The organism is Pseudomonas sp. 382 (genome assembly GCF_002759075.1).
Taxonomy (GTDB): domain Bacteria; phylum Pseudomonadota; class Gammaproteobacteria; order Pseudomonadales; family Pseudomonadaceae; genus Aquipseudomonas; species Aquipseudomonas vlassakiae.
The window spans coordinates 110,958-218,340 of record NZ_PEMX01000008.1 but is presented as its reverse complement, the minus strand read 5'-3'; the positions used below and the strand labels follow the sequence as shown (position 1 = coordinate 218,340).

Genomic DNA, 107,383 nt, shown 5'->3' with positions numbered 1-107,383 from the left:
CCAAAGTAACCAAAGCCGCCCGCTCCCATCATCCGGCCCCTGCGCTACGCTCCGGGGTCCCCTCACTCCGGCCTTGCTCCCGGGAGGACCGCGCTGCAGGCCCCATCCTGGGGCCCAGCGCTTGACGGGCATCCATGCCCGTCACCTCCCTCCGCAAGACCTGCGTTCGGCCTCCTGAAGTCGCAATTTGCGTCGCCTGAACTATCGCGCGCTTAGAAGCCAAAGCAAAAGCAGAGCAAGAGCAACAGCAACAGCAACAGCAACAGCAACAGCAACAGCAACAGCAGCGTTACTGCCTCAATGGCCCGCCGAAGCCGGCCCCGCCTTCGCCGTAAACGGTGGCTTGGCCAACCACACCAGCAGGATCAACCCGGCAAACACCCAGGTCATCAAAGTGAAGTAATCCACCGTCGACATCATGTACGCCTGCGCATTGACGATCTGCTCCAACTGCGCATAGTGCTGCGCACTCGCCCCGCCCATCTGCTCCAGTGTATGCCGCGTCGCCGGATCGAACTGGCTGATATGCTCACTCAGGTACGCATGATGCTGATCCGCCCGACGAATCCAGATCCACGTCGTCAACGAAGCCGCAAAGCTCCCCCCCAACGTGCGCAGGAAGGTCGCCAGCCCCGAGCCATCGGCAATCTGATGCGGCGGCAGGTCCGACAGCAGAATGCTCAATGTCGGCATGAAGAACAGCGCCACACCAATCCCCATGAACAACTGCACCAGGGCGATGTGCTGGAAGTCCACCTCGCTGGTGAACCCGGCACGCATGAAGCAACTGGTGCCGATCGCCAGGAACGCCAGTCCCGCCAGCACCCGCAGGTCGAAGCGGTGCGCGTACTTGCCCACGAACGGCGACATGATCACCGGCAGCAAACCGATCGGCGCCACCGCCAGCCCCGCCCAGGTGGCGGTATAGCCCATCTGCGTCTGCAACCACTGCGGCAGGATCAGGTTGATGCCGAAGAACCCCGCATAACCACCAACCAGCACGATGGTGCCGACCCGGAAATTGCGATGCACGAACAGCCGCAGGTTGACCACCGGGTGGCGGTCGGTGAGTTCCCAGATGATGAAGATCGCCAGGAACACCACCGAAATCAGCGTGCCGACGATGATGAACGACGACTCGAACCAGTCCAGGTCATTGCCCTTGTCCAGCACCACCTGCAACGCACCGACGCCGACGATCAGCGTCAGCAGGCCGATGTAGTCCATCGGCTGGTGGCTGGTGACCACCGGCCGCGTGCGCATCTGCTGGCGCACCACGGCAGCGGCGAACAAGCCGATCGGCACGTTGATGAAGAAGATCCACGGCCAGCTGTAACTGTCGGTGATCCAGCCACCCAGTATCGGCCCGGCAATCGGCGCCACCACCGTGACCATCGCCAGTAGCGCCAACGCCATGCCCCGTTTCGCCGGCGGGTAAACGGCAATCAGCAAGGTCTGGGTCATCGGGTACAACGGCCCGGCCACCACACCCTGCAAGACACGAAAGCCCACTAGTTCCGGCATCGACTGCGCGATGCCACAGAGGAACGACGCCAACACGAACAGCAGCGTGGCCCAGATGAACAGCTTCACCTCGCCAAAGCGCCGGCTCAGCCAGCCAGTCAGCGGCAAGGCAATGGCGTTGCTCACCGCAAACGAAGTGATCACCCAGGTGCCCTGCTCGTAGCTCACCCCCAGGTTGCCGGAAATGGTCGGCAGCGCCACGTTGGCGATGGTGGTGTCGAGCACCTGCATGAAGGTCGCCAGCGACAGGCCGATGGTGGTCAGCAGCAGGCTCGGCGGGGTGAACTGCGCCGGGGCGTTGTTGCTCATCGCTGGGCCGTCTTGCCGGTGGCGCTGTTCTCATGGATCAGCCGGGCGATCAGGTCATCGGCCTCGACCAGCTGGCGGTCGTACACCTGGGTGGTGTAGCTGGCCTGCTGTGGTGGCTGCTGGGCCAGGGTCGGGCCGCTCTGGTCGTGCAGGTCGACCTCGACCACGGTGGACAGGCCGATGCGCAGCGGGTGGTCCTTGAGCTGGTCGGGGCTGAGGTGAATACGTACCGGCACCCGCTGCACAATCTTGATCCAGTTGCCGGTGGCGTTCTGCGCCGGCAGCAGGGCGAAGGCGCTGCCGGTACCCGCGCCGAGGCTGTCGACCGTGCCGCTGTACTTGACTTCGCTGCCGTACAGGTCGGCGCTGACTTCCACCGGCTGGCCGATGCGCATGTCGCGCAGCTGGGTTTCCTTGAAGTTGGCGTCGATCCACACCTCGTTCAGCGGGATCACCGCCATGGTCGCGGTGCCGGGCTGCAGGCGCTGGCCAAGCTGCACGGTACGCTTGGCGACATAGCCGGTCACCGGCGCCACCAACGTGGTGCGCGCGTGGTCGAGGTAGGCCTGGCGCAGATCAGCCGCGGCCGCCATCACCTCAGGGTGCGAGGACACCACGGTGTCATCGACCAGCGCGGTGCTGGTGTTGAGCTGCTGGCGTGCGCTGTTGACGGCGGCCTGGGCCACGGTCAGATCGTCCCGGGCATGGGAAATCTCTTCCGCGGCAATCGCGCCGCTGTCGGCCAGCACCTTGCGTCGGTTGTAGTTCTGCTGCGCCTTCTGCAGCTCGGCCTGGCGAGTTTCCAGCTGAGCCTTGAGCGAGTCGACGTTGCTGTACAGCCCGCGCACCTGGCGCACGCTGCGCGCCAGCTTGGCTTCGGCGGACTGCAGGGCCACTTCGCTGTCGGACGGGTCGAACTGCAACAGCACCTGGCCGGCATGCACCAGGTCGCCGTCATCGGCGCCGATGCTGGTGACAGTGCCGGTCACCAGCGGCGTGATCTCCACCACGTTGCCGTTGACGTAGGCGTCATCAGTGCTTTCGTGCCAGCGCCCGATCAGGCTGTACCAAGCCCAGGTGCCGGCGCCGGCGAGCAGTACCAGCAACAGCAGGCCAAGCAGCCAGGCCTTGCGCTTGCCCGACGCTGGCGCGTCGGCGGAGGGAGTTGTGGTGTCTGTGGGAGTGGCCATGACAATACCTTGGAAAATGTGTAACAGGGATCAACGATCGCCGAAGCGGCGGATCGTCAGAGGGTCGCCGGCACCTAGCAGCACCTTGGCCAGCAGACCTTCGAGAGACTTCAGTTCGTCCGGCTGCAACACGCCGACCAGTTCGTTCATCGCCGCCGCGCCGATCTCCGGCAGGCGGTCGGCCAGGCGCTGGCCATCGGCGGTCAGCCCCAGGCGCACCTGGCGCCGGTCATCAGGACAGCGGTTGCGCAAGATCAGGCCCTTCTGCTCGAGGCGGTCGAGCATGCGGGTCATCGAACCGCTGTCCAGGCCCAGGTAGCGGCACAGTTCGGCCGGGGTATCCACCTCGTACTGGGTGACAATGATCAGCACCTTGAACTGTGCGGCGGTGACGCCTTCCGATTCGAGGTGCCAGTCGAGAATGCGGTCCTTGAGGATCGCCGCCCGGCCCAGCAGCATGCCGATGGCGCAGGTCTGGAAGTTTTCCGGGGTGAAATGATGCATCGGGGTCTGCTCGGGGAATTGTTTAAAAATATTACTGCCTAGGCAGTTAATGTCAAAGCTTTGATTAGGCTGCTATGCAAATATTCATGAAACAGCCGTTGTCGACGACGATGCAGCGGGCACGCAAGCCGTTTGCCGCGAAGCGTTCTCAAACGCCGGAAATCCCTTGCTCAACCGACGAAAAACACACATAACTGATAGTCATTCGCCATTACCTCGGTTCTCGGGAACCCCTGTGCAGGGGTAGAATGCGCAAAACCCGGAGCCATGATGAACCAAGACCGCCTCAATCCCAGCCCAGACGATCCGATCACCGATGCCGCTGCGCACTGGTGCATGCGCCTGCACGCCGACGATTGCACCCTGGTCGAACGTGAGGCCTTCTCCCGCTGGCTGGCGGCCGACCCGCGTCATGCCGAGGAATACCAGGCGATGCTGGAAATCTGGCAAACCGCCGACCTGTTGCCGCGCACCGCCACGGTCATCGATTTCAACCTGCCCGCGCAGCACCTGCCACGATCACGCAACTGGCGGCCACTGGCCTCGGCAGCAGCGCTGGCCCTGCTGGTATTGCCGCTGGCCGGCTGGGTGGGTTGGGAGCAAGGCTGGTTGCCCAACCACTACCAGCACTTCGAAGCGGGCAACCAGATGAAGACCGTGCAGTTGAGCGACGGCAGCATGGTCGAGCTCAATCTCCACACGGAACTTACCTACCTCAACTACAAGGACCAGCGTCAGGTCACCCTCAAGCGTGGCGAAGCTTTCTTCAAGGTGCAGCACGACAGCAGCCACCCGTTCATCGTCCGCGCCGGTGGCGGCCAGGCCCGCGTCACCGGTACCCAGTTCAACGTCTGGAAGTACCAGGACCAGGTCAAGGTCACGCTGGTGCAGGGTTCGGTGCTGGTCAGCAGCGCGGGCAGTGCTGGCGGCTACCGCCTTGGCCCTGGCATGCAGGCCAGCTACCACACGGGTGATTTCGAACCGCAACTGGCAGAGAACAGCGACTACGACAACAGCCTGGCCTGGCGCAACGGCAAGCTGGTGCTCGACAATCTGAGCCTGGAGCAGGCCCTGCCGGTGATCAACCGCTACCTTGACGCCCCGCTGCTGCTGGCCGACCCCGGTACCGGGCGCATCCGCATCAGCGGCATCTACAACACCGGCGAGGTCGAGCGGCTGGTGGACAACCTGCCCAAGGTGTTGCCGGTCTACCTGACCCGCAGCAAGGACGGCAGCACCGTCCTCAACAGCATTTCCCCACCACCCGACAAGGGCTGACGCCTTACAGCGTCATCGCCGCCAGCCAGCCGAACGCCAGCAGCGGCAGGTTGTAGTGAAGGAAGGTGGGGACCACCGTGTCCCAGATGTGATGGTGCTGGCCATCCACATTCAGCCCGGAGGTCGGGCCAAGGGTCGAATCCGACGCTGGCGAGCCGGCATCGCCCAGGGCACCTGCGGTGCCGACGATGCATACCGTGGCCAATGGATCGAAGCCCAGCTGCACGCACAGCGGCACAAAGATCGCAGCCAGGATCGGCACCGTCGAGAACGACGAGCCGATGCCCATGGTCACCAGCAACCCCACCAGCAACATCAGCAAGGCGCCAATGCCCTTACTGTGGTCGACCCACTGCGCTGCGGCCTCGACCAGGCTTTTGACCTCGCCGGTGGCCTTCATCACATCGGCAAACCCGGACGCGGCGATCATGATGAAACCGATCATGGCCATCATCTTCATGCCCTCGGTAAACAGGTCGTCGGTGTCCTTCCAGCGCACGATCCCCGACAGCGAAAAGATCAGGAAGCCCACCATGGCGCCGATGATCATCGAGTCCAGCCACAGTTGCACGACGAATGCCGCAGCGATCGCCAGCCCCGCCACCAGCAGGGTGAGCGGGTTGTACTGCACGCTGACCTGCTCGACCTGCTCGATGCGCGCCAGGTCGTAGTCGCGCTTCTTGCGGTAGCTGATGAACACCGCCAGCAGCAAGCCGGCCAACATGCCAGCGGCCGGGATGGCCATGGCATGGGTGACGTTGACCCCGCTGACATCGACCCCGGCCCTGGCGACGTTGGCCAGCAGGATCTCGTTGAGGAAGATGTTGCCGAAGCCCACCGGCAGGAACATGTACGGCGTGATCAGGCCAAAGGTGATGACACAGGCGATCAGCCGACGGTCGATGCGCAGGCGCGTCAGCACATACAGCAGTGGCGGCACCAGCAGCGGGATGAAAGCGATGTGGATGGGCAGGATGTTCTGCGACGACACCGCCACCACCAGCATCAGGCCGATCAGCAGCCATTTGACCTTGCCGCCATTGGCATGGCCCTGGCGGTCGATCATGTTCAGGGCGCGGTCGGCCAGGGCATGTGCCAGGCCAGACTTGGCAATAGCCACGGCGAAGGCGCCGAGCAACGCGTAGGACAGCGCCACCGTGGCGCCGCCGCCGAGGCCACCGTTGAAGGCCTTGAGCGTGCCTTCGATGCCTAGCCCACCGACCAGGCCACCGGCCAGGGCGCCGATGATCAGGGCGATGACCACATGCACGCGGGACAGGCTGAGTATGAGCATGATGCCGACGGCGGCGATCACTGCATTCATGGTTTGGGGTTCCTCATAGCGGCAGACAAAAAGCGCGCACTCTGAATGACTGGGAGTTGGATGTCAAAAACGCCATAGGGCGGCTTATTTCGCTGCCATTTTAAATTGAATGTTTGAATAAAGAAAAAAGCGCCACGGCCGATACAGGGGGAGGCTCACAGGCGCCGAAAACCTCAAGCCAAACACCTCTGAGCCTCACCGCCAAACCCTTACTGCCAGAAAAAGGGACTCCCCATGCCTTTGCGACAACTTTCCATTCAGTGGAAGATCACCCTGCTCGCCGGTCTCTGCCTCGCCAGCATCGTCACCCTGCTCGTCGGCCTTTCGCTGTACCGCATGGACCACAGCTCGGACCTGGTCAAGGCCAGCAGCATGCAGATGCTCACCGAGGCCGCGCAGTCGCGTATCGAGTCGCAAGGCGAGGTTCAGGCTCTGAACATTCGCCGCCAGTTCATGGACGCCTACCAGTACGGTGCGGGGTTCTCTCGCCAGGTATTGTTCTTGCGTGAACAGGCGGAAAAACGCTTCCTCGATGCGTTCGACCTGCGCGAAGACATGACCCGCCAAGTGCGCGCCGCGCTGCAGGCCAACCCCGACCTGCTCGGCCTGTCGCTGGTGTTCGAGCCCAACGCACTGGACAACAAGGACAGCCTGTTCGCCGGCAAAGCCGAGCTGGGCAGCAACGAAACCGGGCGCTTCGCCCTGTACTGGTCGCAGCCACGCGCCGGCCAGCTGACCGCCATGGCCCTGCCCGAGCACGACATGGCCAACACCGAGATCGGCCCCAGCGGCCAACCGGCCAACACCTGGTGGACCTGCCCGCGCAGCACCGGCAAGGTCTGCGTGGTAGAGCCGTACTTCTATGACATCGACGGTCAGCGCGTGCTGATGACCAGTATCGTCTTCCCGCTGGCGGTCAACGGCAAGATCATCGCCACCCTGTCCATCGACATCAACCTCAACAGCTTGCAGGCCTTGAGCCAGGACGCCAGCCGCAGCCTCTACGAGGGCCGCACCACGGTCGGTATCCTCAGCCCGGTCGGCCTGCTGGCCGGCTACAGCGCCGACGCCAGCAAGCTGGCCCAGCGCTTCGACCAGGTCGACCCGCGCCAGGGCGCCGAGCTGGTGCGAAAGCTGGCCACCGGCAAGCTGAACATCGTCCACGACCAGGCACGCCTGAAAGTGCTGGCCGCCTTCGAGCCGGTCCCCGGTGCTCAGCCCTGGGGCGTGCTGCTGGATGTGCCAGAAAGTGCCCTGACTGGCCCCGCCGAAGCACTCAAGCAAGAACTGGACATCCTGAACACCAGCGGTACCTTGCTCGAACTGGGCCTGGGCCTGGCCGCCGCGATCGCCGGCCTGCTGCTGGTCTGGCTGATGGCCCGGGGCGTGACCAAGCCGATCCTCGGCGTGGCCGCGATGCTCAAGGACATCGCCAGCGGTGAAGGCGACCTGACCCGCCGCCTGACCTACGACAAGCGCGACGAACTCGGCGAACTGGCCGGCTGGTTCAACCGTTTCCTCGACAAGCTGCAACCGACCATCGCCGAGGTGAAGCGCTCGGTGCAGGCCGCCCGTGGCACCGCCGACCAGTCGTCGGCCATCGCCAGCGAAACCAGCGCCGGCATGGAACAGCAGTACCGCCAGGTCGACCAGGTGGCCACTGCGTCCCATGAAATGAGCGCCACCGCCCAGGACGTCGCTCGCAGCGCCGCCCAGGCCGCGCAGGCTGCCCGCGAGGCCGACCAGGCCACCCGCGAGGGGCTGGCGGTGATCGACCGTACCACCACCAGCATCGATGCCCTGGCCGCCAACATGAGCGAAGCCATGGCCGAAGTCGAAGGCCTGGCGCAGAACAGCGAGAAAATCGGTTCGGTGCTGGAGGTGATCCGCTCGATCGCCGAGCAGACCAACCTGCTGGCGCTCAACGCCGCCATCGAAGCAGCCCGCGCCGGTGAAGCTGGCCGCGGCTTTGCCGTGGTCGCCGATGAAGTGCGCAACCTGGCCCAGCGCACCCAGGAGTCGGTGGAAGAAACCCGCCAGGTGATCGAGGCCCTGCAGACCGGCACCCGTGATGTGGTGGGCACCATGGACCAGAGCCACCGCCAGGCTCAAGGTGGCGTCGAGCAGGTTGGCCAGGCGGTCAGCGCACTGCAGCGCATCGGCCAGGCCGTCAGCGTGATCACCGACATGAACCTGCAGATCGCCTCGGCGGCCGAAGAACAAAGCGCAGTGGCCGAAGAGATCAACAGCAACGTGGCGACCATCCGCGATGTCACCGAATCGCTGTCGGGCCAGGCCAACGAGTCGGCGCGGGTCAGCCAGTCGCTGAACAGCCTGGCCAACCAGCAGCAGGCGCTGATGGACCAGTTCCGCGTCTAAAGGGCTAGCAGGCCGCTGCGCGGGGGGCGCAGCGGTGTCAGCTCCCGTCATGCCACCGCTCGTCATCAACCGCTGCGCTACGTGGCCGTGCGCCAGGCGTTACCGGAATGTCGGTGCGAGGCGCTTGCAGCCCCATCACGCAAACCTCCCTCCTGGGTGCCCGCCCCCCTCGTCTACACTTGCCCCAAACCCAAGGCGCGGCAAACCAAGAGGCCCTCATGAAGACAATCCCTGCGCTGTTGGCCGGCCTGCTACTCACCATCGGCCTGGCCAGCACCGACAGCGCCGCATCGGCAGAGCAAGCCAAACCCATCCACTTCGGCGCCATCGGCTGGGAAAGCGGCGCCCTGACCACGGAAATCCTGCGTCACATCGTCGAGCACGGCTACGGCTACCCCACCGACACCCTCCCCGGCAGCTCGGTGAGCATGGAGGTGGCACTGGCGCGCAACGACCTGCAGGTGATCGCCGAGGAATGGGCCGGGCGCAGCCCCGCCTGGGTCAAGGCCGAACAGGCCGGCCAGGTGTTCGCCCTGGGCGACACGGTGAAAAATGCCGAGGAAGGCTGGTGGGTACCGGCCTATGTGATCAAGGGTGACCCGGCCCGCAACCTCAAGCCTCTGGCCCCGGACCTGCGCAGCGTCGACGACCTCAAGCGCTACCCGCAGGTGTTCCGCGACCCCGAGCTGCCAGACAAAGGCCGTTTCCTCAACAGCCCCAGTGGCTGGACGTCCGAGACCGTCAACAGTCAGAAGCTCAAGGCCTATGGCCTGGATGGCCTTTACAACAACTTCCGCAGTGGCTCCGGCGCAGCGCTGGACGCCGAAATCAGCTCGGCCATCCGCCGCGGCCAGCCGGTACTGTTCTATTACTGGAGCCCCACCGCGCTGATTGGGCGCTACGACCTGGTGCGCCTGCAGGAACCGCCGTTCGATGCGAGCGCCTGGGCGACCCTGACCGATGCGAAAAACCCGAACCCGAAAGGCAGCCAGTCGTTGCCGGCGAAGCTGTCGATCGGTGTGTCCAAGGCCTTTCGCGATGGCTACCCGGACTTGGTAACGGTCTTCGAGAAGGTCGACCTGCCCATCGACGTCCTCAACAAGGCCCTGGCCGAGATGAACGAAAAGCGCCAGCCAGCAGCCGATGCCGCCAAGGCGTTCCTGCGTGCCAACCCGCAGGTGTGGAAGGCCTGGCTGCCCGCTGAGGTGGCCACCAAGGTCGAGGCGAGCCTGTGAGTGCTGGCTTTCCCGAAGCCCTGCAACTGTCTTTCGCCGACACCATCAACCGCTGGGTCGACTGGCTGGTGCTGCACTATGGCGACCACCTGCGCAGTGTCTCCGACCAATTGCTGCAGCTGCTGGTCGGCCTGGAGAACCTGCTGCGCCTGATGCCCTGGTGGCTGCTGCTGTTGCTGGTCGGCCTGCTCGCCTGGCATGCCAGCCGCAGCCTGCTGCGCAGCGCAGTGCTGGTCGCACTGTTGGCGTTCATCGGCATGCTCGGGCTGTGGGACAAACTGCTGCAGACCTTGGCATTGGTGCTGGTCAGTACCGGCCTGTGCGTACTGGTTGGCGTGCCCCTGGGCATTTTGCTGGCCACCCGTCCATTGGCCCGGCGCCTGCTGTTGCCGGTGCTGGACGTGATGCAGACGCTACCGGCCTTCGTCTATTTGATCCCGGTGCTGATGCTGTTTGGCCTGGGCAAGGTACCTGCGGTGTTCGCCACCTTGATCTATGCCTTGCCACCGCTGGTGCGGCTGACCGAGCTGGGCCTGAGCCAGATCGACCCTTCACTGCTGCAGGCCGCCCACGGCCTCGGTGCCGGCCGCTGGCAGCGGCTGCGGCGCATTGCCCTGCCGCTGGCGTTGCCGAGCATCATGGCCGGGCTCAACCAGTCGGTGATGATGGCCTTGTCGATGGTGGTGGTGGCCTCGATGATCGGTGCCCGGGGGCTTGGCGAGGATGTGTTGGCAGGCATCCAGACGCTCAATGTCGGCCAAGGCGTCGAAGCCGGGTTGGCCATCGTCGCGCTGGCGATGGTCATCGACCGGATCAGCCAGGCCTATGGGCGCAACGGCAAGTAATCGGCCACCCGCCATCCGCGATGGCTGCTGCGCCGCTAAATTGCATAAGAATATGAATTCTTATTCTTTTTTAACCACGCTCAATTTCGCTATAACGGTCCCAACTGTACAGCCGCCAACACCCGGCCAACTGTCTGCAGCGCAACACCCGATCAACACACAACGCCCACAAAGCAACAGCGGTAGCGTCTAAAGTTTCGCAACCTGTTGATCCATAAAGCATTGACAACTCGGCACGACGATTGCTCAAGCAAAGTCCCCCGCTCAACCAGAACCGGAGACCTGCCCATGAGCACCCCACTGAACGTCGTCGCCCTGTCTGGCGGTACCACCCGCCCCTCTCGCACCTTGGCCCTGACCGAGGCGATCCTCGCCGAACTCAGCCAACACCTGCACATCAAGCCACACCTGATCGAACTGGGTGACATCGCCCGGCCGCTGGGTGCCGCCCTGTGGCGCAGCGAACTGCCCGACACCGTGGAGCAACAGCTGCGTCTGGTGGAAAAGGCCGACCTGCTGGTGGTTGCCGCGCCGGTCTACCGCGGCAGCTTCCCCGGCCACTTCAAGCACCTGTTCGACCTGATCGGCCAGGACGCCCTGGTCGACACGCCCGTGCTGCTTGCTGCGACCGGGGGCAGCGAACGCCACGCGCTGGTCCTCGACCACCAACTGCGCCCGCTGTTCAGCTTCCTGCAGGCCCTGACCCTGCCGATCGGCGTGTATGCCAGCCAGGCCGAGCTTGCCGACTACAAGGTTTCCAGCGAAGCCCTTGGGGCGCGCATACGCCTGGCCGCCGAGCGCGCCGTGCCGCTGTTCGGGGCCCATCACGCGTTGCGTGAAAGCGCCTGAGGAGCCGTCATGAATGCACCTTTGAATGCGGCCCGTCCGGCACTGGCGGTGGCGCGCGACCTGGCCTTGCAGTTCGCCCAGACCGCAGTGGAGCGCGACGAACGCGGTGGCACGCCGAAGGCCGAACGCGATGCCCTGCGCAGCAGCGGGTTACTGTCGCTGGTCATTCCCCAGTCCTTCGGCGGCCAGGGCGCGAGCTGGCATGACACCTTCGAGGTGGTGCGCGAGTTCGCCCGGGTCGACAGCTCGCTTGCCCATGTGTTCGGCTTTCACCACTTGATGCTGGCCACCGTGCGCCTGTTCTCGCGCCCGGAGCAGTGGCAACCCTGGTTCGAGCAGACCGCACGCAAGCACTGGTTCTGGGGCAACGCCCTCAACCCGCTGGACACCCGCACCGTGGTCAGGCACCTCGACGGCTGGTGCGAGTTCTCCGGCAAGAAGAGCTTCTGCTCCGGCGCCAGCGACTCGGAAATGCTGATCGCCTCGGCGGTGGACGAACGCGCCGGGGGCAAGCTGCTCATCGCAGCGATCCCCAGCGGGCGCACCGGCATCACCCTGCACAACGACTGGAGCAACATCGGCCAGCGCCAGACCGACAGCGGCAGCGCCACCTTCGAACGGGTACGCGTCGAACACGCCGAGCTGCTGCTCGACCCCGGGCCGTTGAGCACGCCGTTCGCCGCCCTGCGTCCGCTGATCGCCCAGCTGCATTTTGCCAACCTGTTCCTCGGCATCGCCGAAGGCGCCTTCGACGAGGCGCGCCAGTACAGCCTCAAGGAAAGCCGGCCGTGGTTCCGCTCCACTGCAGCCCGCAGCGCCGAAGACCCGTACGTGCTGCACCACTACGGCGAGTTCTGGGTGGGCCTTGAGAGCGTGCGCCTGCTGATCGCCCGCGCCGCCCGCCAGCTCGATAGCGCCTGGGCCAAGGAGCAGGCGCTGAGCGCCGAGGAACGCGGCGACCTGGCACTGGCAATCGGCACTGCCAAGGTCGCGGCCACGCGCCACGGCCTGGACATCTGCAACCGCCTGTTCGAGGTGACCGGCGCACGCGCCACCCACGCCTCGCTGCGTTTCGACCGCCACTGGCGCAATCTGAGGACGCAAACCCTGCACGACCCGGTGGACTACCGCATCCACGAGCTCGGCGAGTGGGCCCTGTGCAGCAAGCGCCCCGCTCCATCCTTCTATTCCTAAGGATCGCTCATGCAACTGCTGACCCTCCCCCCGTCACCGACACTGGCTACCTCGATCAGGGCGACCGCACAGGTCTTCGAAGACCCCAGGTCGCAGGCGCTGCTCGCCCACCTGCAACAGGTCGCCCCCAGCGAGGCCAGCGTCCTGATCATTGGCGAAACCGGCACGGGCAAGGAGCTGGTCGCACGGCATATCCACAACCTCAGCGGCCGGCGCAACGGTCCGTTCATCGCGGTGAACTGCGGCGCATTCTCCGAGTCGCTGGTCGAAGCCGAGCTGTTCGGCCATGAAAAAGGTGCCTTTACCGGTGCCCTGGCAGCCAAGGCCGGCTGGTTCGAAGAGGCCAACGGCGGCACGCTGTTCCTCGACGAGATCGGTGACCTGCCGTTGCCGATCCAGGTCAAGCTGCTGCGCGTGCTGCAAGAGCGTGAAGTGGTGCGCCTGGGCTCGCGCAAGAGTATCCCGATCAATGTGCGGGTGCTGGCGGCGACCAACGTGCAACTGGAGAAGGCGATCAACGCCGGGCATTTCCGCGAAGACCTGTACTACCGGCTGAACGTGGTGACCCTGCAGTTGCACCCGCTGCGCGACCGGCCGGGGGACATCCTGCCACTGGCCCGGCACTTCATCAGAAGCTACAGCGAGCGGCTGGGCTACGGGCCGGTGGAGCTGAGCCCCAAAGCCCAGGCCAAGCTGGTCGAGTACAGCTGGCCAGGCAATATCCGCGAGCTGGAGAACGTCATCCACCACAGCCTGCTGACCTGCGGCGACGGCGTGGTGCAGGCGCAGGACTTGCGGCTGTCCAACCTGCGCCTGGAACGCCAGGAAGGAGAACCGGTCAACCCTGGCGTGGACGATCTGCTGCTGCAGGCGTTCAGCCGGTTGTATGAGGAACAGCCTGGCGATTTGTACGAGAAGGTCGAGAATGCCCTGCTGCGTTCGGCCTACCACTTCTGCCATTACAACCAGGTGCATACCGCGCAATTGCTCGGGTTGTCGCGCAATGTCACGCGCACGCGGTTGATTGCCATTGGCGAACTGGTGGTGAACAAACGTCGGGCACAGCAGCCACAGGTGCTGGATAACCGGGTGGTGCGGTTATCCATCTGAGTATTCCTGTACTGGCCTCTTCGCGGGCACGCCCGCTCCCACAGGATCACCACAGCGCCGAGACTTGTGCAATTGCTATGGGAGCGGGCGTGCCCGCGAAGAGGCCGGAGCAGACACCACAACCATCAGCCCGCCAATCGCCGGAACACTAACCCGGACGCCCCGCACACCCCGGCGCAAAGCAGCATCACCTTGGCAATGTCGGCCACCGACGTTTCACTGCGCCCGTCCAGCCCGGCCAACAGCCCCAGCATCACCCCGGCCAGGCTCACTGACATCGCCATGGTCAACTGCACCGACATGGCCGACAACGAACTGGCCGCCGCCGAGCGCTCACCTGGTACATCCTGATAGCTGGCAGCCCCCAAGGTCGAGAATTGCAGTGAGCGCACCAGTCCCGCCGCGAACAACACCACCGCCATCAACCACACCGCGGTGTCGCGATCGAAGCTGGCACACAGGGCAATTCCCGCAGCGCTGAGCACGGCGTTGCAACTGAGTACCTGTCGATAGCCGTAGCGCCGCACCAACGGCACAGCCAGCAGCTTCATCAACAGCGCCCCCACCCCACCGCTGACCACCAGCCATCCGGCGGCAAGCGGGCTCATGCCCAGGCAGTTCTGCAACAACAGCACGATCAGGAATGGCTGCGCCGCCGAGCCGAGGCGAAACAGCCCGCCACCGGCCTGGGCAACGCCAAAACTGCGCAGGCGCAACAGCGACAGATCGACCAGAGGATTGGGGTGCCGCCGGGCGTGCAGCAGATAACCCAAGGCACAGGCGACGCCACCCCCAACCAGCACCAGTGCCCAGGCCCATGGCAATTGCCCCAGCCCTAGCGACTCCAGGCCGAACACCAGCATGGCCAAGGCGCCACCACTGAGCAGCAGGCCGCGCCCGTCCAGCGCTGGCACCGGCCGTGCCGGGTAGTCCGGCACGTGGCGCAGGACCAGCCAGCAGCCGACCAGGCAGATCGGCAGGTTGACCAGGAAGATCCAGTGCCACGACAGCACCGTCACCAGCAACCCGCCGAGCAGTGGCCCGATCAAGGGCCCCACCAAGGCCGGCAAGGCCAGCCAGGACATGGCCTGCAGCAACTGTTCGCGGCTAGACCAGCGCAGGATGATCACCTGCCCCACCGGCGTCATCAACGCCCCCGCCGCCCCCTGCAGCATGCGCCCCAGGCACAGCTGCCAGAGCGTCTCGGCCAGGGCGCAGGCCAGCGAGGCGGCGGTGAACAAGCCCATCGCCAGCAACATCACCTGGCGTGGGCGAAAGCGTTCGGCAGCCCAGCCGCTGACCGGCACGCACAGGGCCAGGGCGAGCATGTACAGCGAAACCACCAGGTTCATGCGTAGCCCGGGTTCACCGAAGTCGGCGGCCATCTGCGGCAAGGCTGTCATCACCGCCGTGCTGTCGAGCAGCTCCATGAACAGCGCTGCGCCGATGATCACCGGCACCTTGGGGCTTTGCAGATGGCCGGCCAGCAAGGCCGGCTGGGCGGTCAAAACAGCCCCGACACAGGTGGTCGGGTACCTTTGAGCTGCCAGGCACCGACCACCGCCGCCTTCCACTGGCGCGGGTTGTGGTTGGCCACGGTGCGTGCGTTGCGCCAGTGGCGGTCAAGGTTGTGCTGGCGGCCGGTGGTCGAGGCCCCCCCGACATCGAACAGGGTTTCCGCCGCCTTGAGCGCCAGCTCGGCGACCAGGTACTGGGTTTGCGCCACCTCGATGGCGGCCTGCTCCACGGCCGCTTCGTCCAGCTGCGCGGCCCAGGCCCTGTCGATCGTCCCTGCGGCCTTGAGTACCAGCGCCTCGGCGCCATAGGCGCGGGCGGCAATGTCGCCGACCGACAATTCTACGTAGGGGTCATCCACCGAACGGTTGGCCGTGCTGTGCTTGATTGGCCGGGCATGCTCGCGGGCGAAGCGTGTGGCGTCATCCAGCGCGTTGCGGGCGATGCCGGCCAGCACGGTGCCGAGAAACAACTGCAGAAATGGCGTGACGACGGTGCGCTTGCCCTCCTCGACGGTGCGCGTGCGAATCTCGCTGGCCTCGACCCGCACATTGCGCAAATGCGTGGTACCGCTGGCGGTCAGGCGCTGGCCCATGGCATCGAAATCATCGACCAGCTCCAGGCCCTCGCGGTCACGCGGCAGGATGAACGACACCGGTTGTTCGTCCTCATCCAGCGCCACCGCACTGACATAGTCGGCGAACAATGCGCCGGTGCTGTAGAACTTGCTGCCGTTGGCGCGCCAGTGATCGCCCTCGCGGACCAGGCGTGCAGCAATGGAGCCATTGGCGCCGCCCAGTTCCCAGCCGGCATTGCCGATCACGGCGCCTTGCAGGTATCGGGCAAACCAGCGCTCGCGCTCCTGCTCGGCACCCTCGCCCCGGGCGGCCAGCAGGCCTTCGACGAAGGCAAAGCCCGGCCGCAGGGCCTGGGCGACGTTGGAGTCGACCGAGGCGATGTGTAGCAGCAGTTCGATGACATCGCTGACACTGCCACCGGGGCCGCCGTATCGGGTCGGGATACGCACGGTGTAGAGCCCGGCGGCTGCGAGCTGGGCGATGGCTTCGTGGGGCAACTGGCGTTCGCGCTCGCGTTGTGCGGCGCCCGTGCCAATGGTGGGCAACAAGGCAATGATGCGGGCTTTGAGCTGCGCCACATCGGTCGTCGGCGCCAGGGTTGGAAAACGTTGGAAAGTGCTCACGGTTCAGTCCTTCTCTAACAACATTCATGTCCCTGTGGCAGCGGGCTTGCCCGCGAAGCATTCGACGCGGTGCATGGCACCGGCTTCGCCGGTGTTCGCGGGCAAGCCCGCTCCCACAGGGGTCAAGTGTTCTGGCAGGAACTCGCAGATCAGATCGCGATTTTCCAGAGGCGGGTTTCGTCGAACAGGTCAAAGGCCTCGTGTTCGAGGTCCAGCGGCGGCACCACCAGATCGGCGCCGCTGCCAGGCAGGCGCGGTACTGCGCCGAGCAACCGTTGGGTGTATGCGTGGGCCGGGCGCTCGAACAACACTTCGACCGGCGCCTGCTCCACCACCTGGCCATGGCGCATCACCAGCACGTCGTCGCTGACATGGCGGATCACCCCCAGGTCATGGGAGATGAACAGGTAGGCCAGGCCCAGTTCATCCTGCAGGTCGGCCAGCAGGTCGAGCACCTGTGCCTGCACCGACACATCCAGCGCCGACACCGGTTCGTCGCAGATGATCACTTTCGGCTCACTGGCGATTGCCCGGGCGATCGCCACCCGTTGGCGCTGGCCGCCGGACAGCTGCAAAGGCCGGCGCTGGGCAAGCTCTGCCGGCAGGCGCACCTGGTCGAGCAGCACGGCAATGCGCGCCGGGCGGGCCGCCGCTTCGATACCGGCCACCTGCAAGGCATCGTCGAGAATCTGCGCCACGTTCCAGCGCGGATCGAAAGAACCCAGCGGGTCCTGGTAGATCACGCTGATGTCGCGGCGCAATGGCCGGCGCACGGCTTCGCTCACGGCATTGGCCGGGCGGTTCCACGGCTGGCCGCGATACAGCACCTCGCCCTGGTCGGGTTGCAACAGACCAAGGGCGATGCGTGCCACGGTGGTCTTGCCCGAACCGGATTCGCCAACAATGCCCAAGGTGCGCCCGGCGCGCAGGGTTAAGTCGACGCCCTGCACCACTTGGCGCAACAGGCCGTCCGGGCCGAGGTAGTGCTTGCCCAGGCCACGGCCTTCGAGCAGCACGTCGCGGTGCGCACGTGGCCGTGGCTCGCGGCGCACACCCGCGCGCTCCGGCGACAGCCGGCTACCACGCGGATGCTCGGCCGGCACCGCCGCCAGCAAGGCCTGGGTGTACGGATGCCGAGGCTGACGCAACACCTGCTGCATCGGCCCCTGCTCCACCACCTCGCCATGGCGCAGCACCACCACCTCGTCGGCCAGTTGCGCGACCACCGCCAGGTCATGGCTGATGATCAACAGCGAGGCGCCGCGCGCCTTGATCTGCTGGAATACCTCGAGAATCTGCGCCTGCACCGTGGCGTCCAACGCGGTGGTCGGCTCATCGGCGATCACCAGCGCAGGGTCCAGGGCCAGGGCACTGGCAATCAGCGCACGCTGGCGCAGGCCACCGGACAACTGCCCGGGGCGCTGACGGGCGCGCAACTCGACGTCGGGCACCCCGACCTGCTCAAGCAGCTCATGCACCCGTGCTGTACGCGACTGGCGGTCGCCGTACCCATGGGTCTGCAGCACTTCGAGAATTTCCTTGCCCACCGGCCGCAGGGGGTCGAGTGACACCAACGCATCCTGCAGCACGAAGCCGATGTCCTTGCCGCGTACCGCACGCCACTGACGTTCGCTCAGGCCGAGCAGATCATGCCCGCCAAAGCTCAACTGACGAGCGCTCACCTGAGCCTTGGTGCCGGCCAGGCCAACCAGGCTGCGGGCACTGACGCTCTTGCCTGAACCCGACTCGCCCACCAGCGCCACGCAGCGGCCCGGCGCCAAGGTAAAGGACAGGCCGCGCACCACACTGCGGCCCTCGAAAGCCACGTTCAGGCCTTCGACGATCAAGCTCTTGTCGCTCATGGCAGGCGGCCCTCCAGACGTTGTTGGATATAGCGGCCAGTCACCGTCGTGGCCAAGGTGGTGAGGACGATGAACAGGCCGGGGAAGAAGGTCAGCCACCAGGCGTTGGCGATGAAGTCGCGGCCCATGGACAACATGGTGCCCCACTCCGGCGCTGGCGGCCGGGCGCCCAAGCCCAGGAAGCTCAGCGCCGAGGCCCAGACGATGGCCTGGCCGACGCCCATAGTCAGCGTCACCACCAGTGGCCGCATCGCGTTGGGCAACAGCTGGCGCAGCACAATGCGTGAGGTCGGATGGCCCAACGCCCGCGCCGCCTCGATGTAACCGGCATTGCGCACCGCCAGCACCTGGCCACGGACCATGCGCGCATAGCCCGGCGCACCGCCCAGACCGGTGGCGACGATCAGCGGGCCGACGCCGCTGCCGAACACCGCCACGAACAGCAGCGCAAGCACCAGGCTAGGGAAGGCGAACAGCACTTCCAGCATCCAGCCCACCGCACGGTCCACCCGGGCGCCGCCAAGCCCCCCGAGCAGACCGAGGGCAATGGCGATGGCCATGGAGATGGCCGTGGCCGCCACGCCGATCAGCAGGCTCTGCCGCGCACCGTGGATAACCCGCGCAAAGATGTCGCGGCCCGATTGGTCGGTGCCCAGCCAGTGCGCCCAGCTTGGCGGGTGGAAAGCGTCACGCGGGACGATGGCGAGCGGGTCGACGCCGGTGAACAATCCCGGCACCAACGCAGCCAACACCAGGGCGAAGAGGAACAGGATCGCCAGGCTGGCACCCAGAGGTGGCAGCTGCAGCTGGCGTTGCCGACGCAACGGCGCAAGCGCTTGGTCAAGGGTCAGGTCTGTCATGCTGCGGCCTCCTGTTGCCGTGGGTCGATCCACTGGTACAGCAGGTCGACCAGAATGTTCGCCAGTACATAGCCCGCCGCCACCACCAGGCTGACGCCGATCACCAGGGGCATGTCCTGGGCCTGCACCGCCTGGTACAGCTGACGGCCGATGCCCTTGCGCGAGAAGATCACCTCGCACACTACCGCGCCGCTGATCAGCGCACCGATGGCCCAGCCCGACAGCGAAACGCCCGGCAGCAAGGCATGGCGCAAGGCGTGGCGGAAACGCACGGCCAGGTCGCTAAGGCCCCGTGTGCGGGCAGTGAGCACGAAAGGTTGTTCGAGGGTCAGCTCAAGGGATTCGCGGGTAACCTGGGCAATGAACCCGGCCAACGGAATCGCCAGCGAGAACGCCGGCAGCACCAGGCTGGCGAAGCTGTCGCTGCCTGCGGGCGGGAACCAGCGCAAGCCGAAGGCGAACACCGCCAGCAGCACCACGCCGAGCCAGAAATGCGGCAAGGCGGCGCTGAGGGTTTCGGCCAGCGAGGCGATGCCGCCCACCAGCCTGCCCCGCCCGGCAGTGACCACCGTCAGCAGCAGGACCAGCAGCCAGGCCAGCGCCAACGCGGCGATGGTCAGTTCCAGTGTCGCTCCACCCTGCTCGGCCAGCACGCGGGTCACCGGCAGGTGCTGCGAGTACGACACGCCGAGGTCACCTTGCAGCAGGCGCCCGAGGTAAAAGAGGTACTGCACGGCCAGTGGCTGGTCGAGACCGAACTCCACGCGGGCGGCTTCGATCGCCTCTGGCGTCGGGTTGGCGCTGGGGCCACCGAGAATCGCCAGCACCGGGTCGCCCGGCATCAGGCGCAGGGCGAAGAAGGTCAGCGTCGCTACCGCCCACAACACCAGCACACCACCGCCCAGGCGGATGGCGGCGCGCCGGCCCAGGGCGGCCAGGCGCTCGCGGCGCGGGTCGGTCACCGCCAGAGTCGTCGTAGTCATTTGTTCACCCATGCGTCATAGAGGTAGGTCACCGCCAGTGAAGGCTCCAGGCGCACGCCGTGGGCGGTCTTGTAGATGCCCAGGCGTGTGCTTTGCGGGTAGGTGGTGAGTTGCAGGTACTGCGCGGCCGCCTGCTGCTGCGCCTTGAAGTAACGCTGGCGGCGCTGGCCGGCGTCTTGGGTGGCCAGGGCGCTGTCGAGCAGCGCGTCGTAGCCTGGGTCGGCGTAACCCGAGGAGTTCTGGTGATAGCCACCGACTCCGGCCGGCTGCACGAACGCAGTGGTGAAGATGATGCGCAGCACGTCCGGGGTGTTGGTATTCCAGTAGCCCGTGCGGATGTCGTAGTCCCAGGCGGCCTGGCGGGCGGTGACCTGGGCGTCGCTCATCTGATCGAGCACCAACTCCAGGCCGGCTTGACGGGTGGTAGCCTGCACCTGTTCCCACAAGGTCAGTTCCGAAGGTGGCGTACGGGCGCCGATCAGCACCACGGCGCGCAGGCGCTGGCCGTTCTTCGTGCGGTAACCCTCGCTGTCGCGAGCTGTCCAGCCGGCTTCGTCGAGCAGTTTGGCGGCGCGGGCCGGGTCGTAGTCCTGGCTGTGTTCGAAGTCGCCGCTGTAGAACGGCGTGGCGATGCTTAGCGGGCCACCGGCGCGGGGGAACTCGCCGAAGTACACGCTCTTGAGCGCGCCTTCGACATCGGCGCTGCGCACGAAGGCTTCGCGCACGCGGATGTCGTCGAAGGGGGCGCGGCGCAGATTGAACGTGCCGTTGGTGGGGTTGCCCGGGCGCTGGGCGATGATCAGGTCCACATCGGGGTTGCGCCGCGCGGCTTCGTGGGACTCCGGCGGCAGCGCTTCGATCACGTCGACCTCACCGGCCTGCAAGGAGGCGAAGCGCACCGACGGTTCCTGGATGAACTTCCAGACGATGCGTTCGAGGTAGGCCGGGCCTTGGTGCTGCGCGGTCGGCGGTGCCCAGTTGTAGTCCGGGTTGCGCACCAGCTCCACCTGGTTCTGCCGGTCCCAGCGCGCCACCTTGAACGGCCCGCTGCCCACCGGGCTTTCGCAGTTCTGGTCGCGGCTGCGCAGCAGCGCGGTGGGCGACTGGATGCCGAGAAAGCCCTGCGCCAGCACTTCGAGGAAGGCCGCGTACGGCGTCGCCAAGGTGACCTCGGCGGTGTAAGGGTCGATCACCTTGGTGCCGCGGTACTGGCGGATATAGCCACCGGCGGTGCTGGACTGGGTCTTGGGGTTGGCCATGTGGTCGAGGTTGGCCTTGACCGCTTCGGCATTGAAGGGGGTGCCGTCGGTGAAATGCACGTCGCGGCGCAGGTGGAAGGTGTAGCGCAGGCCGTCCGGGGAGACGTCCCAGCTTGTCGCCAGCCAAGGGCCGATCTGGCCTTGGCTGTCCATCGACACCAGCGAGTCGAGGTACTGCTGGGCGACGAACACCTGGGGCATGTCGCCAGCTACATGCGGGTCGAGGCAGGTGGGTTCGCGGTCGGTGGCGTAGACCAGGGTGCCGCCTGGTTGCGGGGTGGCGCTTTGCGCGGTGTGCTGCTCGGTTTTTTCGCAGCCGAGCAAGGCCAGTGCGGTGCAGAGCGGGATAAAGGGGAGGATGGATGTGTTCAAGGGCGCTCCTGCGGGAACTGGGCTTTGGGAGGCCTGTTGCAGGAGTTGTGCCGGATTCAAGCGTTTGATTTTGTTAGGGTTTGGTGGAAGTTGGGTGCTGGAGTAGGGGCAAAGTGTTTGAGGGGTGTTGGTGTGGCGACAGTAATGGGTTGGGGCGGATAGGCGCCTGTCTTGAGATTTTTGGCGCCTATCAGACCGAGCGCCGCGCGGGCGGCGCTCGGTCTGATAGGCGCTGCACATCTATCGGCGAACACATGGTGGCCGTGATGCGTTATCAGGCCGGGCTGTTCAATGCCTCATGCCGAGTTCGGCATCATCCATCAGCGCCTTGGCCATCGCGCTCAGGTAATGGGAGGCCCAGATCATCATCGGTTTCTCGTCCATCAACCCGAGGATGGTCAGTTCCCGCACATAACCCATCAGTTCGGAGGCCTGCTCGCGTGCATCCCGGCAAGGAATGCCAGGCTCGATGCGGAACAGTGGGTGGGTCTGGTTTTCACCTTGGAAGAAGGTGGTCTTGCCGACGGTGCATTGGGTGTCGTCTGTGGTCATTGTTGAATCTCCCTGAAAATCTCTATTGCCTGGTCGGGCCCTTTCGCGGGTTTACCCGCGAAGAGGCCAGACCAGCCAGCACATCAACTAAGCCTCAATGCAAAGTCCGAGGCCCAGTGGGCATCTGCAACTGGATCAACGCCGATTCGAGCAAAGCCCGCAGCGCCTCCAGCTCATGCATCGAGGCCATCATCAGGATCGACGCCGGTGACTTGGGCTGCAGCAGCAACGCCTGATGCACCACGGTCGTCGCGCACAACGCGTAGTCGGTTACCTGGATCAGGGTGTCTTCAAGGGAATGAATATCGTGGGGTGGATCGGGGACTATCTTCAGCATCTTTTGGTATCCATTGTTTGGGCCGCCACTGACCTGCTGTCAAACAGGTAGGTGGCAGCTGTGCACAGGTTGACAGACCGGCGGATACCAGAACCGGCGCACGCGAACGTGCCCCGTGCACAGCCGCCATAAAGGCTAAGCCATACCCAGTATCTCGTCGCGGCCTGTCAAAGCCGATCGCTGAAGATGCAGCGACCTGCCGAGACTAAAACCCAGCACAAGCGGCCGCAACGAAAAATAGGCGGGAAGAGTATCTTTGGGAAATGGACTACAAGAAAGGGGTTAAATCTGATTTTTTACAGCCTGCATTGGCGCTTTCGCGGGCTAGCCCACGAAAGAACTGGCACAGGTTTACACCGCAATCCGCTCAAACCAGCGAGGCCGCGCTGCCGGCAAATGCGGCACTGCATCGAGCAAAGCCCGGGTGTAAGCATGACGTGGCTGCCCAAGCACCTGCGCCACCGCCCCTTGCTCCACCACCCTCCCCCCTTGCATCACCAGCACCTGGTCACTGACCTGCTCCACCACCCCAAGGTCATGGGAGATGAACAGACAAGCCAGGCCCAACTCCGCCTTGAGCTCCGCCAGCAACGCCAGAATCCGCGCCTGCACCGACACATCCAGCGCCGACACCGGCTCATCCAGCACCAAGACCTTGGGTTTCATCGCCAGCGCCCGGGCAATCGCGACGCGTTGCCGCTGCCCGCCCGACAACTCCAGCGGACGACGGTCGAGCAGCCCCGCAGGCAACTGCACCCGCGCCAGCAACGCGGCCGCCTCGGTACGCCGCAACCCACGCGGCACGCCCGCCTGGGCCAGCGCTTCGGCCAGCACCCGCAACACGGTGTAGCGTGGGTCGAACGAGGCCAGCGGGTCCTGGAACACTACCTGGATGCCCTGTCGTGCCTGGCGTTGCTGTGCGGCGGACAAAGCCAGCCAGTCCTGCCCGGCCAAGTGCACGCTGCCCTGCTCCGGCCGCTCCAGCCCCAGCAGGATCCGCCCCAGTGTGCTCTTGCCAGAGCCGGATTCACCGACCACGCCGAGCGTCTGACCGGCACGCACTTGCAGCGACACATCGTTCAGCACCTGACGCATCTGGCCATCCGGCCCGACGAAAGCCTTGTGCAGGCCACGCGCCTCCAGCACTACCGGTTGCTCGTCCACGGGGGCCTCCACCAGCGAAAGCGCCGGGACCGACGGACGCTGAAAATGCACTGCTCGGGCTGCGCTCAGCAGGCGTTGGGTGTAAGGGTCCTGCGGGTCCTGCAGGATTTGTTCGACCGTGCCCTGCTCGACCACCACGCCATGGCGCATCACTGCTACCCGGTCGGCCAGGCGTGCAACCACGGCCAGGTCATGGCTGACCATCAGCAGGCTGTTGTCGCGGGCGCGCAGGTGTTCCAGCAGGTCGAGGATCTGCGCCTGCACTGTTGCATCCAGCGCGGTGGTGGGCTCGTCGGCGATCAGCAGGCGCGGCTGGCAGGCGATGGCCGAGGCGATCAGTGCCCGTTGTCGCAGGCCACCGGACAGCTGCCATGGATATTGCCGAGCGCGGACTTCGGGCTCGGGCACGCCGACCTGGCGCAGCAGTTCGAGCACACGCAAGCGACGCTGTTCAGCGGTCAGGCCAGTGTGCAACAGCAGCGGCTCTTCGATCTCGGCGCCGACCCTGCGCAGCGGGTCGAGCGAACCCAGCGCATCCTGCATGACGAAGCCGATGCGCCCACCGCACAAACGCTGCCAGTCCGTTTCGCCAAGCCGGCGCAGGTCCTGCCCGGCAAACGCCAGGCGCTTTGCCTGCACCTGGGCACCGGCCCCGGTCAGGCCGACCAGGGTACGGGCCGTCACACTTTTGCCCGAGCCGGATTCGCCTACCAGTGCCAGGCACTGGTAGGCGTGCAGTTGCAGGTCGACGCCGTGCACCACCGGCACGCCGTTGAAGCTCACGCGCAGGTCGCGGATGTCCACCAAGGGTGCCGGGTGCTGTTCGAAGATGCTCATGGGTTTCTGCCCTCGCTACGGCGCAACCAGTCGCGGCCGATGACGGTGATGGAAATGACAGTCAGGGTGATCGCCAGCGCCGGCCAGGCCATCAGCCAGGGTGCGTTGGCCATGAAGTTGCGCGCCACGGCCATCATCGCGCCCCACTCGGGCGCAGGCGGTGGGGCGCCGAAGCCCAGGAAGCTCAGCGCGGCGGCGGCGGTGATGGCGCCGCCCAGGCCGATGCAGGCCAGGATCAGTACCGGTTGCACGGCGTTGGGCAGCACATGGGCCAGCACCACCGCCGAGCGACTGCGGCCCAGCGTGACGGCGGCTTCGACGAAGCCGGCGTGGCGGATGGTCAGGGTCTGGGCACGGACCAAACGGGCGTAGCGCGGCACCGAAGCGATGCCGACGGCGAGGATCAGGTTGCTGGTGCCCTGGCCGAACAGGGTGATGATGACCAGCGCCAGCAGCAGGTCGGGGAACGCCAGCAGGACATCGACGGCGCGCATCAGCAGGTTGTCCAGCCAGGCGGGAGCCAGGCCTGCGAGCAGGCCGAGCGAAGTGCCAAGGCCTAGACCGACCAGGGTGGCGGCCAGGCCGATGTAGAGCGATGGGCGGGCGCCGTGGATCAGGCGGCTGAGCACGTCGCGGCCGTTTTCGTCGGTGCCGAGCCAGAAGGTGCTGTTGGGTGGGAGGTAGGCCAGGCGGGCGTCGGCGGCCAGGGGGTCGGTTGGGGAGAGCCAGCTGGGGAAGGCTACAGCCAGCAGGAGCAGGGCAAGGATGACCCAGGCCAGGGTAATGCCTGGGCGAACCTGCCAGTTGTGGGGCACGGTGGTGGGTGTCAATGCGATCGTGTTCATGTCTGTCCTTCTTGTGTCGCCTGTGCCGGCCTCTTCGAGGCTAAAGCCGCTCCCACAGGGATATCCACTGGTTCCAGCAGGGTGGTGATCCTGTGGGAGCGGCTTTAGCCGCGAACAAGGGCGCAGCCCTTGCCATGTGGGCTACGGTGCCGGGTTGGGAGTGCGGCGGTGCACGGCCTGGATTGCGGCCAGCAATTCGTCGCTCAGGTGCACATCCAGCGCACTCAGGTTTTCCTCCAACTGCAACAGGGTGGTCTGCCCGGTAATCGCACTGGCCACGAATGGCTGGCGAATCACGAAGGCCAGGGCCAGTTGCGCTGGCGTCAGCCCATGCGCCTGGGCAATCTGCACATAGCTAGCGATGGCGCTGTTGGCTTCCTCGCTGCCATAGCGATTGAACGTGCGATACACCGACGACAACCGCGAACCCTCAGGCCTGGCGCCGTTCAGGTACTTGCCGGTCAACGCCCCGAACGCCAGCGGCGAATAGGCCAGCAGGCTGATCCCTTCGCGATGGCTGAACTCCGACAGGCCGTTTTCATACAAGCGGTTGAGCAGGCTGTACGGGTTCTGGATGCTGGCGATACGCGCCAGGCCCTTGTGCTCGCTGTGCCGCAGAAACTGCGCAACACCCCACGGCGTTTCGTTGGACACGCCGATATGGCGGATCTTGCCGGCCTTGACCTGTTCATCGAGCACTGCAAGGGTTTCTTCGATGGCAATGGTGTCCGGGTGGTCATCGGCATAGGGATATTCGCGGACGCCGAAGAAGTTGCTGGTGCGATCGGGCCAATGCAGCTGGTACAGGTCCAGGTAGTCGGTGTTCAGCCGGCGCAGGCTCCCTTCCAGAGCGGCGACGATGTTCTTGCGGTCGTGGTGCGACAGGCCATCGCGGATGTGTGCCTGGCCACCGGGGTCGCGGGCCGGGCCGGCGATCTTGCTGGCCAGGATGAGCCTGTCGCGGTTGCCACGGGCTTTGATCCAGTTGCCGAGGTAGCGCTCGGTGGTGGTCCAGGTTTCGGCGCGGGTGGGCGTGGGGTACATCTCGGCGGTGTCGATGAAGTTGATGCCGGCGGCGATGGCGGCGTCCAGTTGCTGGTGGGCGTCCTGTTCGGTGTTCTGGTGGCCCCAGGTCATGGTGCCCAGGCTGAGCAGGCTGACCTGGAGGTCGGTGTGGCCGAGGGAGCGGTAGCGCATTGGTTTTTCCTGATGAATGTGTGTTGGGTTCAAGATCCTGGGGCTGCTTTGCAGCCCTTTCGCGACGCAAGGCCGCTCCTACAAGGGATCGCGGTTTCCTGTAGGAGCGGCCTTGTGTCGCGAAAGGGGCGCAGAGCGCCCCCTAGGCTGCGAACTGGTTATGCGCCTTGGGTAAGCCGAGGTGCTCGCGCAAGGTGGTGCCGGTGTACTCGGTCCGGAACAAGCCGCGCTTCTGCAGCAGCGGCACCACTTCCTCGACGAACACCCGCGCGCCCGACGGGAACATGTCGGGCATGATGTTGAAGCCATCCCCTGCCCCGGCCAGGAACCACTCGGCCAAGGTATCGGCGACCTGCTCCGGGGTACCTACAGCCAACCGATGCCCCACCAGGATCCGCCGCGACAGCTGGCGAATGGTCAGGTTCTCGCTGCGCGCCAGGTTCAGCTGGGCTTGCAGAAACCCGTGGGAACCACGCTCGAAATCCGCCACCGCGCCAATCCGATCCCAAGGCAACGGCGCATCCGGGTCCAGCTCGCTGGCATCGATGCCGATGCGCCCCGCCACCTGCTGCAGCAGGCCGTGTTCGCCGTGCCAGGCGTTGAGCTGGTCGAAGCGGGCATGGGCCTCGGCCTCGGTACTGCCGATCACCGTCGACAGGCCGGGCATGATCTTCAGGTGCTGCGGGTCACGCCCCCAGGCCTTGGCGCGGGCTTTCATCTCCTGGTAGAACGCCACGCCGTCGGCCAGGGTAGTCTGGGTGGTGAAGATCGCGTCGGCATAACGTGAACCCAGCGCCTTGCCGCCTTCGGAGGAACCGGCCTGCACCAGCACCGGCCGGCCCTGGGGCGAGCGCGGCAGGTTCAGCGGGCCCTTGACCTGAAAGTGCTTGCCCTGGAAGTCCAGGGTGTGGACCTTGCGCGGGTCGGCGAAGCGGCCGCCGGCGCGGTCGCCGATGATCGCGTCGTCTTCCCAGCTGTCCCACAGCTTCAGGGTCACCTCGACGAACTCTTCGGCTCGCCCGTAGCGGTCGACATGCAGCGGCGCGCCAGCCAGGCCGAAGTTCTGCGCTGCGGCATCACCGGCATTGGTGACTACGTTCCAGGCCGCGCGGCCGCCGCTGATATGGTCCAGCGAGGCGATGCGCCGGGCCAGGTTGAACGGTTCGTTGTAGGTGCTGGAGCAGGTGGCGATCACGCCGATGCGCTCGGTGGCGGCGGCCACGGCGGTGAGCAGCACAGTCGGCTCCAGGCGGCCGCCGGGTTGCGCGGACACGTCCGGCGGCAGTGCCGGGCCGTCGGCGAGGAAGATCGCGTCCAGGCAGCCGTGCTCGGAAATGCGTGCGATGTCGCGGTAGTAGTTGACGTCGATATAGGCGTCGAGTGCCGCCTCGCCCTGGCGCCAGGCGCCGGAATGCGAGCCGAAGCCGAGGATGTTCATGCCCAGGCTCATCTGTTTGCTGCTCATGCGGTTCTCCTGATCAGACTGCGCTGGCTTCGTCGCCGCTGCCCTGCCCTTCACTGGCGGCGGCGTGGCGGGCGCGCCAGGCCTGGGCCGGGCTGATGCCGTTGAGGTAGTAGTCGCCCAGCGCCTGCTCGCGGTAGATCGCCGGGTTGTGCGAGGCCAGGGTCCGAGCGTTGCGCCAGTGGCGGTCGAGGCGCCGGGTAATGCTGGTGGCCGAGGCGCCGCCGACCTCGAACAGCAAGGTGCTGGCCTGCAGCACTTGCGGCAGGACAATCTGCTGGGCCTGGAACGCGTGGATCTCAGCGTCGGTGTAGAGCTGCTCGGGCACCTCGCCTCGCTGCCCCGCTTCGAACACCGCCTGCAGGCTCTGGCCCACCGCAGCCACCTGGGCCTCGGCGGCGAAAGCGAGGCTCGACAACCGGCCGATCACCGCCTGCACCAGCGGGTCGGCGGCCGGTTGCGACTGCCCCGGCACACCAAAGGCGCGGGTGCGGCCCTGGACGAAGGCCACGGCATCGGCCAGCACCGCACGGCTGATGCCGGCCAGCGTGGCCAGGTGCACCGCCTGGTAGAACGCCGTGAGGTACGACTCAGCGCGCAACTCCCCTTTGCTGAAGCGGCGCAGCAGATGCTCAGGCTGCACCTTCACTTGCGTGAAACGCGTGGTACCGCTGCCCGTCAGGCGCTGGCCGAAACCATCCCAGTCATCGACCCGCTCCACCCCCGGCGCACGGGTCGGTACCGCCAGGCTGACGAAGTCGTCACCGTGGTTGGCCACCGCCGCGACCCAGTCGGCGTACAGAGTGCCGGTGCAGTAGTACTTCTCACCGTCCAGGTAGTAACCGCCCTCGTCCTCGCTGAGCTGCACGGTATTGCCGGTGCTGTCGGTGCGCTCGGCCATGGCCGCGCCCCACAGCTCACCGGCCACCACACGGGCGAACCAGTAGTCCTGGGAAGCGGCGTCGTTGGACGACAGTCGCCCTTCGACAAAGCCGAAGTGGGCGCGGAAGATCTGCGGCAGGTTGGAATCGGCCTGGCCCAGGCGCACCAACTGGCGCAGCAACTGCGGCAAGCTCGCGCCAAGGCCGCCGTGGCTGCGGGGCACGCGCAGGGCGCCAAGGCCGGCTTCGCGCAGCCAGGCCACCGGTTCATGGGCCAGGGTGCGTTGCTGCTCGCGGGCCACTGCGCCTTCGGCAATGCGCGCGTAGATCGGCGCAAAACGCTCATCCAGATCGGCATCGGTAATCGAGGTTTGACTCATGGCAGTTCCTTTTTCGTGAATTCAGGGGCGTGCGGTGCGCGGGTCGATGGCCTGGGTCGCCAGGTCCACCAGCAGGTTGACCAGCACGTAGAGCGCCGCTGCCAGCAGGGTCACGCCGAGCACCAGCGGCACGTCCTTGGTGGCGGTGGCGTCGAGCATCAGCCGGCCAATGCCCTGGCGGCCGAACAACAGTTCCAGCACCACCGCCCCACCGAGCAGGCTGGCGAACACGTAGCCGGCCAGGGTCACCAGCGGCACCAGGGCGTGGCGCAAGGCATGGCGCAGGCGCACGGCGGTATCACCCATGCCGCGGGCGCGGGCCTGGGTGATGAAGGGTTGTTCCAGTACCTGCTCCAGCGATTGGCGCAGCACCTGGGCCAGCACCGCCGCAATCGGCAATGCCAGGGCAAGGCTCGGCAGCACCAGTGAGCGCCAGCCGCTTGAACCGGACGGCGGCAGCACATGGAAGTAGAAAGCGAACGCCAGCAGCAGCACCGTACCGATCACGAAGTTGGGGGCTGACGAGAGCACCAGTTCGATGCCCGACACCAGCGCCCGCAGACGGCGCCCACGGTTGGCAGTAAGCAATGCCGAAGCCAGTGCCAGCAGCACTGCCAGTACTGCCGCGCTGCTGGCCAGGGCCAGGGTCGCACCGGCCTGCTCGGCAATCGCCTGGCCGACCGGAATGCGCAGTCGGTACGACTCGCCCAGCTCACCCTTGCCCAGGCGCAACAGGTAATGCCCGTATTGCACCCACAGCGGCTGATCGAGGCCGTATTCGGCACGCACCTGGGCCAGCAGCGCTTCGCTCGGCATGGCATCCGGGCCGCCGAGAATCACCAGTGCGGTGTCACCACCGCTGTGCTGCATGCCGAAGAAGGTCAGGCTGGCCGCCGCCCACAACACGATCAGGCCGTCACGCAGGCGGCGCAGCAAAGTGGCCAGCAATGTCATGGTTGCTCCTTTGCCAGCCACACGCTGGTGAACAGGGGAACGTTGTGCGAACCGTCGAACAGCACGCCGCCGACTGCGTTGCGATAGGCCAGCAGCATCTGGCTTTCCACCGAGGGCACGGCCGGCACGGTCTCGCCCAGGCGCTGCTGGGCCTGGCGATACAGCGCGCGGCGCTGCGCCGGCTGGGTGCTGCGCCGGGCGTCACCGAGCAGCTGGTCGAGGCTGGCGTCGCGGAAGTGGCCGACGTTCTGGCCGATCATCCGGGCGCTGGGGATCGACTGGCTGTGGTAGAGGATGTACAGGCCGTCGGCTGTATTGGTGTGCCAGTAGCCGCCGCCGAGGGCATCGAAGTTGCCGCGGTAGCGCAGTTCCATGACCTTGCTGATCGGCAGCAGCTCGATGCGCAGGTCGAAGCCCACTTTGCGCAGGTCGGCCTGGGCCGCCACCGAGACATTGGCCGGGAACGCCGGGTTGTCGTAGGTCAGCAGCGTCGCCCCGAGGCGCTGGCCGTCGCGGCTGCGGTAGCCCTCGGCATCACGCCCGGTCCAGCCGGCGGCATCCAGCAGCCGGCCCGCTTCGGCGGGGTCGAAGGCCAGGGCATCGCGTGCCACCGGGTCATAGCCGGGGGTGTTCAGCGCCAGAAAGTCACCCTTGGCCTGGTACTCGCCGAAGCCGGAGATCCACGCCAGGCCGTCGCGGTCGATGGCCTTGGCCACGGCCTGGCGCACCCGCACGTCATCGAACGGTACGCGCTCGACATTGAAGGTAATGCTGCGCGCCGGGTTGCCCTTGCGGATGCGGTTGCGCAGGGTCAGCTGCGGGTTGGCGCGGATCGCTGCAGCATTCTGCGCCGGGGCGTCCAGGGCCATGTCGCTGTCGCCAGCTTCCAGCGAGGTGTAGCGGATCATCGCTTCGGGCACGTAGCTCAATTCAATGCCGTCCAGGTAGGCCTCGCCCTGGTGATGGATCGCAGGTGGCGCCCAGTGGTAGCCCGTGCGGCGGGCGAAGCTGGCGCGCTGGTCACGCACCCAGCCGGTCAATACGAACGGCCCGGTGCCGATCGGCCGACTGGCGATGGTCGCGGGCGCCTCGATGATCTGCCGTGGCGAAATCATCCCCAGCCAGGCTTGCGACAGCACATCGAGAAACGGCGCATAAGGTTCGCGCAAGGTGGCTTCGAAGGTGAACGCATCGACCACCCGGCCGTTCAAGTACGGCGCGATGTAGGCAGCCGCCAGCGGCGACTTGGTCTTCGGGTCGCGCATGTGTTCGAGGTTGACCCGCACCGCTTCCGCGTCGAAGCGCTCGCCGTCGCTGAAGGTGACGTCGTCGCGCAGGTGGAAGGTGTAGGTCAGGCCGTCGGCGCTGATCGTCCAGCTCTTCGCCAGCCACGGCGTGAGGGTGCCATCCTCGGCCTGGTAGACCAGGCAGTCGAACAGGGTGCGGCCCATCCACTGCATGTTGCCGTGGGACAGCGCATGGATGTCGAAGCTGCCGGCATCGGTCGCTGCCGATACGCGCAAGGTCCCGCCGCGCTGGCCGCGTTGCTGCTCGACGAAGTCGCTGGCCGGGTAGCGCATCACGCCGTTCACCTCGCTGACCGCTTCGCCCTTGAGGGTCGACTGGGTCTGCGGGGGCGTGGCGGGTGAACAGGCGGCAACTAACAGCGCACTGGCCAACAGGCATGAATTGAATAGTCGGGTATTTGGCTGCACAGCAGGCTCTTTATATAGACGGCTACATAAAGTCCTATTGCAGATGTCGTGCCAGCCTTATTTCCACGTATTTACTGGATGCCAGCAACCCTTCAGACACTCCAGCCAAACAAACTGCCCATCTACTGTTGAAATACAGACAGCCAGGCAGCGCATAACCCTGTGGGAGCGGGTTTACCCGCGAATGCGGCGGTGGCCCTGCCATTGCATTCGCGGGTGAACCCGCTCCCACAGGGCTCACTGCTCAGTTTGGGTATTTGTATATAACCCGCACTGTTTCAAACACAACACGGCCACAACAAAACTTGCTGTTTCGTTCATCGCCACCCACTCAGTTACTTGGCAAAACCGCAACTTTGGGCCTTTTGCCAGCTGGCACAGAATCTGCTCTTACCGCTTTCGACAGGCCTGACTATTCCCATAGAACGCCGAGGACCTACGATGACTTTCAAGGAATACGACGATGCGTGCGATTCACCCCCACCCACTGCGCCTGGCCATCCGCCACGCCGCTCTGGCCACCCTGCTGGCCCCGGCCACGGTACTGGCCGCTGACCCGACCCTCGGCACGGTGACCGTGCAGGCCGCCAAGCAGACTGAAGTGCAACAGGCCGCCAGCGCGCTCGCCGAGGTGCCCGGTGGCACCAGCGTGGTCGACAGCGAAGAAGTCGCCAAAGGCCGTACCGCCACCTTGCAGGACACCCTGGCCTACCAGCCCGGCGTATTCGTGCAGTCCACCGGCGGCAACGACGCGGCGAAGATCTCGATCCGTGGCTCCGGCGCCAACACCTCGCCCGGCTACTTCCGCGAAGGCATCAAGTTCCTTTTCGATGGCCTGCCACTGACTGGCCCTGGCGGTACCCCTTACGAATTCCTCAATGCCAGCGGCGTCAACTACACCGAGATCCTGCGCGGCGCCAACGCCTTCCAGTATGGCGCGCTGACCCTCGGCGGCGCGGTCAACTTCGTCAACCACAGCGGCTATAGCGCCCCCGGCCTGCGCGTGCGTGCCGAAGCCGGCAGCTACCACTACCAGAAGCAGAGCATCAGCTACGGCGGTGTCGAAGGCGGCCTGGATTACTACCTGCAGGCCGACAACTACCGCAACGACGGCTACCGCGACTACAGCCTGTCGAAAAGCTCGGGCATCGTCGCCAACGCCGGCTACCGCTTCAACCCGAAACTGGAAACCCGCCTGCTGCTGCGCTACCGCGACGAAACCCACAACGACCCCAGCGCCACCACCCTCGACAATGCCCTGCACCACCCGCGCCGGGCCAGCGCCACCGCCGAAAGCAGCGGCGCCGGTGCGCGCCGCCCGGGCAGCATCTGGGTCGGCAGCAAGACCACCTACACCTTCGACGACGATGCGCGGCTGACCTTCGGCCTGTCGTACCACGACTACCGCCACACCAACAGCCCGCGCAGCCCGAGCAACCCCAGCTACTGGGACTGGCACGACCTCGGCCTGCTGCTGGGCTATGACCGCGTCGACTACCTGTTCGGCCACGAGAGCCGCAGCAATATCGCCTTTACTTCGACCCAGCATTTGCGCGGTGGGGTGGATTCGGCCAACGGCAACAAGGTGTCGCTCAAGCAGGTCAACTACAAGGACTCGTTCGACCGGGTGATCGCCCTGGGCAACGACATCAACCTGGTCGACAACCTGTGGCTTACCAGCGGCGTGTCGTTCATCAACGTGCGGCGCAAGGTCAACATCGACTACGCGGTGAACCCCAACACCACCACCTTCCCGCAGCATGTCGACTACGACAACTGGAGCGTCGCCCCGCGCATCGGCCTGCGCTACGAGATCAACCCCGAACTGCAGGTGTTCACCAACTTCAGCCGCAGCATCGACCCGCCCGCCTCATGGGAATACTCCGGCTCCGGCCCGACCCTGCCGTACATTCGCCCGCTGGTGGAGCAGAAGGCCAATACCTTCGAAGTCGGCATCAAGGGCTCGCACGGCATCTTCGACGGCAGCCTGGCGCTGTACCGTTCGTGGATCCACGACGAATTGCTGAACGTGCAGATTATCCCTGCCACGTCTACGGCGGCGGCGGTCACTGGCGCGTTCAACGCCTCGCCGACCATCCACCAGGGTGTCGAGGCCGGGCTCAACACGCGCTTGTGGGACAACCCCGAGGGCGACCTGGTGCGCTGGCGCCAGTCGTACACCTACAACGATTTCTACTACCGGCATGACGACACCTTTGGCGACAACCAGCTGCCGGGCGTGCCCAAGCATATCTACCAGGGCGAATTGCAATACCAGGACCACAGCGGCTGGTACACCGGTGTGAATGTGCAATCGGCATCGCGCACGGCGGTGGACTATGCCAACAGCCTGTATGCGCCGTCGTACACGATCTGGGGGGCGAACCTGGGGTATGAGGCGCCGAAGGGCAACTGGAAGGTGTCGCTGGACCTGAAGAACCTGGCGAACAAGGCGTACGTGACGGCAGTGACGCCGGTGTACAACGCGCGCGGGCTGGATACCGCATCGTTCTGGCCGGGGGATGGGATCGGGGCTTATGTAGGGGTTGAAGTTCGGTACTGAGTTTTCCTGTGGCAGCCCATTCGCGGGCAAGCCCGCTCTCAGAGGTACAGCGCATGTATCAAAGGCTGTGGTGATTCTGTGGGAGCGGGCATGCCCGCGAAGAGGCCGGGTCAGAATTACGCCGTACGGGGCATCAGCTCGTAGGGATGCTTCCACCCCGGCACCGCCTGAATCCGCTGCTTCCAGGCCTCGATGTGGCTGAAATCGGTCAGCACGATCCCGGTATCCTCCGGCATGAACACATACCCCGCCAGCGACAGGTCGGCGATGGTCAGCCGCTCACCGACCATGAACGGCGCCTTCGCCAGGTGCGCATCGACAATCCGGTAAGCCGCCGTGGCCCGCTCGCGCAGAAAGCCGGTCACCTCGGTCTCACCGGTCTTCTTCAGGCACAGCAGAAAACGCAGCGCCGCGTAGTAGCTGGTGAACTTGTGGTTGTCGAACAGCATCCAGCGCCAGATCTCGCGCTTCTCGTTGTCGTCACGCGGGCCGAACTGGCCGGTGCGTTCGGCGAGGTATTCGAGAATCAGTGCCGACTGGGTCAGCCGTTGCCCGGCGTGCTCCAGTACGGGCACTTCGCCCTGCTCGTTGACCTGGTCGCGCCACTGCGGGTCACGGGTCTGGCCGTTGAAGAAATCGACGAACACCGGTTGCCAGTCCTGGCCGGTGAGTTCGAGCATCAGCGCAGCCTTGTAGGCATTGCCGGATTCGGCGAAGCAATGCAGCGTGTAGTCGGACATGGGCGGACCTTCAGTTTCCTTTGAATGATCGGTTTGGGCGTTCACGAAAAACTGCGAAGACGCTCGCACAGATTACACAAAACTATGCTTACATTTCCCGATCAACCCGCCAGGAAGGCCTGCAATGCCCTACCCCGATCTGCCCCGTACCCTGTCCACGCCCCGCACCCTGGTGGTCCGCCCCGCGCCGGCATTCGCCCAGCAACTGCGCCAGGCACTGCTCGACAGCTATGCACTGCACCAGCCATTCCTGGCCTGGGCCAAGCCCGACTGGACCTTGAAGGAAGTGCAGGAAACACTGCAACTGAGCGCCGAGGAGTTCCTCGACCCGGCCAAGGAAAAACGCTACTTCATCCTCGCTCCAGACAGCGGTGAAGTGATCGGCTGCATCGGCCTGCGCCCTGGCGATGACCAGTACGAAGTGGGCTATTGGGCGAGCCAGGCCAGCAGCGGCCAGGGCCTGATGCGTGAGGCGCTGACCTGCCTGCTGGACGCCGTCGATGCCCAGGTGTGGCTGACCACTGATATCGATAACCATGCCAGCCAGCGCCTGGCCGAAAGCGCCGGGTTCGTGCGGGCCGCCAGCCAGCTGACTGAATTTGACCCAAGCACGCCGAGGCCTGTGTACCGACGCGTGCCTGCGGGGAACCGATGAGCCGGCACCTCCATCGGCTGGAATAATTCGCCTCTATTTCTTGCGCTGCATCCACGCGGCCCCGAGGCCACTCAGGCAGATGATGGCAATGCCCAGCAAGCTCGCACTGTCGGGCACCTGCCCATAAATCAGCAGCCCCAGCAACCCGGCAAACACGATCTGGCAGTAGCTGAACGGCGCCAGCAGCGCTGGTGCGGCATGGCGGAAGGCCTGGGTCAGCAGCAGGTGCGCACTCATGCCGAAACCGCCCAGCGCCAGCATCAGCAATGCATGGTCCCAGCGCGGCACTTCCCAGAAGAACGGCACCAGCGCACTCATCACCAGGGTATTGCACAGCCCGGCGTAGAAGTTGCTGGTGGTCGGGCTGTCGTAGGCCGCCAGGATACGCGTGAGCAGCTGATAGAAGCAGAAGCCCAGCGCCGAACCGAACGGATAGAGGATCGCCGGGCTGAACATCGCGCCACCGGGGTGCACCACCACCAGCACACCGATGAAGCCCAGCACCACCGCCACCCACTGCCCAGGCGTCACCCGCTCCTTGAGCAAGGGCGCCGACAGCGCGGTGACCAGCACCGGGGCAAGGAAGTTGACCGAGGTCGCCTCGGCCAGCGGCAGGTATTGCAGGCCGGTGGTGAACAGCAGGCTGGTACTCAGCAGGCTCAGCGCCCGCAAGGTCTGCAGCACCGGGCGGCGGGTGCGCAGCACATTCAGGCCCGACTTGGGCAGGAAGATCCCGGCCATCAGCAGCGTGTGCACCACGTAGCGGGCCCACACCACCATGACGATCGGATACAGCCCACCGAGGAACTTGGACAAGGCATCGTGACTGGCGAACAGGAACGTCGCCACCACCACCAGGGCGATGCCGCGCAGGGGTTGGTTGACTCCGGACAGCGGTGTGCTGGAACTCATGGCGTTCTCGACGGCGGCGTGGCTGCATGCTGCGCCAGGGGAAGGTGCGACAGCACGGATTCTAGAAGAGATACGACAACTTAAGGAAGTTCAATTCCAGGCTTTACCTGGGACGTTCGCCATTCCGTTCGCTTATCGACCACTTTCTACACCCGCTGCATGGTCTGTGCCTGGCAAAGCGCGCACCATCGATGACGGACCCTCGACCTCGAACAAGGAGTTTTCATGCAACGGCTCACCACCCGCAACGGCCTCGACCTGCCCTGCATCGGCCTGGGCACCTGGCCAATGACCGGCGACGCCTGCACCCGCGCCGTGCACCAGGCGCTGGAGTTGGGTTACCGGCACATCGACACCGCCACTGCCTACGCCAACGAAGCCGCTGTCGGCCAGGCCCTGCGCGACAGCAGCGTGCCGCGTGAGCAGATCCACCTGACCACCAAAGTCTGGTGGGACCGCCTTGAGCCCAAGGCCATGCGCCAATCGCTGGAAGACAGCCTGCGGGCGCTGGGCACCGAGCAGGTCGACCTGTTCCACATCCACTGGCCCGCCAAGGACTGGGACCTGGCCCGTAGCATCGAAACCCTGGTGGCATTGCGCGACGAGGGCAAGGCGCGCAGCATCGGCGTGGCCAACTTCCCGCTCGGCCTGCTGCGCCGTGTGGTCGAGGAACTGGGCGCGCCACTGTCGGCGATCCAGGTCGAATACCACGTACTGCTCGACCAGCAACCACTGCTCGACTACGCCCGCCAGCATGACCTGGTGCTGACCGCCTACACCCCGCTGGCCCGTGGCCGCGCGGCGGAGCAGGCGGTGATCCGCGAGATTGCGCGCAAGCATGGCGTACTGCCGAGCCAGGTGGCGTTGAAGTGGTTGCTGGACCAGAACGGGGTGGCGGTGATTCCCAAGGCCAGCAGCCGGGACAACCAGCTGGCCAACCTGGCGGCACTGGAGGTGCGGCTGGATGATGCCGACCGCGCGCTGATTGCCGGGTTGCCGAAGGGGCAGCGGGTGGTCAGCCCGGAGTTTGCACCCGACTGGAACAGCTGAGTCCTGCCAGGGCCTCTTCGCGGGCACGCCCGCTCCCACAGGGTTCACCGCAGGCTTGAAGACTTGTGCAGAACCTGTGGGAGCGGGTTTACCCGCGAATGGGCCCTTGATCAGTTACACCGAAACCTGCTTCAAGCGCTCGCTGGCCGGCGCCGGCCGCCCGTACAGATAGCCCTGGAAGTGCGAGCACCCTTCCGCCCGCAGCCGCTGCATCTGCTCCTCCGACTCCACCCCTTCGGCCGTGGTCTTGATCATCAGGCTGTTGGACAGCTCGGTAATCGCGCGGATGATCGACATCGCCTCGCGGCTGTCGCACATGTCATGGACGAACGACTTGTCGATCTTGATCCGGTCGAACGGGAACGAACGCAGGTAGCCCAGCGACGAATAGCCCGTACCAAAGTCATCCAGCGAGATCGACACGCCCAGGTCCTTCAGCGCCCGCAAGGTACGCACGTTTTCTTCGCTGTTGCCGAGCAGCACCGACTCGGTGATCTCCAGCTCCAGGCGCTGCGGTGCCAGGCCCGAGTCGGCCAGGGCCAGGGCCACGCTGTGGACCAGGTTGGCATTCTTGAACTGTACCGGCGACAGGTTCACCGACACGGTCTGCTCGGTTCCCCAGCTGGCCGCCTCCTGGCACGCCAGGTTTAGCGCCCGGGTGCCGAGCTCGTGGATCAACCCGGTTTCCTCGGCGATGGGGATGAAGTCCATCGGCATGACCATGCCCCGGGTCGGGTGCTCCCAGCGCAACAGCGCCTCGTAGCCGGTCACGCTGTTGGTCTGCTGATCCACCACCGGCTGGTAATGCAGGTGCAGCTGCCCCAGGTGCAGCGCCGTGCGCAGGTCGGTTTCCACCAGGCGGCGCTGACGGGCGGCGACATCCAGTTCCAGGTGGAAACACTCGTAACGGTTACGGCCGTTGCGTTTGGCCTCATACAGCGCCATGTCGGCATAGCCGAGCAGCTGCTCGGCCTGGTCGTTGTCGTCGGGGGCGATGGCGATGCCGATGCTCAGACCCACCGAGAACTGATGACCCTCGATCTGGAATGGCGGGCAGATCGCCTCGATCAGGCGCCTGGCCGTGTTACAGGCGGCTTCACGACTGTCCAGATGGGTCAGCACCACGGCGAACTCGTCACCGCCCAAGCGGGCCAGGGTGTCGTGCTCGCGCAGTTCGCGGCGCAGGCGCTTGCCGAGCGCGCGCAACAGCTTGTCACCGAAGGCATGGCCGAGGGAGTCGTTGATGTTCTTGAAGTTGTCCAGGTCCAGGCACAGTGCAGCAGTGAGCTTCTCGTTGTCGTGACCGCGCACCAGGGCCTGCCTGAGGCGCTCATGGAACAAGGTGCGGTTGGGCAGCCCGGTAAGGGCGTCGTGGTGCGCCATATGGTGGATCTGCGCGTGGGCGGCCAGCTCTTCGGTGGCATCTTCGGCCACGAACAGCACGTAATCTGCCTGGCCCTCACACTGTTGGCTGAGCAGCACGCGGCTGCGCAGGGTGCGCGGGCCACAGGCGGTGTCGACCCGGGTTTCGGCGGCAAAGCCCTTGCTGCTGCGCGCCCCACGGCTGAGCTGGGTTTCCAGGTAATCCGCGGCGGCCGGTGCCAGGCACTCTGCGGGCGTGTGGCCGATCATTGGCTTGGCGCCGCCACCGAACAGGCGCTCGGCCTGTTGGTTGGCGAGCAGGATGCGCTGGCTTTCCAGGTCCTGGACGATGACGCTGGCAGGGATGTTGGCAATTACCGAGTCAAGGAACTGCGACAGGTTGGCCATTTCCTGGCTGTACTGCTCGGCCAGTTCCTTGGCTTGCAGCAGCTCCAGCTCCTGCTGGCGGCGCTCGGAAATGTCGCGGGTGACCTTGGCGAAACCGACCAGCTGGCCGTGGTCGTCACGTACCGCCTCGATCACCACATGGGCGTGGAAGGCCGTGCCGTCCTTGCGCAGGCGCGAACCGATCTCTTCGAAACGGCCGCTGCTGCGGGCCTGTTCCAGGTTCTGCTCAGGCAGGCCGGCCGTGCGCTGGTCTTCACTGTAGAACAACGAGTAATGCTGGCCAACGATCTCCTCGGCGCGGTAGCCCTTGGCGCGCTGTGCGCCGGGGTTCCAGTTGGCGACAATACCGTCGGGGGTGAGCAGGTAGATGGCATAGTCCACCACGCTCTGGATCAACAGCCGGTACATGATGTCGGGGCTTGCGACTAACGACATGAAATTTACCTGAACCTGCGACGCGCACGAAAGGAACCCCGCGCCAGGGCGGCCGGGTCTTGTAAGGCAGTGCTGGCATTATGCCTTGCGAGTGGATTTTGTGAAGTGGATCACAGAATTTTGCTGCCGGTCAGTGGAAGACGGACGTCACCTGGTAGGTGAGCAGGTCAGGCTCGTCGGCGGGGAAGATCTGTTGCACAGGCCGTTGCAGGTCGGCTACCACGGCCTTGCAGAACGCCACCGCGATCGGATCCAGGGCGTAGCAACGCAGCAGCCAGTCGCCGGGGCTGGCGAGGAACTGGTTGGCCACGGCACGGCCGATGCCCTGGCGCCGATAGCGCTTGAGGATGAACAGGTCGGCCAGCTCCAGCGCGTCGAAACCGGGCAGTTCGCTGCGCTCTACAAGCACGAAGCCGGCGATGAAACCGTCCGCCAGCACCAGGCTGGCGCTCCAGCCTGGGGACTGCCAGTAGCGCTGCAGGTGCTCTTCGTGAATGTAGAAACGGCCGTTCACTTCGACATCTTCCTGCTCCCAGTCGGAGGACTCATAGGCATAGAACTGGTAGAGGTTACGGATGAGTTCGGCCTGGTCGGGGGTGGTGGGCAGCAGTTCGATGGGCAGCATGGCTGGGTGGGCTCGGGGAAAAGGCCATTCTAAGGCTTTTGTAGTGCCTGTACTGGCCCTTTCACGGGTAAACCCGCTCCCATAGGTTCTGCACAAGCCTTGAAGACTGTGGTGAACCCTGTGGGAGCGGGTTTACCCGCGAAGAGGCCGCCACAGGCTTATGCAATAGCCGCCACAGCCTCGATCTCCACCAGCATGCCATCCAGCGCCAGGCGCGGCACCGGTATCAGCGTACAGGTGGGCTTCATGTGCCCTCCCCAGGCGCGATCCGCCTCAGCCACCCACTGCGCCAGGCGTTGCTCACTGTGATCGACAATCAGCAACGTCAGCTTGAACACCTGAGCCAATTCCGCTCCTTTCGAAGCCAGCGCAATCTGCAGATTGGCCAACGCCTGGCGGGCCTGCCGTGCAAATTCGGGCGAAAGCTGCCCATCGGCATCCTCCCCACCCTGCCCTGCAATAAACAGCAGGCGGCTACCGGCGATCACCTCCGCAACATGGGAATAGGCATTGGCGCTGGGGTCGTACAGCCCTTGTGGGTTGGACAATTGAAATGCGCGGGTCATGGGACGCTCCTTCGTATGAATGAGCGTCTGAGTCTGTGGGCTCGAGTTAGGTAGAGGTCAAGCTCTTGTCGGAAATTTCTTTATCGCCGTGCAGAACCTCAACGACGTGTATGTAGGACTGCGCCGCACAGTTCGCTAGATTGCAGTTCCCGGCACGGAGGCCAGCACTGCGGCGTAGCGCCGCTTCACTGAAGGAAAAGCCATGAGCAAGCCCTATGCGTTCCAACTCGCCTACACCATCAGCCCGGTGAACAATGATCATGAAGGTGATGCCGCAATAGCGCGAACCCACCTGCGCGAAGAAATGGGCTGGAAGACCTCCGGCAAAGTCGAAACCACCCTGCACGGCGAGGTTGTCCTGTCACCGGGTACGCCTGACGAAAAGCGCAAAGAAGCCAGCAAGGCGATTCGTACCCGCATCCGTGACGCGTTCAAGGCACTGGAGGTAGAGGACACGGTCAGCTTCGCCGGCAGCCTGATGGTCAGCGGCCTGGACCCGGCCATCAAAATCGGCATCACGCCCGACTGACGCCATCGGTATCAGGCGCCATGCGCCTGATACCGCCGCCGTCATTTCTCCTCCAGCACCGCCCTGCCCTTCACTGCCCGCGGCCCACGCCAGGCCCAGAACAGCAGCCCCGGGAACGGTGCATAGACCACGAACACAACCCACAGCATCTTGCGCTCTGCGCGCCGATCGCTGCCGATGATGTGCCAGATGGCAAAGATCTCGAGCAGGATGACCAAGGCCGCGACAATGATCCAGATCGTTCCGATTTCCATGAGCACTCTCCCGTTGGCATGTACTGGGTTGGGTTGCTGCCAGCGCTGAGGGTTCAGTCGGATTTGCTGCGAACGCCCAGTCCCGGCACCCCGTCCAGGGCCGCCTTGAGCGCCACGGCATCGGCAAAGGCCTGCTCGCTCACCAGCACCCCATCCTTCAAGCGCAGCCATGAAACCTGCCCCGCCTGCCCCGGATAGCGACTGGCAATACGGCCTTCGCGGTCGAGCAACACCCGGTAGCTGTAATCACGCATCGCCGGAATGGCGAACAGCTTGCTGATCAGCGCCGGCATGCGGTGAATATCGGCGACGAACACCGCATCGCGCGCCTCCAGGTAGCCCTTGGGCGCGTCGGCCAAAGCGGCCTTGACCAGCTTGGCACCCTCCATGTCGCGGGCCACCAGCAGTATGTGAGTGTCGGTTTTCAGGCTGTAAGGCTGATCGTACTGGTCAAGCAGCGTCCAGGGTGCCAACCGCTCGCCTGGCTCCAGGGCATGGGCCAGCAACGGCAGCAGACCGAACAGTAACGCAATGGCGTATTTCATCGAAGTTCTCCAGAACAGAGGTGCCAGCATAGTCCACTTGCCTCAACACGACCTGCACCACGACACGCGCGCGCCGGCGATTGTCTTTCCCGCACGCTGCCGCCACACTCTGCTGGCCAGCCAGGAAGCGGAGTCCAGAGTGCCCACCCCACGTCAGTTCAGCAAGAAGACCAGCACCAGCAACATGCTGCGGCTCAAGGCCAGCGCCGGTAGCCCCGAGGCCCCTTATCGCGTCGACTTCATCCTGCTCGAGCACTTTTCGATGGCCAGCTTCACCGTGGCCATGGACGTGCTGGTCACCGCCAACCTGCTGCGTGCCGACAGCTTTCGCTTCACCCCGCTGTCACTCAAGGGTGACCGGGTGCTCAGCGACCTGGGCCTGGAACTGGTGGCCAGCGAATTGTCCGCCAGCGACCTCAAGGCACTCGACCTGCTGATCGTCTGCGGCGGCCTGCGCACGCCGCTGAAATACCCCGAACTGGACCGCCTGCTGGAAGAATGCGCCGCCCACGGCATGGCCTTGGGCGGGCTGTGGAATGGCGCCTGGTTCCTCGGCCGCGCTGGTGTGCTCGATGATTACGGTTGCAGCATCCACCCCGAACAGCGCGCCAGCCTGTCCGAGCGCAGCCCGCAAACCCGCATCACCCCAGCCAGTTTCACCCTCGACCGCGACCGCCTCAGCGCCGCCAGCCCCAACGGCGCCATGGAGCTGATGCTTGGCCTGGTGCGCCGCCTGTACGGCGACGGCTTGGCCGAAGGGGTGGAAGAAATCCTGTCGTTCTCCGGCGCCCGCTACCGCCAGGTCGGCCCTGGGGCGAAGAAGTCGATGAGCTTGCACCTGCGCACCATTGTCGAGCTCATGGAGAACAACCTCGAGGAGACCCTGAGCCTGGACCAGCTGGCCGCCTACAGCGGTCGCTCGCGTCGGCAGATCGACCGCCTGTTCCAGGCCCAGCTCGGCACCTCGCCGCGGCGCTATTACATGGAACTGCGCATCACCAAGAGCCGCCGCCTGCTGCAGTACTCCGACCTGTCGGTGATGGAGGTGGCAGTGGCCTGCGGCTTCGTCTCGGTATCGCACTTCAGCAAATGCTACGCCGCCTACTTCGGCTACCCGCCGTCACGCGAGCAACGGCTGGGCGAGTGAGCGGATTCAGGCGCGGATGTAGCTGAGCACCACGTCGCAGATCATCTGCCGGTGGCGTTGCTTGACCTGCTCGTCGGCCAGGTCGATCTGGAAGATGTCACCGAAGGTGTGGCGGTTGGACACCCGGTAGAAGCAGAACGAACTCATCAGCATGTGCAGGTCGATGACCTCGATGCCTTCGCGGAACACGCCCTCTTTCACGCCACGCGCCAGGGTGCTGCCCAATGCCTGCAGCACCAGGCTGCTCATTTCGCGAATGGCCGGGGACTTCTTGACGTACTCGCCGTAATGGATGTTCTCGGTGCAGACCATGCGCACGAAATCGACGTTGCGGTCGTGGTGGTCGAAGGTGAACTCGGACAGCCGGCGAATCGCCTGCTCGGCCGGCAGCGACTCCAGGTCCAGGCTCTGCTCGGTCTTGCGGATGTCGCCGTACAGCTTGACCAGGCACTCGACGTACAGCTGCTCCTTGCTGCCGAAGTAGTAGTAGATCATGCGCTTGGAAGTGGCCGTGCGCTCGGCGATGGCGTCCACGCGCGCGCCGGCCAGGCCCTGCTGGACGAACTCGTTGATGGCGGCCTGGAGGATGTCCTCGCGGGTTTTCTCGGGGTTGTTCTTGCGCGGCTGGCGCGTAGCCGAGGGTTCAGGCGGGCTGAGGGGGGCTACGGGGTCGGTCATGGGGGCTCACGGGGGTGATTATTGGAATTGGAGAGGGATTATCCGTGAGTGGGGGGATGCAGGGAAGCGGGCTGTTGGTCGAAGGCTCGCAGGTAGCAGGTGTGTGGCCTCTGGGGTATGCATACCTTGTCGATGGCATCCATGCGCACGTACTGTTGAGCGGCAAGCATGAGGTTCTCCAGCCCGCCGTTGCGTCGTTGGAACTAAGCCACAGTCGCTGCCCCCTAACCCTGTGCGATAAGCCCAAAGTCATTCACAGGAAGGTTTGATCAATGAAACGTGAACAGATCGAAGGTGTTGCAGAAAAGGTCGCCGGCAAGGCGCAGAGCGCAGCCGGCAAGTGGCTGGAAGATCCGGCCCTGGAAGCGGAGGGAAATGCGCGCCAGGCATCGGGTCAGCTCACCAAGAGCTATGGCGATGCACTGGATAACGTTTCCACATTTGTAAGGGAGAAGCCGCTGACAGCGCTGGCTGTGGCAGCAGGGCTCGCGCTGGTTGTCAGTCGACTGTTGCGGCGCTGAATTGGCGCGCAAAGCGTTCGCCCATCATAGCGGGGCTTGCAGCGCCCATGAGACCGAGCACCGTCCGGCGGCTCGGGCTCATGGGCGCTGGCAGGCGCGGCCGGGCTGCCGTTTCGCTGATCGGCGGCAGCGTTCGGAACAGTAGCGCACCTGGTCCCAGCATCGCGCCCAACGCTTGCGCCAGCTGAACGGCAGGCCACAGGCGGGACATACCTTGCTCGGCAACGGCTTGCGCATACCCACGTGTCACGCAGTACTTGCCGGTCGATGGCCGGCACTGGACGATGGGCAGGGTTTGAGTACCACGGGCGGTGCACCGGGAGGGATTTCCATACAAGAGTAGTATTTTGTATAGATTTTTGAGGTTATTTCTGAAGCCTCCACTGCCCGTGGGGGTCATCACCCAGCCATTTGGCTGCGCTTTCGCAAAGAGCTGAGTTCGCAAGCGGTCCGCATACCCTGTGGGAGCGGCTTTAGCCGCGAAGAATCCAACGCGGAGCATGACACCGGCTGCGCCGGTGTTCGTAGCTGAAGCCGCTGCCACATTCGCGGGCAAGCCCGCTCCACAGGATGGGGATCAGGCAAGCTCTCAACCGATGATCACAACACCGGCTTGCGCGCCGCCCCGCTACGCCGCTTGGCCATCGCCGCCAGGCGCACCGCGACGTTCGCCGCGCCATAGCCGGCATAGCCACCCTTGCGCTGGATGATCTCGAAGAAGAAACGCTCCTCGAACGGCTCGGTATACACGTGGAACAGCTCGCCGCCCTGGGCATCACGGTCGTACAGAACGTTGTAGTACGCCAGTTCGCTGAGGAACTCGTCGTTGAAATCGAACCGCGCCGCGAGGTCGTCGTAGTAGTTCAACGGGATTTCCAGCAACGGCACCCCCGACTCCTTGGCCCGTGCCACTTCGGCGAAGATGTCCGCGCAGTCGAAGGCGATGTGGTGCACACCCGAACCGCGGTAACTGGACAGCGCATGGGCGATGGCGGTGTTGCGGTTCTCCGAGATGTTCAGCGGCAAACGCAGGCTGCCGCACTGGCTGCGCAAGGCGCGGCTCTTGACCAGGCCATACGGGTCGGGCAGCACCACTTCGTCGTCGGCAGCAAAGTCGAACAGGCTCTTGTAGAACAGCACCCAGCTGTCCAGCGACTCGGCCGGCAGCGCCAGGGCCATGTGGTCGATGCGCTGCAAACCGCCAGTGACAGTGGCGGCCGGGTCCAGGCGGAAGTCGGTGTCGTATAGCGACGGCCCTTCCTTGCCCTGCTCCACCAGGTAGATCAGGCTGCCGTCCGGCGCACGCACGGCTGGCACTTCGCATTCGTTGGGGCCGACCAGGCCACGGAATGGCTGGCCGCGGAAGTCGGTAGCGCGTTGCAGCGCGGCGTGCTCATCCTTCACCCGCAGGGCGGTGGCGCACAGCGACGGGCCGTGGGCCTCGAAGAAGTTGTGGCCAAACGAGTACGGCTCGGCGTTGAGCACGATGTTGATGTCGTTCTGGCGCAGCAGACGCACCTCCTTGCTGCGGTGCTTGCCGGCTTCGGCAAAGCCCAGGCGCTTGAGCCAACTGCCCAGCCGCGCGCCGACGGCTTCGTCGACGGCAAACTCGAGGAACTCCACTCCGTCGTAGGCGCTGGCAGCCGGCGGGGTGAACAGCACGCCCGGCTCGAGGGTGGTGCCTTGCTGTTCCAGGCGCAGGCGGGTCTGTTCTTCGAGGTACAGCAGCGAGCGCAGGCCGTCGGCGGCGTTCTGCCGTGGCGGTGCTGCACGGAAGCCATCGTTGAAGATTTCCAGCGACAGCGGGCCGCGGTAGCCGGTGGCCAGGATCGGCGCGAGGAAGCCGGCCAGGTCCATTTCACCCTGGCCCGGGAAGTTGCGGAAGTGGCGGCTCCACTCCAGCACGTCCATGTTCAGGATCGGCGCGTCGGCCATCTGCACGAAGAAGATCTTGTCGCCCGGGATGTCGCGGATCGCCGCCGGGTCACCTTTGAGCGACAGCGTGTGGAAGCTGTCGAGGATCACCCCCAGCGCCGGGTGGTCGGCCTGGCGCACCAGGTTCCACACTTGCTGGTAGGTATTGACGTGGCGGCCCCAGGCCAGGGCTTCGTAGCCGATCCGCAGGCCGCGCTTGCCGGCGTGCTCGGCGAGCAGGCGCAGGTCGTCCACCAGGATCTGTTCATCGCCAAGGGCATCGGCCTGGACGTTGCTGCACACCAGCACCAGGTCGGTGCCCAGCTCCTGCATCAGGTCGAACTTGCGCTCAGCGCGGTCGATGTTCTTCTGCAGGCGGTCGCGGCGGCAGCCTTCGAAGTCGCGAAATGGCTGGAACAGGGTGATGGCAATGCCGAGGTCAGCGCACATCTGCCGGACTTCGCGCGGGCTGCCGGCGTAGTACAACAGGTCGTTCTCGAAGATCTCGACGCCGTCGAAACCGGCGGCGGCGATGGCTTCGAGCTTTTCCGGCAGGGTGCCGCTCAAGGACACGGTGGCTATCGAACGCTGCATGAGGGAGTTCCTTGTTATTGGACGGACGACGAGCCGAGAACCCGTTGGGGTTTCTGGCACTGTTGATTATTCGCAGGTAAAGTCGGGCGGGCAATCTGTTTGTACGAAATGGTTAGTTTTGCGTTCGATTACCGCACAAAACCGATTTTGGCGAATTGATTCACTGCCGACCCTAAGCAAACATGGACCCAGACGCAGGCCCACCGACCGCCCTCTTCTGCCCTGAGGGTCGTCTGGCAGAACCTGCGCAGACAAGCCCAACGTCACAACATAATAAGTTCAATAAACCGGGTACCGACCTATGCACACCTCCATCGCCTTGCGATCCGCACCTGCTCGTTCGTATTCCCTCTGCAGACACCGCCTGCGGTCAATCGCGCTATAACCGCCCTACTCCCGAAAAGTGATCGCACCCCTCTGGCCGCCCCTGGGCGACGCCAGCCGTGCGGCGACCTACAAGAACAACGGAGACAACGATGGCTCACTCAAGCTCTCAAGCCAAGAAAGCGACCGCCAGTGGATGGATTGGCTCGGCACTCGAATACTACGATTTCTTCATCTATGCCCAGGCAGCGGCGCTGATCTTCCCGCAGATCTTCTTCCCCAACACCGACCCGAAAATGGCCATCATCGCCTCGTTGGCCACCTACGGTGTGGGTTACCTGGCACGCCCTGTCGGTGCGTTCGTGCTCGGTCACTGGGGTGACACCCGCGGGCGCAAGAACGTGCTGCTGCTGTGCATGTTCCTGATGGGCCTGTCGACCATGGCCGTCGGCCTGCTGCCGACCTACCACGACATCGGCCTGCTGGCCCCGGCCTTGCTGGTGGTGCTGCGCCTGGTCCAGGGCTTTGCCGTGGCCGGGGAAATCTCCGGAGCCAGCTCGATGATCATGGAGCACGCTCCGTTCGGCCGACGCGGCTACTACGCCAGCTTCACCTTGCAGGGCGTGCAGGCCGGCCAGGTATTGGCGGCGGCGGTGTTCCTGCCGCTGGCCTACTTCATGCCGAGTGAGGCCTTCAACGACTGGGGCTGGCGTATTCCGTTCCTGTTGAGCGCCGTCGTCCTGATCGCGGGCTTCATCATCCGCCGGGAAGTGCACGAAACCCCGGCGTTCGTGAAGGAAGAGAAGCAGGACAAGGTCGCCAAATCGCCGATCAGCGAAGCCTTCCGGCACAGCTGGAAACACATGGTGCTGGTGATGTTCATGGCGCTGATGAACGTGATCCCGGTGGTTGCCACCATCTTCGGCGCCGCCTATGCGGTGCAGCCGGCCTACGGCATCGGCTTCGACAAAAGCGTGTACCTGTGGATCCCGGTGGTGGGCAACATCGTCGCGGTGCTGGTGATCCCGTTCGTGGGCAACCTGTCCGACAAGATCGGCCGCCGCCCGACCATGATCGCCGGCTGCCTGGGCTCTGGCCTGCTGGCCTTCGTCTACCTGTATGCGATCAGCATCCAGAACGTGCCACTGGCCTTTGCCACCTCGATCGTGATGTGGGGCATGGTCTACCAGGGCTACAACGCGGTGTTCCCAAGCTTCTACCCGGAGCTGTTCCACACCCGCTACCGCGTTTCGGCCATGGCCATCGCGCAGAACATCGGCACCATGCTCACCGCCATGTTGCCAGCCCTGTTCGCCCTGGTGGCGCCACCGGGTTCGGACAACATCCCGCTGGTGATCGGTGGCCTGGCCTTCTTCATTACCTGCGTGTGTGCACTGGCGGCCTACATTGCGCCGGAGACTCACCGTCTGGCGATGGAAGACCTGGGCAATCCGCTTGCCAAGCCGATGGAGAAAGAAGCTTTCGAGGCCAGCCGCAAGGGTAGCTTTCAGGCGGTGAGCCACTGACAGATTGCAGGGGGCCGCTTTGCGGCCCTTTCGCGACACAAGGCCGCTCCTGCAAGGCAATCGCGAATCCCTGTAGGAGCGGCCTTGTGTCGCGAAAGGACCGCAAAGCGGTCCCAGGATTTCAGCCTTCAACCACCTCTTGCAGGTGACGCCAAAGCTTCTCGACATGCTCCCGCTCGGTCGGCAGTGCCCCCACCGAAACCCGCACCATCCACCGCCCTTCCAGCGTCGCCGGCGTCACATACGCCACCCCGGACGCGTTCAGCCGCTCAGCCCACGCCCTGGTATGGGTATCCAGCGCCTCCCCTTCCAGCCCCGCCGGCCGATGGCGAATGCACAAGGTCTGCAGTTGCACCGGTGCCAGCACTTCCCACTCCGCCGCCGCTGCAACCTGCTCCGCCAGCCAGCGGGCATTCTCAAGGTCACGGCGCAAGCGCTGCTGCAAGGCCTCCACGCCTTCGCTGCGCAACATGAACCACAGTTTCAAGGCACGGAAGCGACGGCCCAGCGGGATCCCCCAGTCACGCAGGTTCTTCACCTCGCCATCCACCGCCGACTGCAAGTAGCTCGGGTTGGTGCTCATCACCCGGATCAGGTGCTGAGGATCACGCACGTAGTAGATCGAGCAATCGAATGCCACGCCCAGCCATTTGTGCGCGTTGACCACTACGGAGTCGGCCAGCTCGATGCCATCCCACATCCAGCGGCATTCCGGGAGGATCATCGCCGAACCGGCCATGGCCGAGTCGACATGCAGCCACAGCCCGTTGGCCTGGGCGATTTCGCCGATCGGGCGCAGCGGGTCGAGGGCGGTGGTGGTGGTGGTGCCGGTAGTGGCGACCACCGCACAGGGCTGGTTGCCAGCGGCCAGGTCTTGCTCGATGGCAGCCTGCAGCGCCTGTGGGCGCATGGCGAATTTCTCGTCGGTCGCGATCAGGCGGATGTTGGCGCGGCCGAAGCCGGCCAGCAGTGCAGCCTTGTCCACCGAGCTGTGAGCATGGGCACTGACATACACGATCAATGGCTTGGCCTCGGCCTGCAGGCCGCCGCGGACCAGCGCGTAGTCGGTGGCACGCTCCCGGGCGCTGATCAGCGCCACCAGGGTACTGGTGGACGCAGTGTCCTGGATCACCCCGCTCCACTGGGCCGACAGGCCGAGCAACTGACGCAGCCAGTCGAGGGTGGTTTCTTCGAGCTCGCTCAGCGCCGGGCTGGACTGCCACGACAGGCCGAGCACACCAAGGCCGGTACTGAGGAAGTCGCCAAGCACCGACGACAGGGTGCCGTTGGAGGGGAAATAACCGTAGAAGTCTGGGTGCTGCCAGTGCGACAGGCCAGGCATGACCCATTGGTTGACGTCGTCGAGGATCGCCTCGAACGACTCGCCTCGCTGTGGGGCGGCCTGTGGCAGCTGCGCCTTGAGGTAGCCGGGCTCGACCTGGGCCATGACCGGGCGTTCGCCGACGGATTGGCGGTAGTCGGCGATCAGGTCGATCAGCTGGTGGCCGTACTGGCGGAATTGTTCTGGGGTCACGCGCGGGCTCTCCTGTGGGTGATCAGTCGCCTGCACTGGCCTCTTCGCGGGCTCGCCCGCTCCCACAGGGATTCACAGCCTTCAAGACTTGTGCTGTTCCTGTGGGAGCGGGCGTGCCCGCAAAGAGGCCAGTGCAGGCTATACAATGCCCCCAGTCTAGGCGCCTAGGCCTGCGCGAATAACCCCGCTTCGCGCATACCTGCTATGGCAAACCTGCAACCCCGCCCTGCACCCCGAACTGTGACTGGCGCCACAGCTCGAACACCCGGTTGCGCAACCAGCGGTGCTCGGCCGAAGCCTGCAAGCGCTGGTGCCACACCACCCAGTAGCGCTGGGTATGCTCGACAAACCCCAACGGCCGCCACGCCAGGCCGTGCAGGCGGCACAGCTGGCGGGCGATGTGCTCGGGCACCGTGGCCAGCGCCTGGCTGTTGCCGATCACCTGCACGGTCGCCGAGAAGAACGGTACTTCCAGGCTGATGCGCCGCTGCAAACCCTGGGCGCGCAAGTGCCGGTCGATAAAGCTGTCCTTGTCGCCGCCACCGGAAATGCGCACGTGCTTGCAGGCCAGGTAATCGTCCTGGCCAAGCACGTCCAGCGCGGCCAGCGGGTGGTCCTGGCGCATCAGGCACACTGCGCGGTCTTCGCCGAGCAGGCGACCGTGCAGGTTGGGCGGCGACTCGTCGAACAAGGTGGTGGCCAGGTCGATCTCGCCGCTGGCGAGCAAGGCGTACTGCCCGGCCTGCCAGGTGCGGTAGTCGATGGACACGCCCGGGGCTTCCTGTTCCAAGGCAGCCACCAGCAGCGGCAGCATGTGCTCGGCTACGTAGTCGGAAGCGGCCAGGCAGAAGCGCCGCTCGCAGCGGGCCGGGTCGAAGGTGGCGGGTTGGCGCAGGGCCTGGAGTTCTTCGAGCACCTGGCGCAGGGGCTCGACCAGGGCTTCGGCGTATTGGCTGAGCACATAACCACGGCCCTGGCGCACCAGCAAGGGGTCGTCGAAGGCTTCGCGCAGGTGGGCCAGCTGGCGGCTCAGGGCCGATTGGCTGACGCCCAGGCGGTCGGCGGCGTGGCTGAGGTTCTTCAGCTGCAGGAGGCAGTCGAGGGTGCGCAGGTGGGCGAGGCTGAGGGAGGCGAAGGTGGGGTTCATGCAGTTGCCCTTCTGTTGGTTTTGCCGGCCCATTCGCTGGCAAGCCCGCTCCCACAGGGACCTCACAATGCCAAGGCTTGTGATATCCCTGTGTGCGGGCTTGCCAGCGAATGGGCCGCAAAGCGGCCCCAGCTTTTAGGCGGTAAGGCCTACATATACGTTCTGCACGTCATCGTTCTCGTCGATCGCCTCAAGGAACGCTTCAACCTCGGCCAGCGCTTCAGCACTCAGGCTGGCCGCGCTCACCGGGTTCTTAGGGGTATAACCGATCTTCGCCGAGGTAACGGTGAAGCCATGCTCAGGCAGGGCCTTCTGTACCGCATCCAGGTCGGTGGTGTCGGTGATGAACAAGGTTGACCCCTCTTCTTCACCTTCCTCAAAGTCTTGGGCACCGGCTTCGATGGCGGCCATTTCCGGGTCGGCATCGCCTTCCGGGGTGGCTTCGATCAGGCCGACGTGGTTGAAGTCCCAGGTCACCGAGCCGCTGGCGCCGAGCTGGCCTTTGCGGAACAGCACGCGGATCTGCGCCACGGTGCGGTTGACGTTGTCGGTCAGGCACTCGACGATCAGTGGCACCTGGTGCGGGGCGAAGCCTTCATAGCTGACGGCATGGTACTGCACGGCATCGCCGTCCAGGCCAGCGCCTTTCTTGATGGCACGCTCCAGGGTCTCACGGGTCATCGAGGCCTTCTTGGCCTGGGCGATGGCCAGGCGCAGGCGCGGGTTCATGTCCGGGTCGGCGCCGGACTTGGCCGCGATCTGGATTTCCTTGGCCAGCTTGCCCATGATCTTGCCCTTGGCATTGGCAGCTGTTTCTCTATGTTTGGCTTTCCACTGTGCGCCCATGTCGACTCTCTTTGTTCCAGCGGCCGGTTCAGGAAGCGACCGGCCAAAAGTGGGTGCAGTTTATACGCCCTCGGGCAGTGGATCGACAAGTAATCTCACGCTTCGTCGGCCTTGCGCGCTGCCCTTCAGGTCCGCAGTGGCTTGATCGCCCTGCTGGTGTTGGGCGCCACGTCGTTGGCCGCGGCGGTGCCGGCCGGGCGGCTGTTCCAGTGTGGCAGCAGCACCAGGGCCGAGAACAACGCGCAGCCGGCAAACACGATGAACACCGTGACGCTGTCGAAGTAGCCCGGCAGCAGGCCGCCGAGCACTGCACCCACCGAGCCGCAACCGTTGACGAAACCTGCTGCCGTGGCGCCGGCCTTGGCCGTGCCGAAGTCGATGGCCGCCGCGCCGCTGATCATCGAGTCGGGCCCGTACAGGGTCAGGCCCATGACGAACAGCAAGGCCACCACCATCACGATACTGCCGCTGTGCATGGCCGCCATGAACGCTGCCAGGGTCACTGTCAGCAGCACCAGGCTGATCACGCAGGCCGGCATGCGCCGGGCGCCGAACAGCTTGTCCGAAGCCAGGCCGATGATGATCGGGCCCAACAGCCCCGCCAGTTCGAAGGCAGTGGGGATGATCGCCGCGCCGACCTTGCCTACCGACGGCATCTGCTCGAAGACGATCACCGGCCCCCACAGCAGGATGGCGTAGCGCGCAGGCTTGAGCAGGAAGTACGCCAGGCCAAGGGTCAGCACCGTGCGGTTGCGCAGGATTTCGCGCAGCGGCGCCCACACGCTGCACAGGTTACCGGCCGGGGCCATGCTCTGCGGCTCGGGTTCGACCGCAGCAAGGCCGACGTCCTCCGGCTTGTTGCGCTGCAGGAAGAAGAACAGCACGGCCACCCCGGCTACCACCGCGGCGCTCGAGAAGAACGCCGCATGCCAGGTGCCGACCAGGGTATAGGCCCACCAGCCGGCGAACGGCGAAGCGACCAGGCCGCCGAAGGCGTAGCACGAACTCCACAGCCCCAGCACCCGGCCGCGCTGCGAAGCCGGGAAGAAGCTGCCGATGTTCTTGCACAGCCCGGCCCAGCCGGTGGATTGCGCCAGCCCCTGGACCAGCATGCACGTGGCGAAGACCGGGAAGGTCGCGAAGCTGCCCATCACCACGGCCGCCGCCGCCGAGATCAGCAGGCCACCGAGCACCACGACGCGCGGGCCGAAACGGTCGGCGAGCATGCCCCAGGTGAACTGGCCCACGGCATAGGCGGCCAGGTAGATTGCGTCGAGGTTGGCCATGGCGGCCTTGTCGAGCATGAACGTCGGGTCTTCACCGATGCCGAGCTTGGCCACCGAGAAAGCCTTGCGGGTGAAGTAGAAGGCGGCGTAGGCCAGCCAGGTGATCGCGAAAATCTGGATGCGCCAGCGTTTCAACGCAGCGAGTGCTTGATTCATTGATTCTGACCTCTTGCTCAAGTGTGCCGGCAGATTGTTAAAAAACGCCTGTCTTGTTGTTGTGTTGCGCACTGCATGACGAAGGCTCGTCATTTGGTCAGATGGCACCGATGTGCGGGCCATGCCCCGGCCATTGCTTGTGGCGTTGGCCTCGGGTTGAAACGTATGGAAACAGTTGCTGACTGATAAAGAAAATCGATTTATCGTATTTCACACATAAGCCCAGCTTGTTACTGGAGGCGGTATGTCGGTGTCTCACGCTCAACTCAAGGCCTTCCATGCAGTGGCCGTGCACGGCAGCTTTACCCGCGCCGCGCAAAAGCTGTTTCTGACCCAGCCGGCGGTGTCCGACCAGGTGCGCAAGCTCGAAGAGCGTTTCGGTGTGCTGCTGTTCCACCGCAACAAGCGCTCGGTGCAACTGACCGACCTGGGCGAGCGCCTGCTGGGCATCAGCCAGCGCCTGTTCGCCTGCGAGGCCGAGGCGCACGACCTGCTGCAGGACTCCCGCGCCCTGCACACCGGCAGCCTGGTACTGGCAGTGGATGCGCCCGTGCACGTGCTGCCGCAGATCGCACGCTTTTGCCAGCGCTACCCGGGCATCCAGGTCAAGATCGAGACCGGCAACACCGATGAATCACTGGCCAGGCTGTTCAGCTACCAGGCCGACCTGGCGCTGCTCGGGCGCGATGTCGATGACGAGCGGCTTTACTGCGTGCCGCTGCGCCGCGACCCGATGGTGGCGTTCGTCTCGCACAACCACCCGTGGGCCAGCCGCGGCTCGATCACCCTGGCCGACCTTGACGACACACCGTTGGTGTTGCGCGAGCCGGGGTCGGTCACGCGGCAGACGCTGGAAGAGGAAATGCAGCGCGCAGGCTTGCGGATTCGCCCGGCGATCCAGGTGGAAGGCCGCGAAGCGGCGCGCGAGGCGGTGGTGGTGGGGATTGGCGTAGGGGTGGTGTCGGCGGCCGAGTTCGGCGCGGATGCGCGGGTGTGTGCGCTGCCGATTGTCGATTGCCAGCGGCACCTGACCGAGACCCTGGTGTGCCTGAGCGAACAGCGATCGCGGCGGGTGGTGGCCACCTTCCTGCAGATGGTTCAGGAGGAGTTGTAGCGCCTGTACCGGCCTCTTCGCGGCTAAAGCCGCTCCCACAGGTACCCCACCGCTTGCGAAATCTGTGCAACACCTGTGGGAGCGGCTTTAGCCGCGAAGAGGCCATCACAGGCAATACAACCATGCTGGGAATACCTCATCTCCAGGCCCACCCACCATCCTTTTCCGCCTGCTGGTCCTGTTCGGCGGCCTCCCACAGGTACTCCACCGCTTGCGAAATCTGTGCAATACCTGTGGGAGCGGCTTTAGCCGCGAAGAGGCCATCACAGGCAATACAACTATGCTGGGAATACCTCATTCCCTGGCCCACCCACCATGCTTTTCCGCCTGGCCGCCGACGCCCTGGTCCTGCTGCACTTGGCCTTCATCCTGCTGGTGCTGTTCGGCGGCCTGCTGGTGCTCAGGTGGCGCCCCGCCCTGCTCCTGCACCTCCCCGCCCTGGCCTGGGGCCTGGCGGTGGAAGGCCTGCACCTGCAATGCCCGCTCACCGACTGGGAAAACCGCATGCGTCTGGCGGCCGGTGACGCGGGTTATCACGGCGGCTTCGTCGAACACTACATCTGGCCGCTGATCTACCCCGCCGGCCTGACGCCGCAGATCCAGCTGCTGCTGGGCGGCGTCGTGCTGGTGCTGAACCTGGCCATCTACGCCTGCGTCATCTGCCGCTGGCGTCGCCCTTAGCGGGTAGCGACGACAAACAGCCGCGGAAACGGCAGCAACACCTTGCCATCGGTGGCTGGCGGGTAGTCATGCTGCATGGCCTGCAGGTACATCTGCAGGAAGCTCGCCTGTTCCTGTTCGTCCAGCTTGGCCAGATAAGGCCGCAGCGCCGAGCCCTTGAACCATTCCACCACCGCTTCGGCGCCGCCGGTCAACGGGTGGTGATAGGTGGTGCGCCACACGTCCACCCGCGTGCACAGCGGGCTGAGCAGGTCGTAGTAGAACGCCGCGTTGTGCCGCGGTGGCAACTGGAAGTCAGCGAATTTCTCCGCCCACGGGCCCTCGCTGGCAATCTTGCGCAATTGCCGGTGAGCGGGCTCGTCGAGGTTGTCCGGGGTCTGTACCGCCAGGCTGCCGCCCTCGCTCAGCTGGCGCACCAGGTGCGGGTACAGCGAGCCATGGTCAGGCACCCATTGCAGCGAGGCATTGGCCAGGATCAGGTCTTGCGGCTCGGGGGCGGACCAGTCGCTGATATCGGCAATTTCGCAGCGTACCCGTGGAATGTGCAGGCGCTTGCGCTCGCGGGCCTTGTCGATCATGTCCTTGTCGCTGTCCAGTGCCGTTACCTGGGCGTCCGGGCAGCGCTGCAGCAGCACTTCGGTCGAGTTGCCGGGGCCACAGCCCAGGTCGGTGGCATGGCGTACCGGCCGCGGCGGCACGGCGGCCAGCAGGTCACGCACGGCGCGGGTGCGTTCGTCTTCGAAGAGGGAATACTGGGTGGCGGACCAGGCCATGGGCGGCTCCTTTTGGCGGACGATGCAATGAGCATACGCCATGTACCGAAGTGCATGCGCCTGAACTGTCGGCCTATGCTTGAAGTCATTCCCTTTATGCGCATGCCCATGAAGCTATCCATGGCCTTGGCCATTCTGGCGCTGATCGCCGCCGCCGCCCTGCTCGGTTCCCCCTGGATGAACCAGCGCTTTCACATGCCCGCGGACAAACACCAGGCCCAGCAACGCGAAACGGCCGGGTCCCCAAGGGAGCCGGCCGTTTCCAAGAGCAAGTGACGCTTAGTGCTGCTTGCCAGTACGGATCTGGTGCACCACGCCCATCGCCACCACGACAGCCGCGGCGATGCCGGTGGAAATCACCAGGATCTGATAATCAGGCATGAAGGCCATGGTCACCAATGCGGCGATGATGAAGCCGATCACCAGGTAGGTCAGCCACGGGAACAGCCACATCTGCAGGCGTACTTCCTTGCCTTCGGCGATCAGCTTGCGGCGCATGCGCAGCTGCGAGAAGGCGATCACCAGGTACACCAGCAGGGCAATCATGCCGGTGGTGTTCATCAGGGTTTCCAGCACGTCTTTCGGGCGCAGGGTCTCGCTGAAGTTGATCAGCGCGCAGACCACGGCCACGGCGCAGGAGCCGATGATCGCGTACACCGGTACACCGGTGCCGGCACGGGTGATCTTGAAGAATGACGGCGCGTCGCCACGCTGGGCCAGCGAGAACAGCATGCGCGAAGCGGTGTAGTGGCCAGAGATCAGGCAGCTGCTCACCGAAGTCAGCACCACGAAGTTCATCAGCAGTTCGGCGTGCGGCACGCCCAGCAGCTCCAAGGTACGGCGGTAGGCGCCATAGCCGGAAACGCCCAGTTGCGGGTCGTTCCACGGCACCAGGCAGACGATCAGGAAGATCGAGCCGACGTAGAACAGGCACACACGCCATACCACCGAGTTGGTGGCCTTGACGATCTGGGTAGCCGGGTCCTTGGCTTCGGAAGCGGCGATGGTGACGATTTCAGCGCCAAGGAAGGCGAACATCACCCCGAGCAAGGCTCCAATGACCGTGGTGATGCCGTTGGGCATGAAGCCTTCGGCGGTCAGGTGGGTCATGCCACGCACTTCACCGAACTGCCAGATGTTCATCACCGCGGCGGTGCACACCACCAGGAAGCAAACGATCGCCACCACCTTGATCAGCGCGAACCAGAATTCGAACTCACCGTAGTGCTTGACGTTGAAGAAGTTGACGGTGATCAGCAGCAGGGTCGTGGCCAGCACGAACACGTTGACGCTGACGTCGGGGAAGAAACCGTGCAGGATCTTGCCCGCCACATAGGCTTCCCAGGCCATCAGGATGACCCAGTACCACCAGTACAGCCAGCCGATGGTGAAACCGGCCCAGCGGCCGATCGCGCGGTCGGCGTAGGTGGAGAACGAGCCGGTGTCCGGCGAGGAAGTCGCCATTTCACCCAGCATGCGCATGATCAGCACCACCAGGATGCCGCCGGCCAGATAGGCCAGCACTGCGGCCGGGCCGGCGCTGTGGATCACGCTGCCGGAGCCGACGAACAAGGCGCCGCCGATAACCCCGGCGATCGACATCATCGTCAGGTGGCGCGACTTGAGCGAGGCACTGAGCTTGCTCTCGTGCCCGCTTTTCGCGGTGGTGGTTGTGGATGTTGCGTCCATCAGTTGTGTACCCCGTGCTTCTTTTTATCCAAGGAAAACTGTGAAACCCCGATGGCTCTCGGTTTCACCTGTACATCAGTGCTAATGCGGGCAGGATGGTGTGCGCTAACACACGCAGGCCTTCCGTGGCGGCCTGCTGACGCGCCCCAGGGTTGGCACCTGAGGCGAACTGAACATGCTTTATGTGGCGATATCTGACACCTAATGTAAAAATGTCCGACGTAGAGAGCCATGCACAGTGGCATGAATCTCGCACTGCACTGTACAGGCCGCCAATGCAATACACCCGCTGGCGCTTGGCGTTACGCACTCCTGAAGGCCCCGAATGTTCGAATTACACCCAGACTCTTCCACGCCGCTGGTCAACCAGATCATCGACGGCCTGCGCGAGCTGATCGATAACCAGACCCTCAAGCCCGGCACCAAGGTCCCCTCGATCCGCGCCTTTGCCGCGAGCTATTCGGTGAGCACCTTTACCGTGGTCGAGGCCTACGACCGCCTGGTTGCCCAGGGGCTGCTGGTGAGCAAGGGCAATGCGGGGTTCTTCGTCAATCGTGCGGCGAACGAGCTGCTGGAAAGCCAAAACAGCGAGGCGGAGAGCGGCCGCCCGACCTTCAACTCCGAGTGGTACCTGCAGCAGATCTTCGAGATTCGCCAACTGCCGTTCAAACCCGGCTGCGGCTGGCTACCTAATGACTGGATGTACGAAGACGGCCTGCGCCGCGGCCTGCGCCAGGTCGCTGGCAGCCCGCTGGAATTGTCGGGCTACGGCGACCCGATGGGCTTGCCGGAGCTGCGTGCGCTGACCGCGCAGAACCTGCAGCAGGAACTGTCGATCGTCTGCAACCCGGCGCAGCTGATGCTGACCCACGGTGCCAGCCAGGCGCTGGACCTTGCCGTGCGTACCCTGGTGCGCCCCGGTGACGTGGTGCTGGTGGACGACCCCGGCTACCCCAACCTGATGAGTATTCTGCGGACCCAGGGCGCGACCTTGATCGGCGTGCCACGCACGCCCAACGGTTACGACCTCAATCACCTCGAACAATTGCTGGCACACCATCGCCCTACCGCGTTCTTCACCCAGCCGCACCTGCACAGCCCGACCTGTTCACGCACCCCGCTGGCGCAGTTGCACCGCTTGCTGCAACTGGCCAGCCAGCACGGTTTCCGCCTTGTGGAGAACAACCTGTACGCCGACATGGTCGCCGAGCCGCAACCGTGCCTGGCCAGCCTCGACCATCTGCAGCAGGTGGTGTACGTGGGCAGTTACTCGAAAAGCATCTCGCCCAACGTGCGGGTCGGCTACCTGCTGGCCAACCCGGAGCTGTCGCAGAAGCTGCTGCACCTGAAGATGCGCTCGGGGCTGACCACTTCGCAGGTGATGGAGCGGGTGGTGTATGCGGCGATCATCGACGGACGCTGGCGCAAGCACCTCAAGCGCCTGCGCCAGCGCTTGGCCGAGGCGCATCAGGAAGTGGGCCGGCATTTGCATCGACTGGGCTTTGAACTGTTCACCGAGTCGGATGAAGGCATGTATATCTGGACCCGCCACCCGGCGATTCCAGACAGTGCGGCGTTGCTCGATGATGCCTTGGAGAAAGGCATCATGCTCGGGCCTGGGCAGTTGTTCATGGTCGATGCCAAAGCGACCGGGTGGATGCGCTTCAATGTGGCGTTCAGCACCGACCCGGCGATGTGGGAGTTGCTGGAGAAGGTGCTGGTGAAGCATGTGCGGCGGGGTGGGATTTAGGGATTTGTGATGTGGCCAGGGGTTCGCCTTGGCATTTTCAGCGCCTGCAAGATCGAGCGCCGCCCGCGCGGCGCATCGCGGATAAATCCGCTCCTACATCTGTTTCGGGCCAATCATTCCTGTGAGGTCACCGCTGTCCGCCTTGTTCAGTCATGCGCCAAAGCAGACAACCATGGCGTAACAGGTTCGGCACGTTGCAACAAACTGTAGGAGCGAATTTATCCGCGATGCGCCGCGCGGGCGGCGCTCGATCTCACAGGCGGTGAAAATGTCGTGGCAAGCACCTGTGACACTTAGCGCCAGACAACCTTGTCTGCAAAAAACGCCTGCGCATTGGCCTCCAGGCTCTCCAGGTGATAGCCCCCTTCCTGCACGATCAGGCACGGCAAGCGCAACGCCCGGATCCGCTCACCCAACGCCGCAAACCCTTCGGTCGTCACCGCCACCTTGCTCTGCGGGTCCAGCTCGTAGATGTCGAACCCGAGCGACAGCACCAGCACCTCGGCCCCGAAGTCCTTGACCGCAGCCAGCGCAATTTCCAGCTGTCCCATGAAGTCCGCCTGGCTGGCGCCATGGGCCATCGGCAGGTTGAGGTTGTACCCCTCGCCCGCGCCACTGCCGCGTTCATCCTCGAACCCGGCCACACCCGGATAGAAGTTGGTCGGGTCACCATGGGTCGACACGTACAGCACATCATTGCGCTCGTAAAAGATCTCCTGAATCCCCTGCCCGTGGTGCATGTCGGTATCGAGAATCGCCACCCGGCGGTAACGGCTGCGCAAGGCCTGGGCGGCCACGGCGGCATTGTTGATGTAGCAGAACCCACCGGCCGCATCGAACCGTGCATGGTGCCCCGGCGGCCGGCACAGCGCGTAGGCTGCGGGCTCGCCATCAACAATGGCCTTGGCCCCGGCCACCGCGCTCTGCGCCGACCAGTACGCCGAACGCCAGGTGTTTTCACCCACCGGGCAGCTGCCATCGGCCAGGTAGCGCCCCGCCTGGGCTAGGATGCCGCGCAGGGCGTTGGGCTCGCGCACGAAGATGTTCGACATCACTTCGTCACCCCAGTCCTCGGGTACTTCCTTCCAGCGCGCATGGGCCTCTTCGAGGAACGCCAGGTAGGCCTCGCCATGCACCGCCTTGAGCGGCGCCAGGCCGGCATCGTCGGGCTGGCGGATGTCGAAGCCCAGGTCCTTGGCCGCCTGCAGCAGGCGCTGGGCGCGTTCGGGGACTTCCTGCGGGGTGCGCATGGCGCCACGCGAATAGTAGCTGCGCGGATGGTGCAGCAGCTGTTCGGGGTGGAAGTAGCAACGCATCAGGCTTCTCCTTGTTCGACTTGGCCGGCGCGGGCCAGCACGGCGTTGAGCAATACGTCGACGCCCTGGCGGGCATCCTCGGGCAGCACGTCTTCGGCTTCGTTGTGGCTCAGGCCGCCGACGCAGGGGATGAACACCATCGCCGTCGGGCAGTAGCGGGCCAGCAGGATGGCGTCGTGGCCGGCGCCGCTGACGATGGACTGCTGGGCATAGCCAAGGCCGTCCACCGCCTGCTGCACCGCGGCCACGCAGTCGGCGTCGAACGGCGTGGCAGGGCTGACCCAGTGGCGCTCGATGCGCACCTGCAGGCCGCGCTGGCTGGCGATGGCCTGCAGCTTCCCGGTCAGGTCGCGCTCCATGGCCTCGATGGATTCGTCGCGGTGGTGCCGCAGGTCGACGGTGAAGCGCAGCACGCCAGGGATGGTGTTGCGCGAGGACTTGGCGATCGACAGTTCACCGACGGTGGTCAGGCCTTGCGGGGCGAAGTCGGCAGCCAGTTGCTCGACCGCCTGGATCATCTGCGCAGCGCCGTACAGGGCGTCCTTGCGCAGCGGCATCGGCGTGGTGCCGGCGTGGGCGGCCATGCCTTCGACGGTCACGTCCAGCCAGCGAATCGCCTGGCCACCGCTGACCACGCCGATGGCCTTGGCGTTGTCTTCAAGGATCGGGCCTTGCTCGATATGCGCCTCGAAGTAGGCATCCACCTGGCCACCCAGCGGGCGCTGGCCGGCGTAGCCGGTACGCCGCAGTTCGTCGGCGACACTGACGCCATCGGCATCACGGATGGCCAGGGCCTGGTCCAGCGCCAGGGTCCCGGTGAACACCGCCGAGCCGAACATGGCCGGGGTGAAGCGGGCGCCCTCTTCATTGGTCCAGACGGCGATCTCCAGCGGCTTGCGGGTCTGAATGTTCAGGTCGTTGAGGCGGCGCACCACCTCCAGGCCGGCCAGCACGCCATAGACGCCATCGAAGCGGCCGCCTTCGGGCTGAGTGTCGAGGTGGCTGCCCATCATCACCGGAGCAGCAGCCGGATCGCTACCGGCGCGGCGGGCGAACAGGTTGCCGATGGCATCCACGCTCAGCGTCAGGCCGGCCTCGCGGCACCAGTGGCTGAACAGTTCACGGCCGGCCTTGTCTTCGTCGCTCAGGGCCAGGCGGCAGCTGCCGCCGCGGGCGGTGGCGCCGATTTCGGCCATGGCCATCAGGCTCGCCCACAGGCGTTCGCCATTGCTTTTCAACATGTGCGGGTACTCCACAATCAGAGGAATCGATCAGGCCAGTTCCAGGCGCTGACTTCGGGCGTACTGGCGTGCCAGTGCCAGCACGCAGACCAGCGAAATGCTGGCGATGAGGCTGTAGAACGCCGCCATCGGCCACCATTGGCCGGTAAAGGTGTGGGCCAGCCAGGTGCCGATCAGCGGTGTCAGGCCGCCCGCGAGGGCGCCGCACACTTGGTAGGCCAGGGAAATCGCGGTGTAACGTACGCGGGTGTCGAACATGCCGCTGACGTAGCCCGCGATCACCGCGTAGAACGAGGCCATGCAGGCCGCCGCCAAGGCGATGCCGAGCACTATCATTGGGCCTTGGCCAGAGCTGACCAGCACGAACATCGGGTACGGCGAGCCCATCGCCAGCAGCGCGACCAAGGCCAGGAAGCGGGTGGCGCCGAGTTTTTCAGACAGCCACGCGGCCAGCGGCTGCACGCAGAACTGGATGATCGCCACGAAGAACAGGCATTCGAGGATCAGCGAGCGCTCCAGGTGCAGTTGCTGGGTGGTGTAGCTGATCATGAAGGTGTTGGTGAAATAGACCCCGGCAATGCCCAGGGTGTTGGCACCGATGCAAAGCAGCAGTGGGCGCCAGGCGGTGCGCAGCACTTCCAGTACCGGCGCCTGCTCCTTGCGCTGGGCCCTGGCCGCCTGCTCGCGGCTGGCAATGAACTCGGGCGATTCGTTGACCCCCAGGCGAATCGCCAGGCCCACCAGCAGCAACAGCGCGCTGGCCAGGAACGGCACGCGCCAGCCCCAGCTCATCAGGTCTTCCTCGGGCAGACGGGTCACTGCGCCAAAGGCCAGCAGCGACAGGATCAGGCCCGCCGGGCTGCCCAGCTGGGCGAACGAGGCGAAGAAATTGCGCCGGCCCTTGGGCGCATGTTCACCGGCCATCAGCACCGCCCCGCCCCATTCGCCACCCACGGCGATGCCCTGGATCACCCGCAGGATGATCAGCAGCACCGGCGCGGCGGCACCGATCTGCGCGTAGGTCGGCAGCAGGCCGATGCACACGGTGACGATGCCCATCATCAACAGGGTGATGACCAGCGACTTCTTGCGTCCGATGCGGTCACCCACATGGCCGAACACGATGCCGCCCAGCGGCCGGGCGAAAAAGCCCACGGCGAAGGTGCCGAAGGCGGCCATGGTGCTGAACAGGCTGTCGTCGGAGGGGAAGAACAAGGCACCGAACACCAAGGCGGCGGCGGTGGCATAGATGTAGAAGTCGTACCACTCGATCATGGTGCCGATGAACGCGGCGGCGGCGGCACGGCGCGGCTGGGGCGAAGCGATGGGCTTCATGGGGGCTCCTTTGCTTGTTTTTCTGGCAGGAGTTAAGGGTCACGGCGGCGCTCTGGTGGCGCATGGCCTTTTGATCGGTTTTTGGCTTCTTCGCGGGCTCGCCCGCTCCCACAGGGATTGCGCAAGGCCCGCAAACGCTGCAGTACCTGTGGGAGCGGGCAAGCCCGCGAAGAAGCCAGCACCGATACAACAAGCCTCAATGACTGCGATTTATCATCCCGGGGCTATGATTAGTCAATTTTCTATTTATTATTCGCACTATTAGCCCTGCTTATCATCGAGCCAGCCATGTCCGACCGCCTGCTCAACGACCGCCTCGACTGGAACCTTCTGCGCACTTTCCGGGTAATCGGCCAGGAGTTGTCCATCAGCCGCGCCGCCGCGCGCCTGCACTTGACCCAACCGGCCGTGAGCCAGGCGCTCAAGCGCCTGGAGGAACAGCTTGGCCGCCAGCTGATTGCCCGCCGCGGGCCTCGCTTCGTGCTCACCGACATGGGCGAACAACTGTTCCAGCTGGCCGGTGAGGTGTATGGGCAGATGTCGCAGATCAGCGGCCTGCTGGAGCAGCCGGCGGATGAACTGGTGGGCAAGGTGCGCTTGCTCATGATCAGCCGCATCGTCAGCGAGCGGTTCGATGATTTGCTGGCGGACTTCCATCGCCAGCACCCACGGGTGGACCTGGAAATCGACGTGATGCGCAGCTCGGACATCGTCGCCGCCTTGCAGGAAAAGACTGCCACTGCGGGCCTGAGCCTCAACCGCCGGCCCCAGCCACGCCTGGAGCAGCGCCTGTTCCTGCGCCAGCGCTACGCGTTTTTCTGCGGCAAGCACCATGCCCTGTTCGGCCAGGCCGAGGGCGATCTGCAGCGGGAAAATTTCGTCAGCTTCACCAGCGACCAGATTGGCGGCATGTTGTCGCCGCTGACCATTTTCCGCGACCAGCAAGGGTTTTCCGGGCGGATCGTGGCGTCGTCGCCCAGTCTTGAAGAGGTGCGCCGGCTGGTGATCGCCGGGTTCGGCATCGGCTGCCTGCCCGAGCATGTGGTGGCGCCGGATGTGGCGGCGGGGCTGCTGTGGAAGCTGCCGCCTGCAGAAGGGATTGCCGATGTGGATATTCACCTGCTGTGGAACAGGGAACAGCGGTTGAGCCGGGCTGAAGAGGTGTTTATCGAGGCCTTGCAGGGCGGCCTTTTCGGCGCGGTCACCTAACGCGTTTTAGCGGCTCGGTAAACCTCGCTACGCTCACGTTTGCCAACCGACACCACCACTACAACGATCCGCTCATCTTCGACTCTGTACACCAGTCGATAACCTGAAGCTTTCAGCTTGATCTTGTAGTGGTTCGGCAGGTCACGCAGTGCATCGGCCTGGACCTTGGGGGACTGCAAGCGTTCGCCGAGCTTTTTCTTGATCTGCTCGCGCACGGTGTGCCCAAGCTTGCCCCACTCCTTCATCGCAGAAGGCAGAAACTCGAGCTTATAAATCATCCAGAGTTACCGGTACGCCCTTTTCACCCAGCCTCGACTTGGCCAGCTCGGTTAATTCAAGATCCTCCAGACGCTCCATCATGGCTTCGTACAGTTCGGCAGGCACCATGTAACCCATAACACGATTGTGATTGAGCACAGCGACGGGCATACCCGCAGCACCTGTCATCACCGCGGATGGGTTCTTTTTCAGCTCCGACACGCTTACGGCCACGTCAGCGAAAATATTCTGCATGAATTCAAACCTCAATAAAGAACGATATTTTGGTCTATTTACAGGACACAAACAAGTCTCAACTGTTCAGAGAGCTGTCGTCGGCGGGCTTGCTATGCGTTCCTACAGCCTTTGAAAAACACACTTGGATCCCATCCATTGACAGAGTATGCTCTTGAGATAGCTATGTGCCATCACCCAGGCCGTCATACCTGGTCTTCAAGGACGAAACTCCCGTGCCCAGCCACCCGACCCGCCACACCATCGCCCGACAATGGCAGTTACTGAAACTGCTGCCTGACCGCCACCCCGGGATGAGCTCCACGCAATTGCAGGCCGCACTGGCCAGGGCCGGCCACAAGACCAGCAAGCGCACGGTCGAGCGCGACCTCAACGAGCTGGCAACGCTGTTCCCGCTGCACTGCAACAGCAAAGGCATGCCCTATGGCTGGTACTGGCAGCCAGGCCTGAGCCTGGATGAGGCCGAGCAACTGCAACCCGATCAACTCACCCCCTCGCAGCAGATCGAACTGCAGGCCTGGGTCGACGATGGCCTCGCGCGTCGCCTGGAAGACCAGCCGCTGTCCGAGGACATGCGCCTGGCCCCGCATGACAAAGGCGGTGCGATGCTCGCGGCCACAGTCGAAGACAGCCGTGCGCTGATGGGCTGGCTGCTGTCCCAGGCCGGCTCGATCCGGGTCAAGGCACCGGAAACATTGCGCGTGTCGATGGTCGAACAGCTGCGCCAGAGCCTGGCGTTGAACGACGATGGCTATTGACGCTGCCGCACATCGGTCCAGCGGCTCTCTGCTCGACATCTCCCACAACATGAGATGAGCCGCCTTACAGTGAGGTTCCTGCAGGATTACTAGCATCGGCACTCCCTTGATCAAGCGAGTGCCCCGACCATGCTTTCGACCCGCCCCCATCGCCCGGCATTGACGCTGCTGTGTGCAACCGTTCTTGCAAGCCCCGTGCTGTTCGCCATGCCCCTGACCCGCGACAACGGCGCAGCGGTCGGCGACAACCAGCACTCCCAGACTGCTGGCAACGCTGGCCCGACCTTGCTGCAGGATGTGCAGCTGATCCAGAAGCTGCAACGCTTCGACCGCGAACGCATCCCCGAACGCGTGGTGCACGCCCGCGGCACCGGCGCCCATGGCGAATTCACCGCGTCCGAAGACCTGTCCGCGCTGACTTCGGCGCCGCTGTTCACGCCGGGCGAAAAAACCCCGGTATTCGTGCGTTTCTCGTCGGTTGTGCATGGCCTGCACTCGCCGGAAACCCTGCGCGACCCGCGAGGCTTTGCCACCCGGTTCTACACCACGACGGGCAATTGGGACCTGGTCGGCAACAACTTCCCAACGTTCTTCATCCGCGACGCCATCAAGTTCCCGGACATGGTCCACGCCTTCAAGCCCGACCCGCGCAACAACCTGGGCAACGACGCCCGGCGTTTCGACCTGCTCTCGCACATGCCGGAGGCTACCCGCACCCTGACCCTGCTGTACTCCAACGAAGGCACGCCAAAAAGCTATCGGCACATGGATGGAAACAGCGTGCACGCCTACAAGTTCGTCAACGCCAACGGTGAACCCACCTACGTGAAGTTCCGCTGGAAAAGCCTGCAAGGGCAGGAAAACCTCGACCCCAAGGCTGTCGAGCAGATCCAGGGCAAAAGCTTCAGTCACATGACCGAGGACCTGGTAGGTGCCATCGCCCGTGGCGACTATCCCAAATGGGACCTCTATATCCAGACACTACGTCCTGAGCAGCTGGCAGCCTTCGACTTCGACCCGCTGGACGCCACCAAGGTCTGGCCGGATGTGCCCGAGCGCCGGGTCGGGCAGATGGTGCTCAAGCGCAATGTCGACAACTTCTTCCAGGAAACCGAACAGGTCGCCTTGGCACCGTCCAACCTGATCCAGGGTATAGAGCCCTCCGAAGACCGCTTGCTGCAGGGCCGACTGTTCTCCTACGCCGACACCCAGATGTACCGAGTCGGCGCCAACGCCAGCAGCCTGCCGATCAACCAGCCGCGGGCGGCGGTCAACAATGGCAACCAGGATGGCGCACTCAACCCCAACCGCACCCGTGACATGGTCAACTACCAGCCCAGCCGCCTGCAGCCTCGCAGCACCACCGACTCGGCACGCTACAGTGAACTGGCCTTGAGCGGCCCCACCCAGCAACGGGGCATCACCCGGGAGCAGAACTTCAAGCAGGCCGGTGACCTTTACCGCGCCTATTCGAAAAGCGAGCAGCGCGACCTGGTCAACAGCTTCGGTCAGTCGCTGGCTGTCGCCGATGAGCAGAGCAAGCACATCATACTGTCATTCCTGTACAAAGCCGATGCCGATTACGGGAGCAGGGTTACAAGAATTGCGGGAGGTGACCTGAAGCGGGTCAAGGCTCTGGCTGCCGAACTGCAGGATTGAAGTTTGCAAGCCCGGCCAGCCTCGCCCGATAGCTGCCCGGGCTCTGCCCCGTCCACTTCTTGAACGCCCGGTGAAATGCACTGGGCTCCTGGAAGCCCGCCTGCTCGGCAATCTCGGCGATGCTCAAGGTGCCTTCGCGCAAGCGCTCGAAGGCCATCGCCCGGCGCACTTCATCCTTGATCTGCTGGTACGAATGCCCTTCACGCTCCAGTTGGCGGCGGAAGGTGCTGGCACTGATCCCCTGCTGCTCGGCCATGGCTGCAAGCGTCGGCCATTGCCCATAGCGGCGTGCGCGCAAATGGCGATAGACCTCGGCCACCAGCCCGTTCTGATTGCGAAAACGGATGACCAGGCCCTGGGGCGCGCTGCGCAGGAAAGTCTTCAGGCCTGCCAGGTCCTGCACCACCGGCAAGCGCAACCAGGCGCTGTCGAACTCGACTTCGGTACGCCCGCTGCCCAGGCGCAAGTCCGGCCCCCACAGCAGCGGGTCGTCGTCCTGGGCCGGGCGCGCCACCGCCAGCTCCGTGCGGTCGATGGCGATGCGCCGCCCGGCCAGCCAGCACAGCAGGCCGATCACCAGCACCAGGTAAGTTTCCTCGGCATACACCTGGGTCAGCGGGTCGGCAATCGTCGACTGTACGCTGATGACCGCACGCCCACCGCGCAGCGTGAGATTGCCGCGCAGGTCACGCAGGAACAGGGCGAAACTGCTCATGCACTGGCGCAGCGCCTTCTCCAGGTTGGGTTCCTGGATCAAGCCACGGCAGATCAGGGCAAAACTGCCCAACGGCATGCCGTGGCTGTCGAGGCGGAAGAACTCGTCTTCCAGCAGCTCGATCAATTCCAGCCACAAACCGGCGAAAGCCTTGGCCGGCACCCTCGCCTGTGGCTGGCTGAGTACGGCCGGGTCGATGCCCACGCCGCGCAGCCGCGCCTCCAGCACGTCGGGCTGGCCGCGCAGGGCATGCAACATGGCATTGAGAAAGTACACCGCGACCGAATCGCTATCGCGCATGGCGGAATTCGCTGTCTATGCTGAGTGGCAAAAAATGCCAGGTTGACTGAACAGATCCGGCATAGGCTGCAACAGAGCCTTTGCCTAGACTCGAACCCACCTTGGGATCGCCGGCCATTCTCGCAGAGCCTGGCCCGCTCCCGCCATGCCTTCGCAATCGGAGCCTCTATGAGCAGCGCAGAAATCTACGTCGTCAGTGCCGTCCGTACCGCCATTGGTGGTTTCGGTGGTTCCCTCAAGGACCTGCCACTGGCCGACCTGGCCACCGCCGTGACCCGCGCCGCCATCGAGCGTGCGGGGGTGGCCGCCGACCAGATCGGCCACGTGGTGATGGCCAACGTGATCCCCACCGAACCACGCGATGCCTACCTGTCGCGGGTCGCAGCGATGAACGCTGGCATCCCCAAGGAAACCCCGGCCTTCAACGTCAATCGCCTGTGCGGTTCGGGCCTGCAGGCCATTGTCTCGGCCGCCCAGTGCCTGCTGCTCGGCGATGCCGACATGGCCCTGGCCGCCGGCGCCGAGTCCATGAGCCGCGGCCCGTACCTGCTGCCCCAGGCGCGCTGGGGCGCGCGCATGGGTGACCTGCAAGGCATCGACTACACCGTCGGCGTGCTGCAGGACCCGTTCGAACACTTCCACATGGGCATCACCGCAGAAAACGTCGCCGCCCAGCAGGGCATCAGCCGCGAAATGCAGGACGAACTGGCCCTGACCAGCCAGCGCCGCGCCGCCCGCGCCCAGGCCGAAGGGCGCTTCGACAGCCAGATCGTGCCGCTGGAGCTGAAAACCCGTAAAGGCACCGTGCAGTTCGCCGTCGACGAGCATGTCCGCGCCGATGTCACCGCTGAACAACTGGCCGGCATGAAGACCGTGTTCAAGAAGGACGGTACCGTCACCGCCGGCAACGCCAGCGGCATCAACGATGGCGCCGCCGGCCTGGTGCTGGCCACCGGTGACGCTGTGCGCCGCCTGGGCCTGAAGCCCCTGGCGCGCCTGGTGGCCTATGCCCACGCCGGCGTCGAGCCGGAGCTGATGGGCCTTGGCCCGATCCCGGCGACCCGCAAGGTGCTGGAAAAGGCCGGCCTGAACGTTGCCGACCTGGATGTGATCGAGTCCAACGAAGCCTTCGCTGCCCAGGCCTGCGCCGTGGCCCGCGAGCTCGGCTTCGACCCGGAGAAGGTCAACCCGAACGGCTCGGGCATCTCGCTCGGCCACCCGGTCGGTGCCACCGGCGCGATCATCGCCACCAAGGCCATCCATGAACTGCAGCGCATCCAGGGCCGCTACGCCCTGGCCACCATGTGCATCGGCGGCGGCCAGGGCATCGCCGTGGTCTTCGAGCGCGTCTGAGGGGCTGAACCATGACGATTGAACAGATTGCCGTAATCGGCGCCGGCACCATGGGCAATGGTATTGCCCAGGTGTGCGCGGTGGCCGGCTACCAGGTCCTGCTGGTGGACGTTTCCGACGCCGCGCTGGAGCGTGGCGTGGCCACCCTGAGCAAGAACCTGGAGCGCCAGGTCAGCAAGGGCACGCTCGAGGCCGAGCGCGCCGAGGCCGCGAAAACACGTATCCGCACCAGCACCGACTACGCCCAGTTGAGCCGCGCACAGCTGGTGATCGAGGCTGCCACCGAGAACCTGCAGCTCAAGCAACGCATCCTGCAGCAGGTAGCGTCCAACGTGGCCGCCGACTGCCTGATCGCTACCAACACCTCGTCGCTATCGGTGACTCAACTGGCGGCCAGCATCGACCACCCTGAGCGCTTCATCGGCGTGCACTTCTTCAACCCGGTGCCGATGATGGCCCTGGTCGAGATCATCCGCGGCCTGCAGACCAGCGACAACACCTACGCCCAGGCGCTGGTGGTCACCGAGAAGCTCGGCAAGACACCGATCACCGCCGGCAATCGCCCGGGGTTCGTGGTCAACCGCATCCTGGTACCGATGATCAACGAAGCGATCTTCGTGCGCCAGGAAGGCCTGGCCAGTGCCGCGGACATCGACACCGGCATGCGCCTGGGCTGCAACCAGCCGATCGGCCCGCTGGCCCTGGCCGACCTGATCGGCCTGGATACCCTGCTGGCGATCATGGAGGCCTTCCATGAAGGCTTCAACGACAGCAAATACCGCCCTGCCCCGCTGCTCAAGGAAATGGTCGCGGCCGGCTGGCTGGGGCGCAAGAGCGGCCGCGGCTTCTTTACCTACTGAGGAGCGCAAGCGATGCCCCCGGTCAATGCCGCCATGCGCTGTGCCAACTTCGAAGAGCGACGCGACCGGGCCATGGCGCTGTTCGCCGAAAAGGGCTTTGGCCAGGTCAGCATGCGCGAACTGGCGGCGCATGTCGGCCTGACTGCCGGCTCGCTGTATCACCATTTCCCCAGCAAACAGGACCTGCTGTTCGACCTGATCGAGGAGCTGTACGAGGAGCTGCAGGCGACCCTGGAGCAGGGTCGCCGGGCCATGGCCCGAGGCGGCTCGGCAATGGCCTGCCTGATTGCCGCGCACTGGCAGCTGCACGCCGAACGGCCGATGCAATTTCGCCTGGCGGAGCGGGACCTGTGCTGCCTGAGCGAAGCACAGCAGGCGCGCCTGGGGTTGCTGCGCAAGCGCTATGAGGCGGGGTTGCTGCGCCTGATCGCACCGCGGGCGACGTTGCAGGGCGAGGTATTGGTGGCAACCGCGCATGTCGTGGCGACACTGCTGAACCAGTTGCCGGGGATGCTCAAGGGCTTGCCAGAGGAACAGGGGCTGGGTTTGATGGAGAGCCTGCTGGTTGGCGGGATCGAGCGGACCCTGCGTTGAACCTGTACCGGCTTGTTCGCGGGTCAACCCGCTCCCACAGGTACTGCACCACCTTTGAAATCGGTGTAGGAGCGGGCTTGTCCCGCGAAGAGGCCGTAGCAGGCTAACGCAACAAGGCCTGGATCTGCTCGTGCAGGGTATCGAGGTCGAATGGCTTGGCCAGGATCGGCGCCTTGCGCGCGATCGGGCTGCCGGATTCGAGGATCTCGGCCGGGTAGCCACTGATGAAGATCACCTTCAGGTCTGGCCGCAGCTTCACCGCAGGTTCGGCGATGTCCACCCCGGAAATGCCACCCGGCAAGCGGAAGTCGGTCACCATCAGGTCCAGGTGCGGCTTGCTCGCCAGAATGGCGAACGCCTGTTCACCGTCCTCGGCCACCAGCACGTGGTAGCCCTCACCCGCCAGGTAGTCGCGCAGGATCATCCGGATTGCCGGTTCATCCTCGACCACCAACACTACATCTTGTGCATCTTCACTCATGTTAACGCCTTGAATGCTTGCCGTTGGCCAATGTGACCTCAGGCTTACGCGGAGGTTGCCCGCACCTGGTCGATTTGTTCTTTCACCCCTGCCAGCGGCAACAGCAGGGTGAACGTGGAGCCTTTGCCGACATCGCTTTGTACCTTGATCTGCCCGCCATGGGCCTGGACAATCTGCTCCGAGATATACAGGCCCAGCCCCAATCCATTGCTGGCTTGCTGGGTGGCCACACGCTCGAACTGCTGAAAGATCCGTTGCTGGTTGCTGGCGCTGATGCCGATGCCGTGATCGCGAACCTGCACCGCCGCCATGCCATCGCACTCGAACACCTGCACGTGGATGGGACGTCGCTCGCCGTAACGCAAAGCATTCGACAACAGGTTGGCCACTACTTGCTCAATCCGGAATTCGTCCCACTCTCCCGTCAAGGGTTCACACTGCAGTAGCTCGATGGTGGTCTCCAGTGCCGTGGCCTGGGCCGAGAAGTTTTCTACCAGGCCGCGTACCAACTGGCTCAGATCGAACGCCCTGGGCCGCAGCGACAGCTTGCCGGTGCGAATGCGCGATACGTCGAGCATGTCTTCGATCAGGCGGATCAGGCTGTTGATCTGGCGCTCGTCACGCTCGACCATGGCCTGCAGTTTGTCGGCGCTGAATGCCTCGAGATTGCCACGGGCCAGGTGCATCCTGCGCAGCTGGGTTTCCAGGATCAGGCCGTTGAGCGGCGTGCGCACCTCGTGGGCAACGATCGACATGAAGTCGTCGCGCATACGTACCGCATGCTCCAGCTCGCCTCGCGCCACCTGCAACTGGCCCAGCAGCAGCTCCTGCTCCTGGCGGCTGCGCTCGAGCGCCTGCAGCTGCCGGTCGAGCACCTTGCGCTGGCGGTACAGGTCGACGAATACCGACACCTTGCTCTTCACCGCCAGGGTATCGAGTGGCTTGTGCAGGAAGTCCACTGCACCGCTCTCGTAGCCTTTGAAGGCATAATTCATTTCACGCGCGGCAGCCGAGACGAAGACGATCGGGATGTTGCGGGTCTTTTCCGTGCCGCGCATCAGCTCGGCCAGCTCGAAGCCATTCATGCCGGGCATCTGCACGTCGAGAATGGCCAGGGCGAACTCGTGTTCGAGCATCAGCGACAAGGCCGCTTCCGCCGACTGTGCCTGGTACACCTCGCGGTCTTCGCCCTGGATCAGGGCGGCGAGCGCCAGCAGGTTTTCCGGCAGGTCATCGACGATCAGCAGTTTGGCAATGGTGTGGCTTAGCATGCGCTGGGTTCCAGGGTAGCGAGCAACTGCCCGATACCGCTCAGAGAAAGGATAAGGTCGGGCGTATGCCGGGCCAGTGCGGCCTCCGGCATCAGCGCCACCTGTGCATCGCGGGGATCCTGGACCACGGTCCGGCCGCCGCTGTTCTTGATGTAGGCAAGCCCTTCGGCGCCATCTTCGTTGGCCCCGGTCAGCAGCACGCCGAGTAATCCAGGGCCGTAGGCATCGGCCGCCGAGGTGAACAGGAAGTCGATGGCCGGGCGCGAAAAATGCACCGGGTCCTCCTGGCTCAGCGACAGGCTGAAGTCAGCTTCCACCGACAGGTGATAACTCGGCCCGGCCACGTAGATCTGCCCCGGGGCAATGACTTCCTTGTCGCAAGCCTCGCGTACCGGCCGCTGCAAGCGCCGCTGCAACACCTCGGCCAACTGGCTGTGCCGGTCGTCTGGCAGGTGCAGCACGCACAGCACCGGAATGGCAAAACCGGCCGGCAACGCACCGAGCACCGTGAACAGTGCCGTGACGCCGCCCGCCGAGGCGCCTATGACCACCGCGCGCACGCCGTTCATGATTTACGGTAGATCCGTTCGGGCTTGACCAGTGGCTCGAAGCGCTCGCTGTAGGCCGAAAAATCTACTGACTCCTTGCTGCCGAGCACCAGGAAACCACGGTGGCACAAGGACTCGTGGAACAACCCGAGGGCGCGGTCCTGCAGTTCCTTGTTGAAGTAGATCAGCACGTTGCGGCAGGACACCAGCTGGGTCTCGGAAAACACGCTGTCGGTGGCCAGACTGTGGTCGGCGAAGGTCACGTTGTCACGCAGGCTGCTGTCCATGATGGCGTTGCCGTAGGCTGCGGTGTAGTACTCGGCAAAGTCCCGGCGGCCCCCGGCCAGGCGGTAGTTTTCTTCATACTCGCGCATGCTCTGCATCGAGTAGATGCCTTGCTTGGCGCGGTCCAGCGAATGCGGGTTGATGTCGGTAGCGTAAATGATGGTGCGTTCGAGCAGGCCCTCTTCACGCAGCAGGATGGCCATCGAGTACACCTCTTCACCGGTGCTGCAGCCTGCGATCCACACCTTGATCGACGGCCAGGTGCGCAGCAGCGGCACCACCTCCTGGCGCAGGGCCAGGAAGTGGCCAGGGTCGCGAAACATCTCGCTGACCGGGATCGTCAGGTACTGCAGCAACTGCATGAACATGCCCGGGTCGTGCAGCACCCGTTCCTGCAGCGCCGACACCGTGAGGCAGCCGAACTGGCGCAGGGCATGGAGGATCCGGCGCTTGATCGAAGCGCCGGAGTAGTTGCGGAAATCGTAGCTGTACTTGAGGTAGATCGCCTCGATCAGCAGCCGGATCTCGATGTCGGTGTTGCGTTCGCTAATCAAATTCGCTCCAGTTGCGGCAGCCATACACGGATCAACGAGAACAGGCGGTCCAGGTCGATCGGTTTGGCCAGATAATCATTGGCGCCAGCCTGCAGGCAACGCTGCTGGTCATCCTTCATCGCCTTGGCGGTGACGGCGATGATCGGCAGCTTGCGCCAGCGCGGCTGCTGACGGATCAGGCGAGTGGCCTCGAAACCGTCCATCTCCGGCATCATCACGTCCATCAGCACCAGGTCGATGTCATCGTGCTGTTCCAGGCGCTCGATGGCTTCACGCCCGTTGCGGCCGATCTCGACCATGGCGCCCTTGTGCTCCAGGGCGCTGGTGAGGGCGAAGATGTTGCGCACATCGTCGTCAACCAGCAACACCTTGCGCCCCTCGAAGACCTTGTCGCGGCTGCGCGCGGTCTTGAGCATGCGCTGGCGCTCGTGGGACAGCTGCGATTCTACCTTGTGCAGGAACAGCGTCACTTCATCGAGCAAGCGCTCCGGCGAGCGCGCACCCTTGATGATGATCGAGCGCGAATACTTGAGCAGGTCGGCTTCTTCTTCGCGGGTGAGGTTGCGCCCGGTGTAGACGATCACCGGCGGGAACGAACGGATGTCCTCGGCAGTCATGCGCTTGAGCAGCTCGTTGCCGAGCATGTCGGGCAGCTTGAGGTCGATGATCATGCAGTCGTAGATGTTCTCGCGCAGCAGCGCCAGGGCATCCTGGGCCATGGCCACGGCGGTGATTTCGACATCCTCGTCGCCGATCAGGCGGGCAATGCTCTCGCGCTGCAGGTCGTCGTCCTCCACCAGCAGGATATGCTTGAGCTTCTGAGTCAACTTGGCTTCCAGGCGGGCGAACACTTCCTTGAGCTCTTCGCGGCTGGTCGGCTTGACCGCATAACCCACCGCGCCCATGTGCATGGCCGCCTCGACCCGGTCTTCGACCGAAATGATGTGCACCGGGATATGCCGCGTGGCGGCCTGTTCCTTGAGGCGCTGCAACACTGTCAGCCCGGAATGGTCAGGCAGGCGCATGTCCAGCAGGATCGCGTCGGGGATGTACTGTTCGGCCAGCTCGAAGCCTTCATCGGCACACTGCGCGACCAGGCAGCTGTAACCCAGTTCGTGGGCAAGGTCGAAGAGAATGCGGGCGAAGTTCGGCTCGTCCTCGACCACCAGGATGCAGCGGTTGTCGAACGGTGCGCGTTCGCGGTCATCGCTGAAGGCCGGTGCCGGGCGCTTGGCCAGGGCCGGAGCGGCAACCGGCGGCGCCGGCGGCAGGCTGTCGACGGCCGGGCGCAAGCTCAACGGTTCGACCTCCTCGCTCTGCGACTCGTAGCGTTCCGGCATGATCAGGCTGAACACACTGCCGTGGCCCAGGCTGCTGTCGACGCTGATCTGCCCGCCCAGCAGATGCGCCAGGTCACGGGAGATCGACAGGCCCAGGCCGGTGCCACCATAACGGCGGTTGCTGGTGCCGTCGACCTGATGGAAGGCGCCGAAGATCGCTTGTTGCTGGTCGGCGGCGATGCCAATGCCGCTGTCGCGAACCGAGAAGATGATGCCGCTGCCAGCCTGATAGCCGATGTTCAGGCTGACCTGGCCACGCTCGGTGAACTTGATGGCGTTGGACAACAGGTTCTTGAGGATCTGCTCCAGGCGCTGGCGGTCGGTGAACAAGGTGGCCGGCACCTGCGCTTCGACCGTCACCTCGAAGCCCAGGCCCTTGTGCTCGGCCAGCGGCAGGAACATCCCGCGCAGGCCTTCGACCAGGCGTTCGAGCTGAGTGTTTTCCGGGCGCACTTCGAGCTTGCCGGCCTCGACCTTGGCGATGTCGAGGATGTCGTTGATCAGGTTCAGCAGGTCGTTGCCTGCCGAATAGATCGACTCGGCGAACTTGACCTGCTCTGCGCTGAGGTTGCCCTCGCCGTTCTCGGCCAGCAGCTTGGCCAGGATCAGCGAGCTGTTCAGCGGCGTGCGCAGTTCATGGGACATGTTGGCGAGGAATTCGGACTTGTACTTGCTCGAGCGCTGCAGGTCTTCGGCACGGGCCTTCAGCTCTTCCTGGGCCTGGCTGAGTTCCTCGTTCTTGCGGTCCAGCGCCTGGGTGCGGTCGGACAACTGCTCATTGGTCTGTTCGAGTTCGGCCTGCTGGGTTTCCAGATGGGCCTGCGACTCCTTGAGCACGCGCGATTGCTCTTCGAGCTCTTCGTTGGCGGTCTTGAGTTCTTCTTGCTGGACTTGCAGTTCCTCGTTGAGCTGCTGGGTTTCAGCCAGCACTTCCTGCAGACGCTGGCGGTAGCGAGCGCTTTCGATGGAGATACCGAGGTTGCCAGCCACGCGCTCCATCAGTTCGTCGTCACGCTCTTGCAAGGGGCGCAGGAAGCCGAGTTCGATCACGCCGTTGATCTGGCCGTCGTGAGTGGCCGGCATCAACAGCGCGCTGCGCGGCAGACCACTGCCAAGGCCGGAGCTGAGGTGGTAGTAATTTTCCGGCAAGTTGTCCAGGCGCAACAGCCGCCCTTCGCGCACGGCTCGCGCCAGCAAGCCGTCGTGGTCACCCAGCACCTGCTCGCGGGCCTGCTCCTCGGCCCCCAGGCCGTAGCTGGCCACGCGCACCAGGCGGCCGTGCTCGTCACGCACGTAAAGTGCACCGACCACACTGCCCAGGTAGCTGGCGAAGAAACGCAGGATGTTTTCGCCCAGCATCGGCAAGGTCAGCTGGCCCAGCACCTGCTCCGACAGCTGTGTCTGGCCACTGCGCAGCCAGGCCTGGTGCTCCAGGCGCTCGGCGAAGCGCTGCTGGGCCTGCAGGTTTTCGCTGTAGCTGTCCGACAGCGCCATCAGATCGCGACGGCCGAAGTAGGCGAGCAAGGCACTAAGGCCGACAATGAGCAGCACGAAGACGGAAATCGCCGTCACAGTGACCGCGCTGACCTTCTCGTTACGGGCCGTGCGCAACTGCTGCTCGGTGTCGATCAGGTTCTCGAACTGATTGCGTATTTCGTCGGTGATGCGCTTGCCGCGGCCATTGGCCACCGACTCACGATAATCACCACCATTGCGACGCTGATTGATCATCTCGCTGCCGAAATCGTTCCAGGCGTTCTGCAACGCGATCAACCGGTCGATGCGGTCGACCTGCTGCGGGTTGTCCTCGACCATGCCGCGCAGGCTCTGCAGGCTGCCCAGGATGCGTGGCTTGGCCACCTCGTAGGGGTCGAGGAAGCGTTCGTCACCGGTGATCAGGAAACCGCGCATGCCGGTTTCCATGTCGATCGACAGCTTGACCGTCTCGTTGGCATTGCCAATCACCCGATCGGTGTGCTCGACCCATTGCATGGCCGAAAGCAGGTAGTTGATCACCGCGACAAAGGCCACGGCGCCGAGCAGACCCACCCCCAGGGGCAAGCCGATATTGCGGCTCAACAGCTTGCGGAAGCTCTGCTGGTCCATCGAGGCTGCTTGAATCATCTGATAACGCCCGCGCGAAAAAAGTCCATTGGAAAAGTGTGGCGGCTCAAGCCTGTAGTTGTCTGCCGCTGCGCTCACCGGTTAACAAGCGAGTCTAACCCGCTTGGGCGGCCTCGGCAGGGCATTTAGCCAGTATTTGAAGGCTGCGTGTAAGAATCGTTCCATCGCTAAGCAACAGTCCGGTATCCTCGGGAACTTCTGTCACTGCCTGGCGCACAGAGTAGAGACATGCCTCTTTCAACAGGAAACCAACCATGCACCTTCTGGTAGTCGAAGACGACGACATCGTACGTATGCTGATGGTCGAAGTGCTCGACGAATTAGGCTACAGCACCATTGAAGCGGAAAATGCCACGGCGGCGCTGAAGGTGATCGAGGACGCAAGCCAGCAACTGGCCCTGCTGGTGACTGACGTCGGCCTGCCGGATATGCGCGGTGAAGCATTGGCAGCCGAGGCCCGTGCCATGCGGCCGGCGCTGCCGGTGCTGTTTGCCAGTGGCTATGCCGAGAGTTTCGACGTGCCGCAGGGCATGCACATGATCGGCAAGCCGTTCACCATCGACCAGCTCCGCGACAAGGTGGTGCAGATTCTCGGTACGCCTTGATGTCGGCGGCGCTTGCTTCGCGGGACAAGCCCACACACAGGTACGCTGCAAGGCTCTAGGCGTTAGCCGCGAAGAGGCCGGTACAAGCAACCCACCTCACAGCTCCCGCCGCAACAGGTAGGTATCCATGATCCACCCCTTGCGCGCCCGTTCCCGCTCACGCGTTTCCAGTATCCGCGCCTTCACGGCCAGCAAAGGCCCGGCGATCAGCACCTCATCCTCAGTGCCCAGGTAAGCGCCCCAGTAGATCACCAGCGCCGGATCCTCCAGCGCGGCAAATGCACATTGCCCGTCGAGCATCACCACCACATTGTCCACCTGCCCCTGCTCTGCCAGGCGTCGCCCTGGCAGTACGGTCAGCGGCTCGCCTATGCGGTTGAGCGGGACCTGGTGCCGCGCCGCCAGGGCCTGCACACTGCTGATCCCCGGAATCACCTGCAAGCGCAGCGCCACGCCGCGTTGGCGAACCAGGTCAAGCATGCGCAAGGTACTGTCGTAGAGCCCCGGCTCACCCCACAGCAAAAAGGCGCCAATATCCTTGGCGCCCATCTCTTCGCTGATCAACCGGGCATACAGCGTGGCGCGCTGGCGATGCCAGTCATGCACAGCGCTTGGGTAATCGTCCGCCTCGGCATCGCGCTGCGGGTCCGCCACCTGCACCAGGCGGTAGCCGCCCTCGGGCCGATAGCGCTCGAGGATCGCCTTGCGCATGCAGACCAGCTCACCCTTGCCGGGGCCCTTGTCGAGCACGAAGAACACGCTGGCGCGACGCAGTGCCTCGACCGCCTCGACGGTAACCTGCCGCGGGTCGCCCGGGCCGATGCCGATCAACAGAAGGTCTTTCATGACCGCGCCCAGCCTGTCTACTCAGAAGATAGAGAAGTTATAGCTGACGATCACCCGCGTCTCGTCCATGTCCCGCGCCCACCGCTCGTAGTTGCTGCGGTACGTGGAGTTACGCAGGCGCACACTGACATCCTTGAAGGTGCCGCTCTGCACCTGGTACTTGAGCTCGGTGTCACGTTCCCATTCCTTGTTTTCGGCAGTGCTGCCCGGGACCTTGATGTGGTCGCCATTGATGTAGCGGGTGAAGAAACTCAGGCCGGGCATGCCGAGGGCTTTGAAGTCATAGTCGTAACGCAGTTGCCAGGAACGCTCCTGGGCAGCGGCGAAGTCGTTGACCTGGGCGTAGTTGACCAGGTACGGGTTACTGCCATCGAGGTACGGCATGGCACTTTCGCCATACATGCGCTGCCAGCCGGCGCTGACCTTGTGCCCACCCAGGCTGTAACCGAGCATGCCGCTGAAGGCGCGGTGGTCGATCTCGCCAGCGCGGGCATTGCCAATGTCATCGCTCTTGATCAGCCGCAGGTCCGCCGACAGGCTGCCGACCGCGAGCGGCTGATTGGCGACCAGCCCAAGGAAATGCTGACGGTAGATATTTTCCAGCTTGGCGACCTGATACTGGGCACTGAGCCGGTCGTTGAAGCGGTAGTCCAGGCCGGCCAGGTCAAAGTGGTCGGCTTCGATATCGCAGGCATAGCGTTTGTTCTTGCAATGCACGCGAATATCCTGGCGATCGGTGGAATCACGCGCCGTGTACTTGTCCAGGCGGGCCAGGGTGAACTTAAGGTCGTGCAGTTCTTCGGAGGTGAGCATCGCACCCTGGAACATAGTCGGCAGCAGGCGACCATCGTTGTACTTCAACAACGGCACGTCCGGCATCATCGAGCCATACTTCAGCACCGTGCTGGAAACCTTGACCTTGGCCGCCAGGCCCATCTTCGCGTATTGATCGGCGGAGTGCCGTGGATCGTGGCCGGATGAAGGCAACAAACCACTGTTACTGTCGGCCGGGCTGGAATCGAGCTTGATGCCTAACATGCCCAGTGCATCCACGCCAAAGCCGACGGGCCCTTGGGTATAACCCGACTGCACATTGAGAATGAAGCCTTGCGCCCACTCTTCGCGTTTTGACGCGCCTTGGCTGGAACTGCTGTGGCCGTCACGAAAATCCCGGTTGAAATAGACCGTGCGTGCTTCAACCTTGGCACTAGCGTCTTCAAGAAAACCGGCGGCCTGGGCATGCGCACCGGTGCACAACAGGAACACGCCGGCAACACGGCGCCCGGAGGCGAGAGGGAGGGGGGAAAACATGCGAGGGAACATCCAGAGAAAGGCGAAAAAAACAAATCGTGACGCCTCTGCGCCACGCGAATGCGTCGCGGCCGAACATGCGTCGGCCATCATCTGAAATCATCGCCCGAACGCGCTGCAACGGGGTATTGGACCATGGTCTAGAACCCCACGTAGAGTCATCGAAAAAACGCCTGCATTACCGCCCGGAAAACTTCAAAAGTTCCCGATTACTTATAAAAAGTTTGCGGTTTACCGGATTCCTGCAAGTGTCTACACTCGATGTCAGCGAACAGTTTTACCCACCCGCGTGGCTGGCGTTTAATCCTTCTCAATGTTCGTCACGCCGTGCCACGAAGACGTACAGGAGTGATTACAGTGTCCAGACTTGCAGAGTTTCGTGCTGCCGAAAAAGCGCTCCAGGAACAAATGGCGCAACTGGAGGCGCTGAAAAAGGATGCCGGCCTCAAACGCGAAATCGAATTCGAGCAGAAACTAGTCGGCCTGATGAAAAGCTATGACAAAAGTCTGCGCGATATCATCGCCATCCTCGACCCGAAGGCGGTTACCCGTAGCACGGCCAGCGCACCGAAACAGCAGCGCCGCCCGCGCGTGGTGAAAGTCTATGAAAACCCGCACACCGGCGAGCTGATCGAGACCAAAGGTGGCAACCACCGCGGCCTCAAGGCGTGGAAAGAACAGTATGGGGCCGCTACCGTGGAAAGCTGGGTTCGCTGATGAAACGTCAACACCCACTTCACACTTTTTTCACAACGGCTGCAGCAGTATCGAGACAGCTAAAGGACTAGCGACCCCATCACGCGCCCGCACATGCGGGCCTCTAATCCCGGCGCCCTGCTCCCCTCGAGCAGGGCGCTTTTATTTGCGCAAACGCTTCACTGCCGTATCATGGCCTCCTGTCTGTTTCGCTGGCACCTGATTGCCAGCCCCGTCTCTGGAGTCCCCATGAGCCTGCACGATTTGCAAACCCTGCCTGGCGTCACCGCGCAGCCAGACGCCGCCACCGCCCAGTTCGTCTTCAACCACACCATGCTGCGGGTCAAGGACATCGAGAAATCGCTCGACTTCTACACCCGCGTGCTGGGCTTCCGCCTGGTCGACAAGCGTGACTTCCCTGAAGCGGCCTTCAGCCTGTACTTCCTGGCCCTGGTCGACCCGGCGCAAATCCCTGCCGACGACACCGCGCGCCACCAGTGGATGAAGTCGATCCCGGGCGTACTGGAACTGACCCACAACCACGGCACCGAAAACGACCCGGAATTCGCCTACCACAACGGCAACACCGACCCGCGCGGCTTTGGCCACATCTGCATTTCGGTGCCGGACGTGCGTGAAGCCTGCGCCCGTTTCGAAGCCCTCGACGTACCCTTCCAGAAGCGCCTGCAAGATGGCCGCATGAATCACCTGGCCTTCGTCAAGGACCCGGACGGTTATTGGGTGGAAGTGATCCAGCCGACCGAACTGAAGGGCTGATCGCCGTCAGCTCGCGCTCGTCGGGCCGGGAACTCCCGGCCCCTTGCTGTGGTATATGAAGGTAACTGCTTCACATGCCACAGCGAGGTAAGGACGATGCAATCTCTTCACTGTGAATACCGCGACCACACCATCACCGCCAGCGTGATGCCCCACCCCGACTCTCCCCTGCCCTATGTCGCCGGTTGCCTGATCACTGACCCACAGGGGCATACCAGCAAGCGCATGTCCATGCCCATGAAGTTCTTCTCGGACCTTGAGAATGCACAGCATGTGTCGCTGGCCCATGGCCGGGCACTGGTGGACGAGCAGCTGGATAAAGGCCACAAAGCCTTCTGACGACTTGCGCGGTCCTTGTAGGAGCGGCCTCGTGTCGCGAAAGGGCCGCAAAGCGGCCCGGCGATTCCAGCATTTTCGCTGATACCCAGGGGCCGCTTAGCGGCCCTTTCGCGACACGAGGCCGCTCCTACAGGAGATCGGGGACATCAGGCATCCCGTGCATAGGCTACCGCTGCGTCAACCTGCTCGCGGGTTGGTCGCACCCCGGTGTACAGCACAAATTGCTCCAACGCCTGCAACGCGATCACTTCCAGCCCGGTGATCACCGGTTTGCCCAGTGCCTCGGCGCGCTGGATCAATGGCGTGCGCGCCGGCATCGCCACCACGTCGAACACCCGCTCGGCCGCCGCAATGGCATTCTCGCTGAACGCCAGCTGATCGGCCTCCGGCCCACCAGCCATGCCGATCGGCGTCACGTTCACCAGCATCGGCGGGCACAGGTCGCCCAGCTCGGCCACCCAGCGATAGCCGCAGACATCCGCCAGCTGCCGACCGGCCTGCTCGTTGCGGGCGACGATGAGGCCTTCGCGAAACCCGGCATCGCGCAAGGCACTGGCCACGGCCTTGGCCATGCCGCCACTGCCACGCAGGGCGAACGCGGTGGCGGGGTCGACCTGATGCTCGGCCAGCAGTTGCCGCACGGCCAGGTAATCGGTGTTATAGGCCTTCAGATGGCCGGCGTCGTTGACCAGGGTATTGACCGACTCGATCGCCGCAGCCGACGGGTCGATTTCATCGACCAGCGCCATGCACGCTTCCTTGTACGGCATCGACACGCCACAACCGCGGATGCCCAGGGCGCGGATGCCGGCGACGGCTGCCGGCAGGTCGTCGGTAGTCATGGCCTTGTAGTAGAAGTCCAGCCCAAGCTGTTGGTAAAGGTGATTATGAAAACGCACGCCGAAGGTGCCAGGCCGCCCGGCCAGGGAAATGCACAGTACTGTGTCTCTGCTGGGAGTTGCCGCCATGACCCGCTCCTTTTTGATGACTGAAACGTTTGTGCAGGGTACCAGACGCCACCACTGGTCGCCCCTTACATAACCTTTACCGTTCCCCTGTGCTCGGCTGACAGAGACCGGACTCATACTATCAAGGCCCCGAGCGTGGGGTTACCTTGTGAGGAAGTCTCATGATCCGTCATCTCCCCGGAATCGCCCTGCTGGTCGGTGCCCTGGCCATCAGCGGGCAAGCCTCTGCCCACGGCGGCGGCGGCCATGGCTGGTATGGCCCAGGCCCACTGCTCGGCGCTGCCGTGGTCGGGGCCGTGGTCGGGGCGACGGTGTACGGTGGCCACGACCGCACCGTCTATGTCGAACGCCAGCCCGCCTACTATGGGCCACCGCCCGTCTATGTACAGGCCCCGCCGCAGCCAGTGTATTACCAACCGTACTACGTACCGGCGCCCCCACCGCCAGCGTACCGCCCTTACTACGGCCCGCCACCGGTGTATTACGGCCCGCCACGCTGGTGACCGTTGATAAAACTGATGAGCACTATTGAGCATGTTGATTTCAAACCGTGCCGGCGGCTGCGTAAGGTGGGCACATGTTTCACAGGAGGTCCCCATGGCCACTATTCAGATCATGTCCGTCGTCGGCACTGCTGTCCCCGTCACACTGCGTGAGCAAGGCCTGCTGGCCTGCTGGTACCTGGTAAGCAATGGCGAGGCCGTCAGCGGCCCGCTGGCTACTCGGGCCTCGGCGCTGGCCCTGGCTGAACAGCTCAAGGCCGACTGCCTGATCGCTTGACCGGATTTTGTTGCGCGTTGCTCCCAACGTCCCTTCCGACCCGCTACCTGGCGGGTCTTTTTTTGCCCCGGCGAACCGACGAATGGCGGCAGGAAAACCGATACAGCATGAAGGTTTTTTCATTTCGTGGGGTCGGCTCAACGAGCAATCGACAGCACTTCGGCCATACTCCACAATGCAGCGGTTTTTTGGGGGAAAACCCTTGCACAGCCAACGACATACCAACTTTTAGTGAGCCTCAACGTGAAAACATCCCTGTCCATCCTCAGCCTGCTGCTGTTGCTCACAGGTACTGCGACCCTTCCGTCGACCGCTGCTGCACAACCCCCGGCCCAAGTCCAGCGCGACCCGTCCAAGCTGCACCTGGCGTCTGGCAGCGCCCTGCTGATCGACCTGAACACCAACCAGGAACTGTATGCGAGCCACGCCGACCGCGTGGTGCCCATTGCCTCGGTGACCAAACTGATGACGGCGATGGTGGTGCTGGATGCCAAGCTGCCCATGGATGAGATGCTCACCATGACCATCGCCAACAACCCGGACATGAAAGGCGTGTATTCGCGCGTACGCCTGGGGAGCGAGCTGAATCGCCGGGAAACCCTGCTGATCACCTTGATGTCGTCGGAAAACCGTGCCGCGACCACCCTGGCCAACCACTACCCAGGGGGCTACCCGGCCTTCATCAAGGCGATGAACGCCAAGGCCCGCAGCCTGGGCATGGCGCACACCCGCTATGTCGAACCGACCGGCCTGTCGACCCAGAACGTCTCCACCGCCCGTGACCTGTCCAAGCTGCTGATGGCCGCGCGCAAGTACCCGATGCTGAGCGAGCTGTCGACCACCCGCGAGAAGACCGTGGCCTTCCGCAAGCCCAACTACACCTTGGGCTTCCGCAACACCGACCACCTGGTGAACAAGAGCAACTGGGACATCAAGCTGACCAAGACCGGTTTCACCAATGAAGCCGGCCATTGCCTGGTGCTGCTGACCAGGATGGACAACCGCCCGGTGGCCATGGTGATTCTCGATGCCTTCGGCAAGTACACCCACTTCGCCGACGCCACCCGCATGCGTCAGTGGCTGGAGACCGGCGCGACTAAGCCGGCACCAGCAGTGGCCATGCAATACAAGACCGACAAGCACGGCAAGGGGCGCCTGGCGTCGGAGTGACGGCAGGCCTTGTCAGCCTCATCACCGGCTTGCCGGCGATGAGGCCCGTTCAGGATGTTCAGGCCTGGGTATCGACCATCCCGCCGGCACTGCTGCCGCCTGACTTCTGCAACGCTTCCAGCAGTTGCGCGGTAGCCGTCATGATCTCGCCACTGAGGGTGGCGATGCTGGCCTGCTTGGCCGTGACTGCAGCCAACTTGCTGGTTTCGTCGGTTTTCTGCGCCATCAGGATGGCCAGCTGTTTCTGCTCGTCGGCCAACTGCTTCTGCAGTTTCTTGATCATCTCGCGCAACTGCTTGATGTGTGAGGGCTCGTCACTGCCACTGCTGCCTTGCGCACCCTCGGCACCTTTGGCCTGGCCATCGCCACGCAGCTTCGAGGTGTCGACCTGCAGCGTCGAGCTGCCCGATTCAGTCTTTTCCGTGTCGCTGGCCTGCGAAGCGCTGCCGGCCTGGGTCGAGGTGTTGCTGATGCTGACTGCCGCGATACCTACCATGTGTTTCTCCTTGCCTTGCAAAGGGTCCTTGAGTTGACCTGCGTATCGGCCGAAAGCGGCAAGCCTTTAGGCCCGGCTGGCCGCAGGCACGCTTGCGGGCAGTAAATTCACCCGACGCTGGCTCGTTCCACCCATGTACAAACGCCGGAGCCCCGGCATGCGCCCACATTCGACCCATTATGGAACCGCAGCCATGAGCCAGTCTGCACACCCGGAAACTATCAAGGACCTGATCGGCGTAGGCTTCGGCCCGTCCAACCTGGCCCTGGCCATCGCCCTGGAAGAACTTGCCCAGAGCCAGGGCCACGCCCTCGATGCGCTGTTCATCGACAAGCAGAAGGAATACCGCTGGCACGGCGAAACCCTCGCCACCCAGAGCGAGTTGCAGATCTCGTTCCTCAAGGACCTGGTCTCGCTGCGCAACCCGACCAGCCCATACAGCTTCGTCAACTACCTGCACCAGAAGCAGCGCCTGGCCGACTTCATCAACCTGGGCACCTTCTACCCCTGCCGCCTGGAGTACAACGACTACCTGCGCTGGGCCGCAGAGCACTTCGCCACCCAGGCGGTGTATGGCGAAGAAGTGCTGCGCATCGAACCTGAAGTGAAGGCAGGCCGTGTCGAGCACCTGCGCCTGGTCTCACATGATGGCCAAGGCCGCGAATTCAGCCGAAGGACGCGCTCGGTGGTGGTGGGCAGCGGCGGTACACCGAAAATCCCCGAGAAATTCAGCGCGTTCAAGGATGATCCACGGGTTTTCCACCATTCCCAGTACCTCAGCAGCCTGAACAAGCTACCCTGCACGGCCGGCAAGCCGATGCGCATTGCCGTGATCGGCTCGGGCCAGAGCGCCGCCGAGGCCTTCATCGACCTCAATGACAGCTACCCGTCGGTCAAGGTCGACATGGTGCTGCGCGGCTCCGCCCTCAAGCCGGCCGACGACAGCCCGTTCGTCAACGAGATCTTCGCCCCCGACTACACCGACCTGGTCTACAACGAGCCGGCCGATCAACGCGCCAAGCTGCTCGGCGAATACCACAACACCAACTACTCGGTGGTCGACCTCGACCTGATCGAGCGCATCTACGGCATCCTCTACCGGCAGAAAGTCGCCCACCAGTTCCGCCACAACGTGCTGTGCCGCCGCCAGGTGGAAGCCGTGGTGGCGACCCGCGACGGCATTGAACTGACCCTGCGCGACCTGGCCACCGCCCAGCAGCAGACCCACCGCTACGACGCGGTAATACTCGCCACCGGCTACGAACGCCGCTCACACCGCGACCTGCTCGCCCCGCTGGCCGACTACCTGGAAGACTTCAGCGTCGACCGCAACTACCGGGTATTGGCCAGCCCCGACCTGCAGGCCTCGGTCTACCTGCAAGGCTTCTGCGAGAACAGCCATGGCCTCAGCGACACCTTGCTGTCGGTGCTGCCCTCCCGTGCCGCCGAGATCGGCCAGGCGCTGTACCACGATCTGGCGCGCCAGCAGGGCAAGGCACAACCTGCCGTTGTCCTGACCAGCGCCTGATTGGCGTAGCTACCACCCCGACAGGGCGCCACCAGCACCCTGTCGGCGCGCGCCCTCCGAAACATTTGCTTGCATTTAATTCTTCAGGATTTTCATTCTCATTCGTCTTTTGAACAACAGCCCTTTTTTGGTTGGGCCTGTGCTCGCCCCTTTTTTCAGAAGACTGACCGATGGCCAAATCACCGAAAAAATCCAAGTCCAGGCTGTGGTTCCTGGTCCACAGCTGGCTCGCCCTGCCGATCTGGTTCTTCGTGCTGATCGTCTGCTTTACCGGCATGCTGGCCGTGGTCAGCCAGGAAATCGTCTGGCTGGCCAACCCCGACGTGCGTGCCAGCAAGCCTGATGACAACGCCGAACGCCTGAGCTTCCAGCAAGTGCTCGATGCCCTGCACAAGGCCGAACCAGACATGGCCGTCAACTCGCTCAGCCAGCCCGATGGCGCGCACTTCGCGCTGACTGCGCAGGTCACTTACGCCGATGGCTCCAGCCCGATGCTCTACGTCAACCCCTATACCGGGGCCATTCAGGGCAAGATGCCGGACTTCAACTTCGAAGCCTTCACCCGGGCCCTGCACGGCTGGTGGCTGGTGCCGTTCACCAACGGCTTCAGCTGGGGCTGGTACCTGGTGTCGCTGCTCGGCCTGCCAATGCTCGCGTCGCTGGTAACGGGCCTGGTGGTGTACAAGAAATTCTGGAAAGGGTTCTTCAAGCCGGTACGCACCGGCCATGGCTCGCGCATCTTCTGGGGCGACCTGCACCGCCTGGCCGGGGTCTGGTCGATCTGGTTCATCGCTGTCATTTCCATCACCAGCATCTGGTTCCTGATCCGGGCGATCCTGTTCGACAACCAGATCACTATTTCCAGCGAGCCCATCGTGCCGGTGATCGCCCGCGAGCAGGTGCCACAGACCGTCGACGGCAGCCCGGCGCCACGCATCGACCTGGACGAGGCCGCACGCATTGCCGGCCTGGCCATCCCCAGCCTGGAGATCACCTCCGTCTCGCTGCCGGCTACCGCCTACAGCCACATCGAAATGGGCGGGCGTGGCTGGTACCCGCTGATGTTCCAGAGTGCCTCGGTCAACCCGTATACACGCCAGGTCGACAGCCAGTTCCTGCTCAGCGACCGCTCGGCCCTGGAGTTCGTCACCGAGTCCATGCGCCCGCTGCACACGGGCGACTTCGGTGGCCTGCCGATCAAGCTGATCTGGTTCTTCTTCGGCCTGATCCTGACCCTGATGGTGTTCAGCGGGCTGCTGATCTGGACCAAACGCACCGCCCAGGCAACCGCCGCCGCGCTCAAGCGCAGCGAGCGCACGGCGCACAGCACACGCCGCGAAACCACCCTGGAGGTGCGCCCATGAGCCGTGCCCTAACCCTGCCTGGCCGGCCACTCAAGCAATGGTGGCTGAAGTGGCGCTTTCACCTGAACATCCTGCTGATCCTCATTCCCCTGGGTTTCATGCCCAAGTACTTCGCCGACGTCAGGTTGTTCCGTGGTGACGCCGGGCTCGGTGCCAACCCGATCCACGGCATACAGGTCGGCCCGTACAGCCTGGACCTCGCCGAGCTGCGCAACGAAGCCCCGCGCGCCGATGGCCCCGCAGGCCACTTCAAGCTGTTCAACGCGGCGCTGTGCAAGGCCTGTGTGAATGACGTCAAGGCGGTCTACCTGCGCATCGGCAAGCCGCGCAGCCTGCGCGCCGCCGGCACCATTTTCTTCGGCGCGCCATACCGCATGGTCACCAACCTGCCCATACCGCCGCGCACCAGCGCCGACGCACAGGTCTGGATCACCCTCGAAGGCTGGGACGGCAGCCTGCACCAGGCCTCGGTCCCCCTGGCCAAGGCTTCGCCAGCCACCGTGGCCTGGCTCGAAAAACAAGGAGGCAAACCATGAAACACCTGATGCGCAGGCTCGCGCTGCCCTGGCTGGTACTGGCTGCAAGCCCGGCCCTGGCCCACAACCCGATGTGCGAATGCGAGGAAGTGGCCGGTGGCCAGGTGAAATGCACCGGCGGGTTTTCCGATGGCAGCGGCGCGCCTGGGGTGACCCTTGACGTGATTGGCTACGACGAGCAGGTGCTGGTCGGTGGCAAGCTCGGTGACGATTCGAGCCTGACCTTCAAACGCCCCGACGGCGAGTTCTACGTGCTGTTCGACGCAGGGCCTGGCCACGTCGTGGAAGTCGACCACGCCGACATCGCGCAACCATGAGCCGCCCAACCATGAGCCAGGCCCAAGTGGTGCGCCCGGCCGGCGCCGGGCACGAAACCCTCCATGTGCTGCTGGCCAGCCTGTTGATCGTTGCCCTCGCCGCCAGCGTCGTGCTGCTGCGCGGCGAGCGCGAGGACAAGCAGGCCATCGCCAGCCACCAGATCGACGCCCGCCGCGACCTGAGTGCTGCCGAACAAGGCATCTACACCGACCTGCGCGTGGCGTTCGACGAAATACAGCTGCTTCGACAGGAAAGCGCCGCCACGCCCAGCGTTGCGGCCCTGGCCGAGCAAGGCCTGCCACCGTTCGTGGCCGATGCCGGCAGCCTGCGCCGTGGCAACCACCAGTGGCAGTGGCTGGCGACTGGCGCCTACCTGGGCCGCAGCCAGGCGCCGCAGGTGGCCGGCAGTTTCCTGCTGATCCTGCCCGACGCTGACAGCACCGAGGTTGACGTGTGGCTGCGCCGCGACAGCACCGCCCTGCTCCCCGACGACCTCGGCCAGGCCGCACTGATCGCCGCCGGCTGGCAGCAGGTGGTCAGCCACTACGACGCCGGGGTCACCCGCGAACACCGTCATTGAACCCAAGGATTCCCCATGTTCCGCAAAGCCCTAGCCCTGCTCCTGGCCTGCGCCCTGCCGGCGCTGGCCCTGGCCGATACCGGCAAGCCCCTGCGCATCGGCATCACCCTGCACCCCTACTACAGCTACGTCAGCAACATCGTCGGCGACAAGGCCGAAGTGGTGCCGCTGATTCCGGCGGGTTTCAACCCGCATGCCTATGAACCCCGCGCCGAAGATATCAAGCGCATCGGCACGCTGGACGTGGTGGTGCTAAATGGCGTGGGCCATGACGACTTCGCCGACCGCATGATCGCCGCCAGCGAAAAGCCCGGCATCCAGACCATCGAAGCCAACCAGAACGTACCGCTGCTGGCCGCCACCGGGATCGCCGCGCGGGGCGCCGGCAAGGTGGTCAACCCGCATACCTTCCTGTCGATCAGCACCACCATCGCCCAGGTCAACAACATCGCCCGGGCGCTCGGCAAGCTCGACCCGGACAACGCCAGGCTCTACACGCAGAACGCCCGTGCCTATGCCAAGCGCCTGCGCGCCTTGCGTGCCGAAGCCCTGGCCAAGGTCAGCGAAGCCCCCAGCGCCACCTTCCGTGTGGCCACCATCCATGCCGCCTACGACTACCTGGTGCGTGACTTCGGCCTGGAAGTGACCGCCGTGGTCGAGCCCGCCCACGGCATCGAACCAAGCCCGGCGCAGCTGAAAAAGACCATCGACCAGCTCAAGGCGCTGGATGTGAAGGTGATTTTCTCGGAGATGGACTTCCCTTCGGCCTATGTCGAGACCATCCAGCGTGAAGCCGGCGTGCGCCTGTACCCGCTGACGCACATTTCCTATGGCGAATACACCCAGGACAAGTACGAAGTGGAAATGAAGCGCAACCTCGACACCGTGGTCCGCGCCATCCAGGAGAACCGCGCATGACCGCTGCCGCGCACCTCACCGCACCCGCCGGGCCGCGCATCGAGTTTGCCGGCATCGACCTGACCCTGGGCCGCACGCGCATTCTCGACCAGGTGCAGTTCAGCGTGGCCGCCGGCAGCGTACACGCTATCGTCGGGCCCAACGGCGGCGGCAAGAGTTCGCTGATCAAGACCTTGCTTGGGCAGATGCCGCACCAGGGCCAGCTGACCCTGCACTGGCCAGGCGCGCAGCAAGTGATCGGCTATGTGCCGCAGGCGCTGGAGTTCGACCGCGGGCTGCCGATGACCGTGGACGACTTCATGGCTGCCCTGTGCCAACGGCGCCCGGCGTTCCTTGGCTTGTCGCGGCGCGTGCAGCCTGCGATCGATGCGGCGCTGGCGCGGGTCGGCATGCTCGCCAAGCGCAAGCGGCGCATGGGCGCGTTGTCCGGTGGCGAGCGGCAGCGCGTGCTGCTCGCCCAGGGGTTGATACCGGAACCGCAGTTGCTGGTGCTCGACGAGCCGATGTCGGCGCTCGACGAAGCCGGCATCCAGGTGTTCGAACAACTGCTGCAAGGCTGGCGCCAGGCCGGCACCACCGTGTTGTGGATCGAGCATGATCTGGAGGCCGTGCTGCGCCTGGCCGACCGGGTCACCGGCCTGAACCGCCAGGTGCTGTTCGACGCCCCGCCGGCCCAGGCGCTGACGCCGGAGCGCCTGCTTGGCCTGTTCTCTGTCCACCCTCGCAGCGAGAGCCTTGCCTGATGAGCTTCGAAGCCTTCCGCCAGCTGGTCCAGACCTGGGCCGACGCTGGCTACCTGCCGCAGGCGCTGGCCTACGGTTTCGTGATCAATGCCTTGTTGGCCGGCCTGATGATCGGCCCAGTGCTGGGCGGCCTCGGCACCCTGGTGGTGGTCAAGCGCTTTGCCTTCTTCTCGGAAGCGGTCGGCCATGCCGCGCTTACCGGGGTCGCCATCGGCATCCTGCTCGGCGAGCCCTATACCGGCCCCTATGGCAGCCTGTTCGGCTATTGCCTGCTGTTCGGCATCCTGCTCAACTTCCTGCGCAACCGCACCGGGCTGGCACCGGACACGCTGATCGGCGTGTTCCTTTCCGTGTCGCTGGCCCTTGGCGCCAGCCTGCTGCTGATGCTCGCCGGCAAGATCAACGTGCATATCCTCGAGAATGTGCTGTTCGGCTCGGTACTGACCGTCAGCTCCCAGGACCTGCTGGTGCTGGGCATCGTCGCGATGCTGGTGCTGGCACTGGCCCTGCCGCTGTACAACCGCATCATGCTGGCCAGCTTCAACCCGCAACTGGCGGCGGTGCGTGGGGTGGCGGTGAAGGTGCTGGACTACCTGTTCGTGGTGCTGGTGACTTTGGTCACAGTGGCTTCGGTGAAGGTGATCGGGGCGATTCTGGTCGGCGCCCTGCTGGTGATCCCGGCAGCAGCGGCGCGCCTGGTCAGCCAGTCGCTGAAGGGTTTTTTCTTCGTGGCGGTGCTGATTGCCAGCCTGAGCACGCTGCTCGGCATCCTGCTGCCCATCATGCTTGACCTGCCAGTGCCTTCGGGCGCCGCAATCATTCTGGTGGCAGGTATCTGCTTCGCCCTCGCCGCGCTGGCCCGCGCCCTCGTCCCACGTCTGCAAGGAAACCCGGCATGAAACTCAAACACCTGGCCCTGGCCATCGCCCTGGCCAGCCTGCCTGCGCTCGCCTCGGCCAGCCAAGTGCTGACCTCCCTACCCGTGACCCACAGCCTGGCCAGCGCCCTGCTCGACGGCACCCGCGTGCAGCTCACGCGCGCCGCGCCCGCCAACCTGCCGGCCAGCCGCCAGCCGTCGTACTTCAGCAGCCGTGGCAGTGCCAGCCTGGCCAAGGCCGCCCAGCAGGCCGACGCAGTGATCGGTGTGCGTTCGATCTGGCGTGACGACCCGCTCTACCCGCTGGCGCGACGCAGCAACATCCGTATCGTCGAGATCGATGCGGCGCGGCCGCTCGATGGCGCGCTGCCGGGCATCGCCGTGAGCGGCGATGACGCCCATGCCGCCTATCCCTGGCTGAACCCGACCAACCTGGGGCGCATGGCCGATATTCTGGCCAACGACCTGGAGCGCCTGGTGCCCGCCGACAAGCAGAGGATCCAGGGCAACCTGGCGAGGCTCAAGCGCCAGTTGCTGGAGCTGACTGCCAGCAGCCAGGTGCAGCTGGCCAAGGTCGACAACCTGAGCGTGGTCAGCCTGTCGGAGCGCCTGGGCTATCTGGCCAGCGGCTTGAACCTGGATGTGGTGGAACAGCCACTGCCTGCGGATGGGAAATGGGATGAGGCGGCGCTGAGAGCGCTGGGCGAGAACCTCACGGAGCAGGATGTGGCGCTGGTGCTGCACCATCGGCAGCCGGATGCAGCGGTGGCCAAGGTGATCGAGGCGGCCGGGGCAAGGTTGCTGGTGGTGGACAGTGACCCCGAAAATGCGCTGGCCGGGCTCAAGGCCAGTGTCGAGCAGGTGATCGGGGCACTGAGCGAAGGCGGATGAGGCCGTTACCGGTCAGGGCCGGCCCGCCTGCATCCCGGCCAGCAAAAAGCCCATGAAGCGGCGCACATCCTGGCGATGCACCACCAGGTCCAGCAGAGCGCCGGGCATGAGGCGATATTTGTCAGCGCCGGGGTGGCGGTGGTGCTGGGTGTTGTGCTCAAGTGTATGGCCAGGGTGGTGCCACGTCGGGCCAACCCCTTTCCACACTGACCGCCAGGGCCGACCACCATGCGCATTGCCATTCCCGATGACTACCAGGACGTCATTCGCTCGCTCGAATGCTTCAAACGCCTCGCTGGGCATGACGTTCGCGTGTTTCACGACAAGCCACCGGCCTCCCTGGATGAGCTGGCCGCCCGCTTCGCCGATGCCGACGCCCTGGTCCTCACCCGCGAACGCACGCGCATCGATGCAGCCCTGCTCGACCGGCTGCCCAACCTCAAGCTGATCAGCCAGACCGGCAAGGTCGCCGGCCATCTGGACCTGGAAGCCTGCACCGCCCGCGGCATCGTCGTCAGCGAAGGCCGTGGCTCGCCGGTGGCGCCGGCGGAGCTTGCCTGGGCGCTGCTGCTCAACGCCCGGCGCCAGCTGGTGCCCGCGATCGAAGCGTTCAAGCAAGGCCACTGGCAGGTCAACCTGGGCCAGGCGGTGGCCGGGCAGCTGCTGGGCATCTGGGGCTACGGCAAGATCGGCCAGCGGCTCGCCCGCTACGCCCAGGCATTCGACATGCCCGTGCTGGTGTGGGGCAGCGAAAGCAGCCGGGCGGCGGCCGAGGCCGATGGGCACCGGGCGGCGACATCGCGCGAGGCTTTTTTTGCCGAGGCGGACATTGTCAGCCTGAACCTGCGGCTGTCAGAGACAACGCGCCATCGGGTGACGTTCAGCGACCTGTCGCGGATGAAAGTGGATGCCTTGCTGCTGAATATCAGCCGCGCCGAGCTGATTGAACCCGGGGCCCTGCTGCAGGCGCTCGACGCCGGCAGGCCGGGCTTCGCTGCGGTGGATGTGTTCGAACAGGAGCCGATACTCGAGCCGAACCACCCCCTGCTCACCCACCCACGGGTGCTGAGCACGCCGCACCTGGGCTATGTGGAGAAGAACGGCTACGAGCTGTATTTCGGTGACGCCTTTGACAACGTGGTGGCGTTTGCCCAAGGCGCGGCGCAGAACGTCGCCAATCCGCAGGCGCTGACGGTGCGGCGCTGACCTGCAGGCTCAAGGGATATGGCTTACGCCGGGTCAGGCAAGGCCATGTGCAACAAAGGAAACGGCCGGCCTTCGCCGTCCAGCGGCGAACGCCCGGTCTGCACGAAGCCGATACCGCACTTATGTCGGCATCATGCATGCCCGCTTCGCGAATCAACGCCTGGGCGGTGCACGGCAGAACAGCCGGAAAGGCAGGAGGCGCCCATGCTACCCAGCCTTGCCGGCGACTTAAAGGCACTTACGGCACCGTGGCCTGCTCCTGGGCCGTCGCAGCAAACGACACGTAGTACGCCAGGCCGACGAAGATCGCCCCGCCCACCGCATTGCCGAGGAACACCGCGAGCAGGTTCTCGGCCAGCGCGCCCCAGCTCAGATAACCGGCAAAAATCGCCGCCGGGATCAGGAACATGTTGGCCACCACGTGCTGGAAGCCGATGGCGACGAAGGCCATGATCGGGAACCAGATGCCGAGGATCTTGCCGCTCATCTCACGGCTGGCAAAAGCCAGCCACACCGCCAGGCACACCAGCCAGTTGCAGCCGATACCCGAGACGAAGGCATGAACGAAGTCGGCGCTGGCCTTGCTGGTGGCGGCGGCCACGGTCTTGGTCAGGTAGGCGCCCTCGGTCAGGCCAAGCAGGTGGCCGAAGAAGTACGCCACGAACAGCGCGCCGAGCAAGTTGGCCAGGGTCACCAGCAACCAGTTGCGTGCCACCGCCGCCAGGCGAATGCGCCCGGCGAACATGGCCAGCGGCAGGCTCATCATGTTGCCGGTAAGCAGTTCGCCGCCCGCCAGGATCACCAGGATCAGGCCAATCGGGAACACAGCAGCACCCAGCAGGTTACCCAGCGAAGCCCATTGCCCGGGGATCATCGCGCTGACATGAATAGCCAGGATAAAGCCCATCGAGATGAAGCCACCGGCAAGAAAACCGAGGATGAGCAGTGCGCGGGTAGGCAAATGGGCTTTCTTGGTACCGGCCTCGATGACGAGTTCGGTGATTCGGGAGGGGGCATTGACAGACATTTCGGAAACTCGAACGCAGGGACGACAGGCATGCCCAGAGGCATGCCGGCAGTCAGGAATTTACGGGTGGCGAAGTGATGCGAGGTGCTTCAGGGGGAAGGCAAAACAGGTGGTCTCTGGCGCTGCAACGAAGAGCCGCGCACGTTACTGAGGCAGAATGTCGCAGTCAAATTGATAGGGTGGATGGCTTGATAGACCGGGTCGATGAGGGGGCTGGCGTGCCCCCCTTCGGCATCTGACGCCCTCCCTGTGGGAGCGGGCGCGCCCGCGAACACCGGCAGAGCCGGTGCCATCCACCGAGTCGCCTCTTTCGCGGGCTCGCCCGCTCACAGGATACCGACCGCCACCGCAAGCGCTCAACGAGGTTCCGGGTGTTCGCTGGACACCGAGTTGTTGGCATCCACATCCTGCATGTCTTCCTCGACCGGGGCCTCGTCGTCCGCCGGCAGCGGAACTTCGACATCCTCGTTCGTGCGCGCAGTGCCATTCTCCCGCTGCTGCTGTGCGTCCTGATCGGAGCCTGGATTGCCTGGCGGCGGGTTCCAGTCTTCCGGTCGCCTCTGCGACCACGCTTCACCCACATCCTGCTTTTTCGGGGTATCTGTCGTCATGGTGGGTCTCCGGTCTGCGGTGCAGCGGATCTGCACCTTTAACTCAGAAGAAATGCGAAGGGCTGGAGTGCCAGCGCCTCGACCAGTGGCGCAAAAAGCCAGCGCCTACGACCACTTGCGCAAATCAAGTACACTGGCCGCCGTCACGGAAGCCGACAGGACAAGGAATGCTCCGCTCTTTTACCGCACGATGCGATGTGCGCCGTGCATGGGTACGCTGGCTGCAAGCCGCAGCGCTGATGCACTTACTGATTGGCCTGGGCCTTACCTGGGCCGGCCATAGCGCGTTACTGGGCACATACCAACTGAGCATCGAGCAGGCGTTCTGGGGCCAGGCAGCGCCTGCGCCTGCCCGCGAGCAGCAGGTGTGGTGGCTCGCACTGTTCGGCGCCACCTTGCAAAGCTACTCGCTGTACATGCTCGGCCTGATCCAGCTGGGCGACCGCCTGCGCAGCCACAGCGCCTGGGCCTGGCTGGCATGCGGCATCGTGCTGTGGGCACCGCAGGACATGCTGGTGTCGTTGCAGGCCGGCATGTGGTCGCATCTGGTCATCGATGGCCTGGCCCTGCTCGCCCTGCTGCCACCGTTGCTGTGGCTGTATCGCTGCGACCGCCCCACCACCACTTTGAAAGGACTTGAACGTGGCTGAACTGCCGATCCTCACCTGGGCCCTCAACCTGCTGCTTATCCAAGGACTGCTGGGCGCGCTGGACACTATCTACCACCATGAACTGACCGTTGCCCTGCCCCAGCGCTACAGTGCGCGGCTGGAGCTGGCGATCCACGCAGTGCGCTCGTGCTGCTACGGCATCCTGTTCCTCGGTATCGCCCATGTAGCGTTCCAGGGCGTCTGGGCGATTATCGTGGCGGTGGTCTTCACCCTGGAGATCGGCCTGACCCTGTGGGATTTCGTGGTCGAGGACCGCAGCCGCAAGCTGCCGGCCATCGAGCGCATCATGCACACCGTGCTGGCGATCAACGCCGGCGCCTTCTTCGCGCTGTACGGCCTGCAGTTGCTGCAGTGGTCGAGCCTGCCCAGCGGCCTGGTGGCCATCGACCTCGGCTGGCGCGGCTGGCTGCTGACTCTGTTCGCCCTTGGCGTGACCGCGTCGGGGATTCGTGATGCGCTGGCGACGCTGCGCCTGCACCGCCAGGGGCCGCCGACCAACCCTTTCGCCGGCAGCGCCCACAAGCAGGTGCTGGTCACTGGCGGCACCGGCTTCATCGGCGAAACCCTGGTCAACCAGTTGCTCGATGCCGGTCACAGCGTCAGCGTTCTGGCCCGCGACCCGCTGCGCGCCGCCTACCTGTTCGACGGCCGCGCCCGCTGCCTGCGCAGCCTCGACAAACTCAGCCATGACGAGCGCTTCGACGTGGTCATCAACCTGGCTGGGGCACCCGTCGCCGGGCCACGCTGGACACCGCGCCGCCAGGCGCAGCTGCTGGCCAGCCGGGTCGGCACCACCGAGGCCTTGCTGCGCTGGACGCGACAGGCCCGGCACAAGCCGGCGCTATGGATCCAGGCTTCGGCCATCGGTTACTACGGTGTACGCGACGCTAGCCAGCCACTGGACGAAAGCGCCAGCAAAGGCGACGGCTTCATGGCCGAGCTGTGCGACCGCTGGGAAGCTTCCGCCAGCCCGGCCAGCGCCCTCGGCGTTCGCCAGGTGGTGCTGCGCCTGGGCGTGGTGTTCGGCCCTGGCGGTGCCCTGCCACCCCTGCTGATGCCTTTCCGCCTGGGCCTGGGTGGGCGCATGGGCGATGGCCGGCAAATCATGAGCTGGGTACACCGTGACGACGTGCTGGCGGTGATGGCGCGCAGCATGGTCGACAGCGAGATGCAGGGCAACTACAACCTGGTCGCCCCCGAGCCGGTCAGCCAGGCCACCTTCGCCCAAGCTGTCGGCCGACTGCTCAAGCGCCCGGTGTGGCTGCATGTTCCGGCCGCACCGGTTCGGGCGCTTGCCGGGGAAATGGCCGAGCTGTTCTTCGACGGCCAGCGCGTGCTGCCGAGCCGCCTGGAGCAGGCCGGCTACCGCTTCCGGTATCCGACCCTGGACAGCGCCTTGCGCGACCTGGCCTGAGGAGCAGCGATGAGCAAGCCCCTGCTGTACCTGCTTGCCGGCAACGGCAGCGCCGCCGACTGGTGGGACGATGCCGTGCCGCACTTCCGGCACTACCGGGTGCAGGCCCTGGAGCTGCCCGGCTTCGGCGACAACTCCGCGCCGCCCTGCGCGGACCTGGACGAGTACGCGCAAGCCCTGCTAAGCCTGAGCGAACGCGGACACGCCATCATGGCCGTTGGCGTCAGCGCGCTGATCGTACTGCATGCGCTGCAGCGCAGCCCCGGCCATTTCAGCCGCAGCGTGCTGCTGGCCCCGGTCGGCGCCTTCCTCTGGCAACGCCGCCTGCCCGCGCTGATGTCGCCGCTGCCTCTGCGCAAGGCCATCCACTGGCTGCTCAGCCATAAGCCGCACTGGTTCGCCACTAAGTTTTCCAGCCAGCGCTGGACGCCCGCACAGTACCGGCGCATGGGTGCCGGCTATGCCCGCTGCCGCGCCTTCGTGCCCTCCTGGGCACAACTGCGCGCCGACACCGCGCTGCCGCTACTGGAGTGGGTCACCGCCCCTGTCGAGCTGGTATGGGGCGACCACGACCGCCTGCTGGGGATCGCCCAGGCCGCCGCCTGGTCGGCGATCCTCGCCCGCGCCGACCTGCGCATCAGCCTGCAGCCCGGCTGGGGCCACTACCCGTGGATCGATGCACCAGCCGAATTTGCCGCCTGGCTGGAGTCGGGTACCCAAGGCTTCGTCGCCCATACCAAGGGTGGCCGCCTGCAACTGGCGGCGCTTGCAGGGCAAGCCGTGCCCGAAGCCCTCAGCCTCGACGATAGCAACGACCCGCGCCTGGCCAGGCTGCTTGCCTCGGCCCCGGATGCCCTGTGGGCCGTGCGTTCCTCCAGCTATGCCGAGGATCAGGCCGATGCCGCCAATGCCGGCCTGAGCACCACCTACCTGCGCGTGCCTGGACACGCCGTCGCCGACCGTGTCAGGGCACTGCGTGACGCCGGCGTCGAGGAAGTGGTGGTGCAGCGTTTCATCCAGCCGACGGTGTCCGGCATCGCCTTCGTGCGCCACCTCTCGGTGGAACTGGAGTGGCTCGAAGGCCATCTGGAAGCGCTGGCCGACGGCCAGGCCAGTCCCCGGCGCGCAACGCTGTCGCGCCTGGGCGCTGCCTGGCAAAGCGGCCACTTCGCCAACGTGCATGGCCTGACAGCAAACGCCCTCTGGGACTTCCTGCAAGGCGTGCTGAAAGTGTTCCACTACGTGCCAGGCGATATCGAATGGGCGTGGGACGGCCACCAACTGTGGCTGCTGCAGTATCGCCCGATCAGCGAGCACGGCTGGCGCCGCCACCTGACCTCGGCCAACATCGCCGAAATCCTGCCGCCGCAACCCAGCCGCTTCGTCGAATACGCCCAGCGCCGCGCCGCCGCCAGCATTCCGGCGATCATGGCGCGCTGGGACAGCCGGGTGCTGCAGGACAACGAACCCTTCACCGCCGTGTTTGGCGGTGCCTCCTACATCAACAACGACTTGTTCCTTGCCCGCCTGGCCGACTGGGGCATCTCCGCTGCCAGCTACGCGGGCGAAGTCGGCGGCGCCACCCCCGCCCTGCCCTGGCGCCCGCTGCGCTTGCTGCGCGCTGTGCCGCGCCTGTGGCGCATGCAGCATGCTGCACGCAGCCACCTGCAAGCCCTGGCCCCGGGCCTGCAACGCTTCGACGCAGAACTGGCGCAACTGCAGGCCGCCGGCGCTGACGGCCAGCAACTGGCAGACTGGTTCAGCCGCTTCTATGTCTTCGTGGTGCAGGGCAACCTGTGCATCGCCACGGCCCTGGCCAGCAGCGGCGGTGCCTGGCTGGGCCGGCCAGCGACCGCCTACAACGATCTGCAGCACAGCCCCCACCGTCTGCCGTGGGAAACCGACCCCGGCACACCGCGGCCGGCGCCGACCGAACTGCCCCTGCAGCCGCTGCCCGCCTGGCCATCCGCCGTTACCTTGGCCCATCGCCTCGGCCTGCCCGGCTTGCGGGGTTACTACCTGCAAGTGCGCGAGTGGTACCGGGACAACCTGATGCGGATTTTCTTCCGCGTGCACCACGCCATGCCTGAAGCCCAGCGTGCCGATTGGTTCGGCCCGCATCCTGACGTGCGCACGCGCGACGGCAGCTTCTGGCAAGACGGCAGCCAGGGCAGCGAACAGGCCACCGGTTTCATGATCTACCCTGGCCAGGTGCAAGGCATCCTGGGCCAGGACATCCTCCTCGAAGACAGCCTCGACCCCGGCCGCCATGCCCACTATCAGGCCGCACGGGCCGTGATTGCGCGCATGGGTGGGCGGTTGTCCCATGGTTCGACCTTGCTGCGCGAACTGCGCAAACCCTCGGCAGTGCTGCCGCAGGTAAGCAGCGAATGGCTGGGGCGCGAAGTGCAGTATCGGGATGGGGAGCTGCGGCTGGTTGAGGGGCAACAAGAATGAACGACAAGGAACGTGTGACAACACTTATGAAAAGGATTGCCAAGTGCCTGGTGCTCACCCTGCCGCTGATGGTGAGTGGCTGCTGGAGTACGCTCACTCACCTCGATGGCGAACGCTGTGTGTATCCAGGCACACGCTTTGGTTGGAACTTTGCCACGCGCAACGGCCCCGGCGGCCTGGTGGGCCTGATCGACGTGCCCTTCTCCCTCGCGCTGGATACAGTGCTACTGCCTTATGACCTGACCGGTTTTCTCCCTGAGGACATGGGTGGAGATCGTCGGGAATGCGATCTGGATGGCTCGTTCAACGTGCTGGTGATGTAGCTCACTGCGCTCTGCACCTAGCGCTTGCCCAGCGCCAGCCGAGCCGCGAACAACATGAATACCAGGCCGGTCGCACGGTCCATCCACTGGATGACCTTGTCCCGTCGCAGCAGGCCCGCCAACGGCCGGGTTGCGCCAATCAGCAGCATCGCCCACAGCAGGCCTAGCACCACGTGAATGCTGACCAGGCCAAAGGTCCAGGCCACCAGAGGCTGGCCCTGGGGAATGAACTGGGGCAGGAACGACACATAGAAGATGCCGACCTTGGGATTGAGCAGGTTGCCCATCAAGCCCTTGAGAAACCAGCTGCCAGCACGCTGGCCATCTTCCCCGGCAGGTGCCAGCGATTGCCGTGGGCGCAAGAGCATGTTGAGGCCAAGCCAGGCCAGGTAGGCAGCCCCACAGTACTTGAGAATGTTGTAGGCAAGCTCCGATACCGCGATCAATGCGCCAAGGCCGAAAGCAACGGCTGCGCCCCACAGCAGGCAGCCAGCGTTGATGCCCAAAGCGGCGCGCACGCCCTCCTTGCGGCCCTCTACCGTAGCGGTCCTGAGAATCAGCGCCGTATCCAGGCCTGGGGTCAGGGTCAGCAGCGTGGCTGCCAGGGTAAATGCAATGAGATTGTCGGCAATCGGCATGCGAATTCGGGCCTTGATTGAACTCGGGCGCAGATTAGCATGGCGTTGGCCTATGATGGTGGCTGGTCCCCGCCTTTCTCAGGACAGCCCATGCCCTACCCCATCGAACAGAAACTCGTCGTCGGCGTCGCCTCCAGCGCCCTGTTCGACCTGACCGTCTCCGACAACATCTACCAGTGCGAGGGCGTCGAAGCGTATCGCCTGCACCAGGAAGAAAACCTCGACGTGCCCTTCCCCAAGGGCGTCGCCTTCCCGTTCATCCGCCGCTTCCTGAGCATCAACAAGGCCTTCCCCGAACAACTGCCGGTGGAAGTGGTGCTGCTCTCGCGCAATTCGCCGGAAACCGGTTTGCGGGTGTTCCGCTCGATCAACCATTACAACCTGGACATCACCCGCGCCGCGTTCATGTCCGGCCGTTCACCCTACGAATACATCCCGGCGTTCAATGCCTCGCTGTTCCTCAGCGCCCATGAAGGCGACGTGCAGCGTGCAATCGACGCCGACTACCCGGCGGGCCTGGTGCTGCCGACGAAGATCTACGACGACGAGATCGATACCGAGCTGCGAGTGGCCTTCGACTTCGATGGCGTGATTGCCGATGACGAGGCGGAGAGCGTGTACAAGCAGCGCCTGAACCTGGATGAGTTCCAGGCCCATGAGCAAGATCGCAAGGCTATACCGCATCAGCCTGGGCCGCTGGCAGATCTGTACCGCAAGCTATCGCTGATTCGCAAACTGGAAGACCGCAAGTTGGCGCAGGACCCTGCGTACCAGCGCATCCTGCGCATCGCCATCGTCACGGCACGCAATGCGCCGGCCCATGAACGGGTGGTGACGACGCTGAAGAACTGGGGCGTTTCGCCGGATGAGTCGTTCTTCCTTGGCGGGATGGAGAAGGACCGGGTGCTGTCGATCCTCAAGCCGCACATGTTCTTCGACGACCAGCGCAGTCACCTGACGTCAGCGGCGGGGGATCTGCCGATGGTGCATATACCCTTCGGCGTGGCGAACAAAGAGAAGCCGTTGAGTGGTGCTGAACAACTGCCACCGGAGAGTCCGGCTACGTCGTCCGCCACGCTTCGCCCGGCATGATACGGCGCATGAACTCATCGAATAGCGGCACGGTAAATGCCGTATCGCCGTGGTTCGGGCTGTAGATCATCCCCTTCTCGATCAATGCACTGCGAAGTGGCGCAAGCGTTGGCTGATCTGGGACCGGGTCCTCATCGCTCTGGTGATATCGCGGCCAAGCTGGATCTGAAGCCAGCGGACCGATCTCGGGGTAATCGAAAAGTCGTTCAGCATAAGATTTTGCGTTCCCGCATCGACCACGCAGTTGAGGCAAGCCAGCACCTACCAGTGTCACGGGAAGCTGACCTTGTGCGCAGCGATGCAAGGCCGTGATCAGAGCGGCCAACTGATTTTCAGCAACATACTGGAGCTCATCGATGAACATCACCAGCGCGGTATCCGCACGTTGCGCAGCCTTGCCGGCCTCTTCCAGCAATGTTGCCAGATCGCTCTCGAGATCCCCGTTGTCAGCCAGGCCGGGCTCAGGATCAAGGTCCAAGCCCACTTCGATATCTGCGTAGGTGACCTTCAGAGACTTGGCGAAACCTGCAAGCGCTCGGAGTCCCCGCTGAGCCAGATCCCGGGCGGCTTCAACCCTGCTCAACCGAAGCAGCGCCAAACGTAGTTGAGGCGCCAGTAAAGCATGAAGCGAGCGATTTTCCGGTGCCTCCATGCGTATCGCGTGAACACCTTCTGCCTCGGCTTCGACGCGCATCTTTTCCAGTAGCACCGTCTTGCCGACACCGCGCAAGCCGACCATCAACACACTCTTCGCCGCGCGACCGCGGCGGATACGCGCGATCGCGATGTTGACCTGCCTGCGCAGCGCATCGCGGCCGGCCAATGCGGGTGGCGGGGCACCAGCGCCCGGTGAATAAGGATTAGTGATCGGGTCCATGATTACCGAAATTAGTAAAGTTATCTATTTTTGATAAACCACCTAACTTCGCTTGATTGGGCAACATGCCGGGTACTGACGACTCTCACGCTGCATGCTTTGATTTGCAGTCGACCGTTCGAAAGCGACTCGACTTCGGCCCTGAAAAGCGTTTGAGCGGTGCGATTCACGTAGTGCAAAGTGACCTCACGGCGACTGCCGAGGCATGCACTTTTCGACCAGCGTATCGCGGTTGGCATTGTTGGGGAGCGTCTTCAAACGATCGGGCTGGCAGTGCTCATCAGAGACCGCGTAGTGGGAAGAATCGTCGCCACAGGCCGCCAGCAAGGTAGCGATGGCAATCACAAGGAGGGATTTGCGAATCATCTGCTCACTCACTCCATTGACGGGCGGAGGTTTGGCAAAAGGAAAGACGCCTGCCAAAAGCGTAGCGCGTCACAGGGCGAGTTCAATGCCAGACTGGTACTCAATTCACTCGCGTGAGGTGCCGCATGAGCCTGATACCCAACCTCAACGGCCAGGCTAATGTCCTGGTAGCGGGCGCAAGCCGTGGCATCGGCCTGGCGCTGTGTACGGCCTTGCTGGGGCGTGACGAGGTGGCACGGCTATGGGCGGTCTCGCGCAACGCCAAGGGCAGCGACGACCTCGCCGCACTCGCCAGGCAATACGGCGAGCGCCTGGTGCTGATGGATTGCGACGCGCGTGACGAGCGAGCACTCGCGGCGCTGGCAGCAGAACTCGGGCGTAGCTGCGAGCAACTGCACCTGGTCATCAGCACCTTGGGCATCCTCCATCAGGACGGCGCCAAGGCAGAGAAATCACTGGCACAGCTGGACCTGGCCGCCCTGCAGGCAAGCTTCGCGAGCAATGCCTTCGCACCGATCCTGCTGCTCAAGCACCTGCTGCCCTTGCTGCGCAAGGCGCCCGCCACCTTTGCCGCGCTGTCAGCCAGGGTGGGGTCGATCGGCGATAACCGCCTGGGTGGCTGGTACAGCTATCGAGCCAGCAAGGCCGCGCTAAACCAGTTACTGCACACGGCAAGCATCGAACTGAGGCGCCTTAATCCGGCCTCCACCGTGCTGGCGTTGCATCCCGGGACCACGGACACAGCGTTGTCGCGGCCGTTTCAAGGGAATGTGCCAGCGGGCAAGCTGTTTGACCCTGCTTTCGCCGCGCAGTGTGTCATCGAGCAGGTCGGACGGTTGGGGCCTGCGGACAGCGGAGGGTTCTGGGCGTGGGATGGACGAGCCATTGAATGGTGATAGCCCCAGCGCCTAGCCCTCGCCAACCTCATCCATGAAATCTGCAAGAAATGCTTCAAGCCGCGCATGGCGTTCGGCAGCCAGTCGAGCGCCTTCGCCGGTTGTGAAACCGGAGGCGAGTTTCAGCAGTTTGGTGTGGAAGTGCTCGATCGCATACACCGTATCCCGGTACTCCCTGCCCCGCGCAACGGGATTCTCGAAATCGTACAACGAAGACCCCATTCGCCCAGCCGTGTAAAAACACCGGGCAATGCCTACCGCACCCAAAGCGTCCAGCCGATCGCTGTCCCGAAGGATCCTGGCCTCAAGCGTCTGCGGCGCGAAACCTGCCGAATAGCTGTGGGTTTTGACGGCATGCGCCACCTGCTCGACGCGCTGCGAAGGCCAGCCCAGATCAGCCAGGATTGACGCCGCCTCGTCCGCCGACAGCGACGACGCCTGGTCACGCAGTGGCGAGTTCTTTTCTACCGCGACACAGTCATGCAGCACCGTCGCTGCAAGCAGCACTTGCAGATCACCGCCTTCCACCCGCTGTATCCGCTGCACGTTGACCCAAACGCGATGGATATGGGACAGGTCGTGGGAGCCATCTTGCTGGCTCGCCGGCAGGTATTTCAGCAACTCGGCGGCGAGGGGCTGGAACGGGGTAAACACTTCACCAGTCATCTCAGTTTCTCCATCGGCTGATAGACCAGCCCGGCGAACTCGCCCACTTCCCCGGCCAAAACGAAACCGTAGCGCTGGTATGCAGGCACTGAGCTCAACGAAGCCCTGACGGTCAGGACCTGGCTCCTTACGTGAGCCAGAACCTCATTCATCAGGCGCGCCCCCACACCCCGGCGTTGCCATGCAGGCGCCACGAACAGCATCGCTACATGACGGCCTTCCTTGAGCTCAACCAGGCCACAGAGGTTGCCATCCACTTCGCAGACCAGGATCAGGTTATCGCCTTGCATGCGTTCGGCGAACGCTTGCTCGGCAGCAACCTTGGCGAACGTCTCCACCCCCTGCTCGGACAGCGAGGGTGCCACCGCCAGCGTGAATGCCTCCAGGCACAGGGCGCTGACGATGGGTAAATCGGCGCAGGTCAGCTTGCGTATGTGCATGTCAAAAAAGTTATCCATAACCCCCGTGCCTTCACGTGACATTCCATGGCAGACAGCCG

104 protein-coding genes and 1 pseudogene are annotated in these 107,383 nt (G+C 64.5%); 47 read left to right on the top strand and 58 right to left on the bottom strand.

The window, feature by feature from the left end; translation table 11 throughout:
* Nucleotides 1-297: 297 nt before the first annotated feature.
* Genes CQW31_RS12385 through CQW31_RS12375 form a run of 3 tightly spaced genes read right to left on the bottom strand, consistent with a single transcriptional unit; the run spans nt 298 to nt 3,527 of the window.
* A complete protein-coding gene (locus tag CQW31_RS12385) occupies nt 298-1,833 on the bottom strand; it encodes a DHA2 family efflux MFS transporter permease subunit (protein ID WP_099814593.1) in 1,536 nt (511 codons plus the stop codon).
* Complete coding sequence (locus tag CQW31_RS12380) at nt 1,830-3,023, bottom strand: HlyD family efflux transporter periplasmic adaptor subunit (protein WP_054886994.1); 1,194 nt, start codon at nt 3,021-3,023, stop codon at nt 1,830-1,832. The genes CQW31_RS12385 and CQW31_RS12380 overlap by 4 nt, the downstream gene beginning before the upstream one ends.
* A gap of 30 nt (nt 3,024-3,053) precedes the next feature.
* Entirely contained in the window at nt 3,054-3,527 is a 474-nt protein-coding gene (locus tag CQW31_RS12375; protein ID WP_099814592.1) for a MarR family winged helix-turn-helix transcriptional regulator, read from the bottom strand.
* Between the two features lie 270 nt (nt 3,528-3,797).
* On the opposite strand from CQW31_RS12375, the gene CQW31_RS12370 reads away from it, so the two are divergent.
* The gene (locus tag CQW31_RS12370) at nt 3,798-4,805 is read left to right on the top strand and encodes a FecR family protein (RefSeq protein ID WP_054886996.1); all 1,008 of its coding nucleotides are present in this window, start codon (nt 3,798-3,800) and stop codon (nt 4,803-4,805) included.
* Between the two features lie 4 nt (nt 4,806-4,809).
* Here the strand turns inward: CQW31_RS12370 and CQW31_RS12365 are convergent, their stop codons facing one another.
* Complete coding sequence (locus CQW31_RS12365) at nt 4,810-6,129, bottom strand: Na+/H+ antiporter family protein (protein ID WP_054886997.1); 1,320 nt, start codon at nt 6,127-6,129, stop codon at nt 4,810-4,812.
* A 234-nt stretch (nt 6,130-6,363) separates the two neighbouring features.
* Between CQW31_RS12365 and CQW31_RS12360 the strand changes: the two genes are divergently transcribed.
* The 6 genes from CQW31_RS12360 to sfnR all read left to right on the top strand — a co-directional run bounded on the left by CQW31_RS12360 (nt 6,364) and on the right by sfnR (nt 13,741).
* Complete coding sequence (locus CQW31_RS12360; RefSeq protein WP_099814591.1) at nt 6,364-8,508, top strand: methyl-accepting chemotaxis protein; 2,145 nt, start codon at nt 6,364-6,366, stop codon at nt 8,506-8,508.
* 218 nt (nt 8,509-8,726) lie between these two features.
* On the top strand, nt 8,727-9,743 hold the full coding sequence (locus CQW31_RS12355; protein WP_099814590.1) for an ABC transporter substrate-binding protein: 1,017 nt from the start codon (nt 8,727-8,729) through the stop codon (nt 9,741-9,743).
* Nucleotides 9,740-10,588, top strand: coding sequence for a proline/glycine betaine ABC transporter permease (locus CQW31_RS12350; RefSeq protein WP_099814589.1), 849 nt, complete (start codon nt 9,740-9,742; stop codon nt 10,586-10,588). Before CQW31_RS12355 ends, CQW31_RS12350 begins: the two co-directional genes overlap by 4 nt.
* 288 nt (nt 10,589-10,876) lie before the next feature.
* Complete coding sequence (gene msuE / locus CQW31_RS12345; protein WP_054887001.1) at nt 10,877-11,437, top strand: FMN reductase; 561 nt, start codon at nt 10,877-10,879, stop codon at nt 11,435-11,437.
* A gap of 9 nt (nt 11,438-11,446) precedes the next feature.
* Nucleotides 11,447-12,631 carry an acyl-CoA dehydrogenase family protein gene (locus CQW31_RS12340; RefSeq protein ID WP_099814588.1) on the top strand — a complete coding sequence of 395 codons (1,185 nt, stop codon included), beginning with the start codon at nt 11,447-11,449 and terminating at the stop codon, nt 12,629-12,631.
* Between the two features lie 9 nt (nt 12,632-12,640).
* Complete coding sequence (gene sfnR, locus CQW31_RS12335) at nt 12,641-13,741, top strand: sigma54-dependent transcriptional activator SfnR (RefSeq protein ID WP_054887003.1); 1,101 nt, start codon at nt 12,641-12,643, stop codon at nt 13,739-13,741.
* A gap of 125 nt (nt 13,742-13,866) precedes the next feature.
* Here sfnR and CQW31_RS12330 read toward each other — a convergent pair whose 3' ends face one another.
* The 15 genes from CQW31_RS12330 to CQW31_RS12260 all read right to left on the bottom strand — a co-directional run bounded on the left by CQW31_RS12330 (nt 13,867) and on the right by CQW31_RS12260 (nt 31,982).
* Nucleotides 13,867-15,249 carry an MFS transporter gene (locus CQW31_RS12330; RefSeq protein WP_054887004.1) on the bottom strand — a complete coding sequence of 461 codons (1,383 nt, stop codon included), beginning with the start codon at nt 15,247-15,249 and terminating at the stop codon, nt 13,867-13,869.
* The gene (locus CQW31_RS12325) at nt 15,246-16,457 is read right to left on the bottom strand and encodes an acyl-CoA dehydrogenase family protein (RefSeq protein ID WP_099814587.1); all 1,212 of its coding nucleotides are present in this window, start codon (nt 16,455-16,457) and stop codon (nt 15,246-15,248) included. The genes CQW31_RS12330 and CQW31_RS12325 overlap by 4 nt, the downstream gene beginning before the upstream one ends.
* Nucleotides 16,458-16,606: 149 nt before the next feature.
* The gene (locus CQW31_RS12320) at nt 16,607-18,319 is read right to left on the bottom strand and encodes an ABC transporter ATP-binding protein (protein WP_054887006.1); all 1,713 of its coding nucleotides are present in this window, start codon (nt 18,317-18,319) and stop codon (nt 16,607-16,609) included.
* Nucleotides 18,316-19,179, bottom strand: a complete 864-nt coding sequence (locus CQW31_RS12315) for an ABC transporter permease (RefSeq protein WP_099814586.1) — start codon at nt 19,177-19,179, stop codon at nt 18,316-18,318. The genes CQW31_RS12320 and CQW31_RS12315 overlap by 4 nt, the downstream gene beginning before the upstream one ends.
* Nucleotides 19,176-20,162 (bottom strand): ABC transporter permease, encoded by a 987-nt coding sequence (locus CQW31_RS12310; RefSeq protein ID WP_099814596.1) that lies wholly within the window; start codon nt 20,160-20,162, stop codon nt 19,176-19,178. Before CQW31_RS12310 ends, CQW31_RS12315 begins: the two co-directional genes overlap by 4 nt.
* Nucleotides 20,159-21,793: an ABC transporter substrate-binding protein gene (locus CQW31_RS12305; protein ID WP_099814585.1), complete on the bottom strand. Its 1,635-nt coding sequence runs from the start codon at nt 21,791-21,793 to the stop codon at nt 20,159-20,161. Before CQW31_RS12305 ends, CQW31_RS12310 begins: the two co-directional genes overlap by 4 nt.
* Before the next feature lie 288 nt (nt 21,794-22,081).
* Nucleotides 22,082-22,345: a DUF3077 domain-containing protein gene (locus CQW31_RS12300; protein ID WP_099814584.1), complete on the bottom strand. Its 264-nt coding sequence runs from the start codon at nt 22,343-22,345 to the stop codon at nt 22,082-22,084.
* 94 nt (nt 22,346-22,439) lie between these two features.
* Nucleotides 22,440-22,682: a hypothetical protein gene (locus tag CQW31_RS12295; RefSeq protein ID WP_099814583.1), complete on the bottom strand. Its 243-nt coding sequence runs from the start codon at nt 22,680-22,682 to the stop codon at nt 22,440-22,442.
* A gap of 351 nt (nt 22,683-23,033) precedes the next feature.
* Nucleotides 23,034-24,683, bottom strand: coding sequence for an ABC transporter ATP-binding protein (locus tag CQW31_RS12290; RefSeq protein WP_099814582.1), 1,650 nt, complete (start codon nt 24,681-24,683; stop codon nt 23,034-23,036).
* Nucleotides 24,680-25,528 (bottom strand): ABC transporter permease, encoded by an 849-nt coding sequence (locus CQW31_RS12285; RefSeq protein ID WP_054887277.1) that lies wholly within the window; start codon nt 25,526-25,528, stop codon nt 24,680-24,682. Before CQW31_RS12285 ends, CQW31_RS12290 begins: the two co-directional genes overlap by 4 nt.
* 141 nt (nt 25,529-25,669) lie before the next feature.
* Nucleotides 25,670-26,725 (bottom strand): NADP(H)-dependent aldo-keto reductase, encoded by a 1,056-nt coding sequence (locus tag CQW31_RS12280; RefSeq protein WP_099814581.1) that lies wholly within the window; start codon nt 26,723-26,725, stop codon nt 25,670-25,672.
* A gap of 142 nt (nt 26,726-26,867) precedes the next feature.
* Nucleotides 26,868-28,190: an LLM class flavin-dependent oxidoreductase gene (locus tag CQW31_RS12275; protein WP_099814580.1), complete on the bottom strand. Its 1,323-nt coding sequence runs from the start codon at nt 28,188-28,190 to the stop codon at nt 26,868-26,870.
* Nucleotides 28,191-28,203: 13 nt separating this feature from the next.
* Nucleotides 28,204-29,448, bottom strand: a complete 1,245-nt coding sequence (locus tag CQW31_RS12270) for an acyl-CoA dehydrogenase family protein (RefSeq protein ID WP_099814579.1) — start codon at nt 29,446-29,448, stop codon at nt 28,204-28,206.
* Between the two features lie 21 nt (nt 29,449-29,469).
* The gene (locus CQW31_RS12265) at nt 29,470-30,402 is read right to left on the bottom strand and encodes an ABC transporter permease (RefSeq protein ID WP_099814578.1); all 933 of its coding nucleotides are present in this window, start codon (nt 30,400-30,402) and stop codon (nt 29,470-29,472) included.
* Nucleotides 30,399-31,982 (bottom strand): ABC transporter substrate-binding protein, encoded by a 1,584-nt coding sequence (locus CQW31_RS12260; protein WP_249342071.1) that lies wholly within the window; start codon nt 31,980-31,982, stop codon nt 30,399-30,401. Before CQW31_RS12260 ends, CQW31_RS12265 begins: the two co-directional genes overlap by 4 nt.
* Before the next feature lie 598 nt (nt 31,983-32,580).
* Between CQW31_RS12260 and CQW31_RS12255 the strand changes: the two genes are divergently transcribed.
* Complete coding sequence (locus tag CQW31_RS12255) at nt 32,581-34,680, top strand: TonB-dependent receptor domain-containing protein (RefSeq protein WP_054887283.1); 2,100 nt, start codon at nt 32,581-32,583, stop codon at nt 34,678-34,680.
* 116 nt (nt 34,681-34,796) lie between these two features.
* Here CQW31_RS12255 and CQW31_RS12250 read toward each other — a convergent pair whose 3' ends face one another.
* Entirely contained in the window at nt 34,797-35,420 is a 624-nt protein-coding gene (locus CQW31_RS12250; protein ID WP_099814577.1) for a glutathione S-transferase family protein, read from the bottom strand.
* Nucleotides 35,421-35,544: 124 nt separating this feature from the next.
* Here CQW31_RS12250 and CQW31_RS12245 point away from each other — a divergent pair, with 124 nt between their 5' ends.
* Nucleotides 35,545-36,075: a GNAT family N-acetyltransferase gene (locus CQW31_RS12245; RefSeq protein WP_099814576.1), complete on the top strand. Its 531-nt coding sequence runs from the start codon at nt 35,545-35,547 to the stop codon at nt 36,073-36,075.
* Between the two features lie 33 nt (nt 36,076-36,108).
* On the opposite strand, the gene CQW31_RS12240 is transcribed toward CQW31_RS12245, so the two are convergent.
* Nucleotides 36,109-36,987, bottom strand: coding sequence for a DMT family transporter (locus tag CQW31_RS12240; protein ID WP_099814575.1), 879 nt, complete (start codon nt 36,985-36,987; stop codon nt 36,109-36,111).
* Between the two features lie 225 nt (nt 36,988-37,212).
* Here CQW31_RS12240 and CQW31_RS12235 point away from each other — a divergent pair, with 225 nt between their 5' ends.
* Nucleotides 37,213-38,037 (top strand): aldo/keto reductase, encoded by an 825-nt coding sequence (locus CQW31_RS12235; RefSeq protein WP_054887287.1) that lies wholly within the window; start codon nt 37,213-37,215, stop codon nt 38,035-38,037.
* Nucleotides 38,038-38,151: 114 nt separating this feature from the next.
* Here CQW31_RS12235 and CQW31_RS12225 read toward each other — a convergent pair whose 3' ends face one another.
* The 3 genes from CQW31_RS12225 to CQW31_RS12215 all read right to left on the bottom strand — a co-directional run bounded on the left by CQW31_RS12225 (nt 38,152) and on the right by CQW31_RS12215 (nt 41,433).
* Nucleotides 38,152-40,242: an EAL domain-containing protein gene (locus tag CQW31_RS12225; protein ID WP_099814573.1), complete on the bottom strand. Its 2,091-nt coding sequence runs from the start codon at nt 40,240-40,242 to the stop codon at nt 38,152-38,154.
* A gap of 130 nt (nt 40,243-40,372) precedes the next feature.
* Nucleotides 40,373-40,867: a GNAT family N-acetyltransferase gene (locus tag CQW31_RS12220; protein ID WP_099814572.1), complete on the bottom strand. Its 495-nt coding sequence runs from the start codon at nt 40,865-40,867 to the stop codon at nt 40,373-40,375.
* Nucleotides 40,868-41,025: 158 nt separating this feature from the next.
* A complete protein-coding gene (locus CQW31_RS12215; protein ID WP_099814571.1) occupies nt 41,026-41,433 on the bottom strand; it encodes a RidA family protein in 408 nt (135 codons plus the stop codon).
* Nucleotides 41,434-41,635: 202 nt separating this feature from the next.
* On the opposite strand from CQW31_RS12215, the gene CQW31_RS12210 reads away from it, so the two are divergent.
* Entirely contained in the window at nt 41,636-41,962 is a 327-nt protein-coding gene (locus CQW31_RS12210) for a hypothetical protein (protein ID WP_054887291.1), read from the top strand.
* A gap of 41 nt (nt 41,963-42,003) precedes the next feature.
* Here CQW31_RS12210 and CQW31_RS12205 read toward each other — a convergent pair whose 3' ends face one another.
* A complete protein-coding gene (locus CQW31_RS12205) occupies nt 42,004-42,216 on the bottom strand; it encodes a PLDc N-terminal domain-containing protein (protein WP_054887292.1) in 213 nt (70 codons plus the stop codon).
* Between the two features lie 53 nt (nt 42,217-42,269).
* Complete coding sequence (locus tag CQW31_RS12200) at nt 42,270-42,761, bottom strand: hypothetical protein (RefSeq protein ID WP_054887293.1); 492 nt, start codon at nt 42,759-42,761, stop codon at nt 42,270-42,272.
* Nucleotides 42,762-42,900: 139 nt separating this feature from the next.
* On the opposite strand from CQW31_RS12200, the gene CQW31_RS12195 reads away from it, so the two are divergent.
* Nucleotides 42,901-43,908 (top strand): GlxA family transcriptional regulator, encoded by a 1,008-nt coding sequence (locus CQW31_RS12195; protein ID WP_054887294.1) that lies wholly within the window; start codon nt 42,901-42,903, stop codon nt 43,906-43,908.
* 6 nt (nt 43,909-43,914) lie between these two features.
* Here the strand turns inward: CQW31_RS12195 and CQW31_RS12190 are convergent, their stop codons facing one another.
* A complete protein-coding gene (locus CQW31_RS12190; RefSeq protein ID WP_054887295.1) occupies nt 43,915-44,586 on the bottom strand; it encodes a TetR/AcrR family transcriptional regulator in 672 nt (223 codons plus the stop codon).
* 272 nt (nt 44,587-44,858) lie between these two features.
* Here CQW31_RS12190 and CQW31_RS12185 point away from each other — a divergent pair, with 272 nt between their 5' ends.
* Nucleotides 44,859-45,107: a CsbD family protein gene (locus CQW31_RS12185; protein ID WP_054887296.1), complete on the top strand. Its 249-nt coding sequence runs from the start codon at nt 44,859-44,861 to the stop codon at nt 45,105-45,107.
* Nucleotides 45,108-45,185: 78 nt separating this feature from the next.
* On the opposite strand, the gene CQW31_RS12180 is transcribed toward CQW31_RS12185, so the two are convergent.
* A complete protein-coding gene (locus CQW31_RS12180) occupies nt 45,186-45,344 on the bottom strand; it encodes a DUF2256 domain-containing protein (protein ID WP_082433687.1) in 159 nt (52 codons plus the stop codon).
* 363 nt (nt 45,345-45,707) lie between these two features.
* Nucleotides 45,708-47,615 (bottom strand): 3-dehydroshikimate dehydratase QuiC, encoded by a 1,908-nt coding sequence (gene quiC / locus CQW31_RS12175; protein WP_054887297.1) that lies wholly within the window; start codon nt 47,613-47,615, stop codon nt 45,708-45,710.
* Between the two features lie 476 nt (nt 47,616-48,091).
* On the opposite strand from quiC, the gene CQW31_RS12170 reads away from it, so the two are divergent.
* The gene (locus CQW31_RS12170; protein WP_099814570.1) at nt 48,092-49,465 is read left to right on the top strand and encodes an MFS transporter; all 1,374 of its coding nucleotides are present in this window, start codon (nt 48,092-48,094) and stop codon (nt 49,463-49,465) included.
* Between the two features lie 121 nt (nt 49,466-49,586).
* Here CQW31_RS12170 and CQW31_RS12165 read toward each other — a convergent pair whose 3' ends face one another.
* The 4 genes from CQW31_RS12165 to CQW31_RS12150 all read right to left on the bottom strand — a co-directional run bounded on the left by CQW31_RS12165 (nt 49,587) and on the right by CQW31_RS12150 (nt 54,434).
* Nucleotides 49,587-50,999 carry a DOPA decarboxylase gene (locus CQW31_RS12165; RefSeq protein ID WP_099814569.1) on the bottom strand — a complete coding sequence of 471 codons (1,413 nt, stop codon included), beginning with the start codon at nt 50,997-50,999 and terminating at the stop codon, nt 49,587-49,589.
* 202 nt (nt 51,000-51,201) lie between these two features.
* Nucleotides 51,202-52,146 carry a LysR family transcriptional regulator gene (locus CQW31_RS12160; RefSeq protein ID WP_099814595.1) on the bottom strand — a complete coding sequence of 315 codons (945 nt, stop codon included), beginning with the start codon at nt 52,144-52,146 and terminating at the stop codon, nt 51,202-51,204.
* A gap of 135 nt (nt 52,147-52,281) precedes the next feature.
* Nucleotides 52,282-52,992, bottom strand: coding sequence for a YebC/PmpR family DNA-binding transcriptional regulator (locus CQW31_RS12155; protein ID WP_054883200.1), 711 nt, complete (start codon nt 52,990-52,992; stop codon nt 52,282-52,284).
* Between the two features lie 125 nt (nt 52,993-53,117).
* Complete coding sequence (locus CQW31_RS12150; RefSeq protein ID WP_099814568.1) at nt 53,118-54,434, bottom strand: MFS transporter; 1,317 nt, start codon at nt 54,432-54,434, stop codon at nt 53,118-53,120.
* A gap of 244 nt (nt 54,435-54,678) precedes the next feature.
* Between CQW31_RS12150 and CQW31_RS12145 the strand changes: the two genes are divergently transcribed.
* On the top strand, nt 54,679-55,548 hold the full coding sequence (locus CQW31_RS12145) for a LysR family transcriptional regulator (protein ID WP_054883202.1): 870 nt from the start codon (nt 54,679-54,681) through the stop codon (nt 55,546-55,548).
* A gap of 315 nt (nt 55,549-55,863) precedes the next feature.
* Nucleotides 55,864-56,229 (top strand): DUF2784 domain-containing protein, encoded by a 366-nt coding sequence (locus CQW31_RS12140; RefSeq protein ID WP_099814567.1) that lies wholly within the window; start codon nt 55,864-55,866, stop codon nt 56,227-56,229.
* Here the strand turns inward: CQW31_RS12140 and tam are convergent.
* A complete protein-coding gene (tam, locus tag CQW31_RS12135) occupies nt 56,226-57,002 on the bottom strand; it encodes a trans-aconitate 2-methyltransferase (protein ID WP_054883204.1) in 777 nt (258 codons plus the stop codon). The two genes, CQW31_RS12140 and tam, sit on opposite strands and share 4 nt — an antisense overlap.
* 96 nt (nt 57,003-57,098) lie before the next feature.
* Here tam and CQW31_RS12130 point away from each other — a divergent pair, with 96 nt between their 5' ends.
* Nucleotides 57,099-57,278 (top strand): hypothetical protein, encoded by a 180-nt coding sequence (locus tag CQW31_RS12130; RefSeq protein ID WP_054883351.1) that lies wholly within the window; start codon nt 57,099-57,101, stop codon nt 57,276-57,278.
* Between the two features lie 3 nt (nt 57,279-57,281).
* On the opposite strand, the gene CQW31_RS12125 is transcribed toward CQW31_RS12130, so the two are convergent.
* Entirely contained in the window at nt 57,282-58,691 is a 1,410-nt protein-coding gene (locus CQW31_RS12125; RefSeq protein WP_054883205.1) for an amino acid permease, read from the bottom strand.
* A 325-nt stretch (nt 58,692-59,016) separates the two neighbouring features.
* Between CQW31_RS12125 and CQW31_RS12120 the strand changes: the two genes are divergently transcribed.
* Nucleotides 59,017-60,441: a PLP-dependent aminotransferase family protein gene (locus tag CQW31_RS12120; RefSeq protein WP_054883206.1), complete on the top strand. Its 1,425-nt coding sequence runs from the start codon at nt 59,017-59,019 to the stop codon at nt 60,439-60,441.
* 293 nt (nt 60,442-60,734) lie between these two features.
* Here the strand turns inward: CQW31_RS12120 and CQW31_RS12110 are convergent, their stop codons facing one another.
* Genes CQW31_RS12110 through CQW31_RS12100 form a run of 3 tightly spaced genes read right to left on the bottom strand, consistent with a single transcriptional unit; the run spans nt 60,735 to nt 64,333 of the window.
* A complete protein-coding gene (locus tag CQW31_RS12110; RefSeq protein ID WP_099814566.1) occupies nt 60,735-61,757 on the bottom strand; it encodes a histone deacetylase family protein in 1,023 nt (340 codons plus the stop codon).
* Entirely contained in the window at nt 61,757-62,998 is a 1,242-nt protein-coding gene (locus tag CQW31_RS12105; protein WP_099814565.1) for a Zn-dependent hydrolase, read from the bottom strand. Before CQW31_RS12105 ends, CQW31_RS12110 begins: the two co-directional genes overlap by 1 nt.
* Nucleotides 62,999-63,028: 30 nt before the next feature.
* Entirely contained in the window at nt 63,029-64,333 is a 1,305-nt protein-coding gene (locus CQW31_RS12100; RefSeq protein WP_054883209.1) for an MFS transporter, read from the bottom strand.
* 288 nt (nt 64,334-64,621) lie between these two features.
* Here CQW31_RS12100 and CQW31_RS12095 point away from each other — a divergent pair, with 288 nt between their 5' ends.
* Nucleotides 64,622-65,542: a LysR family transcriptional regulator gene (locus tag CQW31_RS12095; protein WP_054883210.1), complete on the top strand. Its 921-nt coding sequence runs from the start codon at nt 64,622-64,624 to the stop codon at nt 65,540-65,542.
* Here CQW31_RS12095 and CQW31_RS12090 read toward each other — a convergent pair.
* Nucleotides 65,539-65,820: a type II toxin-antitoxin system RelE/ParE family toxin gene (locus CQW31_RS12090; RefSeq protein ID WP_054883211.1), complete on the bottom strand. Its 282-nt coding sequence runs from the start codon at nt 65,818-65,820 to the stop codon at nt 65,539-65,541. The two genes, CQW31_RS12095 and CQW31_RS12090, sit on opposite strands and share 4 nt — an antisense overlap.
* The gene (locus CQW31_RS12085; RefSeq protein ID WP_054883212.1) at nt 65,810-66,055 is read right to left on the bottom strand and encodes a type II toxin-antitoxin system Phd/YefM family antitoxin; all 246 of its coding nucleotides are present in this window, start codon (nt 66,053-66,055) and stop codon (nt 65,810-65,812) included. The genes CQW31_RS12090 and CQW31_RS12085 overlap by 11 nt, the downstream gene beginning before the upstream one ends.
* A 215-nt stretch (nt 66,056-66,270) precedes the next feature.
* Between CQW31_RS12085 and CQW31_RS12080 the strand changes: the two genes are divergently transcribed.
* Together CQW31_RS12080 and CQW31_RS12075 are read left to right on the top strand one after the other, a co-directional pair.
* Nucleotides 66,271-66,813, top strand: a complete 543-nt coding sequence (locus tag CQW31_RS12080; RefSeq protein WP_099814564.1) for a WYL domain-containing protein — start codon at nt 66,271-66,273, stop codon at nt 66,811-66,813.
* Between the two features lie 207 nt (nt 66,814-67,020).
* Complete coding sequence (locus tag CQW31_RS12075) at nt 67,021-68,472, top strand: catalase (RefSeq protein ID WP_249342067.1); 1,452 nt, start codon at nt 67,021-67,023, stop codon at nt 68,470-68,472.
* On the opposite strand, the gene CQW31_RS12070 is transcribed toward CQW31_RS12075, so the two are convergent.
* A complete protein-coding gene (locus CQW31_RS12070; protein ID WP_099814562.1) occupies nt 68,441-69,487 on the bottom strand; it encodes an AraC family transcriptional regulator in 1,047 nt (348 codons plus the stop codon). The genes CQW31_RS12075 and CQW31_RS12070 overlap by 32 nt on opposite strands.
* Nucleotides 69,488-69,655: 168 nt before the next feature.
* Between CQW31_RS12070 and CQW31_RS12065 the strand changes: the two genes are divergently transcribed.
* The 3 genes from CQW31_RS12065 to CQW31_RS12055 are packed head-to-tail and all read left to right on the top strand — an operon-like array spanning nt 69,656 to nt 72,294.
* Nucleotides 69,656-70,840 (top strand): acetyl-CoA C-acyltransferase family protein, encoded by a 1,185-nt coding sequence (locus tag CQW31_RS12065; RefSeq protein WP_099814561.1) that lies wholly within the window; start codon nt 69,656-69,658, stop codon nt 70,838-70,840.
* An 11-nt stretch (nt 70,841-70,851) separates the two neighbouring features.
* Nucleotides 70,852-71,700 (top strand): 3-hydroxybutyryl-CoA dehydrogenase, encoded by an 849-nt coding sequence (locus tag CQW31_RS12060; RefSeq protein WP_054883217.1) that lies wholly within the window; start codon nt 70,852-70,854, stop codon nt 71,698-71,700.
* 12 nt (nt 71,701-71,712) lie between these two features.
* Complete coding sequence (locus CQW31_RS12055; protein WP_099814560.1) at nt 71,713-72,294, top strand: TetR/AcrR family transcriptional regulator; 582 nt, start codon at nt 71,713-71,715, stop codon at nt 72,292-72,294.
* Between the two features lie 103 nt (nt 72,295-72,397).
* Here the strand turns inward: CQW31_RS12055 and CQW31_RS12050 are convergent, their stop codons facing one another.
* From CQW31_RS12050 to CQW31_RS12030, 5 genes are read right to left on the bottom strand one after another with little or no spacing between them, the layout of a single operon-like run.
* Nucleotides 72,398-72,775: a response regulator gene (locus CQW31_RS12050; protein ID WP_099814559.1), complete on the bottom strand. Its 378-nt coding sequence runs from the start codon at nt 72,773-72,775 to the stop codon at nt 72,398-72,400.
* Nucleotides 72,776-72,819: 44 nt separating this feature from the next.
* Nucleotides 72,820-74,046 (bottom strand): hybrid sensor histidine kinase/response regulator, encoded by a 1,227-nt coding sequence (locus CQW31_RS12045; protein ID WP_054883220.1) that lies wholly within the window; start codon nt 74,044-74,046, stop codon nt 72,820-72,822.
* Entirely contained in the window at nt 74,040-74,615 is a 576-nt protein-coding gene (locus CQW31_RS12040) for a chemotaxis protein CheB (RefSeq protein WP_054883221.1), read from the bottom strand. Before CQW31_RS12040 ends, CQW31_RS12045 begins: the two co-directional genes overlap by 7 nt.
* Nucleotides 74,612-75,433, bottom strand: a complete 822-nt coding sequence (locus CQW31_RS12035; protein WP_099814558.1) for a protein-glutamate O-methyltransferase CheR — start codon at nt 75,431-75,433, stop codon at nt 74,612-74,614. The genes CQW31_RS12040 and CQW31_RS12035 overlap by 4 nt, the downstream gene beginning before the upstream one ends.
* On the bottom strand, nt 75,430-78,897 hold the full coding sequence (locus tag CQW31_RS12030) for a response regulator (RefSeq protein WP_099814557.1): 3,468 nt from the start codon (nt 78,895-78,897) through the stop codon (nt 75,430-75,432). The genes CQW31_RS12035 and CQW31_RS12030 overlap by 4 nt, the downstream gene beginning before the upstream one ends.
* A gap of 254 nt (nt 78,898-79,151) precedes the next feature.
* Here CQW31_RS12030 and CQW31_RS12025 point away from each other — a divergent pair, with 254 nt between their 5' ends.
* A complete protein-coding gene (locus CQW31_RS12025) occupies nt 79,152-79,502 on the top strand; it encodes a response regulator (RefSeq protein ID WP_054883224.1) in 351 nt (116 codons plus the stop codon).
* Nucleotides 79,503-79,598: 96 nt separating this feature from the next.
* Here CQW31_RS12025 and cobF read toward each other — a convergent pair whose 3' ends face one another.
* Together cobF and CQW31_RS12015 are read right to left on the bottom strand one after the other, a co-directional pair.
* Nucleotides 79,599-80,348: a precorrin-6A synthase (deacetylating) gene (cobF, locus tag CQW31_RS12020; RefSeq protein WP_054883225.1), complete on the bottom strand. Its 750-nt coding sequence runs from the start codon at nt 80,346-80,348 to the stop codon at nt 79,599-79,601.
* A gap of 21 nt (nt 80,349-80,369) precedes the next feature.
* The gene (locus tag CQW31_RS12015) at nt 80,370-81,659 is read right to left on the bottom strand and encodes an OprD family porin (protein WP_099814556.1); all 1,290 of its coding nucleotides are present in this window, start codon (nt 81,657-81,659) and stop codon (nt 80,370-80,372) included.
* A gap of 357 nt (nt 81,660-82,016) precedes the next feature.
* On the opposite strand from CQW31_RS12015, the gene CQW31_RS12010 reads away from it, so the two are divergent.
* The 3 genes from CQW31_RS12010 (at nt 82,017) to CQW31_RS12000 (ending at nt 83,471) form a co-directional block, all read left to right on the top strand.
* Complete coding sequence (locus tag CQW31_RS12010; protein WP_099814555.1) at nt 82,017-82,376, top strand: histone-like nucleoid-structuring protein, MvaT/MvaU family; 360 nt, start codon at nt 82,017-82,019, stop codon at nt 82,374-82,376.
* Between the two features lie 228 nt (nt 82,377-82,604).
* Nucleotides 82,605-83,132 carry a lactoylglutathione lyase gene (gene gloA, locus CQW31_RS12005; RefSeq protein ID WP_054883228.1) on the top strand — a complete coding sequence of 176 codons (528 nt, stop codon included), beginning with the start codon at nt 82,605-82,607 and terminating at the stop codon, nt 83,130-83,132.
* A 96-nt stretch (nt 83,133-83,228) separates the two neighbouring features.
* On the top strand, nt 83,229-83,471 hold the full coding sequence (locus CQW31_RS12000; protein ID WP_099814554.1) for a hypothetical protein: 243 nt from the start codon (nt 83,229-83,231) through the stop codon (nt 83,469-83,471).
* Between the two features lie 146 nt (nt 83,472-83,617).
* On the opposite strand, the gene CQW31_RS11995 is transcribed toward CQW31_RS12000, so the two are convergent.
* Complete coding sequence (locus tag CQW31_RS11995) at nt 83,618-84,439, bottom strand: shikimate 5-dehydrogenase (protein ID WP_054883230.1); 822 nt, start codon at nt 84,437-84,439, stop codon at nt 83,618-83,620.
* A 161-nt stretch (nt 84,440-84,600) separates the two neighbouring features.
* On the opposite strand from CQW31_RS11995, the gene CQW31_RS11990 reads away from it, so the two are divergent.
* The 3 genes from CQW31_RS11990 (at nt 84,601) to pbpG (ending at nt 86,389) form a co-directional block, all read left to right on the top strand.
* Entirely contained in the window at nt 84,601-84,942 is a 342-nt protein-coding gene (locus CQW31_RS11990) for a hypothetical protein (RefSeq protein WP_099814553.1), read from the top strand.
* A 94-nt stretch (nt 84,943-85,036) separates the two neighbouring features.
* Entirely contained in the window at nt 85,037-85,219 is a 183-nt protein-coding gene (locus tag CQW31_RS11985; RefSeq protein ID WP_054883232.1) for a hypothetical protein, read from the top strand.
* A gap of 243 nt (nt 85,220-85,462) precedes the next feature.
* Nucleotides 85,463-86,389: a D-alanyl-D-alanine endopeptidase gene (gene pbpG, locus CQW31_RS11980; RefSeq protein WP_054883287.1), complete on the top strand. Its 927-nt coding sequence runs from the start codon at nt 85,463-85,465 to the stop codon at nt 86,387-86,389.
* A 58-nt stretch (nt 86,390-86,447) separates the two neighbouring features.
* Here the strand turns inward: pbpG and CQW31_RS11975 are convergent, their stop codons facing one another.
* Nucleotides 86,448-86,885, bottom strand: coding sequence for a hypothetical protein (locus tag CQW31_RS11975; protein WP_054883289.1), 438 nt, complete (start codon nt 86,883-86,885; stop codon nt 86,448-86,450).
* Between the two features lie 193 nt (nt 86,886-87,078).
* On the opposite strand from CQW31_RS11975, the gene CQW31_RS11970 reads away from it, so the two are divergent.
* From CQW31_RS11970 to CQW31_RS11925, 10 genes are all read left to right on the top strand, one after another.
* A complete protein-coding gene (locus CQW31_RS11970; protein ID WP_099814552.1) occupies nt 87,079-88,413 on the top strand; it encodes a lysine N(6)-hydroxylase/L-ornithine N(5)-oxygenase family protein in 1,335 nt (444 codons plus the stop codon).
* 170 nt (nt 88,414-88,583) lie between these two features.
* Complete coding sequence (locus CQW31_RS11965; protein WP_054883291.1) at nt 88,584-89,777, top strand: PepSY domain-containing protein; 1,194 nt, start codon at nt 88,584-88,586, stop codon at nt 89,775-89,777.
* A complete protein-coding gene (locus CQW31_RS11960; RefSeq protein WP_054883292.1) occupies nt 89,774-90,313 on the top strand; it encodes a hypothetical protein in 540 nt (179 codons plus the stop codon). The genes CQW31_RS11965 and CQW31_RS11960 overlap by 4 nt, the downstream gene beginning before the upstream one ends.
* Nucleotides 90,310-90,630 carry a hypothetical protein gene (locus tag CQW31_RS11955; protein ID WP_054883293.1) on the top strand — a complete coding sequence of 107 codons (321 nt, stop codon included), beginning with the start codon at nt 90,310-90,312 and terminating at the stop codon, nt 90,628-90,630. The genes CQW31_RS11960 and CQW31_RS11955 overlap by 4 nt, the downstream gene beginning before the upstream one ends.
* Nucleotides 90,631-90,641: 11 nt before the next feature.
* Nucleotides 90,642-91,211 (top strand): DUF6162 family protein, encoded by a 570-nt coding sequence (locus CQW31_RS11950; protein ID WP_054883294.1) that lies wholly within the window; start codon nt 90,642-90,644, stop codon nt 91,209-91,211.
* A 15-nt stretch (nt 91,212-91,226) separates the two neighbouring features.
* A complete protein-coding gene (locus CQW31_RS11945) occupies nt 91,227-92,129 on the top strand; it encodes a metal ABC transporter substrate-binding protein (protein ID WP_054883295.1) in 903 nt (300 codons plus the stop codon).
* Nucleotides 92,126-92,872 (top strand): metal ABC transporter ATP-binding protein, encoded by a 747-nt coding sequence (locus CQW31_RS11940; protein ID WP_099814551.1) that lies wholly within the window; start codon nt 92,126-92,128, stop codon nt 92,870-92,872. Before CQW31_RS11945 ends, CQW31_RS11940 begins: the two co-directional genes overlap by 4 nt.
* Nucleotides 92,872-93,771 (top strand): metal ABC transporter permease, encoded by a 900-nt coding sequence (locus tag CQW31_RS11935; protein WP_099814550.1) that lies wholly within the window; start codon nt 92,872-92,874, stop codon nt 93,769-93,771. Before CQW31_RS11940 ends, CQW31_RS11935 begins: the two co-directional genes overlap by 1 nt.
* The gene (locus CQW31_RS11930; protein WP_054883298.1) at nt 93,768-94,640 is read left to right on the top strand and encodes a metal ABC transporter solute-binding protein, Zn/Mn family; all 873 of its coding nucleotides are present in this window, start codon (nt 93,768-93,770) and stop codon (nt 94,638-94,640) included. Before CQW31_RS11935 ends, CQW31_RS11930 begins: the two co-directional genes overlap by 4 nt.
* Nucleotides 94,641-94,868: 228 nt before the next feature.
* Nucleotides 94,869-95,846 carry a D-2-hydroxyacid dehydrogenase family protein gene (locus tag CQW31_RS11925; RefSeq protein ID WP_099814549.1) on the top strand — a complete coding sequence of 326 codons (978 nt, stop codon included), beginning with the start codon at nt 94,869-94,871 and terminating at the stop codon, nt 95,844-95,846.
* 23 nt (nt 95,847-95,869) lie between these two features.
* On the opposite strand, the pseudogene CQW31_RS11920 reads toward CQW31_RS11925, so the two are convergent.
* The 3 genes and pseudogenes from CQW31_RS11920 to CQW31_RS11905 form a co-directional block, all read right to left on the bottom strand.
* Nucleotides 95,870-95,956 (bottom strand): annotated as a pseudogene (locus tag CQW31_RS11920) (GNAT family N-acetyltransferase); the annotation flags it as partial.
* Nucleotides 95,957-96,084: 128 nt separating this feature from the next.
* Nucleotides 96,085-96,873: a formate/nitrite transporter family protein gene (locus tag CQW31_RS11915; RefSeq protein WP_054883303.1), complete on the bottom strand. Its 789-nt coding sequence runs from the start codon at nt 96,871-96,873 to the stop codon at nt 96,085-96,087.
* Nucleotides 96,874-97,229: 356 nt separating this feature from the next.
* Nucleotides 97,230-97,484 carry a hypothetical protein gene (locus CQW31_RS11905; protein WP_099814547.1) on the bottom strand — a complete coding sequence of 85 codons (255 nt, stop codon included), beginning with the start codon at nt 97,482-97,484 and terminating at the stop codon, nt 97,230-97,232.
* Between the two features lie 167 nt (nt 97,485-97,651).
* Between CQW31_RS11905 and CQW31_RS11900 the strand changes: the two genes are divergently transcribed.
* From CQW31_RS11900 to CQW31_RS11885, 4 genes are read left to right on the top strand one after another with little or no spacing between them, the layout of a single operon-like run.
* The gene (locus tag CQW31_RS11900; RefSeq protein WP_099814546.1) at nt 97,652-98,134 is read left to right on the top strand and encodes a cell division protein; all 483 of its coding nucleotides are present in this window, start codon (nt 97,652-97,654) and stop codon (nt 98,132-98,134) included.
* The gene (locus tag CQW31_RS11895) at nt 98,127-99,569 is read left to right on the top strand and encodes a TIGR01777 family oxidoreductase (protein WP_099814545.1); all 1,443 of its coding nucleotides are present in this window, start codon (nt 98,127-98,129) and stop codon (nt 99,567-99,569) included. The genes CQW31_RS11900 and CQW31_RS11895 overlap by 8 nt, the downstream gene beginning before the upstream one ends.
* A 9-nt stretch (nt 99,570-99,578) precedes the next feature.
* Nucleotides 99,579-102,026, top strand: coding sequence for an alpha/beta fold hydrolase (locus CQW31_RS11890; RefSeq protein WP_099814544.1), 2,448 nt, complete (start codon nt 99,579-99,581; stop codon nt 102,024-102,026).
* Nucleotides 102,023-102,349, top strand: a complete 327-nt coding sequence (locus CQW31_RS11885; protein ID WP_249341955.1) for a YceK/YidQ family lipoprotein — start codon at nt 102,023-102,025, stop codon at nt 102,347-102,349. The genes CQW31_RS11890 and CQW31_RS11885 overlap by 4 nt, the downstream gene beginning before the upstream one ends.
* 17 nt (nt 102,350-102,366) lie before the next feature.
* Here the strand turns inward: CQW31_RS11885 and CQW31_RS11880 are convergent, their stop codons facing one another.
* On the bottom strand, nt 102,367-102,987 hold the full coding sequence (locus CQW31_RS11880; protein ID WP_054883309.1) for a LysE family translocator: 621 nt from the start codon (nt 102,985-102,987) through the stop codon (nt 102,367-102,369).
* Between the two features lie 90 nt (nt 102,988-103,077).
* Here CQW31_RS11880 and CQW31_RS11875 point away from each other — a divergent pair, with 90 nt between their 5' ends.
* On the top strand, nt 103,078-104,079 hold the full coding sequence (locus CQW31_RS11875) for a 5'-nucleotidase (protein ID WP_249341954.1): 1,002 nt from the start codon (nt 103,078-103,080) through the stop codon (nt 104,077-104,079).
* On the opposite strand, the gene CQW31_RS11870 is transcribed toward CQW31_RS11875, so the two are convergent.
* The gene (locus CQW31_RS11870) at nt 104,048-104,956 is read right to left on the bottom strand and encodes an ATP-binding protein (RefSeq protein WP_099814543.1); all 909 of its coding nucleotides are present in this window, start codon (nt 104,954-104,956) and stop codon (nt 104,048-104,050) included. The two genes, CQW31_RS11875 and CQW31_RS11870, sit on opposite strands and share 32 nt — an antisense overlap.
* Before the next feature lie 186 nt (nt 104,957-105,142).
* Nucleotides 105,143-105,322 carry an entry exclusion lipoprotein TrbK gene (trbK, locus tag CQW31_RS11865; protein WP_099814542.1) on the bottom strand — a complete coding sequence of 60 codons (180 nt, stop codon included), beginning with the start codon at nt 105,320-105,322 and terminating at the stop codon, nt 105,143-105,145.
* Between the two features lie 125 nt (nt 105,323-105,447).
* On the opposite strand from trbK, the gene CQW31_RS11860 reads away from it, so the two are divergent.
* On the top strand, nt 105,448-106,218 hold the full coding sequence (locus CQW31_RS11860) for an SDR family NAD(P)-dependent oxidoreductase (protein WP_099814541.1): 771 nt from the start codon (nt 105,448-105,450) through the stop codon (nt 106,216-106,218).
* A gap of 12 nt (nt 106,219-106,230) precedes the next feature.
* Here the strand turns inward: CQW31_RS11860 and CQW31_RS11855 are convergent, their stop codons facing one another.
* Nucleotides 106,231-106,884 carry an HD domain-containing protein gene (locus CQW31_RS11855; RefSeq protein WP_099814540.1) on the bottom strand — a complete coding sequence of 218 codons (654 nt, stop codon included), beginning with the start codon at nt 106,882-106,884 and terminating at the stop codon, nt 106,231-106,233.
* Nucleotides 106,881-107,324, bottom strand: coding sequence for a GNAT family N-acetyltransferase (locus tag CQW31_RS11850; RefSeq protein WP_099814594.1), 444 nt, complete (start codon nt 107,322-107,324; stop codon nt 106,881-106,883). Before CQW31_RS11850 ends, CQW31_RS11855 begins: the two co-directional genes overlap by 4 nt.
* Between the last annotated feature and the right edge of the window lie 59 nt (nt 107,325-107,383).

Coding starts and splice junctions, on each gene's coding strand:
- gloA (WP_054883228.1), top strand. CDS start 82,605: ATGAGCCTGCACGATTTGCAAACCCTGCCTGGCGTCACCGCGCAGCCA.
- CQW31_RS12050 (WP_099814559.1), bottom strand. CDS start 72,775: ATGAGTGAAGATGCACAAGATGTAGTGTTGGTGGTCGAGGATGAACCG.
- CQW31_RS12200 (WP_054887293.1), bottom strand. CDS start 42,761: ATGAAATACGCCATTGCGTTACTGTTCGGTCTGCTGCCGTTGCTGGCC.
- CQW31_RS12070 (WP_099814562.1), bottom strand. CDS start 69,487: ATGCGCGATAGCGATTCGGTCGCGGTGTACTTTCTCAATGCCATGTTG.
- CQW31_RS12060 (WP_054883217.1), top strand. CDS start 70,852: ATGACGATTGAACAGATTGCCGTAATCGGCGCCGGCACCATGGGCAAT.
- CQW31_RS11930 (WP_054883298.1), top strand. CDS start 93,768: ATGAAACTCAAACACCTGGCCCTGGCCATCGCCCTGGCCAGCCTGCCT.
- CQW31_RS12075 (WP_249342067.1), top strand. CDS start 67,021: ATGCCCCTGACCCGCGACAACGGCGCAGCGGTCGGCGACAACCAGCAC.
- CQW31_RS12110 (WP_099814566.1), bottom strand. CDS start 61,757: ATGCGTTGCTACTTCCACCCCGAACAGCTGCTGCACCATCCGCGCAGC.
- CQW31_RS11955 (WP_054883293.1), top strand. CDS start 90,310: ATGAAACACCTGATGCGCAGGCTCGCGCTGCCCTGGCTGGTACTGGCT.
- CQW31_RS11860 (WP_099814541.1), top strand. CDS start 105,448: ATGAGCCTGATACCCAACCTCAACGGCCAGGCTAATGTCCTGGTAGCG.
- CQW31_RS11885 (WP_249341955.1), top strand. CDS start 102,023: ATGAACGACAAGGAACGTGTGACAACACTTATGAAAAGGATTGCCAAG.
- CQW31_RS12025 (WP_054883224.1), top strand. CDS start 79,152: ATGCACCTTCTGGTAGTCGAAGACGACGACATCGTACGTATGCTGATG.
- CQW31_RS11975 (WP_054883289.1), bottom strand. CDS start 86,885: ATGGTAGGTATCGCGGCAGTCAGCATCAGCAACACCTCGACCCAGGCC.
- CQW31_RS11995 (WP_054883230.1), bottom strand. CDS start 84,439: ATGGCGGCAACTCCCAGCAGAGACACAGTACTGTGCATTTCCCTGGCC.
- CQW31_RS12275 (WP_099814580.1), bottom strand. CDS start 28,190: ATGAGCAGCAAACAGATGAGCCTGGGCATGAACATCCTCGGCTTCGGC.
- msuE (WP_054887001.1), top strand. CDS start 10,877: ATGAGCACCCCACTGAACGTCGTCGCCCTGTCTGGCGGTACCACCCGC.
- CQW31_RS12255 (WP_054887283.1), top strand. CDS start 32,581: ATGCGTGCGATTCACCCCCACCCACTGCGCCTGGCCATCCGCCACGCC.
- CQW31_RS12225 (WP_099814573.1), bottom strand. CDS start 40,242: ATGTCGTTAGTCGCAAGCCCCGACATCATGTACCGGCTGTTGATCCAG.
- CQW31_RS12375 (WP_099814592.1), bottom strand. CDS start 3,527: ATGCATCATTTCACCCCGGAAAACTTCCAGACCTGCGCCATCGGCATG.
- CQW31_RS12120 (WP_054883206.1), top strand. CDS start 59,017: ATGTTCGAATTACACCCAGACTCTTCCACGCCGCTGGTCAACCAGATC.
- CQW31_RS12145 (WP_054883202.1), top strand. CDS start 54,679: ATGTCGGTGTCTCACGCTCAACTCAAGGCCTTCCATGCAGTGGCCGTG.
- CQW31_RS11900 (WP_099814546.1), top strand. CDS start 97,652: ATGCTCCGCTCTTTTACCGCACGATGCGATGTGCGCCGTGCATGGGTA.
- CQW31_RS12030 (WP_099814557.1), bottom strand. CDS start 78,897: ATGATTCAAGCAGCCTCGATGGACCAGCAGAGCTTCCGCAAGCTGTTG.
- CQW31_RS11855 (WP_099814540.1), bottom strand. CDS start 106,884: ATGACTGGTGAAGTGTTTACCCCGTTCCAGCCCCTCGCCGCCGAGTTG.
- CQW31_RS12140 (WP_099814567.1), top strand. CDS start 55,864: ATGCTTTTCCGCCTGGCCGCCGACGCCCTGGTCCTGCTGCACTTGGCC.
- CQW31_RS12215 (WP_099814571.1), bottom strand. CDS start 41,433: ATGACCCGCGCATTTCAATTGTCCAACCCACAAGGGCTGTACGACCCC.
- CQW31_RS12065 (WP_099814561.1), top strand. CDS start 69,656: ATGAGCAGCGCAGAAATCTACGTCGTCAGTGCCGTCCGTACCGCCATT.
- CQW31_RS11940 (WP_099814551.1), top strand. CDS start 92,126: ATGACCGCTGCCGCGCACCTCACCGCACCCGCCGGGCCGCGCATCGAG.
- CQW31_RS12205 (WP_054887292.1), bottom strand. CDS start 42,216: ATGGAAATCGGAACGATCTGGATCATTGTCGCGGCCTTGGTCATCCTG.
- CQW31_RS12105 (WP_099814565.1), bottom strand. CDS start 62,998: ATGTTGAAAAGCAATGGCGAACGCCTGTGGGCGAGCCTGATGGCCATG.
- CQW31_RS12300 (WP_099814584.1), bottom strand. CDS start 22,345: ATGACCACAGACGACACCCAATGCACCGTCGGCAAGACCACCTTCTTC.
- CQW31_RS11985 (WP_054883232.1), top strand. CDS start 85,037: ATGGCCACTATTCAGATCATGTCCGTCGTCGGCACTGCTGTCCCCGTC.
- trbK (WP_099814542.1), bottom strand. CDS start 105,322: ATGATTCGCAAATCCCTCCTTGTGATTGCCATCGCTACCTTGCTGGCG.
- CQW31_RS12095 (WP_054883210.1), top strand. CDS start 64,622: ATGTCCGACCGCCTGCTCAACGACCGCCTCGACTGGAACCTTCTGCGC.
- CQW31_RS12355 (WP_099814590.1), top strand. CDS start 8,727: ATGAAGACAATCCCTGCGCTGTTGGCCGGCCTGCTACTCACCATCGGC.
- CQW31_RS12130 (WP_054883351.1), top strand. CDS start 57,099: ATGCGCATGCCCATGAAGCTATCCATGGCCTTGGCCATTCTGGCGCTG.
- CQW31_RS12240 (WP_099814575.1), bottom strand. CDS start 36,987: ATGAGTTCCAGCACACCGCTGTCCGGAGTCAACCAACCCCTGCGCGGC.
- CQW31_RS12155 (WP_054883200.1), bottom strand. CDS start 52,992: ATGGGCGCACAGTGGAAAGCCAAACATAGAGAAACAGCTGCCAATGCC.
- CQW31_RS11925 (WP_099814549.1), top strand. CDS start 94,869: ATGCGCATTGCCATTCCCGATGACTACCAGGACGTCATTCGCTCGCTC.
- CQW31_RS12090 (WP_054883211.1), bottom strand. CDS start 65,820: ATGATTTATAAGCTCGAGTTTCTGCCTTCTGCGATGAAGGAGTGGGGC.
- CQW31_RS12310 (WP_099814596.1), bottom strand. CDS start 20,162: ATGACTACGACGACTCTGGCGGTGACCGACCCGCGCCGCGAGCGCCTG.
- CQW31_RS11875 (WP_249341954.1), top strand. CDS start 103,078: ATGCCCTACCCCATCGAACAGAAACTCGTCGTCGGCGTCGCCTCCAGC.
- CQW31_RS11850 (WP_099814594.1), bottom strand. CDS start 107,324: ATGCACATACGCAAGCTGACCTGCGCCGATTTACCCATCGTCAGCGCC.
- CQW31_RS11890 (WP_099814544.1), top strand. CDS start 99,579: ATGAGCAAGCCCCTGCTGTACCTGCTTGCCGGCAACGGCAGCGCCGCC.
- CQW31_RS12270 (WP_099814579.1), bottom strand. CDS start 29,448: ATGAGTCAAACCTCGATTACCGATGCCGATCTGGATGAGCGTTTTGCG.
- quiC (WP_054887297.1), bottom strand. CDS start 47,615: ATGCAGCGTTCGATAGCCACCGTGTCCTTGAGCGGCACCCTGCCGGAA.
- CQW31_RS12295 (WP_099814583.1), bottom strand. CDS start 22,682: ATGCTGAAGATAGTCCCCGATCCACCCCACGATATTCATTCCCTTGAA.
- CQW31_RS12125 (WP_054883205.1), bottom strand. CDS start 58,691: ATGGACGCAACATCCACAACCACCACCGCGAAAAGCGGGCACGAGAGC.
- CQW31_RS12320 (WP_054887006.1), bottom strand. CDS start 18,319: ATGAGCGACAAGAGCTTGATCGTCGAAGGCCTGAACGTGGCTTTCGAG.
- CQW31_RS12100 (WP_054883209.1), bottom strand. CDS start 64,333: ATGAAGCCCATCGCTTCGCCCCAGCCGCGCCGTGCCGCCGCCGCCGCG.
- CQW31_RS11970 (WP_099814552.1), top strand. CDS start 87,079: ATGAGCCAGTCTGCACACCCGGAAACTATCAAGGACCTGATCGGCGTA.
- CQW31_RS12235 (WP_054887287.1), top strand. CDS start 37,213: ATGCAACGGCTCACCACCCGCAACGGCCTCGACCTGCCCTGCATCGGC.
- CQW31_RS11935 (WP_099814550.1), top strand. CDS start 92,872: ATGAGCTTCGAAGCCTTCCGCCAGCTGGTCCAGACCTGGGCCGACGCT.
- CQW31_RS12315 (WP_099814586.1), bottom strand. CDS start 19,179: ATGACAGACCTGACCCTTGACCAAGCGCTTGCGCCGTTGCGTCGGCAA.
- CQW31_RS11950 (WP_054883294.1), top strand. CDS start 90,642: ATGAGCCAGGCCCAAGTGGTGCGCCCGGCCGGCGCCGGGCACGAAACC.
- CQW31_RS12380 (WP_054886994.1), bottom strand. CDS start 3,023: ATGGCCACTCCCACAGACACCACAACTCCCTCCGCCGACGCGCCAGCG.
- CQW31_RS11945 (WP_054883295.1), top strand. CDS start 91,227: ATGTTCCGCAAAGCCCTAGCCCTGCTCCTGGCCTGCGCCCTGCCGGCG.
- CQW31_RS12085 (WP_054883212.1), bottom strand. CDS start 66,055: ATGCAGAATATTTTCGCTGACGTGGCCGTAAGCGTGTCGGAGCTGAAA.
- CQW31_RS12265 (WP_099814578.1), bottom strand. CDS start 30,402: ATGACATTGCTGGCCACTTTGCTGCGCCGCCTGCGTGACGGCCTGATC.
- CQW31_RS12385 (WP_099814593.1), bottom strand. CDS start 1,833: ATGAGCAACAACGCCCCGGCGCAGTTCACCCCGCCGAGCCTGCTGCTG.
- tam (WP_054883204.1), bottom strand. CDS start 57,002: ATGGCCTGGTCCGCCACCCAGTATTCCCTCTTCGAAGACGAACGCACC.
- CQW31_RS12260 (WP_249342071.1), bottom strand. CDS start 31,982: ATGCGCTACCCGGCCAGCGACTTCGTCGAGCAGCAACGCGGCCAGCGC.
- CQW31_RS12015 (WP_099814556.1), bottom strand. CDS start 81,659: ATGTTTTCCCCCCTCCCTCTCGCCTCCGGGCGCCGTGTTGCCGGCGTG.
- CQW31_RS12210 (WP_054887291.1), top strand. CDS start 41,636: ATGAGCAAGCCCTATGCGTTCCAACTCGCCTACACCATCAGCCCGGTG.
- CQW31_RS12185 (WP_054887296.1), top strand. CDS start 44,859: ATGAAACGTGAACAGATCGAAGGTGTTGCAGAAAAGGTCGCCGGCAAG.
- CQW31_RS12220 (WP_099814572.1), bottom strand. CDS start 40,867: ATGCTGCCCATCGAACTGCTGCCCACCACCCCCGACCAGGCCGAACTC.
- CQW31_RS11990 (WP_099814553.1), top strand. CDS start 84,601: ATGATCCGTCATCTCCCCGGAATCGCCCTGCTGGTCGGTGCCCTGGCC.
- CQW31_RS12000 (WP_099814554.1), top strand. CDS start 83,229: ATGCAATCTCTTCACTGTGAATACCGCGACCACACCATCACCGCCAGC.
- CQW31_RS12055 (WP_099814560.1), top strand. CDS start 71,713: ATGCCCCCGGTCAATGCCGCCATGCGCTGTGCCAACTTCGAAGAGCGA.
- CQW31_RS12160 (WP_099814595.1), bottom strand. CDS start 52,146: ATGAACCCCACCTTCGCCTCCCTCAGCCTCGCCCACCTGCGCACCCTC.
- CQW31_RS12340 (WP_099814588.1), top strand. CDS start 11,447: ATGAATGCACCTTTGAATGCGGCCCGTCCGGCACTGGCGGTGGCGCGC.
- CQW31_RS11915 (WP_054883303.1), bottom strand. CDS start 96,873: ATGTCTGTCAATGCCCCCTCCCGAATCACCGAACTCGTCATCGAGGCC.
- CQW31_RS12245 (WP_099814576.1), top strand. CDS start 35,545: ATGCCCTACCCCGATCTGCCCCGTACCCTGTCCACGCCCCGCACCCTG.
- CQW31_RS11880 (WP_054883309.1), bottom strand. CDS start 102,987: ATGCCGATTGCCGACAATCTCATTGCATTTACCCTGGCAGCCACGCTG.
- CQW31_RS12150 (WP_099814568.1), bottom strand. CDS start 54,434: ATGAATCAAGCACTCGCTGCGTTGAAACGCTGGCGCATCCAGATTTTC.
- cobF (WP_054883225.1), bottom strand. CDS start 80,348: ATGAAAGACCTTCTGTTGATCGGCATCGGCCCGGGCGACCCGCGGCAG.
- CQW31_RS12365 (WP_054886997.1), bottom strand. CDS start 6,129: ATGAATGCAGTGATCGCCGCCGTCGGCATCATGCTCATACTCAGCCTG.
- CQW31_RS12370 (WP_054886996.1), top strand. CDS start 3,798: ATGAACCAAGACCGCCTCAATCCCAGCCCAGACGATCCGATCACCGAT.
- sfnR (WP_054887003.1), top strand. CDS start 12,641: ATGCAACTGCTGACCCTCCCCCCGTCACCGACACTGGCTACCTCGATC.
- CQW31_RS12170 (WP_099814570.1), top strand. CDS start 48,092: ATGGCTCACTCAAGCTCTCAAGCCAAGAAAGCGACCGCCAGTGGATGG.
- CQW31_RS11965 (WP_054883291.1), top strand. CDS start 88,584: ATGGCCAAATCACCGAAAAAATCCAAGTCCAGGCTGTGGTTCCTGGTC.
- CQW31_RS12280 (WP_099814581.1), bottom strand. CDS start 26,725: ATGCGCTACCGCTCCCTCGGCCACACCGACCTCCAGGTCAGCCTGCTC.
- CQW31_RS11905 (WP_099814547.1), bottom strand. CDS start 97,484: ATGACGACAGATACCCCGAAAAAGCAGGATGTGGGTGAAGCGTGGTCG.
- CQW31_RS12045 (WP_054883220.1), bottom strand. CDS start 74,046: ATGCTAAGCCACACCATTGCCAAACTGCTGATCGTCGATGACCTGCCG.
- CQW31_RS11960 (WP_054883292.1), top strand. CDS start 89,774: ATGAGCCGTGCCCTAACCCTGCCTGGCCGGCCACTCAAGCAATGGTGG.
- CQW31_RS12040 (WP_054883221.1), bottom strand. CDS start 74,615: ATGAACGGCGTGCGCGCGGTGGTCATAGGCGCCTCGGCGGGCGGCGTC.
- CQW31_RS12250 (WP_099814577.1), bottom strand. CDS start 35,420: ATGTCCGACTACACGCTGCATTGCTTCGCCGAATCCGGCAATGCCTAC.
- CQW31_RS12190 (WP_054887295.1), bottom strand. CDS start 44,586: ATGACCGACCCCGTAGCCCCCCTCAGCCCGCCTGAACCCTCGGCTACG.
- CQW31_RS12285 (WP_054887277.1), bottom strand. CDS start 25,528: ATGAACACGATCGCATTGACACCCACCACCGTGCCCCACAACTGGCAG.
- CQW31_RS12290 (WP_099814582.1), bottom strand. CDS start 24,683: ATGAGCATCTTCGAACAGCACCCGGCACCCTTGGTGGACATCCGCGAC.
- CQW31_RS11870 (WP_099814543.1), bottom strand. CDS start 104,956: ATGGACCCGATCACTAATCCTTATTCACCGGGCGCTGGTGCCCCGCCA.
- CQW31_RS12180 (WP_082433687.1), bottom strand. CDS start 45,344: ATGCGCAAGCCGTTGCCGAGCAAGGTATGTCCCGCCTGTGGCCTGCCG.
- CQW31_RS12360 (WP_099814591.1), top strand. CDS start 6,364: ATGCCTTTGCGACAACTTTCCATTCAGTGGAAGATCACCCTGCTCGCC.